This is a genomic window from Collimonas fungivorans Ter331 (assembly GCF_000221045.1).
GTDB classification, from domain to species: domain Bacteria; phylum Pseudomonadota; class Gammaproteobacteria; order Burkholderiales; family Burkholderiaceae_D; genus Collimonas; species Collimonas fungivorans_A.
Genome location: NC_015856.1, coordinates 2,638,019 through 2,753,361 on the forward strand (window position 1 = coordinate 2,638,019; position 115,343 = coordinate 2,753,361).

Here is a 115,343-nt window from a genome sequence, read left to right on the forward strand (position 1 = left end):
CACATTCAAGCCGCTGACGACGGCGCTGCCGTGTGCAGGTGCGGTGCTGATCGCAATGCTGGTGATCGGCCCGCTGTCGTTGGCCGTGACATTCACGGTTACCGGCTGGTTGGCTGTGGTAGCAGCGCTGTCGTTGACTGCAACCGGCTGCGCCTGCCCTACGCCAAGCGTCAATGCCTGTTGCCCGTTGAAATTCTGCGCATCCGTCGCGCGCACCGTGAAGCCAAAACTGCCTGCGGCGGTTGGCGTTCCGCTCAGCAGACCGGTTGTGGCATTCAAAGTCAGCCCGGCCGGCAAGCTGCCTGCAGCTATCGTAAAGGCATACGGCGCGATGCCGCCGCTGGCCGCGAATTGCTGGCTGTATGCGATGTTGACCTTGGCCGCGGCCATTACCCCTGGCGTCACGCTGATGGTCGGCGCGCCAACATTCAAGGTGTAGCTGACGGTAGCACTGAACGGCGCACCGACGCCGCTGCTGCTGTCGCTGGCGCGGATGCTGACAGTAAAGCTGCCGCTCTGGTTGGTAGTGCCGGACAACACACCAGTGGCCGAGTTGAGCGTCAAGCCGGTTGGCAAGGCGCCGCCGGTCATGGCAAAACTGTATGGTGCTGTACCGCCGGCGGCCGTCAGCGTGGCGGTATAGGCGGCCTCCGCGGTCGGATTGGGCAAGGTCGCTGGATTCAAGGTCACCGCCGCGGCGGCGATCGCCAGGCTATAAGCCTGGCTGCCGCTGAAGCTGTTCGCATCCAGCGCTCTTACCGTGAAACTGAAAGTGCCGGCAGCACTCGGTGTCCCGCTTAAAGCGCCGGTCGAGGCGTTCAGCGTGACACCGGCCGGCAACGCACCGCTGGTCAGGCTATAGGCATAGGGCGCGGCGCCGCCGCTGGCGCTGATTGTCGCGCTATAACCGAGCGCCACCGTGCCGCCGGCAATACTGCTCGGCGCCAGGCTGATGCTCGGCGCCGCCACCGCCAGCGTGTAGCTGCTCTGCACGCTGAATGGCGCACCGGCGCCGGTGCTGCTGTCGGTAGCGCGCACCGTGATCGGGAAGCTGCCGGCTTGTACAGTAGTGCCGGACAATACGCCGGTGCCGGGATTTAGCGTGATGCCGCTCGGCAGGGTGCCGGAAGTCAAGGCATAGCTATAGGACGCGGTGCCGCCGGCGGCGCTGAACGTCACGCTGTACGGCGCGGCAACGGCTGCCGCCGGCAGCGAAGCCGGCGTCAGCGTCAGGGTCGGCACGCCGACCGCGACGGTGTAGGCGCGGGTCCCGGCAAAACCGTTGGCGTCGCTGGCGCGCACCGTGAAGTTGAAACTGCCGGCCGCGGTCGGCGTCCCCGACAGCGCCCCGCTGCTGCCATTCAGCGATACGCCAGTCGGCAAGGCGCCGGCCGAGATGATATAAGAGTAGGCGCCGATGCCGCCGCTGGCGCTGATCGAAGCTGAGTACGATGCGGCGATTGCGCCGCCCGGCAAGCTGGCCGGCGTCAGGCTGATGGTCGGCGCGCTGATCGCCAGCGTATAGCCGATAGCGATCGAGAATGGCGCGCCGGCGCCGGTCGACTGATCGGTAGCCGTGACGGTAACCGGGAAGTTGCCGCTCTGGGTTGGCGTGCCAGACAGCGTGGCGGTAGCCGCATTCCAGCTCAAGCCTGTCGGCAGGCTGCCTGACAGCACATAAGTGTATGGTGCAACGCCGCCGCTCGCGGAGAATGTCTGGCTGAATGGCGCGCCGTAGACCGGCGTCAGCGTCGGGCCGGCTGGCGTCAAGGTCATGGTCGGCGCTGCTACCGTCAGCGTAAAGGCCTGGGATTTTGTGAAAGGCCCGGTGCCGGTGCTGCTGTCGGTCGCCGCTGCCGTGACCGAGAAACTGCCGGCGACCGTGGGCGTACCGGAAATCGTCACGCTGCTGGCGCCGCTCCCGGTCACCGTCAATCCTGCCGGCAGGCCGCTCACGCTATAACCCGAATAAGGCGCGCTGCCGCCGCTCCAGGTCAGGGTCTGGCTATAGCTGATGCCGTCGACCGCTGACCACGATGCGGACGGCGTAATCACCAGCGTCGGCGCGCTCACCGTCACCGAGACGGTCGCCGGGCTCGAGGTACCGGCGCCGTTGGTTGCGGTATAGGTGAACGCATCGCTGCCGGCATAACCTGCTGTCGGCGTATAGGTGATGCTGGTGCCGCTGGCAGTGGCCGTGCCGTGCGTTGCAGCCGATGCGACCGCCACTGAAGTCGACACGCCGCCGCTCAGGTTGAGCGTGATTGCATTGGCCGAACTGCCATAGGCAACTATGGCACTGACCGCACCGGCAACCGGCAGGCCGGGAGCGACAGTCACCGAGTAGGCGCGCGATCCGGTGTAGGGACCGGCGCCGGTAGAACTATCGGTAGCCGTGACCGTGAAATTGAACGGGCCAGCTGCGGTCGGGGTACCGGTCAGCGCACCGGTGGCTGACAATGACAAACCAGGCGGCAAGGCGCCGGCGCTGATGCTGTAGGCATAGGAGGAAGTCCCGCCGCTTGCGGTCACGTTCTGACTGACGCTGGCGCCGACAGTCATGGCGGCCAGAGTGGTTGGACTGAGCGTGATGGTCGGCGCATTGACCGTGAATGAATACGCCCGCGCGCTGTTATACGGACCAGTCCCGGTTGAACTGTCTGTAGCCCGAACGGTGAAATTGAAAGTACCGCCAGCGGTTGGCGTGCCTGACAGCACACCGGCAGACGACACCGACATGCCAGCTGGCAAGGCGCCTGCCGTGAGCGCATAAGTGTAGGGAGCGGTGCCGCCGCTGGTAGTGAAATTCAAGCTGCCATAGGCGGCGGCTACCAAAGCCGGCGGCACGGTGGTCGGCAAGATGTTCATCGTTGGCGGACTGATGACGAGGCTATAGGCGAGCGAACCGGAAAAACTGTTCTGGTCGGTAGCCCTGACCGTGAAGTTGAACGTGCCGCCGGCAGTCGGCGTGCCTGACAAGGTGCCGGTGCTGGACAATGACATTCCGGCCGGCAGCGCGCCGGCGGTGATTGCGAATGTATAAGGTAATGTTCCCCCGCTGCCTGTTAACGGGCCGCCGATATATGCCGCACCCACGGTACCGGCAGGTAATGTCGATGGAGTGACGACGATGACCGGCGTCGCGTTGATCACGATTGTCATGTTCTGGGCTTGGGAAAATGGACCAGTGCCGGTAGTGCTGTCAGTGTACTTGACGGAAAAAGTAGAGCTGCCGACTGCTGTCGGAGTTCCGGAAATCAAGCCGCTGGACGACATGCTCAGGCCCGGCGGCAGGGTTCCCAACCCGACCTGCACCGAATAACTGTATGGCGCCGTGCCGCCGCTGGTGCCGAGCTGCTGGCTGTACGGCAGCGATACCGTGCCGGCGGGCGGACTGCTCGGCGACAATGCCATTACCGGCACGGCAACGACCATCGAGTAGGTTTTAGTGGTGGCCAGCGCAGTCGGCGTAGTCGAATCGTGCACCCCGACGGTAAAGGTGAATGGGCCAGCCGCGGTTGGCGTGCCCGTGATCGCACCCGCAGACGACAAGCTCAGCCCCGCCGGCAGGCTGCCGGAAGAAAGCGAATAGACATAAGGTGCAACACCGCCCGAGGAACTCAAGGTCTGGCTGTAGCTGTTACCGATCAAAGGTGTTGGCAGGCCGGCGGGGGTTACCGTGATGGGCGAAGCCGCCGGCAGGATCGTAACCGTAAATACAAGCGGATGGTTCAGCTCGTCTTGGATGGTGAATGTATCAGATAGGGCGCCATCGCCATTGTTGACATAGGTTACGATACCAGTGCCGTTTCCCACGGCTGGATCTACATCCGGAATACTACCGTGCAGAGGCAAAACCGAGATTCCAGTGAAGCCAAATGTCGAACAGCTCGACAGGTCCGTGCTAGCCGAGCCACCCGACGCAACGGTCATGGTCTGAGTCGGCGCACAAGGAGCCGCATACACCAAGTTTGCCCAACCAAAAATCACTGAGAACAACAAACCAAACATGATCCGGACTACAGGCCCGAGACCGTAAGTCCTGGCCTCATGCTGTCCGGATGTCTTCCCCGATGCGTTTGATGCTGAAGTTGTCGCAGGCAATGACAGAACGCAAGTGCCGGCACGACCGTGTGGGCGTAGCAACATAAAAGCTCCCTGATATTTTTTTTGGATTCGAACCGTCGTTATGAGCGATTCGATATTGTTTTAATAGATATTCGAGGAAAGAGCTGATAGCAGTCAGGAGATGCTCTGGAAGCCATTGACGCTTGCCTTCTGGCAACGTATGCTACCCCTAATTATAAAAACAGCAAACAATGAATTTTGCTTTAAAGCAAATTTAAATTGCCTGTTGCGGGAACAACACAAAGCAAGCAATCCCGCGCTTATCGCCAGCCACTGTCAGTGCATTACCAATCTTGGGAGAGATATCGATGGCTGAATACTATGTTGGACAAATCATGCTGAGCGGTTTCAATTTTGCACCGCGCGGTTTTGCTGCCTGCAATGGGCAGCTCATGCCGATCAGCCAGAACCAGGCGCTGTTCTCGCTGCTTGGGACCATGTATGGCGGCAACGGGCAAACCACCTTCGCCTTGCCAAATTTGCAAGGAAGCACACCGGTCCATGCGGGCTCCTCGGCTGACCCTAACTGGCAACCGGCGCCGTATATACAGGGACAATTGGCAGGCGTTGAAAACGTCACCCTGCAGCCGGGGCAACTTCCCGTGCATAACCATCTGGCGAACGCCACCGCTACAGCCGGGTCGATCAAGAATCCTACCAACACGCTGTACGGCGGCAGCGGCACGGAAGCGCTGTACGGCCAGGCCGCCGGCCCTCAGGTAACGCTGGCTCTGCAAACCGTCGCCTCCGCCGGCGGCAACGGTGTGCACAACAACATGCAGCCGTTCCGGGTCCTGAATTTCAGCATTGCCCTCTCTGGCGTTTTTCCGCCTCGCAACTAGCCACATCCCCGTCACCTTTAAGGGAATATAGCCATGACCACACCATTTGTAGGTGAGATCCGCCTGCTCGCCTTTCAACGTACCCCGAGCGGCTGGTTTGCCTGCGACGGCAGCCAGCAGTCGATTTCGGAATATGAAGTCCTGTATACATTGCTGGGAACCACCTTCGGCGGCGACGGCGTCACCACCTTCGGCTTGCCCGACATGCGCGGCCAGGTGCCGCTCCACCAAGGAACCGGCAACGGCCTGTCGCCTCGGGTAATCGGCCAGCAAGGCGGCAGTGAAAGCGTCACTCTGATATCCGGCAGCATGCCGGCCCACACCCATTCGTTTGCTGCCACCACCGCCCTGGCCAACGCCACGACGCCGGCAGCCACCCTTGAACTGGCCGCCGCCGCAGGCAACGACAAGACGTATACCAGCAGCCTGGCCGGACTCAATCCGTTTGCCATGTCGCCGGCGTCCACTTCGACGGCCGGCAACACCCTGCCGCACGAGAACACCATGCCGACGCTGACCGTATCGTTTTGCATTGCCTGGGCCGGGGTTTTTCCGTCGCAGTCGTAATATAGCCAAAAGCGCAGCCAGGGCGCCTGTCGCCTGACACCGCCAACAGATGAGATGAGGAGAACACCGTGACCACACCATTCCTGGGTGAAATCCAGATTTTCGGCTTCAACTTCGCGCCTGCAGGCTGGGCCCAATGCAACGGCGCCACACTGCCGATCCAGCAATATAGCGCCTTGTTTTCCCTGCTTGGAACCAACTATGGCGGCAATGGCACGACTACTTTCCAGCTGCCGAACTTTGCCGGACGCGCGGCATGCAGCCAAGGGCAAGGCCCGGGACTGACTCCGCGCACCGTCGGCGAAACTTTCGGCACCAATCAAGTTAGCCTGGGGCTCGGCGAAATGCCTGGCCACTCCCATGCCGTCAACGTTTATCACCAGACCAATGCGACGCTGCAGGCTAACGTTCCGGACAATGGTTATGGTTTGACCGGGCCGGCCAATACTTCGCCGTTTGTACCGACGCCAACAGCAAACACGACTTTTGCGCCGACCGTCATCGGCACCGCCGGCGGCAGCCAGCCGCACGAAAACCGCCAGCCGCTGCTGCCTTTGAATTTCTGCATTGCGTTGCAAGGTGTATTCCCCGCCTTCGACTGATCCCGGACTTGCTGCGCTGCCGGCCTTCCCGGCCGGCGCAGTTCCGGAAACACCAGCGGTGCTGCGCCAGCGCGGCGTCGTCCTGCGCCCTTGCACAACCGCGGATATCGCATTCCTGCGCGACCTGTACCGCCAGCTGCGCGCCGAAGAACTGGCGCCGCTGCCATGGCCGCAAGCGCAAAAGAATATTTTTCTCGACAGCCAGTTCGCGCTGCAGCACCGCCATTACCTGAACCATTACCCGGACGCGGATTTCTGCCTGGTTGAATCGGCAGCGCAGCCGATAGGACGCCTGTACCTGTGGCGGCAAACGCCGCAGCACCTGGTCATCGATATCAGCCTGTTGCCGCAGTGGCGCAATGGCGGCATCGGCACTGCCCTGATTCACGGCGCCCAGCAACTGGCGCAGAGGGATGAAGCAGATTTGAATTTGCACGTCGACCAGCGCAACGGCGCTGCCCGGCGTCTCTATGAACGGCTTGGATTTACTGCGACGGAGGAGGACGGCCCATATACCGGCATGCGCTGGCAGGCGGCATAAGACCGCGGAAAGCTAGTTGAATACCGCCTGATACAGAAAACCTTCCTGGTCGCGCGCCACCGGCACCAGGAAAATACCTACTTCACCGATGGCTTCATGTTTCATCTGGAAGATTTTCTGGGTGAACAAAATAGGCGAACCATTCCGGAACAACAGACTGAACGGCGCCCGCAGCATGCCCGCCAGGGTAGGCGCCGCCAACGGTTTCACTTCGACCAGCACGAAAGGCGCATTGCCGTCGCCCACGGAATAAAAAGTCTCATTAACGCGCGCGGCAAAATGTTCCAGCGTGAGGATATCCATAATTCCGTTGAGTATGCAGTGTTGATCGGGCGACAGTCATTCTAATGGAATTCAGCGCTGTCCCGGCATCCGTTTATTGTCCGGACAGACAGGAGGGGCCAGACAATTTCCCTCGGCGGCATCGCTCCGCCTCCTACGCCAGATGCTTGTGGCAGATGCAATGCCCCCAGCGGTACAGATGCATGTTGTGCAGCAGGTCCTTGGTCGCGGTCGGCACGCCGCTCAACAGGATTTCCTTCGCGGTCAGGCCGAATACCGCCAGGCTGATCGACGGCGCCAGCGACACTACCGCGTGCCAGGTCCGTTTCGGTATGAACAAGGCGTCGCCCTGCTCTACCCGTGCATACAGCCCTTTGGCCTGCTCCAGGTCGCGCAGCTGTTCCGGGTGCTCATCGAAACGTGCAATGTTGATCGAACTCAGGGTGGCGCCCCAGTCGTATTTTTTCGACGGCCGCATGAACGCCTCTTCCGACGGCTGGAACATGACAAATTCCTTGACCCCGCGCGCCTGGCAAAACCAGTTGTTGGGCACGTCGCGGTGCAGTCCCGTATGCGTATTGGCAGGCCCCATGAACACCGATTCCCAGGTCCAGCGCCAGCCCGGCCACAAGCTGCGGATGTCGAAATCGCTGCGCAGCTGCGGGAAATCTTCCAGGATGCTCCATTGCGCCAGGTAATTCTGGTGCGGCGTAAACGATTGCATGTGCGCCCAGTTAAGATGGAACTGCTCGCCTGGCTGCAATTGCAGGCGTCGCCGGTTCGGCAGCAGGCCCGCCTCGTCGCTGACCGGCTCAGTCGCCAGCGCGGCAAGCTCGCGCAGGTACGGCGCTATCGGCAGCAGCGGCCGTTCCTGGGTTTCGCCTTGCTCCACCAGCCCATTCTGGAATTTCCGGGCCGGTTCCGAACCGTCTTTATTGCGCAACTGCGCCATCTTTTCAAAAGACCAGTTTTCCTGCGCCGGCCAGTTGCGCAGCGCGCCCTTCACCAGCAAGGGTCCGGTCCTTTCCCCGAAGCCGCCCTCTTGCGCCAGTTGCAACGCGTCGATTTCATCCACCAGCGTGAATGCCGGACCTAATATCTGTGTCATATCCTGATTGCCTGCGATGTCAAGGGAGCCGGTTGTCGTTTTCACTGATGGGAACATAACGCCGTTCACCGCTGTCCGGGCTGTACCAGACGCTCATCACGCGGCCCGATTCCGGATCGACAAAACGCTCTCCGGTTTCCTGCCAGGGGCCGTCGTCCGCTTTCGGCGTGTGCGAATAACGCCAGCGTTCCAGCAAGACCGCCGCCACCAGCAGCAGGCCCCAGAGGGTGAACGGCCACGCGCCGTCGGCGCCGGCAATGGTGCAGACCAGGCCGGCCAGCACCAGCAGCACCGCAAAACCAAGCAGCAGCAGGCGCAACATGATTAAGGCGCAACCGGCTCAACCACGACTGCCGTGCCATATGCCACGATCTCGCTCATGGTCTGCCCCATTTCCGAGGAATCGAAACGCATCATCACCACCGCGTTGCCGCCCATGCTATGAGCGTTCTTGACCATGCGGTCAACTGCATGGCGGCGCGCTTCCTCGAGCAATTGCGTATATTCGGTGATTTCACCGCCCACTATCGAGCGCAGCCCAGCCATGATGTTGCCCGCCAGGCCGCGGCTGCGCACCACCAGCCCGAATACCTGGCCTTTGACTTCCTTGACCCGGTAACCCGAGATGTTTTCCGTAGTAACTACAAGCATGTTGGCCCCTTAGACATTGCCCTGATCCAATTGTAATTCAGTGCGGCTGCTTCACGGAAATTTCTCGGTTGCCGTCTTAAACCCGGACCAGCAGCTTGCCGGTATTCTTTCCTTCGAACAGGCTGTTGAGCGCTTCCGGCAACTGCTCGAAACCGTCGACATAGGTTTCCTGGAAAACAATCTGGCCGCTTTTCACCCACGGCGCCACGATCGCCAGCATTTCATCCATGCGATGGGCGAAGTCGCGCGCCAGGATGCCTTGGATGGTCGCCCGCTGGAACAGCATATGCTGCAGGAAACGCGGCCCAAGGTCGGGCGTATCCAGGCCGCCGTCGTACTGGCTGATGGCGCCGCAGATGATGATGCGCGCGCGCCGCTTGATCAGCGGGATGACGGCGTCGGTAATCGGGCCGCCGACATTGTCAAAATAGATATCGACGCCGCCGGTGGCAGCCTGGATCGCAGCGCTCAGCGCCGCTGGCGTGGTATGCGCACGATAGTCGACGGCGCCGTCAAGCTCCAGCGTCTCGGTAAGGAATTTGCATTTTTCAGGCCCGCCGGCAATGCCGATCACGCGGCAGCCGGCGCGTTTGCCGAACTGCGCCACCAGCGAGCCGACCGCGCCGGCAGCGCCGGACACCAGCAAGGTATCGCCTGGACGCGGACGCCCGGCCTCGGTCAAGCCGAACCAGGCAGTCCGGCCCGGCATGCCAAGCACGCCCAGCGCCGTGGAAACCGGCGCCGCACCTGGATCCAGCTTGGTCAGTTCGCTCTGATGGCAACGCGCATAAAGCTGCCAGCCGCTGTACGCCGACACCCAATCGCCCGCCTGGAACAGCGGACTGGCAGAAGCCACCACCTCGCCCACCACGCCGGCGCGCTGGACGATGCCGAGCGGATGCGGCACGTCGTAGGTATTGCGCTCATGCTGCTGGATGCGGATATAGGGATCGACGCTGACGATCCTGGCGCGCAGGATCACTTCATTGGCCGAGAGATTGCCGTCCAGCTCGGTTTTACGCAGCTCGTAATGCTCGTTGCCGACGCGCCCGTCGGGACGCTTGACGTAAAACCATTGCTGGTTCTGGTAGGTGGTTTGCATGTTCGGAGCCTGATTGCTTTTGGCCTGACAGTGTAGCCAAATTGCGGCAACTGCGCCGGCTGGGCCAGAAATCCGGGATTCCGGCGCTGTTATGCGGACGGCAACACGCGCGACCAAGGGAAAGCGGCATGGTGCCGTTCCTCGAACCGGCATCTCAGCCAAAGGCGTTGTCCTCAATGGCGTCAGGTTGCAGCCTTCCTACTACGGCATGCGAGATGGAAAATACCGGCAGGTCAACTACTCCTACTGATCAGGGCTGATCGGACGCTACAGTATTCCACCAGCCGCCGCCCAAGGCTTGCAGCAATGCCGCGGTGTCGGCATATCGCGCTGCTTGCGCGACAGTGCGATCCAGCGCGGTTTGCAGCCCCTGGCGTTGCGCATCCAGCAAACTGAGATGGCTGACGCCGCCCGCCTGGTACTGGCGCGAGGTGATCGCCAGGCTGCCTTGGGCATTCTCCGCGGCTTGCGCCCTCGCCTGCAAAACCTTGGCGTCATTCTCCAATGCGCGCAAGCTGTCCGCCACCTGCTGCAAGGCCTGCAATACGGTCTGCTGATAACTCGCCGCCGCCGCGTCGTAGGCAGCAACGGCGGCACGTTTCTTGGCGCGCAGCTCGCCGCCATGGAACAGCGGCTGCATCAGATTGAGGCCGATGTTCCAGACGTTGAGGCTGTCGGCCAGGTCGGCGATCCGGCCTTGCTCCGTTCCCACGCTGCCGGACAAGGTGAGCTGCGGATAAAGATTGGCGCTGGCCACGCCCACCTGGGCGCTGGCCTGGTGCAGCGTTGCTTCGGCCGCACGGATATCGGGCCGCTGGCGCGCCAGCGCCGAAGGCAGGCTCAGCGGCAACCTGTCCGGCAACGTCAGGCTGTCCAGGTCCAGCGGCGGCATGTCGGCCTGCGCCGGCGCCTTCCCGAGGTAGACAGCCAGCTGATGACTGGTTTGCGCTTGCTGCTGCAGCAGCGCCGGCAGCGCCGCTTCGCTCTGCGCCACCAGCGTACGCTGGTTCTTGAGGTCGCGTTCGGCGATGCCGCCGGCGGCCAGGCGCTGTTCCATGATGCCGAGCTGCTGGCGCTGCAGTTGCAGCATCTGTCCTGTGCTGGCGATTTGTGCATGCAGTGAAGCATGGCGGATAGCCGCAGTGACCACATTGCCGGCCAGCGTCAGCCGCGCCGCCTGCAATTCGGCGGCCTGGTTGTCCACCTGCGCCTGCAAACCTTCCAGCATGCGCGTATCGGCGCCAAAAACGTCGACCGTATAGGAAACGTCGAGAGACGCGTTATACAGTGTAAACGGTCCTGCCTGCGGCACATTGGGAATGCCGAGCGCAGCGGTATCGATCTGTTGGCGCACTCCGCCCACCTGCAGGTCGACCTGGGGATAACGGGTAGCGCCGATCTGGCCGCCCAGGTTTTCGCTGGCCTGGCGCAAGGCAGCTTTTGCCTGGACTATCGAAGGGCTGTTGGCCAGCGCCTCGCGCACCAGCGCGTCCAGTTGCGGCGAATGGAACAAGGTCCACCACTGCGCCGGGATGTCCATGCCGGGGTCGAAATGCTGGGCGCCGCCGCCGGCTCCCGCGCTGGAGACGGTCGCCAGCGGTTGCACACCCGCCGTGTATTGCGGCACGACAGGCGCCGGCGGCGCCTGGAAATCGGGACCGGCGGCACAGGCCGCCAGCAAACCGGCCATGCCCAGGCACGACAAGGATTTGCGGAACGGATAACTCATGATTGGTTTCATCCCGGCATTCCTCAATCCAGCGTGCGCCGGTAAAAGCGCAGCGCGATGCCCATCACGATCAGGGTAAACAGCATCAGCGGCCAGACATTGGGCCAGAGGTCGATCCAGCCGTTGCCCTTGAGCAGGATGCCGCGTATCAGGCGGTTGAAATAAGTCAGCGGCAGCAGGTTGCCGATGAATTGCGCCCATTTCGGCATGCCCTGGAACGGAAACATGAAACCCGACAACAGGATATTCGGCAAGAAGTAGAACATGGTCAGCTGCATGGCCTGCAACTGGTTTTGCGCGATCGACGACAAGGTGATGCCGACTGTGAGGCTGGCGGCAATGAACAGCAGCGCCGCCAGGTAAATCGCCAGCACGCTGCCGGCAAACGGCACATGGAACATGAAACGCGCGCCGAGCAGGATGATGCTGGCCTGGATCAGGCCGATCGCGATATAGGGCATGATCTTGCCGGTCATGACTTCCACCGGCGACACCGGCGTCGCCAGCAGGTTTTCCATGGTGCCGCGCTCGCGCTCGCGGGTCATCGACAAGCCGGTCATCATCACCATCGTCATCGACAGGATCACGCCCATCAATCCCGGCACGACGTTGTACTGGGTCACGCCCTCCGGGTTATACAGCCGCTGCACCTGCACATCGAAGGCCGGCGCGCCGCCGCTGAACCTGGCCAGCGCGCCCTTCAAGTCCTTGTTGGCCACCGATTGCACCAGCTGCGGCAAGGCCGCCAGCGCCATGCCGGTGGCGGTAGGATCGGTGGCGTCGGCTTCGACCAGCAGCGCCGGCCGTTCGCCGCGCAGCAGGCTGCGGGTGAAATCGGCAGGAATATTCAGCACGAACAGCACTTTTCCTTGCGCCAGCGCGGTGCGGCCGGCGGCCTCGTTCGGCAACTCGGCCACGATGTCGAAATAGTCGGACGCTTTCATGGCGGCGATGAAGGTGCGTGTGAATTCACTATGGTCGGCGCTGATGACTGCGGTCGGCATGTGCTTCGGATCGCTGTTGATGGCGAAACCGAACAGCAGCATCTGCATGATCGGAATCACCGTGATCATGCGCACCGTGACGCGGTCGCGCATCAGCTGCAGGAATTCCTTGAGCACGATGCTCCACCAGCGCATGAATGAAAACCCCGAAAAACCGGCAAACCCGCTCATGGCTGGTCTCCGAAATTGTCGGCCGAACGGTTCATCATGTAGATGAAGACATCTTCCAGGCTGGTGTCTATCTGCTCCATGCGCAAACCCTGGCCCTCGGTCATCTGGCGCAAGGTTTTCTCCAGCAGCGCGGCGTCCTTGCCGCACACGTGCAAGGAGGTGCCGAACACCACCAGCTGGTCTACCCCGGGCTGGTTGTGCAGCTGCTGGGACAGGCCGACCAGCTTGTTGTCGTGGATATCGCTGTCGCGCTTGTTGTAGATGGCCCAGGTAGTCAAGCCCTGCCCGGCGACAACTTCGGCAGCCGTACCCTGCACCAGCAACTGGCCGTAAGCCAGGTAGGCCAGTTTGTGGCAGCGCTCGGCCTCGTCCATGTAATGGGTGCTGACCAAGACGCTGATGCCCTCGGCCGCCAGCCTGTGCAGCTCTTCCCAGAAATCGCGGCGCGCGGCCGGATCGACGCCGGCGGTGGGCTCGTCCAGCAACAGCAGTTCCGGCTGGTGTAGCATGCTGGCAGCCAGCGCCAGCCTTTGTTTCCAGCCGCCGGACAAGGAGCCGGCCAACTGTTTGGCGCGGCTGGCCAGCCCCAGTTTCTCCAGGCTCTGGTCGACCACTTCCTTGCGGTTCTTCATTTCATAGATGCGAGCGACGAAATCGAGGTTCTCGCGGATGCTGAGATCGTCCCAGTAGGAGAATTTCTGCGTCATATAGCCGACCCGGCGCTTGATCTCGCCGCTTTGCTTGATGATATCGAAACCCATGCAAGTGCCATGGCCCGAATCGGGAGTCAGCAAACCGCACATCATCCGGATCGAAGTAGTCTTGCCGCTGCCGTTCGGCCCCAGGAAACCGAAGATCTCGCCGCGCCGCACCTGCAGCGAAAGGTCTTTCACCACATGCTTGCTGCCGAAGTGTTTGTTGATGCGATCGACATCGACCACCAGGTCGCCGTTGGTTTTGTTCGCGCTAGCGGTCGGCGCCGTCATGGCAGCCTCACTTCCAGCGGCTGCCCGGGATGCAGCTTGAGGGCGTCGGCCGGCGCCGGGCGCGCTTCTATCATGTAGACCAGCTTGGCGCGCGACTGGTTGCTGTAGATGATCGGCGGGTTATATTCGGATTCGGTCGAGATGTAGGAAATGTGCGCCGCGACGTTCGCCTGGCAACCGTCGCAGCCGAGCGTCACCGCCTGGTTCACCTGCAGCCGCCCCAGCACGGTTTCGGGCACGAAAAAGCGGATCTTCACATTCTCGGGCGGCAGCATGCGCAGTACCGGACTGCCGGCCGCCACCCATTCGCCTTCACGGTACATGGTATCGAACACCAGTCCGCTGCGGGTCGCCGTGACGTTTTTTTGCGCCAGTTTCCAGTCGGCCTGCTCCAGCACCGCCTGCGCTGCCGCGACCTGGGCCTGTTGCGCCCGGACCTGCGCCTCGCGGTTGGGCAAACGATCCACCGCCAGCTGGCTTTGCCATTGTCTGACTTGCGCCGCGGCGGTCTCGGCGGCGGCGCGTGAATCGTCCAGTTGCTGTTTGGCGATGCCGCCAGCCTGGAACTGGATCTGGTCACGGCTGAGCTGGAGCGCGGCCTTTGTGGCTGTGGTCTGGGCCTGGGCCAGTTGCGCGCGCGTTATTTCCTGCTCCTGAGGCCGCTTGCCGCTCTTGATATCGGCCAGTTGCGCCTCGGCCGCGCTCAGCTGGTGCTGGGCCTGGCGCTGGGCGGCGGCTTCATCGCCCGATTCCAGCATGAACACCGGCGCGCCCAACGCCACCTGCTGTCCGCGCAAGACCGACAGGCGATCGAGGCGGCCGGCTTGCGACGAGGCGATATAGACATACTCGCCTTCCACGTATCCCTGCCAGTCGTTGTCGTTGCTCGGCGTGCAGGCCGCCAAGGCCAGATAGCCCAAAACCGCAAGCACAAGTGTCGAAGATCGCAGAAAACGTCTGGCAAGGCTGGGCGGCATGGGATTTTTCCTCTGCTATTCGTCGGTGTGCGGATCGCTATGCAAGGTAGATGACGCGGCGGGCAGCGCCAGCCCGTGCAGCAGCAGCGCCGTGACATGCCGCTTCAGCACGTCCTTGTCCAGCAGCGCCACCTGGTTCAGGGGCGGCGGCGGCATGGGACCGTTCTTCAAGGTGCGCGCCATCGCCAGCGGCAGCATCGTCAGGCCGAGCACCGAAATAAAGATCAGGGCCGGCTCCAGCCCCGGGTTGATGGCTCCCGCCCGCTGGCTGCGGCCGACGTTCTCGGCGAAGCGGGCCAGCTTGGCCAGCGGCACCCGCTGCACCATGCGCTCCCGCAGCTCGCCGCCGTCGCTCAGGACTTCGCGCACCCACAAGGCTGGTATCCACGGCATGATTTCAGTGGTCGCGATCATGCGCTCGACGATGCCCATGATCATCTGTTCCGGCGCCTCGTTGCCTGTGACCGGATCCCAGATGCTGTTGACGAACAGGCACAGCCGCTCATCGACCACGGCCTCGATCAGCTGATCGCGGTTCTTGAAGTAGTAATGCACCATGGCGGGAGTAACGCCGGCCTGGCGTGCAATCGCCGCCACCGTGGTTGCCGCGACGCCTTGCGACGAGAACAGCAATGTAGCGGTATCGAGCAGTTTTTCGCGCGGGTCCCGGTCTGAAGCCAGGGGCCGGCCGCGCATTGAGGCTGGTTTGGTCATGAACCAATATTAATCAATGCATTAATTAATTACAAGGACAGATATGCAGCTCGGAATACAATGGAAAACGGATAAATCACATCAGGAATGTGATTTATCCGTTTGGTTTAATACTGTTTTATTTTTTCAGGCAATTATCACCGTCGATCATGCATTCATGCGCGCGGCGTTTCATCATGCTTCAGGGTCTGCGCCAGTTCGCCGGCCTTCAACGATCCCATCAGCGACAACAAGGTATTAAAGGCATTGGTGTCACCGCCGCCGCCCATCTGGATCTGCGGCACCAACGGCACTTTCGACGTTTCGAACGCTTCCGCCAGGCGCAGCATCACTGTCTGCATCAGCTGCTTGTCGGCGCCCTCTCCTTGCAACGCTTCGGACTTGGCCTTGATCGCCGAGGCTTCCGCTTCACCTACCGATTTGATCGCCGATGCGCGGCCGGAACCTTCCATTTCCTGCTTGAATTTCTCGGCATGCGCCAGCGCTTCGATTTCCTGGCGCTTCTTCTCGGCCGCTTTCACATTGGCCGACCCCTGATTTTCCTTGATCGAAATGTCCACCAGCGATCCGGTCAGCTCCTTCTGCTTGGCCGCACGCTGCTCAGCCTCGTTGAGTTCGCGCTCCTTGTCGGCCGCGATCTGCTTCTGGGCGAACGTTTCCACCTGTTCCCGCGCAATCTGGCGGTCACGCAGCTGGGCCATGATGTTTTCGATCTTGGTGTCGCCCGGCTGCGGTTTAGGCGTACCGATCAGCACTTCCTGGAATTCCAGCGAATAGGCCTGGAAACGCTCTTTCATGTCGGCCGAAGCATTGGTCTGCAACTCGCTGCGCGACTGGATCAGCTCAATGAAGGTCTTGGTCTGCGAGACATTCTTGAAGTACGAAGAAACCATGGGATCCAGGGTCTGCTCCACCAGCTGCGCCACGTTGCCGAAACGCTGCACCACCATCGGCGCCTTGCGGTAGTCGATATGCACCACCACCGACAGCGGCAATTGCGGTTCGAAGGCATCCTTGGTGATCAGGGTGATTTCGCGCAGGTTGTTGTCGAAGCTGGAACCGCTCTCGCCGGATTTCCACATCAGCACGAAGTTTGTGGTCGGCACCAGTTCGATCTTGCCGGCGTAAGTGTTGAACGCATACTTGCCAGGCATGAGCGGATCGCGCCACACGCCGCGGCAGCCGCTCTCGACCAGTTCGCCATGGCTATATTCCTTGCCGGACAAATCGGAGCCTTTGCGGCCGGTGTACGACACCACCACACCCACATACCCGACCGGAATGATGGTCTTCTTGATCAGTTCGACCGTCGCAAACAGGCGATTGATATAGTAGGTACCTTCCACCAGCACTCGCTCCTGGCGGCCGCGCAAGCCGCTCGCAGCGAGGAATTTTTCCGGCTCCTGGAACGAGTTGTGGCTGTCGCCGACATCCGGCGCCAGCAATTCATCCTTGGGCAATCCCGGCCCATCCTGCACGGTCACGATGGCCAGCTGGTCCGAATCATGGGTGCCGGCGACTTCCTTGAGCACAACCGGCGTAAAGCCGCTGCGCTCATCCAGCACGCCGCGCATCTGCTCGTAGTACGCCTTTTCCTTGGCATCCAGCGACAGCGAATAGGTCGCCTCTTCAGTCATGACGACAAACAGCGCCGGATTGATGATGTGCGTGCCTTCGCGCAGGATCTTGCGCTGCGGACCTTTCTGGCCGCCGCCTTCAAGGAAGGAACGGACGTCGCGGAAGTCCTCGACCTTGGCATTGTCGGCCAGGGTCTGCCCGGCAGGCAGGTCGATGCCGTCGCGCGCAAAAACATAACCGATCTTGCCCTGGGTGACGGAAACCATGGGATGGATATGCACCCGGAACTGGAACGGCGCAAAGAAATGAAAACCGCCGCGCCTCAGGTCAGGCTGAAGACCCGCCTCGCCATGCAAGGCCAGCAAACCGGCCTTGACCGATCCGCTCGAGCTCCACAATTTCTCGACCACGCCGATCCGGTCGTTTGGAATGTATCGGATGATGCCCGATACCGAAAAAAACACCGCAAGCACAATAGCAACTGCAACCAGAATGATAAGCGCCATGGGCAACCAGCCCAGGCTTGAGAATAGATTAGACATACCGTTTCTTTCTTTATTTTTGTACGACTGTTTTTCCCTGCCGGCGCATCATCGCGCCAGCCGTCCTGCCATAGGGAATCCACGGCAGGATCATTTTTACTGCTTTCCGGAATTGGGTAACTCAGGAACTCCCGCTGCGATCCAGCGAAAAGCCGAAATCGCCATCGATCCAGGTGTCTTTGTCGCGGCTGATCGCCTGCGCCGGAAGCCCAGCGCTCTTGACCGAAAAACCCGGCATTTTTTTGACGGCGGTACCGATCGCCATGAATTCGACCAGCCCGCTGCCGATTTCGGCGATATAGGTCTTCACCCCGACCACTTCCTCCGCCCCGAGCTCATCGGCTTCGTCTTTCAGGCGCGCGATGGCAATCTCGCGCGCGTCATGGATCAGCGTGGTCAGATCGCTGATCTCGCCTTTGGTGAAAGACTTGAACGCAGCCATGAAGCCGCCCACCACGCCCAGCGAGTAGATCGAAGTCGACATCAACAGCTTTACCGGGGCGTAGCCGAGACTTGTCATTGCCCACAACTCTTCACCGGTAAGATCGCTGGTGACTGGATTGCTGTCAGCGCTGGCCGGGAGCGCGCCGTGCCGCGACGCCGTGCCGGCCATCAGCATCTCATGCGTTCCCATCCACGGCAGAATGGTCGTGCGGATGCCAACCACGGCGTTGGCGCCGTCAGCCTTGGCCTGGCTCACCAGCCGTTCCAGCGCTTTGTGGCGGGTCGTGTTGAAGATATTGCTGTACTCGGAGATTTCACCGCGCACCAGGGTTTTCAGCGACCCCATGATGCCGCCGCCGACGCCCATGGAATAAGCGATGTTGCCGAACGCATGCTGGATCGGCTCATAGCCGGCGTCCATATGGCAGTACAGTTCCTGCGCGTCGCCGGCCGTGGTGAAGAAACGGCTGGACGCATCGCGCGCATGGACGCATGAACCGACAAACAGGAACTCTGTGCTGCCGCTGAACGACCGCAGCTCGCTGGATACCCCCGCCACGCCCGAAGCGCCGTGCTGCGCAGCTTCCTTGCGCATGCGTTCAAATGCATTCGCACGGCCTTCATGGATCGCCGCGGTCACTTGCGTGATTTCGCCGCCGAGCATGTTTTTCAGGCCGGCGCCGATCCCGCCAAGGAAACCCATCGAATTGACGCTGTTGCCGACGACGATTTCACCCGCCGAGTAATTCTTTAAAGCCAGGCAAAAAATTTCATTTCCGGATAAACCCGTTACTTTAGCCATACGCCTTCCTTTTTATCGACAATAAATATCCAATGGACCAGCCTGAACATCCAGGCAGATGGGCCAGAGGACGAATTGATTCTGGACCTTAAAATGGAAGGCTGCTACTGATTTCGAGCAACGGTTGCTCGAATGTTTCTTCAGTCGTAGTGGAATGAATTACTGATATTCAGGCAGGATATTTCTGTTTTTGGAAGCAGATGCAGAGAGATGCTGTTCTATCAGACAGATTCAATCCGATACACGTCCAGATCGTTCAATTTGAACGCTGGGCGTGTATCGTCGATGGCGTGAAATTTCCTCGTACGGGAATTTCCTGCTGGCTTACGTCAAATCCTCAGGACAGACGGCATCTCTTGGGAGAGGCAGCACTTTTATCGGTACGGGAATCCCGTCTTTGGTCACAGACAATTTGAAGCCCCCCAGGTTAAAAAATCCCGAGGGAGGCGTGACCGTCACGATATACGTTGCTCCGGCCTCGACAGGCATAGCCCAATCTTGTTGGCTCTCCACATTGGCGCTAGCGCCTGGTTGCGTTACCCCAAACGCAACATGAGCACCTGCCGCCACCCTTGCCTGCTGTATTTCGCCACTGCGGTTATGCCGCGGTATGATCGCAATGACTCTGCCGAACCTGCCATTCGAAGGCAATCCCAAAAAACTCGCGCAATGAAGCGGATATCGTAAAAAGAGCCTGGTATCTGTGTAAGGCGCATCCAGCACTATGGTTGCACGGGGCACGTTGTCTGGAACGTCTGGCACGCTTGGCCGTGGGCCAGATGCCGGCGTGGCGCAGGCGGTGAGGAATGCCATTGAAGCGATATGGGGAGCAAAACGGGTAAGGCGATACATAAAATCCTGTTTTAGAAAGATGAATTAAATCTCAGCGCAGCGAAATATAAAAATCAAGAAATTGCGAGAAATGTTATTGACGCTCTCAACATAGATGCTCCATGTTATTTATAACCGTCGTCAAATGCGCTCTTTGACAAAGCTATCCAAACGTTCCGGACCTGGATTGCATATTTATCGATACGGAGATTGTGATTTTTCAATCTGGGCATTGATATCATGCGATGTCAAAAAACTCTGCACGTAGGCTTCGGCATCCCTGTCCAAATTACTTGGACCAATCACAACTTCTCGTATGCAACTCAATATGTTTGGTGTTTCGCAATAAGGCGTGAGGCCATATTTTCCATAGCGCCAGAAAATTTTCGGGTGTGTGGCGTCATAAATGACCCTCCATTCGTTCTCTTCTCTAAACACAGGGTGTTTGAAAAATGCACACATTTGATTGATGTAATCTCGCGCAGGCTGGGTGGTGCCGTTTTTGATTTTCTCGTGCGCCTGGCCGAAGCTCGCGATTTTTTCTAAGTGCGGTTTCATTCCGTCCGCATCGCCATAAATAACAGGCGCAAACCTCCAATCTTCCTCCGTATTTTCCAACGAAGTAACCGCATAATTATTATCTAGTATCGGTGCACCGACCACCATGCGCAGCGCATTGATATCGAATCCAATGGCGAATCCTGCCCCTTTATCGGCGTATGCCACCCATTGGCCAACAGAGTCTCTTTGTTTAGACAGACAACAAATATAGAAATCGCTTAAATCTTCGAGCAAATCAAAATGTACTTGCAAAGTAGTGTAAAAACTGTCAAGTGATTTATCTTGCTTAACCAGTCCGGCAAGGTACTCGAACGCTTTCTCTTTAAAATAATCTCGCTCATACTTGTCGTTGGTCTTTCTCGCATTCGTAAGTCGAAGTTTTCCAGACTCAATGATTGAGACAAATGCCGATGCGTCGCAGTAGTGATAAATGGTAGTCATTTTTTTTGCCCCATAGTTCTACGATTCGATCTGCATCGTTTCTAAACGACCGGCCGAGATGGCCGATTGTTGTCCTTCAATGGGGATTTAACCGTGACAAAAATCTGTCGCTGCATGCACCGGGCAGTCTAAGCTGATACAGCTAAATCGATACCAAGAATGGCTCGATTATAGTCTTACGAACGGCCAGGTGCCGATTCGTCATCAAACAGCTTTTGCTGCCGCTTGTTCACTTCTCGCTTGTGGACCCGGTTGATCAGCTTGGGGGACTGGGGTCAAGTCTTGCAATGACACATTGTCGAAATCCGATTCCAAGAAAATCAAACTTAGATTTTTAGCGTGTTATGTGTCACGGCAAGACTTGACCCCGAGTTTTCGTGCTTCTCTGTCACTTAAGGCGGGGTAACGCGCATAGACAAAATTATTTGATCTGGAAAATCTTCCAAGCTTCCGGGAGCTCCGCCAACTATCAATCCCCCATAGTTTTTGTCCGGATAAAACAATTCTTCATTAGAGTCATATTCCAAATCTGTAATTGATAGCATCGCATCTACACGATCACCAAGCTTCACTCCGTGCTGTAATTTTCCTTGATATGAATTTCTGTAGACGCCAAGGGTTTCATCCAAAAAATCCACTAGCCATGCAGCGACAATTAAAACTTTATTTTCCTTTATAGACACCACCAACGCACGCGTCTCAACGCTCGGATTGTCCGGAGAATCAAATACGAGATTCCAGTTAGTTAAAGATTTTTCATAAATAGAAAAGCACAAATACCTAGAGCCGCTATCTTCAATGCTTTCTCTCAATTGAAGAACTGGCGATTCTTCAAATTGATACAAATTATTTTTTTCGTCTACAACGTATCTGGCGAGATTTTTTTCCAGCAAATACAATGGTGCCCCTATTGGGATTCCGGCCAAAGAACTATAAGGAATGACAGGAGCTTTCCAATTAATTTCGATATCTGACGCTGTCCAATAATTTTCCATCACCATTTGACTTCTGTTTTCATTATCCGATGTTATCGAAGAATATCGATGCGCAGGTCTTCAACAAGCCATAAAAACGACTGAGGGTCGCTTTCTTTGAGAATTGATGAGAATGGACGGACATGTTGATGCTAGTCATTGCAGACACTCTCTCACTTTTACTCCCGTTGTCCGCACCAGACAATTGTTCGGAGATCGCTAAACCAATGATTTTTCCGTAACAAAATTCACGCAATTAACTTGAGAAGTTTAAGGTCATGCCGAAACGAATCTGCCTCGTCTTGTGGTAGATCAATTAGCATTTTCTGCAAATCGTTCTCTGCCAGCAGGCTGGCAATTTTCTGCCAATGGTACTGTTCGCTTTCGGGTAACCTCCCCCCCGCAAGAATAACAGTGAGTACTTCCAGCATTAATTTCTCAATCGGACTAATGAATGCATTCTGAAACTCATCGTATGCATAACCAAACTCATACTCTCCTGCTTCCCATTGTTGTTTATGAAATAGCTTTGACCGGCAATACTCATAATAACAATTCAAAAACCAAGATCGTATTTCGCTATATGACGCCCGTTCGTCCATATTTTAAAGTCCTTTCTTTGGTGGCCGTAGTACGATTCCATTATTATCCATCACGTTAATGATAATGTTTGGATACTTTGTTTGAAACTGCTGAATTATGTTTGAACAACTTGAGCATGGTGCTCGCTCAGTCAGCAGGTTTATCGTTCCCGCTACAGAAGTATTATCACCTAAGCGTGCAGCGACGTTATTCAATATTTTTGCTTCTGAATCTACAGCTCTATTAATCAAAACTCCGGAAGCTGATGGCACAGCAGAACTCGTGAAAGTTTCTGGTACTTGACCTACAAATCCAAGTGCCTGCTGCGTGATCGTCGGCGTATTGATTTGGCTCGATGCCGCCATAGTTGACGGTATCCCTGGAATGTCGATTTGGGCAATGCCCATATTCCCCCCCGTTTTTGGACCAGATGGCAACACCAATCGTAAGTCCTTTAACTGCTGTACTAAAGAGACCGTATTCAACGTATCTGCTGTCGCATTACCGGCAATTATCCGAGATGGCCCGCCAAGGAGGGCTGCCGCAATTGCCTTATCGGTATTACCAATCGATTGTGCAGCTCCACGCACGCGCTCTTCATAACCGATGCCATTCTTGAGCAATTCAATTTGCCGGTTAATCAAGGTAATGCTACCTACATCATCCTGATACAGCGGTTTGGCAGCTTCCAAAGCGAGAACGGCATTATTGATGGCATCGAACTTTGCCCCGCAATTCGCGCCGCATGGTTTACCTAGATAATCAGTGGCAATCGTCACTAATTTACTAGCATTTTCGCCTGGAGTTTTCGCCCCAAATCGGGCCTGCTGTTCAGGTGTCCAAGAACCATCCGGATTTCCACCCAAGCGAGAATCGCGGCGTTCAATTGCTGTGGCAGTAAACAGATTGCCTGTTTTGTTTTCTGAAATAAACTGCTTGGCTTTTTCGTCGCTTTTACCCCCCACTAGAGCTGCATCGTCCACCATGGCATAACCTGCCGACAACAAACGCTGATAGGCTTCCTCGGCAGTGATTTTTTCATCGTAATTTTTGGCCAGGTATTGCTGGTATTGCTGAGCTTTATCTTTCGCCCACTGACGTTCGTCCTGATGCAATTGTCGATTATTGGCCTCGACATTCAATCCTGAAGCCGCCCCGGCGGCGCCGCCAATCGCCGCACCTAATGCCGTCGCCGCGATCTGCGCCAGCCCCTGCTTCAGGTCTGCTGGCAGATCCATTTTCTTGATTTCATCGCCAATGACGTTCATCGCGGTGGCCGATGTCAACGCCCCCGCAGCACCTCCCAATCCACCGGAAAGTGCGCCTGCCGCTGTATGCAACGCGACACGGTAGGCGCCGCCATCTGTCCATTTATCAGCCTCTGCGGATAACGCAGCAGCGCCATCCAGATCGCCGCTATTTTTGGCCGTCTGCGCTTGCGCTCTCAAGCCGTCTTCTTTGCCTTTTGCGTAATCACCAATGTTCTTGGCCGCCTGCTGCCCAAACGTCGAAGTAATCTGCACCTGGGCCGAAACATCATCCTTGAGCTTCTGACCATCCCAATCCTTGGTCAAGGCACCACTGCTGTCCTTAGCCGTGCTGACATCGCGATTGATGCTGGCGACGGTTTGGACAGCTGTAGTGCCGGTTTTAGCCTGTTGCGCAGCATCGTCAGTGATCGTGACGACACCGCCGCTGATGCCGCTGCGGGTGGTGCTGCTACTGCTGCCGCTGGCGCTGCCGATCCCTGCCGAAGTGCCGGTGCTGCCGGTCTGGAAAGTTTGCAGCGTTTGTCCGCCTACCGTCGGCGCCTTGGCGGTGCTGCCGTCTGCCGCCTTGCCATCGCCCTTGTCGCCGCCCACGCCAAAACCACCGCTGACGCCAAAACCGCTGGCGTCAAAGTCGCTATGGTTCTTGATGTCGACCTGGGTCAGGGTCTGAGTCGCCAGGCTATTCTTGTTGTCCTGGATCGCCTTGTCGCTGCTGGCGATGACGCCGCCCTTGAGGTCGGTGTTGCCGTTGACCTTGACCTGGAAGCCGCCGTCGCCGGCGGCGATGCCGGATTGCTCGCCGACGCTGGCGAAGCTGCCGTTGACCTTGGTCTGGCTGTAGTTGCCGCTAGCGGCAAAACCGTAGCCGATGGTGACGCTGCCACCTATGCTTTGGTCCTTGCTCTTGTAGTTGCTGGTGTCCTGCAGGGACTCGATGTTCAGGTTGCCCTGGCCTGAGGTGCCGACATCTGCAATCACTTGCCGCGCACTGGCGACGCCGCCTTTGATATTGGTATCGTGGCCGGATTCCAGCGTCAGCGTATTACCGGCGACAACATGGGTGTTGTTTTGAGTGACATCGTCGCCATCCGCCTTGCCGCGGCTGCCCGAGGCGTTGGCGGTAACGCCGAACGCCAGGCCGTTTGAACCATATGTGGCGGCGATCCCGACCGCAGCGCTGCTCGACGAACTGGTGCTGTGCTGGTCGCTGGTGCTTTGCGTTGCCTGCAGGTTGATGTCGCCGTCGGCCTTGATGCTGGCGTCTTTGCCGGCGCTGATATTGCTGCCGAGGATGTTGACATTGCTGTCCTTGTCGGCGCCGGTGGCGCTGATGGCAAGGTTGCCGCCTGCAGCCACCGAAGAACCCACGGCAGTGCTGCTGGTCTGCTTGCTTTGGCTATCGCTCTTGCTGGCGCCAATGGTCAGGCTGACTGTCACGCTTGGATTCGCTGCCGCATCGGCCACGGCTTTGGCGGTCATGGCTGCCGCAGCGGCGGCCAGCAATTTCATGCGCGAATCGTCGGTCTTCTTGGAAGCATCGCTCATCTGCTCAATCGATTGCAGAGCGCTGACGATAGGACTGCTCACGCCCAGCGACAAGCCGCTTTGCTCGGTATGGGTCTTGCTGTTCTGTTCCGAGGTGTCAAAGGCTGCGTTGATATCGACCGATTTGGCTGCAATGCTGATGTCGCCGGCCGGCGCCACTACCCGGCTACCGGTTTGCGTATAGTGTTCCCCGGCATTGATCGTCAGGTTGCCGCCGGTCGAGCCGATCACGCTGCCGGTATTCGTAACAGTCTTGAGCGTGTTCTCATTGTCTTGTTCCTTGCTGCCCATGGTGATGCTGGCGCCAGTACTGAAGAGGCCCGAGGTTTCTTTCTTTTCATACGACGATTGCGCGCTCTTGCTTTGCGCAGTCAGGATATTGACGTTGTTGGCTGCCGCCAGCGTTACGTCCTTGGTGCCGACCACATTGCTGCCCTGGATATTGATGTCATGGCCGGCGACGGCCAGCACGCTGTTGCCCGACACCGTGCTGCCTTCGGCCTGCTGCAGGCTGCTGTGCTTGGCGATCGTGGTGGTCGTGGTCGACATGGCGTCGCCGCTCTTGACGTAACTTTCCTGCACCGTGCTGTGTTCGGTGGTGGCGCTCTTGATCGTTACGTCATTGTTGGCGGCCAGCGTGACTTGCCCGGTCGTTGTCGCCAGGTAGGCTGAAGTCAGCGTGATGTTGCCGCTACCCGCCTGGGCCACGACGCTGCCGCTGGCATCGGTCGCGCCGCTTGGCGTACCGGTAGCCTTGACCGTCAGGTTGTTGCCGGCGTTGACATTGCCGCCGACCAGCGTTTCGTCGGCGCTGCCGATGCGGTGGTATTCCTTCTTGCCGACAGTCTGGATATCGTTGACGACGCTGTCCTTGACCGCTTCGATGCTGACATTGCTGCCCGACAGCAGCGCATTATTGCCGGCGTTGAGGTTGGCACCCTTCAGCGTCAGGTCGCCGCTCCCGCCCTGGCCTGCGGCCAGGCCCAGGTTGTTGCTGGCGTTGAGGCTGGCTAGCTGATTGCTGACCGTGCTTTCCTTGATGAAGCCGGTGCGGCCTTCAACGCTGTGTCCGGCCGGATTTTCAACATCGATCTGATACTGGCCGGTGACGGCGCTGACCTTGACATCGCGGCCGGCGGTGGCGATCAGGTTGCCGCCGTTCGGGTTATCCGTGCTGGCAGTGCCGACCGCGCTGACGTTCGCGCCCTTGACGACCAGGTCGCGTGCGGCGTTCAGGGTTACCGTGCCGCCTTGCACCGTGGCGATACGGTCGATGTTGGTGCGGGTGCTGGTGGCTTCCGGATTGACGGTGTCGATGGTGCGCGTTTGCAGCACGATGTCGCGCCCGGCAAGCAACGTGACGATAGAGTCGTTGCCGCTGCCCTGGATCACGCCGGACAGGTTGACCAGGTCGTTGCGGGCACGGGCTACGATATCCTGCCCGCTGATGCGGCCGCCTTGGTTGAGCAGGTCGTTGCCAGCCAGCAGCGTAGTGCTGTTGGTGGCGGCGATGCTGCCGCTGTTGACCAGGTCGGAATCGGTTTTGATCATGACGTCGCCGCCGGCGATCAAGGCGCCGCTTTGCTGCAGGTCGCCGCCCTGCGGACGGCGCAGGTAAACCTGCGGCACCAGCACCTGCTGCGTGCTGCCGTCGGCCAGCGTCACGCTGCGGCTCACCAGCCAGACGATGTCGGTGGTGAGATTCGCCATCTGTTCTGCCGACAAGGCCACGCCGGGGCTCAGCTGATACTGGTTGGCATAGGCGACGCCGGCGTTCATCAACGCCTTGTATTCGTCCTCGGTGCTGGTGTAACTGGTCAGGTAGCGGCGTCCTGTGAGCGCCAGGATCTGGTCATTGATCAGCTGTTGTTCGTAGAAACCGTCGCCGTAACGCTTCAGGTTACGCTCGGGGTCGCGATTCAGCGCCTGCAGGAAATAGTCGCTGGAGAGGAAGTTGCGCTGGTTAGTAAACCGGGGATCGGTTTCCACCAGGTAGCGCGACCCGGGTTCCGGGTGGATCGTGAACAGGCTGTTGTTTGGCAGGATCAGGCGCGGCGGTGTGGTCAGGATAACGTCATGCGCACGCAAACCCGTGCCGTTTGCCGCCACGCTTTGCACTACCGGCAAAGCGCGGCCGATGCTGTCTGCGCCGGCGCCGGTCGCCAGTACTGCATTGACTGCCTGTGCGCCAATGATGCGGGCATTGCCGATAGCGGAGCTGACGGCGCCGGCGACGCTGCCGTCCGGGTTGGCGGTGCTGACCCCGAGATTGCGGCTATCGGTCTGGTTGCCGGCGTTTTGCTGGTACACCACGGTCGGCAGATCAACGCTGATGACCTGCGGAGCCGCGTTGTAAGGCTGAGCGCCATCCCAGCTGCGGCAATGGCTGCCGCCAAACGTGCCGCAGCTGTCCACATGCGTAAACTCGGCGGTGCCGCTGTAGGTGGTACGGCTCTCGCCCTGCGTGGCAAGATTGCGGACCGTAGGGCCGACGATGGCAAGCGCGCCGCCGGCAACGATCTGGCTATCCTGGTTGGTGACGGAGCCGTTGAGCGTCATGCTGCCGCCGGACAGTATCTGCGCCGGAGCGCTATTGGTTACTTCGATGTGGCTTGAACTTGCCGTGACCTTGTACCAAGTGTAGTCCTCGAACTGGTCGAGCCGGTTGTCTTCCCTCACGCTGGCATTGTAGCTATCGATCTTAGGAGCGAGCGCATCCAGCGTCGCCTCATAAGCTGTGCTCCAGACTGCATAGTCTTTTCGCCACTGCACACATTGGGGAGTAGTCAAATCCACCGAGCCGTTGTCGGTCATGAAGGAACAGCCACCCGGACCGCCATTCGGCTCTACCGGCGCGGCCGATGTAACGGTCGCGACGCCGAACTGGGCAAACACCGGCGAATTCCACGGATAGTTGTCCACGATGGAACCCGGGATGCAAGTCTGGCTGTCGCCGCTGCCGCTGCAGGAATCGGGAATCACAGTGCGGGCAGTGGCGACGGTGCTGCGCTGGCCGTATTTATCGGGATGAACGATGCAGCTGACCGAGTCACCGCCGCCGCCGACGCCGAAGCAGTCGGATGACTTGTACTTGGTGGCGGACCCGGAAGGCTGCACCTGGTCCTGGTTAATCGTCGGATCGACCACGACCCGCGTGGTCAGATGATTGTTGCGGTTCACCAGGCTGGCGGCTGTTATCGCCAGATTGCCTTGCGCTTCGATCTTGGCGGAGGCGTTGAGCAGGTTCTCTACCGATCCTTGCAAGTTGCCGTTGCCGTCAATCGCGCCGCCGATGCCAAGGTCGCCCAGGCTGTAGATCAGCCCGCCCTCGGTATTGCTGAGGTTCTGGACCCCGATCAGCAAGGTGTTGCGGGCCGCGATGGTGCCGCTGCCGCTGTTGTTGACGGCGCCGCCGCTGATCCGCAGCAGGTCGCCGTAGATGCGGCCGCTGTTGTTCGTCGTGCCGGCAATGATGTTGGTGGTGACGCCGTCGATCAGCCCGGTGCTGCTGTTGGTCAGCGTGCCGCTGACGTTCAGGTTGGTGGTCTGCGCGCTGATCTCGCCGGAGTTGGTCAGGTTGCCGGCCGTGACGTTAAGCGTATCGCCCGAGGTCAGGGTGCCGCTGTTGGTGATGTTGCTGGCATTGACGGTCAGGGTTTTCTGGGCCGACAGCAATCCGGTGTTGTTGTAGTCGCCGTTGACGTTCAGCGTGACGGCGTTGCTCGACGCAATCGTGCCGCTCAGGCTGTTGCTGCTGGTGGTGACGGTGGCGCTGTTGTCGCCGACGATCTTGCCGCTGGCGTTGTTCAGGGCGGTGGCGTTGATCGTGACATCGTGCTTGGCGCTGACCAGGCCGCCGGTATTGTCCAGGCTGGCGGCGCCAAGCGCGGTGGTGATCACCGCATCCTTGCCAGCCTTGATATTGCCGCCGGCGTTGCTGATGCTGTTGGCGCTGGCGCGGATATTGGTAGCGCTGATGTTGCCGGCGGCGCTGTTGTCGATATTGACCGCATTCAGCACGGCATCGCCGTTAGCCGCGACCTGGCCGCCATTGTTGCTAATGCTGCCGGCCGCAGTGATGCCGATGTCGCCCAACGACTGGATCAAGCCGCTGCTGTTCAGTACATTGGCGGCGGTAATCGTATTGCTGCCGTTCGCAACGATCTGGCCGCTGCTGCGGTTATCCAGGTCTCCGGCCACGGCCAGCGTCTGCTTGCCGTTGCTGGCCACGTAACCGGCCTGGTTGTCGAGGCTGCCGCCTTTCACGTCCAGCGTACCGCCGGAGACGATCCCGCCGCTGTTGCCGCTGCTCCTGTTGACAATCGCCTGGCCATGGCTGTCGATGCGGGCATTGCCAACCGATTGCAGCAAGCCTTGGGTATTGTTCAGCGCGGCGGTGCTGGTGCTGAGATTTCCGGCCGCGACAACCTGTGCGCCCGCGTTGTCGAACGTAGCCGCCGCGATAGTGATGTCCTGGCCGCTGATCAAACCTTTGACGTTGCTGGTATTGCCTGCGCTAAGCGTGGTGTTGCCTGCAGCCTGGATCTTGCCGCTGTCATTGGTCAGCGCTTGGCCGCCGGTGTTGATGCCCGCCGCACCCTTGAGCGATGCGATGGTGCCCCCGCTGTTGTTGAGCTGAGCGCTGGCGATGTCAAGATTGCCGCTGGCGACAACCTGGCCCGCGCTATTGTCAAACGCCTGGCCTTGGGTGTTCAGGACAAGGTTGGCACCGCTGGCGATGGTTCCCGCCGCATTGCGGATTTCGCCTGACTGCACAGTCAGCGCCTGGGTGCCGACGATCTGTCCGCCCGCATTGTTGAGCAAGCCCGTGCCCAGCTTCAGGTCCGCCTGCTGCTTGGCGCTGACCATGCCTTGTATGTTGTCGAGCGTGCTCGCGCTCAGGCTGAGGTTGCCGTTGCTAGCGAGCTGGCCGCGACCGTTCTGGATTGCAGCCGCGCTTGCGACAGCGAGGGTATTCACCGCCGATACCAGGCCGGCGGTATTGTCCACGCTAGCAGCGTTCAGGTTGACCGTATTGTTGGCCGTGATCTGGCCGCTCTGGTTGCCGACGGTGCCGGCATTGATGGTCATTGCGTTGGTAGACTGGATCGCGCCGCCGTTGTTGGACAACGCGCCGCCGCCCAACTCAAGGTCGACCTTGCCGGCGCTGGCGTCCGCCGTGTTGCCGGCGACGATAACTGAACCGCCGTTGTTCAGCGTGCTGGCACGGATATCCAGGCTGCTGCCGCTGGAAATCAGCGCGGCCTGGGCGCCGTTCGCGTTGCTGGCGACAGCGCCGGCCTGGATCTCCACCTTGCCATTGGCCAGGATGCGGCCGCCGGTATTGGTCAGCGTTTGGCCAGCCGTATTGATCGCCAGCGCCGCGCCGGACGAAATTTCGCCGCCGCTGCTGTTCAGCGCTTGTGTATTGAGAGTGGTGCCGGTGGCGCTGGTGACAAGCCCGCCGATATTGCTGGCGGCGCCTGCATTGATCGTCACGGCGCCTTTGTTCGATGCCAGGATGCCTTTGCCGGCGCCTATCGCATCGTTGCCCAAGGCGCCGGTATTGATCGCCAAGGTATCGCGGGCGATGACCTGGCCGCCGTTGTTGGTCAAGCTGGCGGACTGGATCTGCGCTCCGCCCGCAGCAGCGCTGGCGGTTGTCCCGGAAGCGATGCTGCCTTGCGTATTATCGATTGCGCCTGAGGTGCTCAATGCCAGGCTGCCGGCAGCGTCGATGACGCCCTGGCGGTTGCTCAGGCTGGCGAGGTTGAGTGTCGCCGCGCCGCCGTTCTGGGCGCGCGCGGTCAGCTGGCCGCGGCTATTGTCCAGCGCGCCGGCGCTGACATTCAACGAAGCATCCGATACCAGCGTCCCCGCCGTGTTGTTGATTGCCGCGCCATTGGCGTCGACCGTCAAATCGGTCTTGCCCGACAACATCCCGCCCTGGTTGCTGATGCCTTGGGTAGCAGAGATACGTGTAGCCAGGTCGCTGGCGACCAGGCCATTGGCGTCGTTGACCAGTTGTTGCGCGTTCAGGGCAACCGCCTGGCTGCCCATCAGCTTGCCGCCGCTATTGTCGAGCTTGCCGGCCGTGGTGACGCCCAGCTGGCCGTTTGCCAGCAAGGTGCCGCCGACGTTGCTGACCGATGCCGCCTGTATGCTGGCATTCTGCCCGGCCTGCCATATGCCGCCCGCGTTGCTCAACTGGCCGCCGGCGCTGACATTGAGGTTATTGCCAGCGGCGACATTGCTGCCGCTGGCCAGCAAGTTGCCGGCGCTGGCGGTCAGATTGACGTTCTTGTCAGAGTTGAGCTGGCTGCCGGAGAAACTGAGATTCAGCGCCTGCAGGTTGAGATCGCCGGCGGCAAGCAATTTGCCGCCGCTATCCGTGATGCCGGCGGCATTCAGGTTCAGTGCCCCGCCGCTGGCGATAGAGCCGCTATTGGCTGCGACGCCATTGATGGCAAGCGTCAGGTTGTCGGCGCTGCGCTGGATCGTCGAGCCGCTATTGCTCAAGGCGCCGGCATTGACGATCAGTTGTCCTTGAGAATCCAGCGTACCCTGCTGCGCCAGGCTGCCGCCGCTGGCGATGGTCGTACTGCCTTCGCTTTGGGTCTGCCCGATCAACACGGTGTTGCCGTTCGCCGCCAGCTGGATATTCTGTTTGGCGTAGCTGTCTTTCAAGGTCAGGTCGCCATTGCTCGATAACACCAGGTTGCCCTGCAAGGCGGCAACCCTGCCGCTGCTGTTGACGCCGAGGCCCTGTTCCGTGGAAACCAGGTACACCTGGTTGGCATACATGCCGCCCAGATCTTTGATGTCGATCGCAAAGCGCGGCGCGGCGCCGGTGCCGACTTGCGGCGTGGTTTGCAGCGTGCCGTACAGCACCTGGTTGGCGCCAGCCAGGGCATTCAGGTTCTTGGCCCAGACTTCGCCTTCGATCACCAGGCCGCGGGCGATCAGGTCAAGCTGTTCGATATTGCTGGCGTTCAGGCCGCCGCTGCCGATCGTCAATTGCCCTTGGCCGACATTGAAGCCGTTGATCGCGCCGTTTGCGCCGAACTGGACCTGGCCGGTGGTCAGCGTGCCGCGATTGGCGTTCAGGAAGCCGCAGCCGTCGCAAGTGATGCCGTTCGGATTGGCGACCACGATGTTGGCGCGTTGTCCTGCGACCTCAATGGTGCCGCGCAGCTGGCTGGGGTTGTTCGACACCACTTCATTAAGAATGATGCGCGCCGGCGTATTTCCCAATTGCGGATTGCCGGTGATCCAGCCGCCCAGCTGGGTTTGCGTATTGCCGCTGCTGTTGTTGAGAATCAGGCCGTTGGGATTGACATTGAACTGGCCGTACTGGTTGCGCGAAACGCCGCTGGCGCTGGGCGGCGCGATCAGCACGATCGGCACGCCGTTCTGTGCGCCATCGATCAGCGGACGCTGGCCGGCAGGTGCGTTGGGCGATGCTGCAATGGGCAGATTGCCTGCCTGCGCCGGCAATACGGCCAGAACGGTCTGGCACAGGTACAGGGCAAGCATGGTTTTCGCCGTGCGCCGCATCCAGGAACGCTCCGACAGCGCAGGTCGCGATGGATCCCGTGCGTTAACTGCGGCTTGCTGCTGCATTTGTCGTTGATGCGAATTCATGACTTCCCCATTCCCGTAATTCATTCAATTGCGCAAACGCCGCCGGCCCGGCGGCGCCCTTGCGATATGTCATTGCCGCCAGTCGTGCCGGCGGTCTATTTTTCTGGACTGCGATACTGCTTTGAATCCCTGTTCGTCAAAAGGCGTAGGTCAGCGACACATAAGGACCCCAGCGCTGCGTCTTGAAACCTTCCGGCTTGTACAACGGCGTGCCGAGCGAAACATCCATCTGCAGCGCCTTCCATTTGCCGCGCATGCCGATTGCAGCACCGGCCAGCTTGCTGCCGATCAGCAGGGCTTCGCTGGCGCCCCAGACACGGCCGGCGTCGAGGCCCAGGTAGATTTGCGTGTCGAGGCCCGGGATCAGGTTGGCCGGCATGCTGAGGTCGTTGCGAAAATAGAAGCCGCTTTCCGCCAGCAGGACGCTGTCGCCGTCAAAACCGCGCACGCTGTAGCGATTGCCTATCGATATCTGGTCGACCGACAGCAGTGCGTCGTTAGTCACCTGCGCATGTATCGAACCGGTATATTGGAATGACTGTTTTCCCAGCGCGAACGGCTGGTTGTAGCTGGCGTTCAAGGTCCAGATCTGCGGCCGGTTGGTCAGGTTGACGAGGCCGTCCACCTGCGGGAAATCGTCCTGCGCGCTGAACCACGGCATGCCGCGCTGATAGCCGAGGTCGATGTCGAGGTCGCCTTGTCCTATCAATTTCTTGTAGGTCGCGCCGGCTTCCAGCCGGGTGGTGCGGCGCCGCTGTACGACCAGCTCGACATCGTCCAGGAAACTGTCTGCGTGGCGCGTCGCCACACCTGCATACAGGCCGAATTTGGCCGAGGCAGTACGGATGAAAGTGCGGTGCCATTTGAATTCGGCGGTATCGCTGGTGCCGCTGGAAAGGAAATTGACCGTGGTTCCCTGCACCACCTGTGCAAACCGGTTGTGGCTGTCTGAAATGGTAAAGGTGTTGTAACCCCAGGGAATGCTGTAGTTGAAGGACGCGCTCTGGCTGCGGTGGTTCGGATCCGGCTGGTCGAGATTACTATTGCCGCTCAGGTTCAGGATGTCGTTCAGGCCGAGAAGATTATCGAGCGCAAGATAGGCGGATAACTGGGAACGCCCCAAGCTGCTGCTGCCCGAATTGTCGACTGTGACGCCGCCGCGTATGCGGTCGCCGAGGCTGCCGCTTTGCCGTTCTATATAGACGACGCTGGTGTCCGGTTCCGTACCCGGCTCGATGCGCGTGGCAACCGCCTGACTCGGCAGGCGTTTCATTTGTTCGACGCCCTGCTCTAGGTCGCGGATGTTCAGGATATCGCCAGGTCCCATTGACGGGATCCCGGGGAAAGCATTGCGCCAGGTTCCCCAATTATCGTCCGCTGCCTGCTTGGCGTCGCCCGCCTTGACCATTCGCACTTCGCTGATGCGGCCGACGTGCAGCGCCAGCTCAAGGGTGCCGTTGTGGAGATTCTGCTGCGGCAGGCTGACTCGGGTAGTGACGTAGCCAAGTTCGATCAGCTTGCCATCCAGCGCCGAGGCGATGCGGCGCAAGCCTTCGACGCCGATACAGCGGTTCATGAATGGCAACGCCGCATCCTGCAGCCAGCCGAAACGTCCGATGCCCTTGCCGGTGAGCGCAATTTCCCGAATCACGAAGCATGGCGATTCGACCGGAAGATCGGTGGATACCTTGGTAGATACCGATGGACTCAAGACGTCGGACTTGGGTTGCAGCTGCAGTTGCTGTTCGCGAGTGCGCTCCTCCTGCCGGCGCAACCCTTCAGCCGCGCCTCGCTCGGTGCTTACCGCAGTCTGCGCTATTCCGTTTTGCACGGCTGCAGCCAGCAAGACAACTAAGCCAATCCCCTTTGCAAAACACAATAAACCACCCGCACCTTTGCCCGATAAGGTGTTATTCCCCATTTATTGCTTTCTATTTATTTTTTCCCTGGCAAGAATTATAGTTAGAAAGTTAATTTTGAATAATTGAAATATGTCTGAATTGTAAATTTTCACAATAATTAACATGCGAAGTGGAAATTGGTTGCGCAATAACAACATAGCCCAACTACAATGAAGCGCATCCTAGGCACCCCTTACCGGAGCAGCGACGCGTGACAAATCTCAAACTTCCCGTGCAGAACCCAGGCCGCACCGCTGCCATGCCCTTCATCATGCTGACCGTCCTGATCGACATGATTTCAATCGGCCTGATCATCCCGGTGCTGCCAGTGTTGGTCGGGAAATTCACCGGTTCGCAAGCCGACCAGGCATTCTGGTATGGCGCGGTGGCTTTCGCTTTCGGCATCGCGAATTTTTTCGGCTCGCCTATCCTCGGCGCCCTGTCCGACCGGTACGGCCGGCGGCCGGTGCTGCTGCTGGGATTTTGCGGGCTGGCGCTGAATTTTTTTGCAACCGCGTTTTCGACTGCGCTGTGGATGCTGATCGTGGTGCGCCTGGTCGGCGGCGCCATGCAGTCCAATGCGGCGGTCTGCAATGCCTATGTGGCCGATATCACGCCGCCGGAGCAGCGCGCCAAGCGCTTCGGCATGATAGGCGCGATGTTCGGCGTCGGTTTTATCGTCGGCCCGGTGATGGGCGGTTTGCTGGGTGCGGTCAATCTGCGCCTGCCGTTCATCGTGGCCGGCAGCCTGGCCTTGCTGAACCTGATGTATGGTTATTTCGTGCTGCCGGAGTCGCTGCCGCTGGAGCGGCGCCGCAGCTTCGGCTGGCGGGCGGCAAATCCGCTGGCCTCGCTGCAAGCCTTGTCGCGCCTGAAAGCGGTTGGACCGCTGGTCGCCGTGATCGCCTGCAACGGTCTGGCGCAATTCATGTTGTTTACCACCTGGGTGCTGTACACCACGTTCAAGTTCGGCTGGGGACCGCTGGAGAACGGCCAGTCGCTGGCGGCGGTCGGCGTCATGTCGGTGATCGTGCAAGGGGTATTGCTGGGGCCGTTGCTGAAGCGCTTCAGCCCGCAGCGGCTGGCGGTGATCGGGCTGGTCTCTTCCACTGCTGCCTATATCTTGTGGGGCGTCGCCAGCCAGTCGTGGATGATGTATGCGGTGATTTTCGCCAATATATTCGGCGCTACCGTGAACGCCTCGATCCAGAGCATCATTTCCGGCGCGGTGGATTCGCACAGCCAGGGCCAGGCCTTGGGTGCGGTCAGCTCGCTCAACAGCCTGATGGCGGTGATCGCCCCGGTTATCGGCGCGCCATTGCTGGGTGCGGTGTCGCACCTGCCGAAAGGCGACTGGCGGATCGGCGCGCCGTTCTATTTTTGCGCGGTGCTGCAGCTGGCAGCGCTGGTGCTGGCTTTCCTGCATTTCCGGCGCCAGCGCCGCCAGCGCGCAGAGGCCCAGCCAGCGGGCGCTGCGCTGAAGACCGAGGATGTACTGTAACCGTCAGGCGGTGGCGGGAACCCGCAACGGCGAACCATGCTCCGGCGCCCGCGTGGAGAGACGGCTGAGCGGGATCTCCACCCAGCGATAGAAAACCGCGCCGGCGCCAAGGCTGGCAGCCCAGGCCAGCGCCATGCCGCAGGCCTGCAATAGCGGCTGCGCCGGCACAAACTTGGCGAAAGCCGCATTCACCACCAGGCAGACCGGGAAATGCACCAGGAAGATGGAGTAGGAAATCCGTCCGAATGAGCGTATCCAGGCAAAACGCTGGCGCGACAGCAGTATCCCGCGCCGGCTCACCAGCACCAGCGCGCAAGCCACCAGCAAGGCGACCGCGATGCGGCTGCGGAAATCGATCGCCAATGCATACAAGGTCGGCAACACTATCGCCGCCAGCAGCAGCGCGACCACCGCCGGCCGCCGGCCCAGGTCGCGCGCCCACCAGGCAATCACGCCCAGGCCGTAGCTGCCGAAGAAATACGGCGCCCAGGCGTCCCACGCGGCATCGCGGTTGAAGTACAGCAGCGAAACGCTGACGCCGGCCGCTACCAGCACCGGCGCCAGCCATGGCATGGCGCGCCGCCTGGCCAGGCCGCCGGTCAGCCATAGCAGCATGGTCAACAGCGCGTACAGCTGGAAATCGATGGCGACGTACCAGGCGCCGGCCGAGATCGATTCGTAGCCCAATATGGAATGCAGCAACAAGGCATGGGCGGCCAGCTGCATGCCGGTCGGCATGGCGGAAATGGAGTAATGCGTCATCCACAGCGCAGCCCAGGCAGAAGCGCCTATCGCCAGCAAGGTCGCCACCAGGAACGGTGGCACCAGCTTCATGTAGCGCCGCCACAAGACGCGCAGCGGATCGGACACGGTGGAAACGCCCTGCGGCGACAAGGATTTGGCGGCCAGGAAACCGCCGACCACCAGGAATACCTGGACCGCGATGCGGGCGTAGGTATCCAGCCAGTCGATCAGAACCGGCGCGACAGGACGCACATGATCCGCCATCGGCCCGTAGAACGCCAGATGGTGCAAGACAATCAGTTGCGCCGCAATGACCTTGAGCAGGTCGATAAAGCCGAATTGGAAATTGGAACCACGGTCAGATGCTTTGGATGAGCTTGATGGCAGCGGTGAAACGCTCATTGGTGCATCCATGTTAAAAAAGATGCCAATGATAAAGACTCAAACGCGCTTGTCCAGCATAATAATATCTTGTAACATTTCTTAGCGGTAACAAAATAATTACTTAAAAACCATCATTCACCGCGGTCTTGCATTTTCCCCACCGCTAGCTGGTATTTCTTGAGCTTGTCATACAGGGTTTTCTTGGGCAGCCCCAGGCGGTCGGCGGCGATGGCGACGTTGCCGCCGCTGGCGTTCAGCGTCTCAGCGATCAACATGCGTTCGTAGTTATCCATCTGCTGCGGCAAAGATACGCCGCTGGGCAGGTCGTCGCCTTCCTGGACCGTTAGATCGGCCACGCCTTCCGCCACTCCCAGCACCAGGCGGTCGGCAAAATTGCGCAGCTCGCGCACGTTGCCAGGCCAGTCGCGGGTTTGCCATTGCGCCATCTGCGCCAGCGTCCATTGCGGCAACGGCCGCTGGTAACGCAGCGCGGCGCCCTGGATGAAGTGCGCCAGCAGCAGCGGGATATCCTCACGCCGCTCATTGAGGCGCGGCAGGTCGATGCTGACCACGCCGATGCGGTAATACAGGTCTTCGCGAAAACTGCCTTGCGCGCTCATCTGCAGCAGGTTGGCCTTGCTGGCGGCGATGATGCGGCAATCGATGGCGATCGGCTCGTTGCCGCCGAGACGCTCCAGTTTCCGCTCCTGCAGCACGCGCAGCAGTTTCACCTGCAAGGCCAGCGGCATGCTTTCGATTTCGTCGAGGAACACCGTGCCGCCCTTGGCGTATTCGAGCTTGCCGATGCGCCGTTTCTGGGCGCTGGTGAAAGCTCCTGCCTCATGGCCGAAAATCTCGCTTTCGAATACGGCTTCCGGCAGCGCGCCGCAATTGATGGCGACAAACGATCCTTTGCGGCCGCTGGCGACGTGCAGCTGGCGCGCCACCACTTCCTTGCCGCTGCCGGTCTGGCCGTTGACCAGGATGTCGACCATGGTCGGCCCGACGCTGCGGATCATGGTGCGGACCTTTTCGATCGCGGCCGACTGCCCGATCAGGCTCGGCATGTCCGGATGCGCCACCCAGGCCGCCTTGAGGCGCCGGTTCTCCAGGATCAGGCTGCGCTTTTCCTGCGCCCGGTGGGCGGTTTCCATCAGCCGCTCGGCGGCGAACGGCTTTTCGATGAAGTCGTAGGCGCCGGCGCGCATGGCGTCGACCGCCATGCTGACGTCGCCATGGCCGGTCACCACAATCACCGGCAGGTCGGGATCCAGCGTCACGACCTGGGTCAGCAATTCCAGGCCGGAACGTCCCGGCAACCGCACGTCGGTGACAATCACGCCGGCAAAACCAGGGCTCAGCCAGGCTTGCGCCTGTTCCACGCTATCGCAGGCATGGACGGTAAACCCGCCCAATTCCAGCGTCTGCGCAATCGCTTCCCGCACTGCCTGTTCATCCTCGATCAATACTGCTTCCAGCGTTGCCACCCCTGCCTCCATCAAGACTCCACCGTTTCCAGCAAAGGAATGCGCAATACGAATTCGGCGCCGCCATCGCTGTGGTTATTTGCCGTCAGGCGGCCGTTCATCGCCTGTACGATGGACGATGAAATGGCCAGGCCCAGGCCCAATCCCTTGCCGGACGGCTTGGTGGTGAAAAACGGCTCGAACAGGTGCAAGGCTACCTGGGCCGGAATCCCGGGTCCGGAATCGCGGATGCGGATCACCGCCTCGCCGCCCTCGCATTCCAGCACCAGGGAGACGGTTTTTTGCTCGGCATTATCCACTGCGTCCAGCGCGTTGCGCAACAGGTTGATCAGCACTTGCTCGGTACGCACAGAGTCGCCCACCACCCGGGCGGCCTGGCGGATCTCGATCTGCAGGCTGGCGCCATGGGTCTGGAACTCGTTGTGCAGCAACAAGGCCGCCGCCTCTATCGATTTCGACAAGTCGATGGCGGCGACCGCTTCATGGCTCTTCCTGGAAAAACCGTTGAGCTGCCCGACGATCTTGCCCATGCGGCCGCTGGCGTTGCTGATATGGCCGAGGTTTTCGGTGGCCTTGTCGGCCTGCCCGCGCGTCAGGAAAGTCATGGCGTTGTCGGCAAACGCCCGGATCGCCGCCAGCGGCTGGTTCAGTTCATGGGCGATGCCGGCCGCCATCTGGCCCAGCATGGCCAGCTTGCCGGCCTGGATCAGCTTGTTCTGGGTCGAGCGCAGCAGGTGTTCGGTTTCTTGCAGTTTGGCGTATTTCGCTTCCAGGGTGTGATTCGCCACCAGCAGTTCCTGCGTCCTTTGGGCGATGGTCCGGTCCAGGTACTCAGCCGACACCAGGCGTTCTTCCAGCCGGCGCCTGCGCTGGTACAGAGCCCACAGGAAAAGTCCTGCAATCGCCAGCAACAGCGCTGCAGCCAGGGTCCACAAGATGGCGATGCGGGCGATCCGCGCCTGCGACGGGAATAGCATCAGTTGCCAACCCAGGGGGCCGATGCCGCGCGTGACGTGCTGGCCGAAGCCTGAACTCTCTCGATTCGGCAAGGAACTGACCGGGGTAATCGTCCGGTCGGCATATTGATGGGTGCCGGTAAGGTCCTGCTGCACCGCGCCGTTCAGCGGATACAGGCTGTGATACTTCCATTCCGGCCGGTTGCTCAGAAAAACCACGCCACTGCTGTCGACTAGCGTAATCGGATCTTCGCTGCTGCGCCAGGTATGCTCGAATTCGGTCAGGTCTATCTTGACCGCCATCACGCCCAGCACTGCGTTTTCGCCATGGGCGGCGGCGCTGGCATAAATAGGCTGGGCGATGAAATAACCTGGCACATTGGTGGTGTTGCCTATGCCGTAGAAGCGTCCAGGATTGCCTTTGATCGCCTCTTTGAAGTAAGGACGGAAACCAAAATCCCTGCCGATAAAACTGGTATCCGAATCCCAGTTGCTGGAAGCCAGCGTCAGGCCATTCCGGTCCAGCATGAAGATCGCCACCACCTTGGACTGGCGTTGGATCAACTGCAGCGTCTGGTTCAGGCGCTGGATGTTGAGCTTGTCGTCCGGTCGCGCCAGCGCTTGCGACACATCCGTCTGGAAGCCGAGGGCAAACGGCAAGGTCTCGAACTTCTGCAGCACCGATTCCAGATCGAGCGCGATGATTTGCAGCTGCCGTTCGCTGGCCTCGCCGATGTCGCTGCTGGCTTTCCTCGACGCCACGACATAAGTCGTAAGCACTACGCCGGCGGCGCAGACAGACGCCAGCACGATTAAAACCAGCGGCTTTCTCGCTCTCAACATCACCAGCAGACTTGTCATGGCAGCCACCCGAATAAAAAAACCAGCGGCAGGCGGCACTGCCGCCTGCTTGAGTTCAACGTGATCCTGCAGGTGCGCCAGCAGCCGCATGCGGCTCAAGCGGAACGTCTTTGAGATAACCTTCCTTGCTCGGATCGCGCATCTTGTAAGCGACGATGAAAGCCAATGCGCACATGCCCGATACATACCAGTAGAAAGTCGATTCGCTGCCGGCCTTTTTCAGCTCCAGGGCGACCAGTTCGGCCGAACCGCCGAAAATCGCATTGCCCACCGCGTAAGACAAACCGACACCCAATGCCCGCACTTCCGGCGGGAACATTTCGGCCTTGATCAGGCCGCTGATCGAGGTATAAAAACTGACGATCGCCAGCGCCAGGATGACAAAGCCGAACGCCGCATAGGGATTGGTCACATCCTTGAGCGCATGCAGGATCGGCACCGTCGCCACGGTTGCCAGCGCGCCGAACCAGAGCATCGACGTGCGGCGGCCGATCTTGTCGGACAGCGCGCCGAACAGCGGCTGCATCAGCATGTAGACAAACAGCGCCGCGGTCATCACGGTGCTGGCTGTCTTGGCATTCATGCCGGCGGTATTGACCAGGTATTTCTGCATGTAGGTGGTAAAAGTGTAGAAAATCAACGAACCGCCGGCGGTGAAGCCAACCACCGTCAGGAACGCCCTCTTGTGTTTCATCAGGCCTGCCAGAGTGCCGGCATCCTTGTTTTTGCGGGTTTCCGCGGTCGAAGTTTCGCTCAGCGATTTACGCAGGTAAAGCGCAACCAGTGCGGCTACGGCGCCCAGCACGAAAGGAATGCGCCAGCCCCAGGCGTGCAGCTGCTCGGTGCTCAGGATCTGCTGCAAGATCACCAGCGCCAATACCGCCAGCAGCTGGCCGCCGATCAGGGTCACGTACTGGAACGAAGCAAAAAACCCGCGCCGCCCTTCCAGCGCGACTTCACTCATGTAGGTGGCGCTGGTGCCGTATTCGCCGCCCACCGACAAGCCTTGGAACAGGCGCGCCAGCAACAGCAGCAACGGTGCCGCGATGCCGATCGTCTCGTAGGTCGGCAAGCAGGCAATCATCAGTGAACCGCCGCACATCATCAGCACCGAAATCATCATCGCGGTGCGCCGGCCGTGCTTGTCGGCGATGCGGCCGAACAGCCAGCCGCCGATAGGCCGCATCAGGAAACCCACTGCAAAGATGGCGGCGGTATTGGCTAGCTGCGTGGTCGCATTGCCGCTGGGGAAAAATTTCGGCGCAAAATAGATCGCGCAAAACGAATAGATATAAAAATCGAACCACTCGACCAGGTTGCCGGACGAGGCGCCGACAATGGCGAAGATGCGTTTGCGGGTGTCCGCAGCGGCGGCATGGTCGGACGGATGAAGCGTGGACATGGTTGTCTCCTGGTTTTAATGTTTTTGTGCAATCCCAGTACACATGCAGCTTGCGCGCAAGCTACATCATGCCATCTGGAAGGCTCAACAGGCAAAGGGGATTAACGAATAGGGTTAAGGCGAACTTGAATCGAAGATGGCGAAAGCCTTGCAGCAAGGCAAGTTTATCTCAATAGGCATTTTTGTCTCCTGTGGATTGTATTTTTATACAAGGCATCGCAGGCTTCGTGCCAGCTCTAATGAAAAAGCTAAGTGCTTGATTTGCCGGAAAAAATTTCGGAGAAAAAACAGATCTCCGGCACTTTTTGTGCGGAAATCCGGAATTCCCGCCTTACGCAGTCCGGATATCCGCCCAGCCGATTTCCCTCGGCTACGCATATCAAGCGGCGCCAGGCAACGTTATTGCGCTACCATTTGCGCTGCCATAAAAAAGGAAATGCAACATGAACCAGGAAGACCGCATGGTCGATATCGAAATCAGGCTCGCCCGCCAGGACGACATGCTGGACGAGCTGAACAAGCTGGTATATCGGCAGCAACTGAAAATAGACCAGCTTGAAGCGCTATGCACGGCGCTAGCGCGCCGGATCAAGGATGCTGCCGATAACAGCAATGCGGTCCAGGTCGCCAACGAACGGCCGCCGCATTACTGATTATTAAATCACAAAAAAATTTTATCGATTGCTCTCGTAGGGTGGGCAAGCATTTTTGCCCACGCGTGAACTCACACCACGTACATGTCATTCCGATGCCACGCTGGCATGTACTCCGGTTATCGCGATCACGCGTGGGCACAGGTGCCCACCCTACTTGGCTGACCGCGAACCTTACAAAGGCTGGGTCCGGCTCTCCAGCCATTGCTTGGCGTCGCCCCTCACGTGCGGCGACAGGCGCGCCCTCACCTCGGCGTGATAAGCATTGAGCCAGTCGATTTCGTCGCTGCGCAGCAAGCTGGCGTCGAGGCAGCGGGTATCGATCGGACACAGGGTCAACGTCTCGAAACGCAGGTATTCGCCGAATTCGCTGGCGGCCGCCGGCTGGTTCAGCACCAGGTTTTCAATCCGCACGCCCCAGTTGCCGGGCCGGTAAATGCCCGGCTCAATCGAGGTGATCATGCCTGGCTCCATCGCGGTATGCGCATCGGGTGCGGCGCTGCCGGAAATGACTTGCGGGCCTTCATGCACATTCAGGAAATAACCGACGCCGTGACCGGTGCCATGGCCGTAATCAATGCCGGCGGCCCAGATCGGCGCCCGTGCGATCGCATCCAGCAACGGGGATTTGATGGAGCGCGGAAACTGCGCCGACGACAGCGCAATCACGCCCTTCAGCACCAATGTGCAATCGCGCTTTTGCGCCGCCGACGGCTGGCCGATCGGCACCATGCGGGTGATGTCGGTGGTGCCGCCCACATACTGGCCGCCGGAGTCGATCAGCAGCAAACCGTCGCCGCTGATGGTGGCGTGCGATTCGGCGCTGGCCTTGTAGTGCGGCATGGCGCCGTTGGCGTTGAAGCCGGCGATGGTGGCGAAGCTGGGGCTGACAAAACCGGAGCGGCGCGCGCGGGCGGCGGTGATATGGGTATCGACCATCACTTCGGTGACGGTTTCCTTGCCCAGGGCTTGCTCCAGCCAGGCAAAGAATTCGCACAGCGCGGCGCCGTCCTGTTCCATGGCGGCGCGCACATGCGCTACTTCGTCGGCGCTTTTGCGCGATTTGGCAAAGGTGGTCGGGTTGATCGTTTCCACTACGTTGACCGCAGTCGGCACCGCTTGCCGCAATCCCAGCGTGACGCGGCGCGGGTCAAGCAGCAGCGTGGCATTGGTCGACAAGGCCGCCAGCGCTTCGGCCGCTTCAGCATAAGGCGCCAGCGCGACGCCATCTTGGCTCAGCAGCTCGCGCAAGGCCGGCGGGACTTTGCCGTCGGCGACGAACAGCATGGCGCGTTTTGGCCCGATCAGGGCGTGCGCCAGGAATACCGGGTTGTAATTGACGTCGGCGCCGCGCAAATTGAACAGATAAGCGATATCGTCCAGGGTCGAAATGAAGTGCCATTGCGCGCCGTGCTGCTGCATGGCCTGGCGCAGCTGTTCCAGCTTGGCCGCGCGCGACAGCGGCGCATGCGATGCCTGGTGCTGGTATACCTCGGCCATCGGCAGGCCGGGCCGCTCGCTCCAGATTTCGCCCAGTATGTCGAGATCGGTGCGCAGGCTGCTGCCGCCTTTGGCCAGCGCCTGTTCCAGCGCACGCGCGGTGGCCAGCCCCAGCACCGCGCCGTCGACGGCCAGCGTTTTTCCGGCCGGCAGGTTGGCGGACAGCCAGTCGAGGTGCAGCAGGCTGTTGCCCGACGGCGTTTTCATCAGCACGATTTCGGTGCCGGCCAGTTCTGCTTCCGCCTGCGACCAGTAGCGGCTGTCAGCCCACAGGCCGGCGAAGTCGGCGGTGATGATCAGGTTGGCGACCGAACCGGTGAAGCCCGACAGCCATTCCCTTCCCTTCCAGCGCCCCGGCAGGTACTCGGACAGATGCGGATCGGCCGAAGGAATCAGGCAGGCGTCGACATCGTGGCGCTGCATGGCGGCGCGCAGCTGCTCGATGCGCGGTGCGGAAGTATTCTGGGAAAAGGTTCGGGAGTTCATAGAGGGCGGGATGGAATAAGCGTTTTAGGTGGATGGATTCACTTGCCGTTAAGCCGCCAAGCATACCACCGGGAGAGGAAAAACGGGGTCTTGCACCTGTCCGCAACTGACAATCGAAAAAACGAGTAAGCTCACACGTCACAGTAGCTGCAAAAAAATTCTGATCATCATAATTTCTCCCAGAGGAAATCGTCATGACTCGCAAAACCCCTATCGAGCGCTATCGTAACATCGGCATCAGCGCCCATATCGACGCCGGCAAGACCACCACCACCGAGCGCATCCTGTTCTATTCCGGCGTCAGCCACAAGATCGGCGAGGTGCACGACGGCACCGCCACCATGGACTGGATGGAACAGGAGCAGGAGCGTGGCATCACGATCACCTCGGCCGCCACTACCTGCTTCTGGCAAGGCATGGCCGGCAATTACCCGATGCACCGGATCAATATCATCGACACCCCGGGCCACGTCGACTTCACGATCGAAGTCGAACGTTCGATGCGGGTGCTGGACGGCGCCTGCATGGTTTATGACGCCGTCGGCGGCGTGCAGCCGCAATCCGAAACCGTCTGGCGCCAGGCCAACAAGTACGGCGTGCCGCGCCTGGCGTTCGTCAACAAGATGGACCGGGTCGGCGCCGATTTCTTCCGTGTCCACCAGCAGATCCGCGACCGCCTCAAGGGCAATCCGGTGCTGGTGCAGATCCCGGTCGGCGCCGAAGACAATTTCCACGGCGTGGTCGACCTGGTCAAGATGAAAGCCATCATGTGGGACGACGCCACCCAGGGTGTCAAGTTCGAATACATCGATATCCCGGCGGAGCTGCAGGCCAGCGCCGAGGAGTGGCGCGGCCGCATGATAGAGGCGGCGGCCGACGCCAGCGACGCCATGATGAAAAAATACCTGGATGGCGCCGATCTCAGCGAAGAGGAAATCAAGGGCGCACTGCGCCAGCGCACCATCGCCGGCGAAATCGTGCCGATGCTGTGCGGCAGCGCCTTCAAGAACCGCGGCGTGCAGGCCTTGCTGGATGCCGTGATCGATTTCCTGCCGGCGCCGACCGACATTCCGCCGGTCAAAGGCCACGACCCGGACGATCTGGTCGTCGAAAGGCGCGCCAGCGACGATGAAAAATTCTCCGCCCTCACCTTCAAGATCATGACCGATCCGTTTGTCGGCCACCTGAGCTACTTCCGGGTCTATTCCGGCGTGCTGATCTCGGGCGACGTGGTGTTCAATCCGAACAAGGGCAAGAAGGAAAGGATAGGCCGCGTGCTGCAGATGCACGCCAACCACCGCACCGAAATCAGCGAAGTGTATGCGGGCGACATCGCCGCCGCGGTCGGCCTCAAGGAAGCCAGCACCGGCGACACCCTGTGCGATCCGGGCAGCATCATCACCCTGGAAAAAATGGTGTTCCCGGACACTGTGATCTCGCAAGCGGTAGAACCGAAGACCAAGGCCGACCAGGAAAAGATGGGCGTAGCGCTCAGCCGCCTGGCCGAGGAAGATCCGTCATTCCGGGTCAAGACCGACGAGGAATCGGGCCAGACCATCATTTCCGGCATGGGCGAACTGCACCTGGAAGTGCTGGTGGAACGCATGCGGCGCGAATTCGGCGTCGAAGCTACGGTCGGCAAGCCGCAGGTGGCGTTCCGCGAAACCATACGCAAGATGTGCGAATCGAGCGAAGGCAAGTTCATCAAGCAGTCCGGCGGGCGCGGCCAGTACGGCCATGTGGTGCTGAAAATCGAACCGCAGGCGCCGGGCAAGGGATTTGAATTCGTCGACGCCATCAAGGGAGGCACCGTGCCGCGCGAATATATTCCGGCGGTCGAGAAAGGCGTGCGCGAAACCCTGGCTGCCGGCGTGCTGGCCGGCTATCCGGTGGTCGACGTCAAGGTCACGCTATTCTTCGGCTCCTCGCACGATGTCGATTCCAACGAAAACGCCTACCGCATGGCGGCCTCGATGGCGTTCAAGGATGGCTGCCGCAAAGCCAGCCCGGCCTTGCTGGAACCGATGATGGCGGTGGAAGTCGAGACGCCCGAGGAAAAAATGGGCGATGTGATCGGCGACCTGTCGTCACGGCGCGGCATGATCCAAAGCATGGACGACATCCCGGGCGGGGTCGGCAAGGTTGTGCGGGCGGAAGTACCGCTGGCGGAAATGTTCGGCTACTCCACCACCCTGCGTTCGCTGACCCAGGGGCGCGCCACGTATACGATGGAGTTCAAGCATTATGCCGAAGCACCGGCCGATGTCACCGATGCGGTGGTGAACGCCAAGCATGTAGGGGCGTCCAGGCATTGATGTCTGGTATGGCCGGAACAACAGCTCCGGCCATACCATCGTTTGACTACGGTTTGACTACAGCTCGTTTTCGTCGAGGTCGTGTTCCATGCCGTCAATCGGCAGCAAGTGACCCAGTTTCGCCGCCTTGGTGTCGAGGTAGCGGGTATTGAAGGGATTGCGGTTGAGGATGAGGGGAATCCGCTCGACCACGGTAATGCCGATCTTCTGCAGCGCTGCTACCTTGCGCGGGTTGTTGGTCATCAGCCGCAAGGCCGTGATGTCCAAGTGCTCCAGCATGGTTTCGCAAATGGTGTAATCGCGCAGGTCGGCAGCGAATCCCAGTTGCTGGTTAGCTTCCACCGTGTCCGCGCCGCCGTCCTGGATATGGTAGGCGCGCAGCTTGTTGATCAAGCCGATGCCGCGCCCTTCCTGGCGCAAATACAATATGGCGCCGCGCCCTTCCGCGGCGATCTTCTGCAAAGCCCCTTCCAGTTGCGCGCCGCAATCGCAGCGCTGGCTGAACAAGGCGTCGCCGGTCAGGCATTCGGAATGGACGCGCGCCAACACCGGCGCGCCGTCGTTGACTGCGCCCAGGGTCAAGGCCAGGTGTTCTTTGCCGGTGGCGTGTTCGATAAAGGCATGCAGCTGGAAGGTTGCCCAAGGCGTCGGCAGCGCGCAAGAAGTCACATACTCCAGTTTTTGGTCGGCTACGGCGGCAGCTAGGCTGCTTTTGTTATTAGTGGTGCTCATCAGGTAGATTTGTGGTGAATAAAATGCACGGCATTGCATAAATGGCACATACGTTTCGGTTTTAACATTACTTAACATGCCATCGCTAGCCTTCCATTTTACGAGCATTCCAACAAACACGTATGACGCGCCGGCGGCCGTACCCCTCCGGGCAGGCGCCGAAATTGACCGGATAACAACGAAAAATCAAGGCGGAACCGTAAAACCGATGGGGTTTGCTATTGAAGCCCTAGGAACCGGGCCATGAGATTTGTTCAAATAACCGCTGTAAACGCTCGCCGCGTTGCGGGTTCACCATCCGCACATAGGAGACCCGGCCGGCCAGGAATTGCTGGTAGTTATCTCGCCCGTCCCGGTTCTGCGACGCCGGGCCGTGGCGTATGCAGTTTGTCAGCGCGGCCTTCAGGTTGTCGAATTCCTGGCGCGGAATATTGGAATGGCGGTTGACCACGATGCCGGTCACCTGCTGCCGGACACCGCTGCGCATCATCCTGGTTTTCCTGGCGTTGACGGCAAAACCCTCTTCCAATGCGATTGCCGCCACTTGCAGGTGGAAACGGTCCATCGCCCGTTCCAGCTTGTGCTCTCAGGAAAACACCAGGTCATCGGCGTAGCGGCTGTAACTGGCGCCGAGCGCCGTCGCCAATGCCTGCAATCGTATGTCCAGCCGGTAAGCGCACAAATTGGCAAGCGCCGGCGAGCATGGGGAGCCTTGCGGCAAATGGCGTGCGCGCAAGGCCTGGCGTTCTTGCCAAGGAATTTTTTGCTCCGGCTGGTTCAGCACGCTGCCCGGGGTCCGGTGTGTGCACAAGCGGGACAGCAAACCAGCCACTTTAGGCGGATAACCAAGCTTGGCAAATAATGCGTGGATCCTGGCCGCCGGAATGCTTGGAAAAAAATCCTTCAGGTCCATCCGTATCACTACCCGCTTGCCGGCATGCAGCGCCGCGTGCGTTACGCATGAATGGCCACGACGGAAGCCGTGCGCCGCCTGGTGCGGCGGGATCCGGTCAAGCAAGCTGCGCAGCAGCTGGGTTTGCATGGCGCGCAGGCGCGACTTGGGAATTTCTATCAGGCGCCACCCGCCGCTGCGTTTTGCTATCCAGCGATGGTGGTAATGCTGCAGGGCTGCCGTCGTCGCCGCACTGTTACGCCACTGGTCGGAGAACCAGTCCAGCTCGGACGGCGTTACTTTCAGCCATTGCGCCAGATCGCCAGCGGTGGCGAGCGTAGGGAGCGCCAGCGCGGACACCCACGCTGGCTGCCCGGCGGCAACAGGCGGTTCGAGACAAAAATGCCGGACCTGCGGCGGTTCGCTGTCCAGCCATGCGTCGGAAAAACCCTCATGCGCCAGGATCAGCGCCGCCAGTTCGGCGCGGCCGTGGCGATGCAGCTGCTCCCCGGTCTGTTTACGGATGGCCCGGCACAATGAAGGAATCCAGCGCCATTTCTTTCCGAGCGCCCATCTTGCGCCTTGCTTCATGGCGTCAAGGCTCGCTTCGCGCGCGAGGAAGGTATCTGCCAGGGCTAAAGCGACGAAAGTTTTTGGAGTCATCTGGTTAAGGTAAACGAGGCGGCGGAGAGCCTTCAACCAGTCCCGTCATGCGTGAGCCGAATCTGCACCGTGGTGCAGCGCCGCTCATGCGTTGCATTGCCAAGCCAAAATATCCCGCGGGGTAGCCCCGCAGAGGCGTGCCATTACACGAGGTAACAGTGCGCCGGCTTGAAGGGTCCGCCGCCCGGCCACACTATGTGAATATGGTAGAAGTGTCAACTGGATTCGCCGGCGCCGGCGGCCCGCCATCCTTGCCTAGGCAAGCGACGATTCCAACTATCTGTCGGTGCCGGCGCAGATTATTGTTAGAATCATACCTACTCAATTTTTTAGCTACTCATGCGCGAAGTCCCCGACCTGATTGCCTGCGAAGGATGCGATGCCCTGTATCGCAAGGTGCAGCTGCACCGTGGGGAGATTGCCCACTGCCCGCGCTGCGGCACCGAACTGGAGCGCGACGCCGGCCGCCAGCGCGAGCGCATCCTGCCGCTGACCGTGGCCAGCCTGATCATGTTCGTGATCGCCAACAGTTTTCCCATCGTCGAGATCGAACTGCAGGGCCTGAGCAGCCGCACCACCTTGTTTGGCGCCGTGCTGTCGCTGACCACCGAAGGCATGTCGCTGGTGGCTTTGCTGGTGCTGGCCACCACTATCCTGTTTCCGCTGCTGCAGCTGCTGTTCCTGTTTTACCTGCTGGTGTCCTTGGCCAAGCAGCACCGGCCTCCCGGTTTCAGCTGGCTGGTAAGGGCCATGCAGAGCTTGCGGCCCTGGGGCATGGTGGAAGTGTTCCTGCTGGGCGTGCTGGTGGCGGTAGTGAAATTATCGAACATGGCGACCGTGATCCCGGGCGTGGCCCTGTGGGCGTTCGGCGTGCTGACGGTATTGCTGACCGCGGTGGTGTCCTTCAATCCCCGCCATTTCTGGGAAATGGCGTACGCTGAAGAGGCAATCGGCAGCCAGGAAGAGATTGCATGAACGCCGCCACCGCGAATACAGCTGCCGAAGACGAAGACCTGCCGGTGCGCACCGCTGCCGGCCTCGGCATGATGTCCTGCCATCATTGCGGCACCGTCTGGCAAGAGGTGCGCGAACACGAGCACTGCCAGCGCTGCGGCACCGCGCTGCACCTGCGCAAGCCGGACAGCATCAGGCGCAGCTGGGCTTTCCTGATCGCGGCCTGCATCATGTACATCCCGGCCAACCTGATGCCGGTGATGATCACCAAGACCTTGCTCGGCGTGCAAGAGGATACGATCATGAGCGGCGTGATCTATTTCTGGGTGTCCGGCGCCTGGGAGCTGGCGGCGATCATTTTCATCGCCAGTTTCCTGGTGCCGCTGTTCAAGCTGGCTTCCCTGATCCTGCTGACCTGGACCGCGCAAAAACGCAGCCGCTGGCGCCGCCTGCAGCGCGCCAAGCTGTACCGGCTGGTGGAAATCATCGGCCGCTGGTCGATGCTGGACGTATTCGTGGTGTCGCTGCTGGCCGGCCTGGTGCAGATTGAAGGATTTGCCAAGATCACCGCCGGCTTCGGCGTGCTGGCGTTTGCCTCGGTAGTGGTGCTGACCATGCTGGCCGCGCTCAGTTTCGATCCGCGTCTAAATTGGGACAACAGCGGGGACAGCCGCGATCAAGAAATGGATGAGAATCAAGGAATGAAAGCACAAGATGAGTAATGAAAACACCCGGGACGACGCCCTGCCGCCTTTGCCGGAACCCAAGCTGAGCCGCAAGCGCGACTGGCTGCCTTCGCTGATCTGGCTGATCCCGATTGTGGCCGCGGTAGTCGGCTTGACGCTGGTGGTCAAGATCCTGGTCGAACGCGGACCATCGATCACCATCACCTTCCGCACCGCGGAAGGCCTGGAGGCCGGAAAAACCAAGGTCAAGTACAAGGATGTCGATATCGGCCTGGTGCAGACCATCACCTTGAGCAAGGATCGTTCGCACGTGCTGGCCAATGTCCAGCTGTCGAAAGAAGCCGAGAGCTTCACCGCCGCCGACACCCGCTTCTGGGTAGTGCGGCCGCGGGTGGCGGCGTCCGGCGTCTCCGGCCTGGGCACCCTGCTGTCAGGCGCTTACATCGGCGCTGACGCCGGCACCTCCAAGGAAAAGAAAGACGAATTCACCGGACTGGAAGTGCAGCCTATCGTCAGGCTCGACGCCTCAGGCAAGCAGTACATGCTGCACGCCGCCGACATCGGCTCGCTGGACATCGGCTCGCCGGTCTACTTCCGCCGCATCAAGGTCGGCCAGCTGGCTGCATTCGACCTCGATGCCGACGGCAAAGGCGTGACCTTGCGCATTTTCATCGATGCGCCCTACGACAAATTCATCGGCATCAACACCCGCTTCTGGCATGCCAGCGGCTTCGACATGCAGATCAACGCCAGCGGCTTCAAGCTGCGCACGCAATCGCTGGCGACCGTGGTACTGGGCGGCATAGCCTTCCAGGCGCCGGACGACCTGCTAGGCGCGACAGCCAAGGAAAACACGACCTTCAACCTGGCTGCGGACGAGGAAGCTGCCCTGAAGGAACCGGACGGCCCGTCGGAAACCGTGGTGATGTATTTCAACCAGTCGCTGCGCGGCCTGACGCCGGGCACCACCGTCGATTTCCGCGGCGTGGTGCTGGGCGAGGTCAAATCGATAGGCATCGAATACGACGCCAAGCGCCGCGAATTCAACATGCCGGTGGTGGTGCAGGTTTATCCCGAGCGGCTGGGGCGCAGGTATGCCGAGGATGAAAAGCATTCCAGCTATACCGCCAAGCAGCGCCTGCAGTACATGGTCAGCCGTGGCTTGCGGGCGCAGCTGCGCACCGGCAACCTGCTGACCGGCCAGCTCTACATCGCACTCGACTTTTTCCCGAAAGCGGCGCCAGCCACCGTCGATACCTCGACCACGATCATCGAGCTGCCGACGATTCCTAACAGCCTCGATGAAATCCAGTCGCAGATCGCCGAGATCGCCAAGAAACTCAGCAAGGTGCCGTTCGACCAGATCGCCGCCGACCTGCAGAAAACCCTGGGCACCCTGAACCGCACCCTGCTCAATGCCGAGCAACTGACCAAGAGCCTGAACAACGACGTCGCGCCGGAAATCACGGCCGCCATGAAGGATGTGCGAGTCACGCTGGACAACGCCAACCGCACTCTTTCCGACAACGCGCCGCTGCAGCAGGATATCCGTGCGACCCTGCAGGAACTGACGCGCTCGGCGGCATCGGTGCGGATCCTGACCGACTACCTGGAACGCCATCCGGAAGCACTGATCCGCGGCAAGCAAGAGGAAAACAAATAATGACATCGACCACTCGCATCTGCACCATCGCTGCCTTCACTGTCCTGCTGGCCGGCTGCGCTTCCGCTCCGACCCATTTTTACACGCTCGCAACGCCGACAGCGGCTGCGCCGGCCATCCAGAATTCGAAGCTGTATATCGACGTGGCGCCGGTCTCCTTGCCGGAACGCCTGGCGCGGCCGCAACTGGTGGTGCGCAGCGCCGGCAGCGCTTCCAGCACCCGGGTCGACATCCTGGAACAGGAACGCTGGTCGTCGCCGTTCAACAATGAATTGCGGGATGCATTGGCAAGCGGCATCGCCAATCGCCTGGGAGCGATCGATGTCAGCCGCAGCGGCCGGCCGACGGACCAGCCGGTGTACCGGATTGCGGTCGAATTGCGCGAATTTGACGCCGTACCCGGCGACAAGGTGCAAGCCACTTACGGCTGGACCATCAGCCGCTCCGACAGCGGCCGCAGCAGCGCCTGTCAACTGAGTGTGGCAGCGGCAGTCAATCCTGGCATTGATGGTTTAGTGCTTGGAGTGCAGCGCACGGTGGCGGATGTGGCCAGCGGCATTGCCGCCAACATCACGGCATTCAAGGCCAATCCCGCGGCAGCCTGCCAAAACGACAGGCCGCAGGCATAACTTAGGACCCTCAGAACCGCTCGTAACCCAGCAGATAACGCCATTCGCCGACCGCCAGGCCGGCCATCGGCAGGCGGCCGATGCGGATGCGCTTGCTGGCCACTACCTGCAGCCCGACCTGTTCGCACATGTGCACGACCAGTCCGCGCGGCGGCGCCTTAAGCGCAAAGCGCAGGCGTTTTTCATTTTGCCAGCTGACCTTGATCGGCGGCAGCGGCTTGCGGTTGAAGCTCAAGCCGTGGTTCAGCAATTTCAGTCCGTCAGGAACGATGTCGCCGGCCACTTCAACGATGTATTCATGCTCGATCTTGGCGGCGTCGTCCACCAGCTTGCGGGTGATCCGCCAGTCCTGGGTAAACACCAGCAGGCCGCTGGCCAGCGTCTCCAGCGGTTCGATCAGGTTGAGGTTGGTCAGGTGGCGCTTCAGGAAACGCACTTCGGCGCGGTCGTCGGCCGCCCGCTTGTCAGGCACGATCAGGTCTGAGGCCAGTTCGCTCAGCGCCGGACCGGCAAACAGGTCGAGGCCGGCCGGCTTGTGGAACAGGATGGTTACCGGATCCTGCGGTTCCAGCGTGGCGTCCGCCGCCAGTTCCACCTGCTGTTGCGCGCCGATGCGCAGGCCCGGCTCTTCCACTACCTTGCCATCGACCTTGACCCAGCCGCCCTCGATATATTGCTCGGCTTCGCGGCGCGAGCAGGAAACCAGTTCAGCGAGATGTTTTGCAAGGCGGATTGATTCTGTCATGTATGGGGTCCGGAGACAATGATGGGCGGCCATTGTAACCGCCCGCACTTGGTTTATTTGCGATACATTTCAGGGCGCGGCTTGTTGCGCTGTTCGTAGATCGCCTTGGCGTCTTCCCGCGCGCGCTCCAGCGTACGCATGGCAGGATCGTCGTCGTGCAGCGTAAAAAAATCCTCGGCTTGCGCGTTCATCACGTATTTGATCGCCGCCTTCTCTTTCACGTCGAACAACTCCACCAGCAAGGTGGTGACTTCATCCAGGTATTCTTCGTAGGTCATGATGCTCTCCGATGTTTCTTGCCGCGCTCGCCTTCATCCACGGTGTTACAGGAAGAGCCCGGCGAGCGTATTTTGCACCAAATAGCCCGACAGGACCAAATTATCAGGTTCAATGCGGCCGCGACGGCGGCTTCAATCCGGCGAATTTTCGCCACAAGCGGCCGATCTTCGATTTATTGTGTTTTTTGCTGGAAGCCAGCAGTTTGACGGCCAGGCCGCAGGATTGCGCCAGCTCGGGATGCTGTTCGGCGACCTGCTGCAGCAGCTGAGCAGCCACGCTACGATCATTGGCCGCGCCCAAGCCGTCCTGCAGGTCGCTCAGCGCCGCCACATAAGCATGGCTGCGTTTAGCTGGAAAATACGAGGCAAAAAACTCGCTGGCGTAGCGCGCCTTCTTGGCGGCGATCCTTACCTTGTGGCGCTTGGCGGCGTCATGCTGCCCGATGCGGCTGCCGCGCTTCAGCAGTTTCTTTTGCAGGCCGGCCAGTTTCTTGACAGCGAATTTTTTCAGGGGTGCAGACAATCCGGTTACCTGCGCGGCGTCCAGCTCTTCGCGCCAGCGCCGCCCTTCTATCCAGCTTCCCAGCAATAACAGCAAGCGTGTATAAGCACGCGAGTTGACCGCCGCCGCGACCGCATGGCGACCCTTGTCGGCTTCGCTGGCAGTCAGCTGCCGCAGGTTTTCCAGCTGCCATTGATCCGGACAGCGCCTTACTACATCGTCCAGCGTCGCCACCGCCAGCACTTCCCAATCGCGCGCAGGACCCAGCGTAGCGGCCAGCCAGTCAAGCCGTTCCGCTATTTCCGGCGGCGTCGGAATCACTTTCTTGAACAGGCCCAGCACGGCGCGCAAGCGCCGCAGCCCGACCCGCATCTGATGCAGGTTTTCCGGATCGGCGCCGTGCAGCACGCCGTCTTCATTGCCTTGCATCTGCGCCAGGCAATTGCCGAGCAAGACCTGGAATCCTTGCTCCAGCGTCAGCCCGGGCGCCAATTCGACCGGCTGCGCCTTGACTACGGCAGGCGCTTGCGGCGCGTGCATGGCGTAACCGCGCTCGGCCTTGCTGGCATTGGCGGCGCGCAGCGGCAGCGTCTGCTGCAAGGCCAAGGCCAGCTCAAACAAGCTCGCCGCGGCGCCGGCTTTGAGTTCCAGTTCGATCTCGCTGATGGCAATGCTTTTGTCGCCATGGAGGATTTCGCCCTGGTCCAAGGCCAGCTCGACTTCGTCCCCAGCCTGCGACCTCAGCAGCCAGATCGTACGTTTGAATTGGGTGGTAAATATCGGCCGCAAGCGATTGGCGAGGTCCGGCGCCGACAATAACGCGGCCACCGCCGAACCGGGCTCAAGCAGTCCGCGCAACGCTTGCAGGTCGGGCGCCGCGCCGCTGATGTCGGATTCCCACTCGGGGCGCTGGTGCAAACCGGCCGCCGCCTGGCCGCCGCTCTTGCAAGTCTGGACCCAGCGCGTCCCCACTTTGCGCACCCGCAGCGCGGTATGGTTTTGCTGCAGGTACAGTTCGGGCGTATCAAAGTAAATGCTGGTCAGCTGCCGCGATTGCGGCTTGCCGGTGGCGTAATGTGTTAACAGGGGATGGCGGCGGAAGCTGGCGACGTCGCGCGGCTCCAATAACAGTTTTAATTCGATTTCCATGCTTCAAGCATACTTCCAAACCGGCGCTTTCAGTAAGCTATTGTTTTAATACCATCGGCCTGGAGCCCGCCGAAACCGCGCGGCGTTTCAGAATTCGCGGCTCCGGGACCGGCACGCCCGCTTCATCGCCGGAATCACGCTGTAGCCGCTTTGCCGGTAATAACGATAGAAATAGAAAAAGGTTTTCATGTCAGGCACGCAATGATTGGAAGGAATGAGAGTTTCCCACCAAAAACGGAAGGCGCAACGCCGTCGTTGACCAGATGTCGATGAAATAAACAATCTTTAACGTTTGTACTCAATTTGTACTCATGCTGCCCTGCTCTCGCCCGATAGTTCGATATGACTGAACCAATCGGCGTACAGCGGCGTAATATCATGTTGTCCAGCTCAAGCGACTGTCATCGATGCCGATTCCGTATTTGAGAAAACTGACTGGCAAGGACCGCAGCCAGCAAGCAAACCGCCACCTGGCGTTTTTCCTGTCTTTTATCGCCGGCGCGATCAATGCCGGCGGCTTCCTGGCGGTCGGGCAATACACTTCCCACATGTCCGGCATCGTTTCGTCGATGGCGGACAATCTTGCGCTAGGTTCGCTGGGACTGATGCTGGCAGGCCTGGCTTGCCTGCTGTCGTTCCTGTTCGGCGCCATGACATCCGCACTGCTGATCAACTGGGGACGCAGGCAAGACCTGCAGGCGGAATTTGCGCTGCCTTTGATGCTGGAAGCGGGTTTGCTGCTGGTGTTTGGCCTGCTGGGTGGCAACCTGGAGGGCCATAAATGGCTGTTCGTGCCGATGACCGTGATACTGCTGTGCGCCATCATGGGCTTGCAGAACGCCATCATCACCAAGATTTCCAAAGCCGAGATCCGCACCACCCACATCACCGGCATGGTCACCGACATCGGCATTGAACTCGGCAAGCTGGTCTACTGGAACCGGCTGGAGCCGGACCGCGGGCGGCCAGACGTGATCGCCGACCGCGGCAAACTGCGGCTGCTGGCGACCCTGGTCACGCTGTTTTTCAGCGGCGGCCTGGCCGGCGCGCTAGGTTTCAAGCATATAGGCTTCATCGCCACCGCAGCGCTTGCCGCCGCCTTGATGTGCCTGGCGATCGTGCCTATCGTCGATGATTTCCTGAAATTCCGGCGCAATGTGTGAATCGGATGCAAGACCTGCCGGTTAATTGGACTTCGATACCACACTGGCCTTGCATCCCTCATTGCTTTATGCAGCTTTCAGAGTAGCGACCTCAGCCAAGGCTGAATCAAGCGCGCTCTGCTTTTGTTCAGTCCCCAGGTTGATTCCCTCGGCGCGGACAATGGCAAGGTCGGTGACGCCGATGAAAGTGAAGAAGCTCTTCAGGAACGATTCCTGGTGATCCATGAAAGCCATCGGCGACGCCTCTGAGTAAAACCCGCCGCGCGCGGAAGCGATAATCACCCGCTTGGCGCCGGCCAGGCCTTCGACGCCGGCCACGCTGTAGTTGAAGGTCTTGCCGGGAGCCGCCAGGCAATCGATCCATGCTTTCAGCTGGCTTGGAATGCCAAGTCAGCCACACACAGATCGACCGCTAGGAACATTTTGTTCGTAGCGCTATGATATGCTGCGTAAAAGATTGCACAAGGGGCACCATTTTGAGCGATACGAACATTCCCGTTCGCACCATGGCGCCCCGACCCGAGGGATGCCGGGCCGTTGCTGAAACACTTGGCCGCATAGGCGACAAATGGACCGTGATGGTGGTCGGCTCCCTGGCGCAGGGACCGATGCGCTACAACCATATTCTGCGCACGGTGGAGGGCATATCGCAGCGCATGCTGACCTTGACCCTGAAAGGCCTGGAGCAGGACGGCCTGGTCACTCGCACCATGTACCCGACCATCCCGCCGCGCGTCGACTATGAACTGACCGAGCTCGGGCGCCTGCTGATCGCGCCCTTGCAGTCGCTGCATGACTGGGCGACGGAGCACCGGCCGGCGATGCTGGCGGCGCGCGCGGCGTTCGCGGAGAAGGAGAGCGAGGCTGCGTCGCAACGAGCCCGCTTCACCACGCCCAAATAAATCATGAGATGACTGCTGCCTGGTCCCAGCCGGCCGGCGGCAGTCACGGAATCAACCAAACTTTTTAAGGATTGCCATGTTCTCTTCGCTTACCGCCGAAATTGATGTCGACTACTCCCTGCTGGCGCGCCAGGCCGCCGGCCTTCTTGAAGACGAGCGCGACCAGACGGCCAACGCCGCCCAGTTTTCCGCATTCATCTACCAGTCGCTGGCCGACCTGAACTGGGCCGGCTTCTACTGGCTCAAACCGGCCAAAAAGGCGAAGGGCGAGGAATTGCTGATCGGCCCGTTCCAGGGCAAAGTCGCTTGTGCGCGGATTGCGCTTGGCAAGGGTGTCTGCGGCACCGCAGCCGCGGAACGGCGCGCCATCCTGGTGCCGGACGTGCATGCGTTTGCCGGCCATATCGCCTGCGACGCGGCATCGAACTCGGAAATCGTGATCCCGGTCATCAAAGACGGACAACTATACGGCGTCCTCGATATCGACAGCCCCACCCTGAACCGGTTCCGGCCTGAAGACCTGCAAGGGCTGGAAGCGCTGCTTGCATTGTTCGTTGCGGCGACCGATTTCGATTAAGCTCAGACGGTCTTGATGAACAAGGCGACCAGCCTGCGCGTCAAGCTGGAATAAGGCGGATAAAACATTTTGGCGAGCATGATGCGGGTGCGCACCACCGCCCGCTCATGCGAGAACGCCAGGAAACCGTAGTGGCCGTGGGCGCTGCCGATGCCGGAATTGTTGACGCCGCCGAACGGCAGGTTGCCGTGCAAAAACTGCACTACGCAATGGTTGATGCAAGCGCCGCCCGAGCTCGTCTGCTGCATCACCTTGGCGATATTCGCCTGCTTGCGGCTCCAGACGTAGAGCGCCAGCGGCTTGGGCTCGGCATTGATGCGTGCAATCACCGTATCCAGCTGGTCGTAGCCGATCACCGGCAGCAGCGGCCCGAAGATTTCCTCGCGCATGATCTTGGCGTCGTCCGGAATCCCGTCCAGCAGCGTCGGCGCAATGTAGCGCTGGGCTTCGTCAATCGCGCCGCCCGTCACTATCCGCGCGCCGCGTGCGGTAGCGTCATCCAGCAGGCTCTTGACGCGCGCGGTGTGGCGCTGGTTGACGATGCGCGCCAGGCTGGCGCTGCCGGCCTGCTCCGCTCCCTTGCCATAGGCGCTCTCCAGCACCGCCACGCAGTGTCCGAGAAAAGCCTCCTTGACGCTGGCGTGCACATAGATGTGGTCGGGAGCGATGCAGGTCTGGCCGTTGTTGGTGAATTTGGCCCACAGGATGTTTTGCGCCGCCGCCCGCAGGTCGGCCGTCTGGTCGACGATGGTAGGCGACTTGCCGCCCAGTTCCAGCGTGACGCTGGCCAGGTGCTTGGCCGCAGCTGCCATGACGATCTTGCCGACGGCCGGCGAGCCGGTAAAAAATATGTGATCGAAAGGCAGCTCCAGCAATGCCTGGGCCACCGGGGCATCGCCTTCGAACAGCGCCACTTCGTCTTCAGTGAATACCGCCCGGACGATCTTGCCGATGACAGCCGAAGCATGCGGCGTCATTTCCGACGGCTTGAGGATTACTGTATTGCCCGCTGCCAGCGCCGACACCAGCGGCCCCAGGCTCAGGTTCACCGGATAATTCCAGGGCGCCACGATCAATACCCGTCCCTTCGGTTCGTACTGGGTATACCCCGAAGTGCCAGCCATCATGCGCGACGGCCAGACTTTCTTCGGCTTCATCCAGCGTCCCAGCTTGCGGATGGCGTCATTGGCCTCGGCGATCACCGGCAAGATTTCGCTTAACTCCACCTCAACGGCCGGTTTGCCGAAATCGGCAAAGCCGGCGGCAATCACCTCGTCCTTGTGCGCCAGCAGCGCGCTCTTCAATTTCCTGACTTTCTGCAGGCGCTCGGCCTTGCCCGACTGACGCAGGCGCAGCGCGGTGATTCCCTGGGCATCGAATACGCGCCGGATCTCCAGCTGGGTCTGGTCAAATTCGGTGCCGGTTGGGGTTGTCATGATGTTCATTGCTTGCCTTTGACAAGAGCATTTGTATCCGGCAATTAAAGCACATCGCCTATTCCAGAGGACGATCTTTTACTTGAGCGCCGCCTCCACTTTATAGGGGTTTTGGCCATCCACTTTTTACAAAAAATGATGATATTCAATAAAAATATTTAATTCGCAATTTAATGCCTATTAAGCAATTAAATTCAAATCATTCATTTAAAAAATATTCTTCATCAGCATCCATTTTTTCCTAATTTCATTTGATTATCAAATAACGTGCGTTAAATCCAAATGACAATCAATGTAACATTTATTGCCATACGGGAATTTATTTATCACATTTCCCGCCAAAATAGTGTCGCAGGGAAAATAAAACAACGGAAAAACCACCGGAAAAGTTAAATATTTCAGGCGTATTACATCACGCGACTGATTGATACAAAATGAAATAACAGCACCTCGAGCATGGTCATTATCGGGGTGCTGTTCGTTATCCGGACATACGCTGTCCGCGCTGACGGCAGCTGGAAACCCTTGCTTTACAGGCGGCTTATCCGGCTACCTGTAACAAAGCATGAAGCGAAATCGATCATTTCCTTACCAAGATGGAGACTTTCCCAGATGAAGAAGACAGTTTTGGCATCAACCCTCGCAGCAATCGGCCTCATCCACCTGCCCCTCGCCTTCGGCGCCGACCAAATCCCCAGCCCCACTTCCGATAGCCTTGAACGCATCACCATTACCGGCTCAAACATTTCACGCATCAACAAAGAGGGCCCGACCGCGGTTGAAATCATCAAACGAGATGAAATCGAAAAATCCGGCGCCAGCACCGTCCTTGAATTGCTGAGCAAACTGCCTTCCGTTTCCATTGGACTGACCGGCAACAGCAATACGTCGTTTGCGCAAGGGGCCGCCTCCGTAGGGCTGCGCGGCCTCGATCCCAAATACACGCTGATCCTGCTGAACGGACGCCGCCTGGCCAACTACGGTTTTGCCGATGGCGCGGAAAACACCTTCGTCGACTTGAACAACCTGCCGCTGGCAGCCATTGAATCGGTGGAAATCCTGCGCGATGGCGCTTCCGCCATTTACGGCTCCGATGCGATTGCCGGCGTGATCAACTTCAAGACAAAAAGGAATTACCAGGGCGTTGAAACCACCGCCAACGTCGGCACCAATCAAAAAGGCGACGGCACTACGGAAAGCGCCAGCGTTACGGCCGGTTGGGGCAGCCTGGAAAAAGACGGGCAGAACCTGCTATTGACGGTAGACGTGTTCCATAGCGATCCCTTGAAGAGCAATAAACACGACGCCACCAGCAACCGCGATTTCCGGCGCTTTGGCGGCAGCGACAACCGCAGCGTCGACCGTTATCTGGGCAGCGTCACCGATTTCTCAACCGGCGAGCCCGGCTTTCCGATACCTGGCTGCCGCGGCAGCGTTGAAGTCAGCAGCGGCACCAACGACAACCGCTGCTTCAACAACCAGCAGGTGCTGCTGTCGCCGAAGATCTTGCGCGGCGGGATTTCCGCCATTTTCACGAAACGGCTCAACGGCCAGGATGAACTGTTTGCCGAAGTCGGCTTCAACCACAGCGAAACCACCGTGCAATACGGCCTGGCAGGATTTGATCCTTCCTTCATCGGCAATACCGACGGCTCGACCAACCCTGGACTGGCCAACTTGCCGGGACCAAGCGCGGATGGCTCGCTGCAAGGCTTTACGCCTGGCGACCAGCTGCGCATATATCGCGGCATCTACGAAGTTGCGCCGACGCAAAACAAGATCACCAGCGACACTGCGCGCGTGGTGGCCGGCTGGCGCGGCGTGATCGGAAAATGGGACAGCGAAGGAGCGGTCAGCCTCAACCAGAACCGCCTCAAGGACGTTGCCTCCAATTCCGTATTGAAGGACGTATCGTCAGCCTCCTTGCAGAGCGGCTTGCTGGGCAACGGCGGCTACGATCCGTTTGCCTACTGGAATCCATCCAGCGTGATCAACCCGATGCTGACCACTACCGAGCGGGTGGCCGTATCGCGCCTGGAAACCGTGGACTGGAAGATGTCGGCGCCGGAACTGTTCAACTTCAACGGCGCGCCGGTCGGCTTCGCCTGGGGCGCCCAGGCCAGCCATGAATCGATCAGCGACCAGCCTGATGCCAAAAACGTTGCCGGCAACATCGTCAACGCCGGCGCGACTGCCAGCACGGCCAGCCGTTCCCTGTACTCCCTGTATGGGGAATTCAATGTGCCGCTGATGAAAACGGTGGAGATGCAACTGGCTTTGCGCGGTGACCACTACAGTGACTTCGGCAATTCCTTCAATCCGAAAATTGCCGTAGCCTGGCGCCCGACCAAGGAAATCCTGCTCCGCGGTTCCGCCACCACGTCCTTCAAGGCGCCTACCCTGCCGGAAATCAGTTCAACCACATCGGGTTATGCCAATGGCATCGCCGACTGGGCGCGCTGCGGTCCGCTCGGCTATACCGGCGCCAATTGCAGCTACAGCCCCAAGCAATACGTTGCCGGCAATCCCGACCTGAAAGCGGAAAAGGCCAACAACTTTTCGCTGGGCATGGTGCTGCAGCCAATGAAGGGCCTGTCGGCGTCGATAGACTGGTACGCAATCAAGCAGCGCAACACGATCCAGCTGCTGGACCCGCAATACATCGTCGACAACGAAGACATCATTCCGGGCTACGCTGCACTGGTGGGCCGCGATCCGCGCAACCCGGCGCTGGAAGCAAGGCATCCCGGTTTGAACAAGGGGCGCATCAACAGCATCACCACCCCCTATATCAACGTCGGCAAGACCGATATCCAGGGGCTGGATATCGACATTTCCTATGAATTGCCGCTGGCCGGCTGGGGCAAGCTGAAGTTCCGCGAAGTCAACAACTACACGCTCCTCTACAAGCAAAGCATCACCCCTGGCACCGCACCGGCAAGCCGGCTTGATTCCCTCAACCATCCAAGGTGGAACAACTCCTTCCGTACCGCCTATGAATACGCCGACATGGAAGTCGCCTTGACTGCCCGGACGCAAGCCAGCACGCTGAACATCGACGACCCGACCCACACCCAGGACCCGGCCATCACCAATGCGCGCATTCCTTCGTTTACTGCATGGGATTTGAACCTGAACGCCAAGGTAAGCAAGAACCTGACGGTAAACTTCGGCGTAAACAACCTGTTTGACAAGGCGCCGATATATGCCAATACGGCTTACAAAGATGATTTCGTGCAAAACCAGAACGACCTGGTAGGACGCTACATCTACGCCAACATGCGCTACCAGTTCCAATAAGCAGCGTTAACCAAAACGGGCTTTACGCAATGTGAAGCCCGCCTCAATACTTCAGCCGACAATCCGCATCTACGGCAAACGGATTTCACTCACCTCATGCACATCCGGCAGCGCTTTCAGCTTGACCAGGATGACATCGAATTCGCTAGGCAACACACGCAGCAGCGCCACGGTGACTTCTTCAATATCGGCGTCATTGGCGTTCTGCTCGACGATGAACTGCTCGATCTGCGCCGTGCCCTTGTCCAGCAACTGGCCGAACATCTGGAAAGTCATGGCGCCGCGTCGCACCACCAACCGCACTTCGCGCCGCTGACGGGCCACGAAGAAACGCTTTTCCAGCGGCTTGAGGCCGGCCAGGATAATCAGGATGATCAGCGTCGCAGCCGCAGCCGCTATGTAGAGGCCGCCGCCTACCGCAAGCCCCACCGCCGCCACCGACCATAGGCTGGCGGCAGTCGTCAGGCCGCGGATCACCTCGCCGCGCAGCAGGATCGAGCCGGCGCCCAGGAAACCGATGCCGGACACTACTTGCGCCGCCATCCGCGACGGATCCAGCGCAATCCCTGGTTTGCCGACCACCTCCTGGAAACCGTAGGCCGAAACGATCATCACCAGCGCCGAACCGACGCACACCAGCATGTGCGTGCGCAGGCCGGCGGCCCAGGATAAACGTTCGCGGTCGAAGCCGATGACGCTGCCCAGGGCCGCGGCTATCAGCAGCCGGATAATCATTTCAACCTGATCCAATTATTCTTCCTTCCACAAATAATGTTGTTGGCGGCTTACGCCAGGTCCAGGGTATTGGTCAGGTCGCCCAGCGGCGCTAGGCGGTTTTCCCGGAACGCCTGGTCGCGCGCCACTAGTGCATCCAGCTTGCGCAAGCCGTGCAGGCGGGTAATGAAACGCATGATCGAGGTGGTGTCGTAGACCGTGTGGTCGACGAACCCCTTTTTTGCATACGGCGAAATGACGGTGGCCGGAATCCGCGAACCCGGGCCCCAGCGGTCGCCCTTGGGCGGCGCCACATGGTCCCACCAGCCGCCATTCTCATCGTGGGTGACGATCACCACCATGTGCTGCCATTGCGGCCCGCGCTGCAGGTGGGCGATGACGTTGGCGATATGGCGATCGCCCGATTCGACGTCGGCATAACCGGCGTGCAGGTTCAGGTTGCCCTGCGGCTTGTAGAAACTCACCGCCGGCAGGCGGCCGGCATCGATCTCCGCCAGGAACTTGTTGGTGGCCGGATCGTCGCCCAGCCCGGCGTCTTTCAGATGGGTCTCGCGCAACGCCGTGCCGGGAGCAAAACTCTTGAAGTAATTGAACGGCTGGTGATGGTATTGGAAATTAGGCACCGCATCGTCGTTCGCCTTGCCGTCCAGCGCAGCCTGCCAGGCGCCGGCATACCAGGCCCAGCTGATGTCCTTTTCCGACAGGCGGTCGCCTATGGTGGCGTAGGTTTGCGGCGGCAGCACCATCGGATCGTCGGCGTTGGCGTAAGCCGCATCGCCGCCTATGGCCGGCTTCACGAAGCTCGGCTGGTATGGCGGCGCCATGGTGTTGACTGCGTAGCCGTCAGGCGTGATGGCCCGGTCGCGCAGGAATTTCGGCGGACCGTCGATGGCCGATGCCGGATTCTTGTCGTCCAGTTTCAGGCGCGTGCCCTTGGGATCGTCCCCTTCCACGGTCGCCACATTGTGGCGCGCCGGGCTGTTGTGGACATCGGGATAAAAAGGCGTCTGCCCGGAAACCAGGAAGATGTGGTTGAGGTAGGAACCGCCGAAGGCCGACATGAAAAAATTGTCGCACAAGGTGTATTGCTCGGCCAGCTTCCACAGGCGCAGCTTGCTGGCGGTCTCGCCGTAGTGGCCCATGGTCAGGCCGCCGGAATCGGCCCAGGCGACGAACTGGTCGTTCTTGCCGCCGTTGATCTGCATCTGGTTCTGGTAAAACTTGTGCCACAGATCGCGCGTAATCACGCCTTGCGGCAACAGCTTGCCGTGCTGATCGCTCAGCTTGAACGGCGCGTTCGGCAAGCCGCTGATCTGGTCTTCGGCAATCATGTAGCGCTGGCCGCCGACTTCCTGCGCCTGCGGCACCAGGCCGCCCCATATCTTGGGCAGCTGCGCCAGCGGCGTCTTGCCGTCGCGGTCCAGCTGCGTGTAGCGCGCCTGCATCGCTTGCGACAAGGGCCTCTGCACGCCGGGAAAATTACCGTACAGGTTATTGAAGCTGCGGTTCTCGGCGTAGATCACCACCACATGCTTGATGGCCGACTGCAGCTTCTGGTCCAGCAGTTTTTCCTGGGTCGCGGCAGCGATCTGCTGGTTGCCGTCGCTGGCGCAGTCGGACAACGCCAGGCTGGCGCCGGCTGCAACCACGGTGCCGAGGAAACGGCGCCGCGTGAAACCGGCGCTCTCGTCTTCTTCTGTCAATTCCGGTTTTTCGCTCATGGGTTTTTGATATAGGTTCGCAACCTGCCATGTTAGCAGCAGACGCGCATCTTTTTGGCATGAAAACGTCAATCCGGCCGCGGCGTCCTTAGCGTGACGAACTCTTCGGCCGAAGTCGGATGGATGCCGATGGTGTCGTCGAACACGCGTTTGGTGGCGCCGGCGCGCAAGGCCACGGCAATGCCCTGGATGATTTCGCCGGCGTCCGGCCCCACCATGTGGCAGCCGAGCACCTTGTCGCTGTCGGCGTCGACGATCAGTTTCATCATGGTTTTTTCATGGTAGTCGCCCAGGCTCAGCTTCATCGGCCGGAATCTGCTCTCGAAGATTTTCAGCTTGTGGCCGGCGGCCTGCGCCTGTTCTTCCGTGAGCCCTACCGTGCCGATATTCGGTAAACTGAATACGGCGGTCGGGATCAGGTGATAGTCGACCGGGCGGTATTCCTCGGGACGGAACAAGCGCCGCGCGACCGCCATGCCTTCCGCCAGCGCCACCGGCGTCAGCTGCACCTTGCCGATGACGTCGCCCAGGGCCAGGATGCTGGGTTCTGAGCTGCGATATTCCTGGTCGACCTTGACAAAACCTTTGGCGTCCAGCGCCACGTCGACATTCTCCAGGCCCAGGTTGTCCAGCATCGGCCGCCGGCCGGTAGCATAGAACACGCAGTCGGTATCGAGCACGCGACCGTCTTCCAGGGTGGCCTGCAAACTGCCGTCGGCTTGTTTCGCGATGCTGGCGATATCGGCCTTGAACTGCAGGTCGACGCCCTTCTTCTTGAATTCCTCATTCAGGTGCTGGCGCACGCCGTGGTCGAATCCGCGCAGGAACAGGTCGCCGCGATACAGCAGGCTGGTCTGCGCCCCCAGGCCATGGAAGATGGAAGCGAATTCGACGGCGATGTAACCGCCGCCGACCACCAGCACGCGGCGCGGCAATTCCTTGAGGAAGAACGCTTCGTTGGAGGTGGTGGCAAATTCCTTGCCCGGGATATCCGGCACTTGCGGCCAGCTGCCGGTGGCGACCAGGATGTTGGCGGCGCTGATGCGCTGGCCGTTGATCTCCACCGTGTGCTTGTCCAGCAGCCTGGCATGGCCTTCATGCAAGGCGACTCCGCTGTTAAGCAGCAAGCCGCGATAGACTTCGTTGAGCCGGTGGATCTCGCGGTTCTTGTTGGCGATCAGCGTGTTCCAGTCGAACTGCGGCTTGCCGACGGTCCAGCCAAAGCTGGAGGCTTGCTCGAAGTCCTCGCTGAAATGGGCGCCATAGACCAGGAATTTTTTCGGCACGCAGCCGACATTGACGCAGGTGCCGCCCAGGTAGCGGCTTTCCGCCACCGCCACGCGGGCGCCGAAGCCTGCAGAAAAGCGCGCCGCGCGCACACCGCCGGAACCGGCGCCGATGACAAACAGGTCGACATCAAAAGACATTGGCATTCTCCGCGGCCCTGAGCAGGCCAAGACGCTCGCCGGTAGCGGCAAGCAATGCCAAATATTACGCTATTGACTACACCGTCGCTTGCTCGTAGGTGAAACTGGAAGGTTTCAGGGCGGTGATCACGATGTGCTTGGCGCCGTGCATTTCAACATCCTTGTTTTCGTTCAGGAAAATATCGCCTTTGAAATTTTCCGCGGTAATCCACAGCAAGCCGCTCAGGCACTTGATTCTTTCGCCTTGCTTCAAGGCTTTCTGGATCGAGATGGTCTGGTCCTCGGCCAGGTAGACAACGTCATGGGTATGCGCGCGTGTCAGCAGATGGCTGATGTTTTCTGATTTCATGGTTTTGCCTCGGTATGTTGGCGTCAATTGCGGGCGTCAATCGCGTCAGACATTGACTGCCGGAATGATTATTTATTATTATTTATTCCGACAGACATAACAATCCAGGAAATCAGAACAACACTTATGCTCTCCAAGCACAAATAAGTCAGTCCAGCAAACTCTCGTCCCAGGCATGCACGGTCTGCTGCTGTTCGCCCAGCCCATCTATGCCCAGCCGCACCACGTCGCCATGCTTGAGGTACAGCGGCGGCTTTTGCCCCATGCCGACGCCGGGCGGCGTACCGGTGGAAATGATGTCGCCCGGGTACAGGGTGGCGAACTGGCTGATGTAATGGACCAGGAAAGCGACATTGAAGATCATGGTCTTGGTACTGCCGTCCTGGAAGCGCTTGCCGTTGACCTCCAGCCACATCGACAGGTTTTGCGGATCCGCCACTTCATCGGCGGTGACCAGCCACGGTCCGACCGGCCCGAAGGTGTCGCAGCCCTTGCCCTTGTCCCAGGTGCCGCTGCGTTCGATCTGGTATTCGCGTTCGGAGACATCGTTGATCACGCAATAACCGGCCACATGCGACAGCGCCTGGTCCAGCGCAACATAACGCGCCTTGCTGCCGATCACCACGCCCAGCTCGACTTCCCAGTCGGTCTTGACCGAATTTTTCGGCATCACGATTGCATCGTTGGGACCGCCGAAACAGCTGGTCCACTTATTGAACAGCACCGGCTCCGGCGGCACCGGCAAGCCCGATTCGGCGGCATGGTCGCTGTAGTTCAAGCCCACGCACATGAATTTGCCGAGGCTGGTAAACGGCGTGCCGATGCGGCCGGGAGCAGTGATTTCCGGCAGGCTGGCCGGATCGACCGCACGCAGCTGCGCCAGCCCGGCGGGCGTCAGCTGTTGCGCGGTGATATCGCTGACCACGCCCGACAAGTCGCGCAGCTTGCCGCCGCCATCCAGCATGGCCGGTTTTTCCTGCCCCTTGGGACCTACTCGTAACAGCTTCATCTCTTGTTTCCTTTTTTTAAATCGGGTTGCCTGGAAATAGCCATGCGGACCGGCAGGTTTTAGCTCAAAATACGCAAGCTGGCCCCGAGCCAGCCTCCTGACAATCTTCTGGAAACATGTATGCCGAATCTTAATTTATTGCTGGGTTTTGCGCTGGTCGCCTTCGGCATGGTACTGACGCCCGGACCGAACATGATCTACCTGATCTCGCGTTCGATCTGCCAAGGTCCCAGGGCTGGATTCGTATCGCTGGCCGGTGTCGCCACCGGTTTTGTGTTTTACATGCTATGCGCCGCGTTCGGCATCACCGCCCTGCTGTTTGCCGTGCCGCTGGCCTACGACCTGCTGCGTTTCGGCGGCGCCGCCTACCTGCTGTACCTGGCCTGGCAAGCGGTAAAACCCGGCGGCCGCTCGCCGTTCGCGGTGCGCGACCTGCCCGCCGACAGCAACCGCAAGCTGTTCCTGATGGGCCTGTTCACCAACCTGCTCAATCCCAAGGTCGCCTTGCTTTACCTGGCGCTGCTGCCGCAGTTCATCGACCCCAACGGCGCCAGCATCCTGGTGCAGTCGCTGGTGCTGGGCGTGATCCAGATCGTGGTCAGCATCACGGTCAACTCGATGGTCACGCTAGCCGCCGGTTCGATCGCCGGCGTGCTGGGCAGCCGGCCCAGCTGGCTGCTGATCCAGCGCTGGCTGATGGGCACGGTGCTGGCCGGCCTGGCGGTGCGGATTGCGCTGCAGGCAAAAAAATAAGCGGGCGGTCCGCTTATTGACCAATATATTGGCTAATATGCAAGCTGCCCATGAGATTCGGAGCTGTCTGAATGCAGTATTTGCCGCTTGCCCTGGTTTCCGCTCTAGTTCTGGTGCTGCATGCCGCCGGCGTCGTCGCCGCGATCCATGCCCTGATGCACACCCGCACGCCGCAAGGCGCGGTGGCCTGGGTGTTCGGGCTGGTGCTGCTGCCCTATTTCACGCTGCTGCCTTACCTGTTCCTTGGCAGTAAACGTTTCACCGGCTATGCCGAACTGCATCATTCACGGCTGGCGCGCCTGCGCCAGCTGGACGATCCGGCCCAGCGCGCGTTAGCCGCGCAATACCCGCCGCATGCCGGCGCCCAGCGCTACCAGGCCATCAGCAAAATGCTCGGCGTACCGTTCCTGAGCGGCCACCGCCTGCGTTTGCTGGTTAACGGCAAGGCCAGTTTCGATGCGATCTTCGAAGCCATCGCCGGCGCCGAGCACTATGTGCTGGTGCAGTTTTTCATCATCCACGACGACGAACTGGGCCGTCGACTGCAAGCGGCGCTGCTGGAACGCGCCGCCGCCGGCGTCCGCGTCCACGTGCTGTACGACGGCGTCGGCAGCCACGAGCTGCCGGCAAGCTACGATGCCATCCTGCGCGCCGGCGGCGTCCAGATCCACCGCTTCGCCACCCGCCGCTGGCGCAACCGCTTCCAGCTCAACTTCCGCAACCATCGCAAGGTGGTTGTAGTGGACGGCTGGCGCGGTTTTGTCGGCGGCCTCAACGTCGGCGACGAATACCTCGGCCTCAAGCCGCCGCTGGCGCCGTGGCGCGATACCCACATGGAACTGCAGGGCCCGGCAGTGGCCGACCTGCAGCTGGCCTTCGATGAAAACTGGCACTGGATCACCGGCGAGCCGCTGGCCTTGCTGCCGCCGCGCGCCGGCGAAGGCCACGCCACCAGCCTGATTGCCGCCACCGGACCGGCCGACGCGCAAGAAACCTGTTCGCTGTTCTTCGTCCAGGCGATACATGCCGCCCGCCACCGGCTGTGGCTCGCCACGCCCTACCTGGTGCCAGACTCGGCCGTCAACGCCGCGCTGCAGCTGGCGGTGTTCCGCGGCGTCGACGTGCGCATCCTGATCCCAGCTATCGCCGATCACCGCACCGTGTTCCTGGCATCGAGCCTGAACGCACACGAGGCGGTGCGCGCCGGCATACGCGTGTTCCGCTATCAGCCTGGGTTCACTCATCAGAAGGTGTTGCTGATCGATGACGACACGGCGGCGGTCGGCAGCATGAACCTGGATAACCGCTCGCTGCGGTTGAATTTCGAGATTACTGCCTTGAATATCGATACGATGTTTGCCAGCGAGGTCGAGCAGATGCTAAAGGCCGATTTTGCGCAAGCGATTGAAATCGATGCCAGCGAATATGGGCGGCTGCATTATCTGTACCGGGTGCTGATTCATGTCGCTCGTTTGTTCAGTCCGGTATTGTAAAATCGTTAAAATGTAGTGATGTATCTACATATTTTACGCAATCATCAATTTGTAGTAACATATCTACATTGCAAATCAATGTGAGGTGTCAAGATGACGATCACAACCCTTTCAAGCCGTCAGTTCAACCAGGATGCCAGCAAAGCAAAAAAAGCGGCAGAAGCCGGTCCGGTATTCATCACGGATCGGGGCCGACCGGCGCACGTGCTGCTGACGTTCGATGAGTACAAGCGAATCAGCGGCGGCAGAACCAAGATCGCGGATTTGCTGGCCATGCCTGGAATTGAAGCCATTGAACTTGACATCCCTCGATTGGACGATCTGGCACAGGTAGCGGATCTTTCCTGATGTACATCCTCGATACCAATGTCGTATCCGAGCTGCGGAAAATCCGTCTCGGAAAAGCGGATAAATACGTTGCCGATTGGGCCGACAGCGTGGATGCGGCGGACTTGTACTTATCAGCGATCACTATCCAGGAACTGGAAATCGGCATATTGCTCGCAGAGCGCCGCGATCCATCTCAGGGAGCCATATTCCGGGCCTGGATGAACAGCCATGTCCTGCCTGCCTTCTCAGGCCGCATCCTGGTAGTGGATACCGCTGTCGCCCAACGCAGCGCGCGCTTGCATGTCCCTGACCCGCGGCCGGTTCGCGACGGCCTGATCGCTGCGACCGCCCTGGTTCACGGAATGACGGTCGTCACACGCAACGTCACTGACTTTCAGGCAAGCGGCGCGACAATTCTCAATCCATGGATAGGCGCGGCATGAAGGATGGGTAAATAGCCAGACAGCCCTTTGAGGGCCGTCTGGTGTTTAAACATCAAACCGGTTTTCCTATGCCTGCCTAGGATTTTCGTGCCGGCGCATACAGATCCCAGGCATCAGTCCAGTGTGAACCTTTGCCCGGCTCGTAAGTTGCCGGCGCCTGGCCGCACCAACCGGCGGCCGGATATGGTTTGCACTGATAGTCGACGCCATTGTGGGTCACGATTTCGCCACCTTGGTAGGCATGGCCCGGCACATAGGGATCATGGCCGCCGCCGGTCTGGGGCTCAACGGTGATCGCGACGACAGTCTGGCCGTTTTTCCGGTTTTCAGCGTCATACACCCCCAATTGAACCTTGTGCTGCTCGACCGCCGTAACGACAGGCGCGTCGACATGCAGCAACGTATCGTGGAAACTGCCGCCCTGCCAATCGGGCACCCACTGGAACCGAAGCGCGCCGTTGTAGCCGATCGAGGAGCTGCCATCCAGCATGAAATGCTGACCCGACTTGACCGTGGCCGGGCCGGTAATCACGGCTTGCGGCGGCCGCTGGTCGACTGGCGGCGTCGGGATAATGCTGATAGCCGTGGAATCATTGTCGTTCGCCAGATAAACCTGGTTGCGGTGGATGTCGGCAGGATTGAATATGATGTCATTGCCGGTGCGGACGCCGACCCGGACGAAGTTGGCATGGGCCGAGAGCTTCTCCGCCAGCTGTTTTCCCCACACAGCAGGCTGCAGATTGGCGCTGGTTACATCCACGTGTTCATCGACGATTTCGCGCACTTCCCGGGTGTGTCCAAACACACGGAAACGCACACGCTCGCCAGCTTTTGGCGCGATATCAGACGGAACGAAGACGCCTTTGTCAAACCAGGGAAATGGGTTGCCTTCGCCTTCGATTGTGATGTCGCTGCAGTTATAGAAACCTTCTCCCGCCGGATCGATCCGCTGCCAGCGCACAAACAACACGGCATTGCCGGTCCTTCCCGGAGGCACTGCCACCTCAAACTGGAAAAAACCCTTTACCGGAGGCTCGGTCAATGCCGGCGGCGAAGCCCAGTCAGTGCGGTAGTTCTCAGGACTGCCTTCGTGCATCAGGTCGAGATCGCTCCATTTCAGAGGCTGGGTTCCGCTGTAGCTAGCCTTGCTCAAATAGATCTTGAAGAAGCCGGGCAGATGCGGCTGGGTGCCGATCAGGCGCACCGTCATCTTGCCGTCGTGCAGGCGCACCGGGGTTTTATACCAGTTAGGCGTGGCAAGATCCAGGCTGTGCTTCTTGGGATCCGCCGCCGAGCATAGGTGGCCGTCCGGAATCGCTGCCCTGACTTTTGCATCATCGTTGTAATCCGGCGGCGCTATCTGCTTCGCGACCTCATGCCACTGGTCGATGGGATATGCACGGTCCGCTGCAGTAGCAAACACCAGCGCCGAATCGCGGCAGCCGAGATCTGAAATGCCCGAGCCGTCTATCGGCCCCCATACGCCATCCACCAGTTTGCATTTCACTTGGCGCGCAACGGGTATGTCCACCGCGCCGTGTCCCCAGCTGAATCCTGGCGCCAGCAGCACAAGCGCCAGCCCCCATTGAATAATCTGCCGTATGCAATATTTCATGTTTGACTCCTCCGATTGACGTCCGACGAACTGCGGGACAAGGCTGGCGCAAGCAATTAGTTGCAACGTAGCATCATTGTCGGCGTAGCAATACTGTCAAATGCTGCAGGAGGACATCAGATACGAACGATGTAAAACAATGAAAAACGATCAAAAAAACGGGATTTGCATTACTGTATTTATATACAGTAATGGTATGCTGTCGCCGTATCGGATCTCTACACATATTGATTTCATGCCTTCGCCCATTCGTCGTATCGCACACCTGGATATGGACGCTTTCTACGCGTCGGTGGAGCTGCTGCGCTACCCCGAGCTGCGCGGCCAGGCGGTGGTGATCGGCGGCGGCTCCAGGCACAAGCCCGAGCCTGGGGAAGACGGCAAGCTCCAGTATCACAAGCTGCGCGATTATGTCGGCCGCGGCGTCGTCACCACCTCCACTTACGAAGCGCGCGCCTTCGGCGTGTTTTCTGCGATGGGCATGATGAAGGCAGCCAAGCTGGCGCCGGATGCGATCCTGCTGCCGACCGATTTCGAGTCTTACCGGCATTATTCGCGGCTGTTCAAGGCAGCGGTGGCCGAAATCGCGCCGCTGATAGAAGACCGCGGCATCGACGAAATCTATATGGACTTGAGCCAGCATCCGGACGACATCCGCGTGGTGGCGCAACGCATCAAGGACGCCGTGCGCGAAGCTACCGGGTTGTCGTGTTCGATCGGCATCGCGCCCAACAAGCTGCTGGCCAAGATCAGCTCGGAGCTGGAGAAGCCGAACGGCCTGACCGTGATCACCGAAGCTGATATCCCATCACGCATCTGGCCGCTGGCGGCAAGAAAAGTCAATGGCATCGGCCCCAAGGCAGCCGAAAAACTGACCGCGCTCGGCGTCAACACCATCGGCGAACTGGCCGCCACGGATCCGGCCGTGCTCCAGGAAAATTTCGGCCGGACGTATAGCGAATGGCTGATGCGCGCATCCCACGGCCTGGACGACCGCCCGGTGGTCACCAGCTCGGAAACCAAATCGATCAGCCGCGAAACGACTTTCGAGCGGGACCTGCACGCCAAGCTCGACCGCGACACGCTGACGCCCATATTCACGGACCTGTGCGTGCGGTTGGCCGGCGACCTGCAAAGGAAAGGTTACCTTGCCCGTACGATAGGGATCAAATTGCGTTTCGCGGATTTCCAGATCGTTACCCGCGACCTGACATTGCCCGATGCAACGGACGACGCCACGGCAATCCGGCATGCCGCAGGAGAATGCCTGCGCCGCGTCACCTTGGACAGGCGCTTGCGCTTGCTGGGCGTGCGAGCCAGTGCACTGACAAGAAAAGAAGAAGCCGAAAGCGAGCCGGCCGTAATGCAGGGTGAATTGTTTAGCGACGAATGAAGCGACGCCGCTTGCCTCACTTGCCCGCCACCACCTCGATGCAATACAAGCCCCATGGACAAAGTGCAAAGCGCTGGTTCAGCGGCTTTTGCGCCTGCTCGGCGATGCTGTCGGCGTCATAGATTGCGAAGATGGGACCAAAACCGCCGATCGCCATCGGCTTGCCGTCGATATGCGTCGCCAGGATGTAGCCGTATTGCCGCAACTGGACAAAACTCAGCTGCGGCATGTAGCCGTCAACCGAATGAAACACGATCTGCGTCCCCGGCGCCTTGCTGGCACCCAGTGCATCCAGCACATCGGCCAGGCGCGGACCACGCAACTGGTGCGGTTTGCTGTCGTATTCGAGGGTCGGATTGATGGTGACGGCAGGCAGCTTGGCCAGCGCGGCCAGGTCGAAGGCAAACGCGCGGGTGAACTGCACGTTCTGCTTGTGCATCATCTGGTCGACCACCGGATCGACCGGGCCGCGGTTGTTGCGCTCGATTGCACCGGCAATTGTTAGCACCGCCGGCGCGGTCGTTTGTCCGGCGCTTTTGTCGGCGGCTGCCGCACAAGCCGGCACGGCGGATATTCCCAGGGCGCCGGCCAGCGAACCGGCGGCAGTCGACAGGAACTGGCGTTTTTTCATTCGAGGCTCCGCTAGAAAGAGGTTCGCTGGATGTTACACGAAGTTACGTGGGAATAGCGTAGCCGTTGTCAACCGAATATCTTCCGCAGCGTTTATAAGACATCCCGCTGCAAAAGGGATTGTGAAACCCAATCACCGGAAGGAATAAATATGAAAAAGCTATTTGGCATCGCCGCTCTCCTCCTCGCGCTGACACCATTCGCGCAAGCCCAGAACTCGGGCGACCCGTTGGCCGGCCATCCTGATGCACGCAATGACCGCAAGGTTGAAACTTACAAGCAGGAACCTGTGAAGCATCACGGCAAAGTCGTGAAGAAACACCATCGCAAGGCTGAGCAAAAAAAATAATTTTTAGTAAAACACCGGCTCGCGCTGATGCATTCTTTCATAGGCGGGCCGGTATTTCAGCAAACTATCGTGCAGCAGCCCGGTAGGCCGAACCAAACAACGCAGCCCCCAGATTCAAAAACAACAGGACAGTCGTTGCCTGTCCTCCGAATACGCCTTTGTCATCCGCATGCTATTCAAGACGGTATCTGACCCCGATCCTATGACTCCCATCCTCTGACGGCATGCGCTACAGGCGCTGACGGACTGCAGCAACATAACGGTGCATTGCACCGGCCAAAATCTCTTTCTGTGGAGTCAAGCCAAGCAGCGCGAGAGGGCCGGCCTTCTCGAGCATGCGCCGCCGCGGGGCATCGGCCAGCAGCGCATGCACTCGCTCGACGAGTTCGTTGTACGAGCAGCCATCGACGGCGTCGCGCAGCACAAGCGGTATCTCGGAATGCGGGTAAAGCTCTGACACGACTGCCTTGCGGTTGCGCAACAGGATGGACAAGCGCGGCAATTCTGCAGTGCTTGTGTGATCGGCCTTGCGCATATTTAAGGCGACCTTTGCACGCGGTAGCAAGGCATCGCGCTGCGCCGGCGTCCAGGCCGTTCCTATCGGATAGGCAACCCGAAGCCCGTGCGACTCTAGCTCGCGCAAAATGGAGAGCCGACGGGGCATGGTTTCCCCGAAGAAGATGACATCGATGTCCTGCTGATCGTCGCTCAGTACTTGGTCTTCGGGTACGATGGGCGTCGCCTTTGGCTCAAAAGTCAGGGGTACGTAGTCAGACCTGAGTATCCCCAGAGCTTGGTGATGCTTCAAATTATCAAGGCTGTACTCCCAGACCCATGCGCACTGGAGCAAGTGGCGATAGCCTGGCATTTCTGCCAATAATTCGGGCAGGCCAGGCTCAAAGTTGACAACGATGGTGTTGAGTGGCAGCACCGCATCGGAAGGCAAGCCAAGACCCATCGCGAAAAAGAAAAGGTTGATGTCGGCGTTGCCTACGCTGGGCGTGACTTCAATGCTGGTTGAGTATCCCAGTTGTTCGCACGCGATGCGAAAGCTCTCCATAACCTCCGTCACGTTCTCGTTTCCAAGAGTACAGAAGCGCAGATGCGGCCGGAACGGAAAGTCTTCCGGCCAGTCTACCGGGCCTGTCGTGCTCACAACCTCTCCTTCGCCGAGGCATTGTTGCCAGGAATAACTGCTGCTGAGTTGAATCGCAGTCTTTCCTCCATTCGATAGGGTTGCTGGGCGGGTAAACCTAACGGCGACTTCCACTCGTTTGTATTTAAACCCATGACTTATCCCTATATTTTTATGGGGGAAACATATCAGATTTCCAATATAGCGTCGATGAATTCCTTTCTATTTAATAATTCTTCAACCATTGCATTCAAGAATGAGTCAAATTGTGTGTGCCGCTGTTCACTCTGCTGAAGCTGGATGGATAATTGCGGGAAAAAATGCTGCCGAGGCCGAGTTTTGCGCACAAAAAAAAATGGGGAAAGTCTGATCACGAAAAGTCGAGGCCAGCGCTGCAATGAGATATTGCACAGACCTTCTATTACATTTTCAGCGTCAACTTACTTGCTGCCAACCGGCCGGACCAGATAACCCAACCCCGCGGCCGCCAATAACAGGACCGTCGCAGTCCACATGGCGATCCTGACCCCGCTGACCATATTCCCGCCAAAACTGTCGCTGACCAAGGCGCCAAACACTGCCACTCCAACCGCACCACCAACCTGCCTGGCGGTATTGAGCACCGCCGACGCAGTCCCTGCCCTGTCCTTTTCCACGCTGGACAATATTGAGGTCGTCATGGCCGGCACCGCCAGCCCCATGCCGACCGGAATCAGTAGAAAACCCGGCAGCATATGCAGGAAACTGGCATGGCTGGCGATACCGAAAGCTCCGAGCACTCCATATCCGATGGCGCCGACCAAGCCGCCCAGCACCATCGGCAAGCGCACCCCGGCGCGGCCGATCAGCCAGCCGCTGGCCAGGTTGGAAAATATGAAAGTGCCGGTCAACGGCAGGAACGCCAGCCCGGCTTGCAGCGAATTGTAGCCCTGCACTTTCTGCAGGTAAAAGCTGATCACGAAGATCACGCCGTAGTAGGAAAAATTCACCAGCACGCCAAACAGTACTGCAGCGGTAAAGCTGGTCTGGCGGAAGAAGTTCAAGGGCAGCATCGGATGGGCCACTTTCTGTTCCACCATGATGAACGCGGCGCCGGCGATCAACGCCAGGCAGAATCCGGCCAATACCAGCGGATGGCTCAGTCCTAGCGGATGCAGTTCGATCACCGCGCCAACCAGCCCGGTCAGTGCGACAATCGCCAGTATCTGTCCCAGCCCATCGAAGGAATGTGTATGTACCTTGCTTGCCATGGCAGGCACCACGCGCAAGGTCAGCAGGAAACCGAGGATGCAGATCGGAATATTTACCCAGAAGATGCTGCGCCATCCGGCGGTCGCCAGCAGCAAGCCGCCCAGCACCGGGCCGGCGGCAATCGAGACGCCGCCGGCGGCGGTCCAGAGTCCGATCGCCTTGGCCAGCAATTTTTTATCGTGGGCGCAAGCGCGGTTCAGGATCGCCAGCGAACTGGGCACCAGCAGCGCCGCGCCTATGCCCTGGATGGCGCGGGCGATGTTGAGGAAACCGGCATTGGGCGCCAGCCCGCAGGCGGCCGAGGCCAAGGCGAACAGCAGGAATCCGGCCAGGAACGGGCGCTTGGAACCGAACTTGTCGCCCAAGGCGCCGGCCGACAGCAGGAATACCGCGAAACCGAGGGTATAGGCATCCACCACCCACTGCAAAGCCGAGACGCGCGCACCCAGGTCGGCGCCGATCTGCGGCAGAGCGACATTGACGATGGTGATGTCCAGCTGGACGATGACAAAAGCAAAACTGCTGGCCGCAATCGTCCAGCCCGGTGCGGGCATGGCAGCTTTCACAACAGCTGTGTCAGCTGTTCGCGCTGGTCGGGATGATGTCATTGCGGCGACTCCGTTACCTAAGTGATCAAGACTCAATTCTGGGCCAGTCGCAGCCGCTTGTCATGCAACAACAGTACGGTTACCATCAAACTATGAACGACGAACCCGACCTCAGCCGGCTGGCGCGCACCATCGGCGATCCGACCCGCATCCAGATGCTGGCGCTGCTGATGGAGGGACGCGCCCTGACTGCCAAGGAACTGGCCTACGGCACCGACATCAAGCCCGCCACCGCCACTGCGCACTTGCGCCAGTTGGTGGACGACAAGCTGCTCGACATGACCTCGCAAGGCCGGCACAAATACTTTCGCCTGGCTTCGCCGGAAGTGGCGCGCCTGATCGAATCGCTGATGGTGTTTGCGCCGAAACGCCAGCGCACCGGCCCCGCCAACAACAACGACGCCATCTGCACCGCGCGTTTCTGCTACGACCACCTGGCCGGAAAGCTGGGCACCCGGCTGACCGAGGTGCTGCTCGAACGCGGCCTCCTGCAGACCGACGACGGCACTTTTTTGCTATCGGAGCAAGGCGAAACCTGGTTCGAGGATTTCGGCATCGATACCCGCCAATTGCAGAAAAGCCGGCGCCAGTTCGCCTATCCCTGCCTGGACTGGAGCGAGCGGCGCGACCACCTGGCCGGCGCGCTCGGCGCGACACTGGCGAAACGCATGGTCGAGCTGGGCTGGCTGACCAGGAGCAAACATTCGCGCGTGGTCGGCATCACGCCGGAAGGCCGCAGCGCGCTGGCGGAGCAGTTCGGGATTGCCTTGCACCACGAGTAGCCGGCCGGCACCGCCGGAACAATATCTGCAAAATAAAATGGACCGGGTATTCAGCCCGGTCCATTTTTTCAACGGCTGCACAGCAGTCGGCGAATGCCTATTGCTGGCGCGCCGTCAGCACGCGGCGCGAGAAAACCCAGGCCACAGCTGCAAAGACAATCAGCCCCAGCCACTGCGCAGTGTTTTCAAAGGAAGCACCAACCAGCGCCAGCGGCGAGTCGTTGCCGGTGAAACCGATGATGGCGGCCAGCAGCACCCCCACCAGGCTTTCACCGACGATCAGGCCCGACGCCAGCAAGACGCCGCGCCGGTTTGGCGCTTCGGCAAACTGCTCGTACGGCACGCCCGCTTTCTGTGCGCGCTTTTTCAGGACACGTTCGATCACCCAAGCCAGCAAGGTGCCCAGCACCAGGGTCGAAGCCACCGTCGGCGGCAAATAGATGCCGATGCCTACCGCCAGCACCGGCAGGCGCGCGATGCCGCCACGGCGCCGCAGCACCTCGTCGATGGTCACCAGCACCACGCCCAGCCCGAGGCCGATCAGGATCATGTCCCAGTTCAGCTGGTGGGTGAAAATCCCTGTCGCGATTGCGGTCATCAGGGTCGCTTGCGGCGCCGACAAGGCGTGCGTCACGTCCATCTCGGCGCGCGGCATGGCGCCGGCAAAACCGTAGGCGTTGTACAGCAGTTCGAGCACCGGTGGAATCACTACCGCACCCACCACGCAGCCGATCAGCAAAGCCACCTGCTGGCGCCAAGGCGTAGCGCCTACCAGCCAGCCGGTTTTCAAGTCCTGCAGGTTGTCGTTGGAAATGGTAGCCACCGCGATCACTGCCGAGGTGGTGAAGATCGCCAGCGCGATACCCAGCTTGTTGCCGCTCTCGGTTGCCAGCAAACCGTCGCCGCTGCCGACCAGCAGGATCAGCAGCGACACCAGCACCACGGCAACGATGCCGACGCCCGAAATCGGGCTGGCGGAAGAACCGATCAAGCCTGCCATGTAACCGCAGGCAGCAGCGATCAGGAAACCGAAAATCACGGCGAACAGGACGCTGTAGGCAACCAGCCCCCACACCATGCCGGCCGACAAAGGCGCGGCGCTCAGGAAGCTGGCGAAAGTCGCCACCAGGATAGCCACCAGCACCAGGGTGATGCCGATGATCCAGCTCGGCGCCAGGTCCTGTTCGGTGCGTGGAATGTTGATGCGGCCCTTGCCGCCGCGCAGAGCCTGGAACGAGGTCTTGACGCCTTCCATCATCGGCTTGAACAAGGTGATCAGGGTCCAGACCGCCGCCACGCCGATGGTGCCGGCGCCGATGAAGCGCACGTCCTTGCTCCACAGGCCGGTCGCATATTTGGCCAGCGTCACGCCGTCCGGGATGCTGTGCATCGAGGTCAGTACGGGCACCGCCACGCCCCAGGCGATCAGCAGGCCGATCAGCATGGCCATGCCGGCCACGATGCCGATCAGGTAGCCCGCGCCCAGCAAGGCCAGCGAAAATCCGGCGGACAGGCGCACTACCGCCGGACCTGCCGCGAACCACAAGTTGATGCCCTCGCCCAGCACCCGGAAGCCGGATGAAAACAGAGTCACGGCAGCGGCCGTGAAGCCGCCGGCCATGATGTCGACGATGCCGGTTTCAGCCTTGGCGCCGGCCTTGCCGGTAGCGGCGTCGAGTTCGACTTCCGCGCTGCCGACGCGCAGGATTTCCGCCGCCGCCACGCCTTCCGGATAAGGCAGGTCGCTTTGCACCACCATCGCGTGCCGCAGCGGGATCGTGAACATCACGCCCAGCATGCCGCCGGCAGCGCAGATCGCCAGGGTCTGCCAGTACGGGAAACCCTGCCAGTAACCGATCATCACCAGTCCGGGCAGGATGAAGATGATCGACGACAAGGTGCCCGCGGCCGAAGCCTGGGTCTGCACCATATTGTTTTCAAGGATATTGGCGCTCTTGAACATGCGCAGCACAGCCATGGAAATCACGGCGGCCGGGATGGCGGAAGAAAAAGTCAGGCCGACTTTCAGTCCCAGGTAGACGTTGGAGGCCGTGAACACGACCGTAATCAGGGCGCCCAGGATGATGCCTCGCAGCGTCAGTTCGGGCAGCGAAACATTGTCGGGAATGCGACCCACTCTATTCAACAAATCGGACATCGGAACTCCATCACCAAAATTGCAATCTGCCAATTATCCTCGAAACAGTTGCGCCTAATCAAAGAATTTGAGTTAGGTCTACAATGCCCAGGCGCGGTTTATCAAGCCGGATGGTAACAAGCAATCAAGAAGTTATCAATTCGACTATACTGCGCCCAGTTTCTCCATCAATAGGTAATCAACCCAAGTTGGAAAGGTAAAACCCACCATGACAAGCCTGAACATCAACGGCAAGCAGCACGAAGTCGACCTACCTGAAGACACCCCCCTGCTGTGGACCCTGCGCGATCACATCGGCATGACCGGTACCAAATTCGGCTGCGGCATGGCCCTGTGCGGCGCCTGCACCGTGCACCTGGACGGCGCGCCGATCCGCTCCTGCATCACGCCGATCAGCGCCGCCGCCGGCAAGAAAGTCACCACGATTGAAGCCATCGCCGACGACAAGGTCGGCCATGCGGTGCAAGAAGCATGGATTGCACTGGGCGTGCCGCAATGCGGCTACTGCCAGGCCGGCCAGATCATGTCGGCCACGGCCCTGTTGAAAACCACGCCGAAACCTACCGACAAGGAAATCGACGATGCCATGAGCGGCAATATTTGCCGTTGCGGCACTTACACCCGCATCCGCGCGGCGATCAGGCAAGTCGCTGACAAGGGAGTGGCAAAATGAGCGCCGCTTTCGATTTCGCAAAAGATAACGCTAACACCGAAGTCGCTTCCATGAGCCGCCGTACCTGGCTCAAGGGAGTCGGCGCGTTTACTGGACTGGCGCTGACAGTCGGCGTGAACGGCCTGGTGATGGCGGCCAACGCTGCTGCTCCGGCAAAAAAATACGGCGGCGCCAGCATGCCTGGCGGCACTGTCAACGATCCCCTGATTTTTGTCTCGATAGGCGCCGACGGCATCGTCACCATCATTGCCCATCGCTCCGAAATGGGCCAGGGCATCCGCACCAGCCTGCCGCTGGTGGTAGCCGACGAACTCGACGCCGACTGGGGCCGGGTGCGCGTAGTGCAAGCCAACGCCGACGAAAGCCGCTACGGCAACCAGAATACCGACGGCTCGCGCAGCATGCGCCATTTCTTCACACCGATGCGCCAGGTCGGCGCCACCGCGCGCCTGATGCTGATCTCCGCCGCGGCCGCGCGATGGAACGTGCCGGCAGCGGAAATCACCACCAAGAATCATGAAGTGCTGCACGCCAAGAGCAACCGCAAGCTGGGTTACGGCGAACTGGCCGTTGACGCCGCCAAGCTGCAAGTGCCGGCGCAAGTACAGCTGAAAGATCCTTCGCAGTTCCGCTACATCGGCAAGGATGCGTTCGGCAGCGTCGATTTCCGCAACATCGTCACCGGCAATACCCAGTACGGCATCGATACCCGCCTGGAAGGCATGCTGTACGCGGTGGTCGCACGGCCGCCGGTGTACGGCGGCAAAGTGGCCAGCTTCGATCCTGCCGAAGCCCTGAAGATCCCGGGCGTGGTGAAGGTCATCGAGCTCAAGGGCAGCCCGCCGCCGGCGAAATTCAATCCGCTGGGCGGCATTGCCGTAATTGCACGCAATACCTGGGCTGCCATCAAGGGCCGCGAAGCGTTGAAAATCACCTGGGACAACGGTCCGCACGGCGGCTACGATTCGACTGCGTTCAAGGTTACCTTGCAAGAAGCCGCGCGCAAGCCAGCCAAGGTGGTGCGCAATAGCGGCGACACCATGGCGGTTTTGGGACAAGCCGGCAAGCGTATCGAAGCCGAATATTACATTCCGCACCTGGCCCACGCCACCATGGAACCGCCGGCCGCTACCGCGCGCACCGCCAACGGCAAATGCGAAGTCTGGGCTTGCGTGCAGGACCCGCAAGCTACGCGCGACACCGTTGCCGACCGCCTCGGCTGGAAGACGGCCGACGTCAAGGTCAACGTCACCCTGCTGGGCGGCGGTTTCGGCCGAAAATCCAAGCCTGACTTCGTGGCCGAAGCAGCGCTGCTGTCGCAAGCCATGGACGGCGTGCCGGTAAAAGTGACCTGGACGCGCGAAGACGATTTGCGCCATGACTACTTCCATACCGTATCGCTGGAACACCTGGAAAGCACGCTCGACGCCAAGGGCAAGCCGCAAGCCTGGCTGCACCGCACCGCGGCGCCGACCATCGCCTCGACTTTCGTCGCCGGCGCCAAGGGCGAGCAGCCGGGCGAACTGGGCATGGGCGCGATCAACATCCCGTTCGTGATTCCCAACATCCGCATCGAGGCGCCCGAAGTCGAAGCACATACCCGCATCGGCTGGTTCCGTTCGGTCTACAACATCCCGCACGCATTTGCGGTGCAGTCGTTCGTGGCGGAACTGGCGGCCGCGGCCAAGCGCGACCATCGGGAATTCCTGCTGGAGCTGATAGGTCCGGCGCGCCAGATCAATCCGCAAGAAATGTCGGACACCACCAACTACGGTGAATCGCCGGTCTTGTATCCGCTCGATACCGGCCGCATGCGCGCCGTGGTGGAACTGGCGACCAAGGAAGCCGGCTGGGGCCGCAAGCTGCTCAAGGGCCATGGCCTCGGCCTGGCCGTCGCGTACAGCTTCATGTCTTATGTGGCAGCGGTGATCGAGGTGGTGGTCGCCGATGACGGCACGATCAGCATTCCACGGGTCGACATGGCGATCGATTGCGGCCCGCAGATCACGCCGGACCGGATCCGCTCGCAAGTCGAAGGCGCCTGCATCATGGGCCTGAGCCTGGCGCTGACCGGAGAAATCACCTTCAAGAACGGCAGCGCGGAACAAGGCAACTTCCACGAGTACGAAGTGCTGCGCGCGTTCAGCGCCCCGCGCGACCTGCGGGTCCACATGGTGCCGCACAAGTCCAGCATGTACGACACCATGCCGCTGGGCGGCGTCGGCGAACCGGGCACGCCGCCTATCGCTCCGGCCTTGTGCAACGCCATTTTCGCGGCCACCGGCAAACGCATCCGTAACCTGCCGATCCGGGACCAGGCGAAAAAGAGCTGACTGTAAAAACCAGCTGCAAAGAACGGCCATGCGACTTGTCGTGCATGGCCGTTTTTATTGCTACCGATGGATCTTGACGAGGCCTTCGTGCAGCGCTGGAAACAGGCTGCGGTTGAAATTGTTCCAGCGCAGTTCCAGGATCGTGTCTTCCTTGTCGATTTCGGTTTTCAGGACGTCGTGGATCACTTCGCCGGAATCGATGCCGTTGTCGACATAATGGAAGGAAGCGCCGGTCATGTAGAGCGGCGTCACCGGCACCATTTCCATGGTTTGCCAGTTGACCACTTTCTTGCCGCGCGCGCCGTGCAATGCATCCAGCGTCGCATAGGCGCCGCGCCGCTCGTACGGCGAATCCGCACGCGTGACGCCGGGGTGGATATTAACGATCTTCCGCTCGAACAGGCTGCCCGGCCGCACCAGCTCGTCCAGGATAATCAGCAAGCCGTCCAGCACGACGATGTCAGCCTCCAGTTCGACCAAGGTATCGAGCAGCTTCTTTTCGAACGCGCTCTTCCCTGCCGCACGCTCCGGCGCATGCATTCCAAGCTGCCGGTAGGCCGACGGAATCGCCAGCAGCAGCTCATTCACCGGCTGCCCTTGCACGCTCAACTCCGGTGGATAGAACCAGCGTTTGCCTGGCTCATAAGAGAAACCATAGTCCCTCAGTTTCTCACGGTCGACAGCCGAATCGGCATCGTCGTCGTAGATGACTTTTTCCAGAGAATACATGTCTCCCAGCTCGGTCTGATTGAGTGCTTCAACCAGGTATTCGAGCACCGATTTCATGTAGCGCGCACCGTTCTTGTACGCGACCTCTTGTCCTGCCCTGTCGGCCGCCGCATTTCTCAGCGACCAGATATAAACGAGTTTTTTCTTTGGCATAGATGTCCTGTCCATTCGAGTAATCAATTATCCGCATCGGCCCCGCACTGAAAGATGCCAATCAGCGCAGGGCCGCGTCATTACCAGTTGTTACCAGTTGTACTTTGCGCTAGCGACCAGCGTACGCTGGTTACCGTAGAAGCAAGTGTTCTCCGACTGGCAGCCGCTGACGTAAGTGCGATTGAACAGGTTCGTCGCATTCAGCGTCAGGCGCCAGTTTGGCAAGTCATAGTGGATGCCGGCGTCAAACACCGTGTAGCTCGGTACATACAGTGAATTGTCGGAAGCCCCGGCAGCGCCGCTCTGGTAACGGATGCCGGCGCCCGCGCCGAATCCGGCCAGCGCACCTGTGCGCCAGGTCCAGTCGCCCCACAGCGAGGCCATCTGGCGCGGCCGCGGAATATCGACCGGCCACTTGCCCAGCGACGCATCATTGGCCTTGGTGTTCTTCACATCCTGGTAGACGTAGGCGGAAATGATGGAGAATTCACGCGAGAGATTGCCCACCGCGCTGAACTCGACCCCGCGCGAGCGCACTTCGCCGCTCTGCACCGACAAGCTTCCGGTCGGATCGAGCGGATCCGGCGTCTGCACATTGGTCTGGTAGATCTGGTACAGCGCGCCGTTCAGCATCAGGTTCTTGCCGGCCGGCTGCCAGCGCAGGCCCGCTTCGATCTGGCGTCCCTTACTTGGCGCAGCCAGTCCGCCGTTGGCCAACTTGACGCCGATGATCGGGTTGAACGAAGTCGAGTAGCTGACATACGGCGACAAGCCGTAATCGCCCAGGTAGACCAGCCCGACGCGGCCGGAGAAGGCATGGTCGTCCTGCTGGAACTGGGTGCCGCCGGCGATATCGTTCTGCTTGGTGTTGCTCCAGTCCTGGCGGCCGCCGAAGGTCAGCGCCCAGCGCCGCCATTTGATCTGGTCTTGCGCATACAGGCCGAACATGTTCAGCGTGGTCTTGGTGTAGGTGCGCGGGAAAGCATCCGGGCCGGTCAGCATGTCGTTGGTGATCGGGACGTATACCGGGTTGTACATGTTGAGGCTGGTGCCGGTCGTCATCCACTCGCTGTCGGTCGTGCTCTGGCGGTTGTATTCGGCGCCGACCAGCACTGTATGTTCAAACGGGCCGCTGTTGAACTTGGCTTGCGCCTGGTTGTCGATGTCGAAGCGGCTGTAGTTGAGCTGGTACAGGCCGGCGTAACGCAACAGCGTCTGCTGCGACGGGTCGGCGGAATCCAGGCCGCCGCCGAATACCTGGCCCTGGTCGAGCGACAGATGCATCAGGCGGGTATTCTGGCGGAAGGTCCAGACCGGATCGAACTTGTGCTCGAACTGGTAACCGGCCGACCATTGTTTCTTGCGGTAGTGCGAAAAAGTTGGGTCGCCGGTATAGAGGTTCTCGGAAATCTTGCCGTTCGGGTTGGGCAGGATAGTGCCCTGCGCCGGCAGGAAATTGTTGGAGGCGTCGCCCCAGTCCTGCAGGTAAGTTACGGCGGCAGTGAGCGAAGTGCTGGCGTCCGGCTGCCAACGGATCGATGGCGAGAATGCTACCCGCTGCTCGGCATGCGGTCCCGTCAGCGAATTGCCGTCGCGGCCGAGGCCGACGAAACGGTACGACAGCGTACCGTCCTGGTCGATCTTGTCGCCGATGTCGACTGCTACCTGTTTCCGGGCATAGTCGCCGACCTGCACCTGCAGTTCGCGAATGCGCTCGCCATTCGCCAGCTTGCTCTGGACATCGACGATGGCGCCCGGATCGCCCTGGCCGTACAGCACCGAAGTCGGGCCGCGCAGCACGCTGATGCTGTCGATCATGTAGGGATCGACACGCCAGCTCGCCAGGTTCAGGGTACTTGGCACTTGCAGGCCGTTAACGAACACGCTAGGCGTAAAACCGCGCAATACGGAATACCAGTCGGACCGCACTTCCGACCCGTACGACGAAAAGCCCGGAATATAGCGCAGCGCATCGTTGATGCTGGCCGCGCCGGTTTGCTCGATCTGGGCCGCGGTGACGACGTTGATCGTCTGCGGGATCTCGTTGAGCGGCGTATCGGTTTTTGTGCCGCTCGCGCTGCGCCGCGCCACCAGGCCGACGATGCCGTCATCGTCTGCTCCTGCATTGACATTGATGACGGGCAGCGTGCTGTCCGTCTTGCTCTCTGTTTTTTTCTCTGCTTTGCTATTTTTCTGCGTGTCGTTTGCCGGCTGTGCCGCCTGCTGAGCGTGCGCATAACCAGCTGCCGTTGCCTCCAGCAACATACTTGCAGCAACAGCGATTGCACGCCGACGCGTACCTGTTATCCATTCCATCTTCTACTACTCCCAGTTGCAATGCGGTTTGTTTTTTTGAAACTGCGCCGCTTTCCTTATCAAAGGGCAGAGGCTATTCGGCCGCCGTCCACTCCGTTTTTCTGTTGCTCGATCATCGGACCGGACACCCGGTCCTGCTTTGCCCCCTGCACCAGCGAGGCAGTAATTTCATCCGAGCGCAGCGCCAGCACCGACAGCAGCGTATCGGACAAGCCGTGGCTGTCCTCGCAGCAGCCTTGCAGGTAGATGCGCGGCTTGAAGTTCGCCGGCGTGGTGAGCCGGTAGTCGCGCCCGACGTTGCCCTGGGCCAGCGCATCGCCCAGGTATGGCGCCAGTCCGTCCAGCAGTCCAAGATGGTTGGCGCGGCCGTAGCCGGTCGCCAGCACCAGCGCGTCAAACCGTTCGGCGCAGGCGTGGCCGCTCAGGCGGTCGCGCAAGGTCAGCTCGACCTGGCCGTTGCTATTGCGTACGGCGGCTTCGATCGCCGTATTCGCCAGCAGGCGATGGCGCGGTTCGGCGGCCACGTTCTGCAAGTACAGCATTTCGTAGATTTGTTCGATCAGCGAACGGTCGACCACCGCATAATTGGTGTCGCGGAAACGGTCGATCAGCGAGCGCCGCACGTCTTTCGCCTGCGCGTAGACAATGTCGGTGTACGCCGGGCTGAAAATCTCGTTGACAAACGGGCTGTCGTCGGCCGGCTTCAGCGCGCTGGAACGTATCACCATGCTGACATCGACGCCTGGATAACGGCGCGTCAGGTCGACGAACACTTCGGCAGCGCTCTGCCCCGCCCCGATCACTGCGATCCGCTTACGTGGACCGTTCTGCGGAGCGCCTACCACGCGGTCGATGGAAGTCAGGTAATTCGAGGTATGGATCACATTGTACGGGCCGAGCGTGGCAAACATTTCCGGAATCCTTGCCGAACCGCCGATGCCGACCGACAGCGCATGCGTCACGCGCTGCCACTCGCGGCCTGCCTCATCGCGTGAAAACACGCGCAAGGCATTGACCTGGCCGCTGTTGTCTGTCGCCGCTACCGGTTCAATCCCGACTACGGTCTCGCCGTAATGCACGCGCTCGTCAAAAGCCTGGGCCACCCAGTTCAGGTAATCGTGGAATTCGACCCGGGTCGGATAGAAGCTTTTCAGGTTGACGAAATCGGGCAGGCGGCCGCGTTCGAACAGATAGTTGATGAACGTGAAGCGGCTCTTCGGATCGCGCAAGGTGACCAGATCCTTGAGGAAGGAAATCTGCATCCGGCAATCGTCCAGCAGCATGCCGCGGTGCCAGCCGAATTCCGGCTGCCGCTCGACAAAACAATGGTTCAGGTGCGATGCGCCGGCCTCTTCGGCAAGGCGGACGGCAAGCGAAAGATTGGACGGCCCGAAGCCGACGCCAATCAGATCAAAAACACTATCTCGTTGCATGTCTAAGTTCCTTATCAGTTTTACCCGACACGCCAGGCGTATCGATTGAAAAAATTCCAGGGCGACTGCGCCGGATCCGGAAAATCCGGTTTCAGCCTGCATCGCGCAGTTCCATTGCAACAGGGGACTGAGCTGCCAGACGTGCGCCCAGAACCGAAAAATATGGCATGGCAAATACCTCGACGATCGTCAGTGGGTAACCCGCCGCCTGCGCCGCATCGACGAAACGCACGATATCGAATGAAGTGGCGCCAGCTTCGAACAAATTGACGTCAAGCGGCGGCGTGTTGTCGTCGGACAGGTCATTCCAGATGCCTTGCAGCGCCAGGGCGAATTGCCTGGCTTCTGCATGCAGCTCCGTGATCTGATCTGTCTTTGCCGCTGCCATCTGTACCGGCGCCGGACGGGGGGTATCTGAGAAGCCCGGCTGGACTGTGCCTAGTTCTGCATGCGGCGCATCGACGAACTGGCGGAACACGTTCAGGTATCCCGCCGCAAGCGACTCGACAAACACGCCGTCGACCAGTTCATTGGCATACGAGAAGGCTCCGGTCACGCGGCCGTCGGCATGCTCGACAATGTCCAGTTCCAGCTCGAACACCACGCGATGCCGGACATCGTTGAATTCGCTAAGCGCAAGGCCAGCCCAATCGCGTCCGGCAGCATCGACCGGACGCATATAGTTGAACATCACCTGGAACAAGGGATTGCCGATCGCCGCACGCGGCGTGCGCATCGCGGCAACCACATCGGAGAATGGCGTGTCCGCGTGGGCATAGGCAGCCAGCGCGGCGTCACGCACCGTAGCCAGAACCGTGGCGGGAGAATCCGCGCCGGCAAGCCGGGTACGCACCACCACTGCGTTGATGAACAATCCCAGCGCCAGGCGAGCGGCGTCGCCCGTCAATTCGCGCGTCGATGCCAGCACCCCGACCGGCTGGTCGGCCGCGCCGGTCGCACGATAAAACGCAATGTTCAGCGCCGCATGCAGCAGCATGGGCAGCGTCGCATGGTTCTCAAGCGCCATTGCACGCGCGCCCTGGACCAGACCTGCGTCCAGCTCGAAGGTAATCCGGCTCGCTGACCAGCGCGGCGCGGCGACGCGTCCCACTGCCGGCGGCGGCATGATGGTGGCTGGCGCATCGCCGAGGACATCGCGCCAAAACGCCAAACGTGCTCGCGGCGCCGCGATCGGCAATAGCGGCAGCGCCGGCAACGGTGCAGGCATCACTCGCGCGGGCGCGGAACCGGAAACCAGCGCTACGTATGTCGTGCGGACATCGTCGAACCACAGTTCAATCGACTGTCCGTCTGACACGATGTGATGGACTACCAGCGACAGCACATGGTCGTCATGCGCCAGGCGCAGCAGCCGTACACGCCACAGCGGTCCTTCGCCAAGCAGATTGAATGGCGTCAGCGCATCTTCGTCAGTCAAGGCGACCGCACGGCTTGCGGCCATCGAGGCGTCGCCAGCCAGGTCGACCGTCGGCAACACAACTTGCCAATGCGGATCGATACGCTGGCCCGGCAAGCCGCCGTTCCGCCCAACCAGCCTGGTACGCAGCGCCGGGTGACGTGCCGCGGCCAGAGAAAATGCCTGACGCAAAGCTTCGGCATCGAGCGGGCCGTTCAGGCGCATTGCAATCGGGATGTTGTACGCAGCGTTGTCGGGTTGCGTCCGCCACAAGAACCACAGGCCGAGTTGCGCAGCCGACAGCGGCAGCAAGCCGTCGGCATCCGCGTCGGCAACGACAGCCGCAGCATGGGAATCGTCTTCAGGCATCGGTTCCGTGCGGACCGAGGCCAGCACGCGCTGCGCATATTGCGCCAAGGTCGGCGCTTCAAACAGCGCACGCACCGGCACATCGTGGCCGAGCCGCTCAGCCACCCGCGTCGCCACCCGCACCGCAGCCAGCGAATGGCCGCCCATCTCGAAGAAATGATCGGCGCGGCCGACCCGTTCGACACCCAGTATCTCGCGCCATATTTGCGCCACCGCAGTCTCTACGCCAGCGGTGGGCGACTCGTACAGGCGCTCTACCCGTTTTGGCTCTGGCAATGCACCGCGGTCGACCTTGCTGTTGGTATTGCGCGGCAAGGCGTCGAGCACAATAATGTGCGCCGGCACCATGTAGTCAGGCAGCGTATGACGCAGATGGGCATCCAGCTCAGCCGCGTCCGCCGGCATCCGGCGCAGGCGCGCCTCGGCGCTCAGCTCGACATAAGCCACCAGCGCAGCCTGTGCAGCCTTGCCGTGCACGATGGCCACGGCTTCGCGCACATCCTCATGCGCAGCCAGTTGGGCCTCGATCTCGCCCAGCTCGATACGCAGGCCGCGCAGCTTCACCTGGTGGTCAACCCGCCCGATAAAATCGAATACGCCGTCGGCGCGCCTTTTGACCAGGTCGCCCGTGCTGTAGAGCCGCGCACCAGGGGCTCCGAACGGATCCGGCACAAAACGTTCGGCGGTAAGTGCTGGCCGGTCGAGATACCCGCGCGCCACTCCCACCCCTTCCCCGCCCAGGAACAACTCGCCGATCACGCCAACCGGCAAGGGATTAAGTCGCGCATCCAGCACATGCGCGGTGCGCGCGCCGACCAGGGTGCCGATCGGCAGGTAGGCGCTGTCCGCCAGCCCGCCGATATCGTCATGCGGATAGAACATCCACAGCATCGGCGTGATGACGGTTTCGGTAGGACCATAACCATTAACGATGCGCACTTTCGGGAAAGCTCGGCGCATCAGTGCGAACGCCTCGCGCGAGGTCGCTTCGCCGCCTACAGTCAGCGAACGCAAGGCAGGCGGCGCACCGTGCGCCAGCGCCCATTCTGCCAGCTGCGCGGCGCAGCCGGGCGGCACGTAGGTCATGGTGACGCCTTCGCGCACCATCATCTTGCAGGTCAGCGCCGGCGGCCAGAGCGTGTCGGCGGTCACCGCCACCGCGGCGCCCGACATGTACTGGGAAAACCATCCCTCGTGCGCACCGTCGAAATTGACCGACTGGAACAGCAGGAACACATCGTCTTCGCCAGCGCCGTAGCGTTCGGCAATGGCCGCGCAATGGCGGCTGAAAGAGCCATGGTCGACCACCACGCCCTTCGGCTTTCCGGTCGAGCCGGAGGTATAGATCACGTAGGCAGCTTGGGTCGGCGCAACGGCTGGCAGCGCTACCGATGCAACTTCGGTGTCATCGGCGTCGTTCGTCTGCTCACTTATCAGCCAGATCCGCAGAGAATCCGATACCGGCAGCGCCGACAGGCTTTGATCCTCGCTAATCACATGCGTGATCTGTGCATCGCCGATGATCTGCGCCAGGCGCTCCCGGGGATGGGCCGGATCAAGCGGCACAAAGGCCCCGCCCGACTTCAGCACCGCGATCAGGCCAACCAGCAGGTCGACCGAGCGGCTGAGCGCGACCCCCACCCGCATCTCGGCGCTGACACCGTCTGCAACCAAGCGCCGCGCCAGCCGTGCCGCACGCGCATCGACTTCGCCGCGCGTGAGCGAACGCTCGACATCGGCGACGCCGCGCGCATCAGGCCGGGCCCGGGCATGTTCGGCGATATATTCATGCACTGCCTTGAATGCCGTCGGCTGATATGGCTGCTGGTTATTCCAGGCCTCGAGCTGCGCCCGTTCGGCCTGCGGCAGCCACTGCAAATCGCAGACCGCCGTTTCAGGCATTGCTGTTGCGCTTGACAGCAATGTGACAAAACGTTGCGCAAGCCGCTCCACGGCATCGGCGTCAAACAGGTCAAAGGCATAGGTGAGGCCGGCGTCGATTCCGCCGTCTTCGCTTTCCTCGAAAGCCAATGTCAGGTCGAATTTTGCGAACGGTGCGCCCGACGGCAGCATGGTGATGGATACATCGGCAAGCGATGGCAAATGCCGGCGCGCACCGTAGGCGGCCATCACCTGAAACAATGGGTTATGGCTCGCGCTGCGCACTACGCCAAGCGCTTCGACCACCTGCTCGAACGGCACGTCCTGGTGCGACTGGGCGTCAATCAGGTTGCGCTGGACCAGCTCCACCAGCGTCGCGAACGATTGCGTGCGGCCAATGCGCGTGGCAAGCGTCAATGTGTTGACAAAAAAACCAATCAATCCCGCCGTTTCGCCGCGTTCGCGGTTTGCCGACGGCACCCCAACCTGGATCTGCGACTCGCCGGAGGCGCGCGCCAGCAGCGCATTGAGCGCCGCCAGCAGCACGGCGAACGGTGTCGCCCGCTGTGCATTGGCCAGGGTCCGCACGCGCTGCGCCAGTGGCGCATCGATCCTGAACAGATGGCGCGCACCGCGTGCGCTGCGTTGCGCCGGACGCGGCGCGGCGCCTGGCAGCACCAGCACGCTGTCGGCCAGCTGTCCACGCCAGAATGCAAGCTGCGATTCGCGTTCGCCGGCATCCAGCCAGCGGCGCTGCCACAACGCATAGTCGGCATACTGGACCGGCAACGGCGCCAGCGAGATCGTCTCTTTCATTGCATATGAGCGGTAAAACGATCCCAGTTCGGCCAGCATGACGTCGACCGACCAGCCGTCCGCCACGATGTGATGCAGTGTGATCGCCAGCCAGTGCGTATTTGCATCCAGCCGTATCAGACAGGCCCGCAGCAGCGGCCCATGAGTCAAGTCGAACGGCTGCGCTTCATCCTTGTGCGCGATTTCCTCCGCACGCGCAGTGCGCTCTGAAACGGGAACATCGCTCAAGTCAATGCTGTGCCATGGACAGCGCGCCGGCGCATGCACTGTCTGCAGCACACCGTCCGCACTTTCCGTGAAGGTGGTGCGCAAGGCTTCATGGCGCGCGATCAATGCGTCGCATGACAGGCGCAATGCATGGGCGTCTAGCGCGCCGTTGAGCTGCAGCCGCTCGGTGATGTGATAGGCCGCCGGTTCGTCGATCATCCGTGTGTGCAGCCACAGACGCGTCTGCGCAAACGAAGCCGGCACGCTTGCCGTGCGTTCGGCGCGCGGCGGAATCGGCAGCAGGCGGAAATCGATGTCCGCAGCCGCCAGCTTTTGAAGAAACAGCTTACGCTGTGCTTCCGGCAATTGCGCAAAACGGGCAGCAAGAGAAAGCAGGTCTGGTTTTGCAGTTGTCATCAGTTGGTCCTTATTCCATTTCCAGTTCGCCCAGCAGCGCATCAATCGCGCTGGCCGCATCCGGTCCTGGCTTGGCGCTGCGTTCGGCCAGCGCCAGGTCGATTGCGGCCGCGCAACGCGCCAGCGTGCGTTCGTCGAACAACGCGCGCAGCGGCAGCATCAGCGCCCAATGCAAGTTGGCCTGGGCGTTGGCCTGCGTCGCCAGCAACGAATGGCCGCCGAGCATGAAGAAATCATCGTTGCGGTCAATAGCTTCGGCCGCATCGAGGCGCAGCACACGCTGCCAGATGGCGGCGAGTTGAAGTTCGGTATCGGTCTGCAAGGCAGCTGCCGTTTTTTCCTGCCGCACTGGCGCAGGCAATGCATTACGGTCGCATTTCCCGTTCGGCGTCACTGGCAACGCTTCCAGTTCGATCAAATGAGCCGGCACCATGTATGCCGGCAGTTGCGCCTGCAACAGGCTGAACAGCATGTCCTGGTCGAGTGCGCCGTCCGCGCCGCGTGCCAGGTAGCCGATCAATTGCTCGTCGCGCACGATCACCACGGCGTCGTGCACGCCCGCCACCGTGCGCAGCAAGGCCTCGATCTCGCCCAGTTCGATCCGCTGGCCGCGCAGCTTGACCTGGGTATCGATACGGCCCAGGTAATCGAGGGCACCATCGGCCCGGCGGCGCGCCAGGTCGCCGGTGCGGTACAGGCGCGCGCCCGGCACGAACGGATCCGGCACGAAGCGCTCGGCTGTCAGCCCGGAGCGGCCGAGATAACCGCGCGCCAGGCCGACCCCGCCCAGATACAGTTCGCCGACGCCGCCTTGCGGCACCGGGTGCAAGCCGATATCCAGCACATGCAGCTGAAGGTTGGCGATAGGATGGCCGATCGGCACTGAAGCCGCCCGTCCGTCGTCCGTCTCGCAGGTCCAGTGTGAAACATCGATGGCCGCCTCGGTCGGGCCATAGAGGTTGTAGAGCCGGGCATGCGGCAGCAGCTGCGCCACGCGCGCCACCAGTTCCGGCGCCAGCGCCTCGCCACTGGCGACTATCCGCTCGATGCTCAGGCAGCGCCCGGCGGCTTTGAAGTCGTCGAGATAGGCAACGAATGCCGCCAGCATCGACGGTACGAAATGCAGCGTCGTCACCCGGTGCGTCTCGATCGCCACCACCAGCCGTGCCGGATCGCGATGATCGCCTGGCGCGGCAATCGCCAGCTTGGCGCCGACGGCCAACGGCCAGACGAATTCCCAGACCGACACATCAAAGCCGAACGGCGTCTTGTGCAATACGACGTCGTCGGGCCGCAGCTGGTACGCCGACTGCATCCACGCAATCCGGTTCGCCAGGGCGCGATGGGTATTGCCGGCGCCCTTCGGCTTGCCGGTCGAGCCGGAGGTGTAGATCAGGTAGGCCAGCTGGTCGGCGGCAATATCTACAGGCTGATGGAGAACAGCAGAGCTTTGCATCAGCTCGGTGGCAGTAAAGATGCGCACATCGCCATGCGACGCAGCGGCTGCAACGCGCTCACGCAGATGTGCTTGCGTGATCACTACCGCCGGCAGCGCATCGTTGAGCATATAAGCGATGCGTTCAGGCGGATAATCCGGATCTATAGGCAGATAGGCGGCGCCAGCCTTCAATACGCCAAGCAGCGCCACCACCATATCGAAAGAACGCTCGACGCACAGGGCAACCGCCGTGTCCGGCCTAACGCCGGCATCGAGCAGCGCAGCGGCGACGCGAATGGCGCACTGGTCAAGTTCGCCATAGCGCATCTGCTGCGGGCGGCCTTGCGCATCGAGCAATTCAAGCGCAACCGCTTCAGGCGTTGCAGCGGCGGCGCGCTCAAACTGCCGGTGCAATGCCATTTGCTGCGCAGCGGGCCAGGCTTGCGTCGTAGCGTTATGGCGCACCAGCGCATTCAGGTCGTCATCAACTGCAACCGCGATCGAACCGAGCGGCGCCTGCGGGTCGGCGATAAAAGCATCGACAGCAGCTACGAATGCGCGATGCAAAGCGACGACGCGCGCCTCGCCGATGCGCGCCGCATCGTAGCCGTAATCGATGGTCAGCAATGTTCCGGCTTCAATCACCAGCGTCAATGCAAAGTCGGTCGCTTCGATGTTGCGCAGGCCGCTCATCTTCAGCGCCCGTTCGTCGCGCCCCTGCCACGCTTCGTCGACCGGATAGTTTTCGAATACGACCAGCGTATCGAACAATGCTCCGCCTAGTCCGGCCCATTGCTGGATTTCGTACAGCGGGGTATGCGCATGCTCGGCTGCCGCGGCGTTATCGCCCTGCAGCTCGTGCAGCCATTCTGCTGCCGAGCGTTGCGGCGGCGGCGCGGTTATGACAGGCAGGGTATTGATGAAAAGACCAAGCACAGTCTCAACATCGGGCAATGCGTCGGGACGGCCGGCTACAGTTGCGCCGAACGCTACCGCCGGCTGGTTGGTCATGCGTTGCAGCGCCAGCGCCCATGCGCCCTGTACCAGCGTATTGAGCGTTATTTTCAAGCCGCGAGCCGTTTCGGCCATGCGCGCTGTCACATCGGCAGCGAATGTCGCGCGCCAGGTGCAATGCTGGGCCGGACGTCCGGCTTCGGCTTCACGTTCGGTGACGCGTGTTGGCTCATCAAGACGGGCCAGGCACTGCAGCCAGAATTGACGTTCCGCATCGAGATCGCGTGCGGCAAGCCAGGCGATGAAATCGCGGTAGCGGGTTTTGGCAGCTGCGGCAAACAGCTGCGGGCGCGGCGGCTCGATGTAGTCGCGCAGCACGTCGGCAAAGAAACGCGCCGTGCTCCAGCCATCCAGCAGCAGATGGTGGCGGGTCCAGACCAGCCGCCACTCGTCGTCCGTCAAGCGGATCAGCGCAACGCGCATCAGAGGTGGCGCACTCAGATCGAAACTGCGCATGCGGTCCTGGACCAGCCAATCCTCGAATGCCGTTTTTCCGCTCTCGCCCCTTTCGTCCCTTCTACGCCAGTCCAGGATTTCAACCGGCATCTGCGCCTGCCGATGCACGATCTGCATCGCTACCGCTTCGTTGGAGATGAAGCCGGTCCGCAGGATGTCATGACGCGCTACCGCCGCCTCGAAGGCTGTACGCAAACGCGCTGCGTCCGGCGCCGCCAGCGTGGCCACCAGCTGGTTCACATAGGTCGACTGCTCAGGTGCGAACAGGGAATGGAACAAGATGCCTTGCTGCATCGGCGACAAGGGATACATGTCCTCGATTGTGCGCAAATCGAAGGGCAGCCGTTCCAGCGCGCCCTGCGTCAGGCCCGCTGCACGCGCCAGCGGATAATCGCCGGGCGTGGCGCTGCCGCCGCGTTGCGCCAGGCGCGTGGCGCAGGCCGCCGTCAATTCAGCAAGCGCCGCTTCGAAACGGCACGCCAGGGCTTCGATAGTGGCGCGCTCGAACTGCGTGTTGCCAAATACCCAATGCACTTTCAAGGTGCGCGGTCCGTCGGCGTCGATATAGGCGTGGATCGCCAGCGCATTGCCGAGCGGGCCGGCAGGATCGCGCTCGCAGCCCGCGCCGCCGAAGCATGGCACCAGCGCGGCATCGCGCGGCGCATCGAACTGGCCGAGATAGTTGAAGGTCACGCGCGGACGCGGTACAGCCGCCAGCGCGGTGCGCGTCGCAGCGTCGCCGTAATGTTGCAATACGCCGAATCCCAGTCCTTTATGCGGCACTGCGCGCAGCGTATCCTTGACGGCGGCCAGCGTTCCTGCAGGCGTGTCTGCGATTGCCAGCGCTACCGGATAGTGGCTGGTCAGCCAGCCTATCGTGCGGCTGACATCGACCTCGTCGAACAACGCTTCGCGGCCATGCCCTTCCAGTTCCAGCCGGCATGCGGTCTGGCCGGTGTGGGCGCACAGCGCCTGCGCCAAGGCTGTGATCAGCAGTTCGATCATTTGCGTGCGATATGCGGCGTTAGCCTCAGTCAGGGCGGCGCGCGTCAGTTCGACATCAAGGACCTGCACCACGGTCTCTGCGCTGGCGTTGGCTGCAACGGTTTGCGGATGGTCAAGCGCCAGGTCCTGGTGAGGCGCCGCAAGCGAGGTCCAGTACGGCACTTCGCTGAAGAATGGGGAATCCGCGCCGCTGGCGGCGAGCGCCAGCCGGGCCGCCCACTCCTGGGCGCTGGCGCCCGTGGCGGAAAGACGCACGCTGCGCCGTTCGCGCGCTGCACGGTAGGCGGCATCCAGGTCGTCGAGCAATACGCGCCAGGAAACGCCGTCTACGATCGCGTGATGGATTGCGAAATAGAGTTGCGTGCTGCCGTCGGGCAGCGCCGCTGCCAGCGCGCAGGCAGTCGGGCCGTGCGCCAGGTCCAGCCTGCATTGCAAGGCGTCGAATTGCGCCAGCGCATCGGTTTCGTCGCGCGCAGCGACGGTTGCCAACGGCAAGGCGTCAAAAGCCTGCGGAGCCTGTGTGATACGCCACGTATCTTGTGCGCCATTTTTCGTAAAACGCTGCTTGAATATATCGTGATGTTTCAGCAAGACATCGAAAGCGCGTGTGAATGCGTCAAGATCAAACGGCTCTTGCACGTCCAGCCTGACTGACTGGTTCCAATGGCCGCGCTGCGGAATCTCAAGCGAGAAAAACCGCAGCTGCGCAGGCGTCAGCACCAGGTTTTCTTCGCGTTTTGTTTCATGAGGCTTGGGTTGAGGAGCCTGGATTGCAGCCTCGATCGCTGTCGCTACCTGCCCCAGGCGCTCCACCGTTGGACCGTCGAACAACTGCTTCGGCGTGAAACGCACGCCGCGTTTGCGCGACCTGGCGATCACCTGCAGCACCAGGATCGAATCGCCGCCCAGTTCGAAGAAGTTGTCTTCGCGCCCGACCCGCTCGGCTTTCAGCACCTCTTTCCAGACCGCCGCCAGTGTTTCCTCAACCGTGCCGCGCGGCGCATCGCTCGCCGCGGCAGCAGGCGCCGGCGCAACCGCCAGCGCTCGCAGCGCGGACCGGTCAATTTTGCCGTTGGCAGTCACCGGCAGCACGTCAAGCGCCAGCAGCACGGCCGGCACCATGTAATCGGGCAAACGCAGCGCCAAAGCTGCACGCAACGCCGCTTCGTCCAGCTTTGCCCCGGTGCGCGGCGTGGCAAACGAGGCTAGCCGCATGCGTCCTTCGTGCTCAATCGCCAGCGTTTCCGCCTGCGCCACGCCATCCAAGGTACGCAGCACGGCGCTGACTTCGCCCGGCTCGACCCGGTAGCCACGGATCTTCACCTGGTCGTCGAGACGGCCCAGGAAATCCAACCGCCGGTCGGCACGCAATCGCACGCGGTCGCCGGTACGGTAGATACGCTCGCCCGGAGCGAACGGATGCGGCACAAAACGTTCCGCGGTCGCCGCGGCCCGGCCCAGGTAGCCACGGGCAACGCCCGGGCCGCCGAGATACAGTTCGCCGATCGCACCCGGCGGCACGCTTGCGCCGCTTGCATCGAGCACGCAGGCATAGGCGTTCGGCAGAGGACGGCCGAGCGGCACGCTTTGCGCCGCTGTCGCTGCCGCCCGCAATCCGGCTTGTGCCGGCGCCGAGGTATCGCAGGTCAGTGCGCCCACTGTAGCTTCTGTGGGGCCGTAATGATTGATCACTCGGCAGCCAGGCTTGAGCACTGCGATCCGCTCCACCAGCGCCCATGGCAAGGCCTCGCCGCCCGTCACGATGGCGTGGGCAGGCAGCACATCCGCCGGCTGTTGGGCGTCAAGCAGTGCGTGCAGGTGGCTTGGCACGATTTTCAGCACGCCGACCTTGCGCGTCCGCATCTCATGCGCAAAACGGTCGGGGTCGAATGCGCATTCCATAGGCAGCAGATTCAGCGTGCGGCCGGAACACAGGGCGCCGAACAGCGTTGTATGGCCGAGATCCGCCGCCACCGTCGACACCATTGCCATCGAGGCATCGTCGCTGAATGCGAGTTCATCCAGCATGCCTTGCACGTAGTCGGCCAGCGCACCGTGGGAAACCACGACGCCCTTGGGTGTGCCAGTCGAGCCGGAGGTGTAGATCAGGTAAGCCGCCTGCTCTGGCGCTGGCGGCTGTCGGCGCGTTGCGCGATTTGCAAGCAACGGCGTCTGCGCAAGCGCATCCAGCCCAAGTGCCTGCGCCGCGCCGATTTGTTGCATCGGATTGGCCTGGCTAGCGACCAGGATCCATCGCGCCTGGCAGGCGTCAGCGGCAGCAGCCAGCCGCTCTTGGGGCGACGTCGGATCGAGCAGCACGGCATATGCGCCCGATTTCAGCACGGCCACCAGCGCCACCACGAAGTGCACCGAACGCTCGATGCAGACTCCTACCGGCAGCTCGGCGCCCGCTCCTTGCTGTTGCAACGCCAGCGCAATCCGGTCCGAGGCATCGTCCAGCTCGGCAAACGTGAGTTGGGTGTCGGCGTCGGCCAGTGCAATCCGATGCGGGGTTTCGCTGGCATGCCGCGCGAACAGCGCTAGCACACCGTCGTTTGCCAGCGTCAGAGAACGCCCCCGCCGTGCGACGTGATAATCGGCGTTGTCGGTGCAAACCAGTTCAGTGATCGCACGCTTCGGATCGCTCACCGCATCTGCGACCAGCACCGCAAAGCTGTTGAGCCAGGCTGACGCCGTGTCAGTGTCGATGCCGTCCAGCGCATGGGCGGCAACCAGTTCGATGCCGCGGGGATCGTCGGTGAAATCCAGCGCAAAATCGAAACGTGCGGCCAGGTCCGGCCCCGGCGACATGCGTGCGGTGGCGCCAGGCAGCTCTGCCGTCAGCTCGAGATCGAACTGCTGGGCGAACTTGACCCTGAGCCATTCATCGCCACGCCGCACTGGCGGTTTCACGGCATCAAGCACCTGGTTGAACGGCAGGTCCTGATAGGAAAACGCATCCAGGGCCGTGACGCGCACCGCGTCCAGCAATGCAGCAAACGACTGGACCGGCGCTACCCGCGCGCGCAGCGCCAAAGTATTCAGGAACAGGCCGAGCAGCGGTGCGGTTTCTGCATGCAGCCGATGCGCGATCGGTACCGCGACAACGATATCGGTGGCGCCGGTCAAGCGATACAGCCAGGCATTGAACGCTGCCAGCAGCACCGTAAACGGCGATGTCCGGGTACGCAACGCGAGCTCGCGCACCGCACCTGAAGTTTCTTCGGAGAGCCGCAACACCACGCGTCCGCCGCGATAGTCACAACCGTCTCGCTCAGCGCGCCGAGGACGGTCAAGCGGCAACGCCAGCGGGCCGGGCGCGTCACGCAATGCGTCGCGCCAATAACCAAGCTGACGCTCGCCCTCGCCAGCTGCCAGCAAGTCGCGCTGCCATTGGGAAAAATCGGCATACTGGATCGGCAACGCCGGCAGTTCGGCGGCCTGGCCGCCTGCAAACGCTGTATAGGCCGCCGTCAATTCACTGAATGCGCAACGCGAGCTCCAGCCGTCGCTGACCGAGTGATGGCTGGTCAGCAGCAGGCGCTGCGAATCGTCGGCCAGCGTCAGCAATGTGGCGCGCACCAGCGGGCCATTCGACAGGTCGAATGCCTCGGCCACATGGCGCTCCGCCAGTTCGGCCGCCTTCGCCGTACGCTCTGCGGCGCCGTATGGACGCAAATCGATTTCCGCTATCTGCACCGGCAAGACTGCATGGATACGCTGCATGACGATGCCGTCATCGTTTTCGACCAGCGTCGTGCGCCAGACCTGATGCCGCTCCATGATCAGGTCAAGCGCACGCTGCAGCAGGTCGATCTTCAGGGCGCCTGCCACATCCCATTGCACGGCGATGTGATAAGCCGCGCCGGCGTCGCGGGTCTGCGCCAGCACCCAGAAACGCTGCTGGGCGAACGATGCGGGACGATCGACAAACGGCGCGTCGTTGCTGTCTTGCGACACACGCGCCCGCGGGATGTCATGCGCCTGTGTTTGCGTTTCAATTTCGCCGCGTTCGACCAGCAGCGCCAGCTCCTCAAGCGACGGATTGTCGAACAGCGCGTCAAGCCGCAGGTTTACCCGCCACTCGTTCCGGATTGCTACCTGCAGCTGCATGGCGGCCAGCGAATCGCCGCCGCGCGTAAAGAAACGGTCCGAGCGGCCAATGGGTGCAGCATCGTTCAGCAGCCGCTGCCATAGTTCGGCGAGCATGTTTTCGAGCGCCGTTGCCGGAGCAAGGTAATCAGCGCCTGGCGCCAGCGGAAGCGCGGCCACACTCTCACGCAGCGAGGCCCGGTCCAGCTTGCCGTTGAGCGTATACGGCAGGCGTTCAAGGCGCACAAAACGATGCGGTTGCCATGCCGGCGGCAGTTGTGCCGCAAGGTGCGCCTTCAATACATCATCGTCGAGCACCTCGCTCAGCATCACACAGGCAATCAGCTGGGTACGACCGTTTGCCGTTTCGGCAAGCACGGCGGCGTCGCCGACAGCCGGATGGGCCAGCAGGCAGGCAGCAATTTCGCCAGGCTCGACCCGCACGCCGCGAATTTGCACCTGGTCGTCGATGCGCCCCAGGTAATCGAATGCGCCGTCGGTACGTTCGCGCGCCAGGTCGCCGCTACGGTAGATGCGGCCGCCAGGCGCGCCGGCCGGATCCGGCAAGAAACGTTCGGCGGTAAGCGCCGGGCGCCCATGGTAGCCGCGCGCCAGGCATACGCCGCCCAGCAGCAGTTCGCCGGCCTGGCCTTGCGGCAGCTCGGCTATCCGCGCAGTCCGTGCAATCGCCGACCCTATCGGCCAGCCTATCGGCAGCGATGCAAAGCCATTGCCCTGCTCCTGGGCCGGTACGCTGGCGGGATCGACCGGCCACAGCATCGGCGAAATGATCGCTTCGGTCGGGCCGTAGCCGTTGACCAGCCGGATTTCAGGAAACGCCTGCCTGATTTCATCAAAGGTATCCTGCGACATCGCTTCGCCGCCGAACAGCAGCACACGCAGCGCGGACGGCACCCCAAAGCGCTTGGAAGCAGCAGCGAATTCGCGCAGATAGGCAGGCGGCAAGGTGGTGTTGGTGACTCCTTCGCGCTCCATCATGGCGCGCGCGGTTTCCGGCGGAAACGGCGGCGGATCGCTGATCACGACGCTGGCGCCGATTGACAGCGGCGCCAGCCAGGCTTCGATCGATACGTCGAAATTCACCGAAGCGAAATGCAGCAGGCGGTCTGTGGGCCCGATCGGCAACGATGTGTTGAGGGCGTCGCAGTGGACGGCAAGCGGACCATGCTCGACCACCACCGCCTTCGGCGTGCCGGTCGAGCCCGAGGTGTAGATCATGTAAGCCGCTGCCCGGGGATTTACCGGCGTCTCGTCCTCGGCAAGCAAAGGCTCGGCATCAGCCACCGGCTTATCAACAATGAAACATTGTGTAAACCGTGCGTGCATGGCGGCATCTGCCGAATCGTCGACGATGCCATGGGCCAGCCCCGCATCCTGTACGACCCAGTCAAGGCGCGCGGCCGGATGGCGCGGATCGAGGGCGACGAACACGCCGCCCGCTTTCAATACTGCCAGCAATGCAACAAACAGATCGCAGGAACGCTCGACACACACGCCGACCCGCACCTCGGTGCTGACGCCTGCCGCGCGCAGCCGGGCGGCGAGACGCGACGCGCGGGCGTCCAGCTCGCCGCGCGACAAGCGCACGGTATGCGGTGTAAACGACGCCAGCGCGGGCGCATCGGGGTCAAGGCGCGCTTGCGCACGGATCTGGTGGTGCAAGGCAATCGGAAAGCTCGTCATAGACATAAATCCTCTAGGTTGGCCGCAAGTACGGCCTCTTTGCTAGATTGACGAACCACGCGCCGGAATTTTTACTTAATTCGCCCAGAAAAAAGTTTTTTCGCCACCTGCATCGAGGGGCTAAATATTTGCCGCGATCGTTCGTCATCAGGGATAAGAGCCTTGTTCCATTCATTTTTTACAACCACCAACCGATTGACCGCCGATGACCGCTGCTACCCAGCCTTACGCTTCCCCGCCCCCTACCGAATCCAGCGCGCAGGCCAAACCGGCCATGCGCCTTATCATTGCCCTGCTCAAACGCTCGCGCGGCGCCCTTGCGATTGCGCTCACCGCCTGCGTGCTGAACGGCATCGCCAGCGTGCTGCTGGTCGCGACCCTGAATCGCGCACTGTCTGATTCCGGCGCAACCGACGGTTCGCTCGCCCTGCGCTTCGGGCTTTGCGCCGTCATAGCGCTGGTCACCCGGGTAATTACAGGGGTCCTGTTCGCGCGGCTGTCGCAGGACACCATGGCGCAGCTGCGCGAGCATGTCGCCAAACGCGTCGCCGCCGCCGAGCTGCGCGATGTCGAACGGATCGGCGCCGCTCCCGTGCAATCGGTGCTGACCGACGACGCCACCAACGTCTCGATGCTGTTCTTCGCCCTGCCCAACATCGTGATGCATGGTTCGATCGTATTCGGCTGCCTCGGCTACCTGGCTTGGCTGTCCTGGCCGGTGTGCCTGCTGGCGCTGACCGCGATCGTGGTCGGCTCGATCGGCTACCACACCGGCGACAAGCGCGCCATCGCTTCGCTGGAAGCGGCCGGCCGCTCGCAAGACAAGCTGTTCGGTTATCTTGGCGCATTATTTACCGGCGCGAAGGAATTGAAGCTGCACCAGGCGCGCGCGCGCCAGTTCCTCGACGGCCAGCTCGGCGCGGCCATCGGCGAGGTGCGCGACCACCGCCGGCGCGCGTTCAGCTCGTATGCTGTCGGCGTCGGCTGGATCGTGTTCCTGTTCTATGTATTCCTCGGCGCGGCGGCATTCTGGCCGACCCTCGGCGTACGCGCCGACGCAGCTGCTGCTTCCGGCTATATCGTTGTTTTCCTGTTCATGCTGCTGCCGCTCGACGGCTTGCTCAACAATGTGCCGACCTTGAACGCAGCCCGTGTTTCGCTGGACCGGATCGAAAAAGTAATGGAAGAGTTCGGCAACCTGCGCACCGTGCCGCCGCTCAGCGAAAGCGCATCGCATGAACCGTTCAAGACCCTGACGCTGCGCGATGTCACCCATTCCTATTTCCATGAGCGCGACGAACGGATGTTCAGCGTCGGCCCGATCAACCTGACTTTCAAGCCCGGTGAACTGGTGTTCCTGGTCGGCGGCAACGGCAGCGGCAAGACCACGCTGGCGAAAGTGCTGACCGGACTGTACGAACCTGAAGACGGCGTGATCGAGGTGGACGGCAAGCCGGTCGGCTCAGCCGAACGCGCCGCCTACCGCGAGCGCTTCACCGCCGTGTTCAACGATTTCCACCTGTTCGACGCCCTGCTCGGCATCATCGATCCGAACGATTCGTCGCGCGCGCAGGCAGATGCACGAGCCAATGCACTGGTCGCAAAACTGGCGCTGGATCACAAGGTGCAAGTGGTCGATGGCGCCTTCTCGACCCGGGCGTTGTCCACCGGGCAGCGCAAGCGCCTGGCGCTGGTGGTGGCCTACCTGGAAGACCGGCCGTTCTACCTGTTCGACGAATGGGCGGCAGACCAGGATCCGGCGTTCAAAGCGGTGTTCTATGAACAATTGCTGCCGGAGCTGTGCGCACGCGGCAAGACCGTGCTGGTGATCACCCACGACGACCGTTATTTCCCGCTCGCCGACCGCGTGCTGAAACTCGACAATGGCAGCATCATCAGCGAAACCTATGGAGCGCCGGCCGCATTGCTGGCGACGGCGGCCAACGGCACCGAAGGTTAAGCAATGCCCGTCCTTGTAAATCACAAGGACGGGATTCAGCCAATCATGAAGCGGTAAACAGGAATATCATCGTCAACGCTTCGTCGGCGGCGGCAATGACAGCAGTTGCTCAGTCATGGTATCGGCCAGCCGCAGAGCCGACATCGGCCCACCAAACACCCACAGGTTGCGCTCTACCAGCGCCACCCGCCCTGCGCGCCGCGCCGGCACAAAAGGCCAGATCGGCGAATCGAGTTTCTGCTTGAGCGGCACTTCAGGCCCTGTCGAACTGACAAACAATACCGCCAGCTCCGGCTTCTTGAGCAAATCCTCAGAGGTTACGTAAGTCGTGCCTTCACGGGTCGGCGCGGCATATCCCAGCTCAACGCCAAGCGCGCGCGCCACACCGCCCGCCATGCTGTTGCCGGTGAAAGCCCAGTAACGGTCAGGCAAGCCCAGTTCCTGCAGCCAGGCGACCTGCTCGCCGCTGCGGCCGGCCTGCTTAATGCGCTGTGCATCACGCGCCAGGCCGGCGTCGAGCTTGGCTTCGACAGTTTTGGCTGCATCTTCGCGCCCGGTAAGGCAAGCGATGGTCCGGAAAATTTTGCGGGCCCAGTCGAGCTGGGTCAGCGACGTACCGTTTTTTTCAAGATTAGGGCTGTATTGGAACAATACGGTGGGAGCGATGCGATTGAGCGCCGCAAAAATCGATGCGTGCCGCAGCCCTACCCCAAGAATCAGGTCCGGCTGCAAGGCCGCGATCGCTTCGAAGCTCGGCTCCTGGCGCGTACCGACGTCCGGCACCGTGGCCAGCCGCTCTTTGTCATAGTCAAACCATCCCGGATAATTCGAGGCGTCGGCCATACCGACCGGCATCAGGCCAAGCGCCGCCAGGTCTTCGGCGAACATGTATTCGAGCACCACGATTCGCCGCGGCCGCTTGGGTATACCTGGCTGGAATTGCGAGACGGTGAGATTGTCGACAAGCGGCTCGCAAGCCGGAGTCGGACTGGCAGAACCTGCAGCATGAGCCGGGGTTCCGCACAGCGCGGCACATGCCGCTGCTATCGCACAAAGCCGCTGCACATGCCTGCTCACCGTATCGCATCCTGCAATGCAAGCGCTTCGTCGTGCATCGTCAACAGCAATGGGCAACTGGCGCACAGATTTGTTTCTCCTGGAATTTGATTGCGCATGCAGCACACGCGGCGCGCGCGAAACGGATCGGGCAGCAACGCCGAGCCCGGTTTTACCTGGCGTACCGGCGTGCGCAGGGGATTGGGCGAACCATCCGCCGCGACCGGCCTGAACAGGCAGGCGATATCATTTGCCACGCCCGGCAAGGCCGCGCACTGCCCGGCCAGATAGTCGAGCAGGTTGCCGACATTGCCCCACAGCACGCGCGGCGCAATACGCGCCATGTCTGCCAGCGTCTCGATCACCGCTTGCAGATGCTCCACCAGCGGCGCATAACAGCGCGTGCAATCGTTCTCGGGCGGCTGCAGCGCGTCGGCGGCAAAATACAGCGCAGTCGGCATCCCTGCGCGCAGCACAAGCTGGGTGCGGGCGGGCGACATGTCCAGCGGACGGCGCAACAACAGCGCGGCGATGCCGGCGGGCGCCGCGAGCCAGAAATAATATTTGCTCCACTGCGACAGCAGCGCTCGCGCGTGGATCTCGCCGTCGCCGCCGTAGTGCGACACCATCGCATCAAGCAGCTCGGTACGGTAGGCGCCGAGCTGGGTCAACGGGATGCAAACGGAATCGCCGGCATCGCTTTCCGTCTCGGGAACGGCCTGACTGTTGTGTGGTTTGCCGAGCCAGACATGTTCGAGATAGGATGCCATCGATTCAGGCGCAAGCGCGGCGAAACAATGCGCCTGCCCACCGGAGCCTGGACTCAGGGCGGTCCTTTGCAAGATATCCATCAGCGGCCGCCCCGCTTCTCACGCCGCGCCTGCGCAATCAACAGGATGAGCAGGTATGGCGCGCCTATCATGGCGGTCAGCACGCCGGCCGGAATCTCTCGCGGGGCAAGCAGCGTGCGGGCGGCGACGTCGGCCAGTACCAGCAGCAGTGCGCCGCACGCGGCGGCCAGCCAGAGCCGGCTACGGTGCGTGCGTGCACCCAGCATTAGCGCCAGGTGCGGCGCCATCAGGCCGATGAAGCTGACCGGACCGACAGCGGCGACTGCCGCGCAGGCGGCCAGTGTCGCCACCGTCAGTACCAGCGGCCGCAATACGGCAATCGGCAGGCCGAGCGCCGCCGCCTGGTCGTCGCCCAGCGACAGCAGGTCGAGCGGCCTGGCCAGCAATGCCAGCACCGGCAGCGCCAGCAGGCACCATGGCAGCAGCGTGGCCACTTCGCCCCAGCTGCGGCCATAGGTGCCACCGACCAGCCACACCACAAAACGCGCCGGCTGCACGCTCTGCTGCGTGATCAGCCACTGCGACAGCGTAGTCCAGAGGGTGCCGAGGACCAGCCCGGTGAGCGCTACCGCCATCGGTGCATAACGATGGCGGCGGTTGAGCAGCAATGTCAGCAGCAGCGTGGCGGCGCCGCCAGCCAGCGCGGCGACGGCGAGGGTCGAATGGGCCGCGAACGGCCACAGGATCAGTGCAATGAAAGTCGCCAGCCCGGCGCCCTGGGTGACGCCAAGCACTTCAGGCCCGGCCAGCGGATTGCGCACGATGCTCTGCATCAGCACCCCGCTCGCCGCCAGCAACGCTCCAGCCAGCAATGCGCACAAAAGGCGCGGCAGGCGCAGGTCGAGCAGCATCCGGGTTACTTCGTCGCGCCCTTCCAGCGCGGCGATCCAGCCGGCCGGACCGATCAGCTTCGCTCCCAGCGAGGCGCCGGCAAACAGCAGCGCGCAGCCAGCCAGCAGCAGCCCCGCTGCGATCAAGGGCCATGGCAGCGCCGTCAGCATGCGCACGGCGCGCGTTCCGGCGTCGGACATCGGCCGTTCCTGCCCTGCCGCCATTGCGCCCGACCATACGATGCCGCTGCGGATCATGGCCAGCATCAGCGGCGTGCCGACCAGTGCGATCGCTACCCCGGTCGACAGTGTGGCGTCGAGGTCGAGCGCCAGCACCGCGCTGTCGGTAACCAGCACCAGCGCGCCGCCCACCAATGCCGACAAGGGCACCAGGGCGCCCAGTTTCGATGCTTTTGCGCCGCGCAGCTGGCGCAGCAGGTTAGGCGCGATCAGGCCGACATACGACAGCGGCCCGGCGATGCTGACCGCGACGCTGGCAAAACCCACCGCCACCACCATGGCGGCGATCCGTGTCGCATCGATCCGCACGCCGGCGGCGGCTGCCGCCTCGTCGCCCAGCACGAAGGGATTGAGCGGTCGCACCACAAACGGCAAGGCAATCAGCGGCAGCACCAGCCACGCCATGGCCAGCTTGAGGCCGTCTGCGCCCGGTTGATACAGGCTGCCGCTGGCCCATAGCGCGGCGCCGGCGATGCTTTGCTCAAAAAATGCCAGCACCAGTGTCGCCACTGCCGAAAACAGCAGCATGCAAACGCTGCCCGCCAGCACCAGCCGCAACGGCGTCGCGCGCCAGCCGGCTGCCGCCACCACGCAGACGGCGGCGGCCAGGCCGCAGCCGAACAGCAGCGGCACCGATGCCGCGCCGGCAAGCGCAGGAACCACCATCGCGGCCAGCAAGCCCAATTGGGCGCCGCCGGTAATGCCGAGCAAATCGGGGGAAGCGAGCGGATTGCGCGTAAGCGCCTGGAACAGCGCTCCAGCCACGCCGAGGCAGCCGCCGGCGACCAGCGCCGCCAGCACGCGCGGCGCACTCAAATCGAACAGCAGGATGCGGCTAAGCGTGGCGGCGTCACCGCCTTGCGCAGATGCCGCCAGCCACTGCTGCACGCCGGGCGCCAGGCGCACGGCCGCCGTGACCACGATCAGCAGCAAGAGCGCCGCTCCGATCAGGCCTGCCCTGCTTTTCATCGATGCATGCCGGCTTGCGAGCGCCGTGCCTGGGCGGAGCGGAGATTGGCCTGCCAACGCGGTCATGCAGCGAGATCCTTATCGGCGCCGTTTTCACGTAACGCTGCCGGCGGAGAGGTATCTCCGTAGGCTGGCACGCACATCGGCGCGCCTGTCAGCGGATGGGCGATCTTGAGCATGGTTACGTCGAATGTTTCGTGCAGATGATGCGGAGCCAGCATGGCGTCGGGCGACCCATGCGCAATGATCTTGCCGGCGCGCATCAGGACGATTTCATCGCTGAACGCAGCAGCTTGGTTCAAGTCGTGCAGCACCCAGACGATGGTCAGCCCCTGTTCCTGGTTCAGGCGACGCAGTTCGTGCAGGATTTCAAGCTGGTGATGGATATCGAGATAGGTAGTAGGCTCGTCGAGCAGGACGATGGGCGCCTGCTGGGCCAGCGCCATGGCTATCCAGGCGCGCTGCCGTTCGCCGCCCGACAATGCGGCAACGTCGCGCTCGGCATAGTCGGCAAGTCCGCTGGTAGCCAGCGCCTGGTCGATAGCAGCATGATCGGCACGCGTCAGGCCGCGCAGCCAGCCGCCGTAGGCATAGCGGCCATAAGCCACCAGCTCGCGCACCGTCAGGCCAGCGGGTATCTGGTTGAATTGCGCCAGCATCGTCAGCGCCCGCGCCAGTTCGCGCCGCTTGTACGATGCCAGCGGCGCGCCATTCACTTCCACCTGCCCTGACCGGATCGGCAGCAGCCCTGCCAGGGTACGCAGCAGCGTGCTTTTGCCGCAGCCGTTCGGCCCGCACAAGGCGGTCACCCGCCCAGCCTTGATAGTCAGGTCGAGGCCGTCGAGCACTACCTGTTCGCGATAACCGACCGTCAGCCCGCGCGCCATCAGCGCCGCTTCAACCGTTTTCATCAGGACGCCGTCTTCTGCTCGCCGCTCTTCGGTTCGCTGTAACTTTGCGCCATCGCCACCACCACCTTGCGCGGCCCCTGGAACGGATCGCGCGCGTGCGCGGTCAGCATGTTGTCGAGCATTAGCACATCGCCGGACAGCCACGGAAAGACGATGCGCTGCTGATCCAGGACGCCGCGGATTTCAGCCAGCGCTTCGGCTTCGATTTCTTCGCCGTCGCCGTAATAGACATTGCGCGGCACGTTTTCCAGCCCGACCGCATCGACCAGCGCCTCTTGCATTTCCTCGTCCAGCGCGGACAGGTGAAACAGGTTGAGCTGGTTGAACCAGACCATGTCGCCAGTGCGCGGATGACTGGCGACCGCCTGGCAGCGTTCGCGGGTGCGCAGCAGCAGTTCGCCGTCCTCGCCGTCGCGCCAGGCGCAGTCGATGCCGCGCGCGGCGCAAATGCGCTCGACCACGCGCGGGTCGTCCGAGCCGAAGGTCTGCTGCCACGGCAGGTCAAGCCCCTGGCCGAAATTGCGCACGTAAAGCAGTTCGCGCTTGGTGAAACGGGCAACCAGCGCCGGATCGAGCCCGCGATAGATGGCACGGCTGTCGGCAATCGGCGTCGCGCCGCCGGAAGCAGCGGCAAGCACGCAATGGAACCAGATGCGCAACGGCCATTCGCGCGTGTACGACTGCTCGTTATGCAACGGGATCGACCGGTGCGGCGGATATTCGGTCGAGGTGTACACCGCGCCTTCGACCTGGCTGCGCGGCGTCGAGGCGAATTCGTAGCCGATCAGCGGATGTCCGAAGGAACCGGCAAAACCCTGGAACAACTCGATCGACGGCACCCGGAAGCCGGTGAACAAAAGTCCTCCGGCCTGCTCCAGCGTATCGTCGGCGATCGTGCGCAACAGCGGCATCGCCTCTTCCAGCGAGATGTCCACACCGGCTTTCGGCGCAACAATGGTAGGCAGCCCCGGTTCGATCCGCAGGTCGTCAAGCGCGAGCTGCGGCATGGAAAGTGTAGTCATGCAAAATCCTCTAGCAGGAACAGCGCGCCCGTGGCTTTGCCGCAGGCGCGCCGGATTACCCGATTACCTAATTATGATAAGGTCCCGCGCGCCTGCGCTGCAGCGTCATCCATATGGCGGCGCAGGCTGGCCGGGCGCATGTCGGTCCAGGCTGACTCGATATGCGCAAGGCATGCGGCTTTCGGGCCGCTCACGCCGACCTCGCGCCAGCCGGCCGGCACGGCGCGGAAAGTCGGCCAGATCGAGTACTGCTCTTCGTCGTTGATGACGACTGTGTAGATAACGTCATCTGCCTCTGCGGCGGCGGAATTCTGTGTTTGTGTCATGGTCAGTCCTGGTTCGAAATGCATTAAGGAAACGGCGGCAGATGGTGCTTACTGCGCCCAAACGCCGCCTCTACTTTATGAAGACGATTGGCGCGCGCGCTTTTTTACCATCGCGGGCAGCGCTGGCATGGAACATCGGCAGCGCGGCGCCGCGATCGCAGGCATCCAGGCAGGCGCTGCAGTGCTTTTCAACGTCGCGCACCATGAAATGCACCAGCGTCTGCGAGACATTGAGCGCGCGCGCGGTGCTCTGCAAGGTTTCTTCGCGCATGCGCACCATCTCGAATGCCGCGCGGCTGCGCGCCGGCAGCTGCGCCAATGCGTCGTAGACGTGACGCAGCCTGTCGCGCACTACCAGCGCCGCCTCGGGAGACGGCTCTTGCGACGGCATGTTGAGGCCGCTGTCTTCATCGGCATGGTAGATATTTTCAAGGTTCTGGCGCCGGCAAGCGTCAATAGAGGCATTGCGCACCATCCGCATTACATAGGCGATCGGCTGGCGGATGGCATCCTGGCCCGGGAGGTCGACCAGCTTGAGGAAGACATCGTGCACCACGTCTTCCGCCCGGCTGGTGCAGCCGACGAAGCCGCGCGCGACATTCACGTACAGCGGGCGGTTCGCGATCAGTATGTCGAGCAATGGGCCGGCGGCAGAGGATGCACTGGAACTGAAGATCGACGCATTTCTCACTAGCGATGCCGCTGCCGAAGACTTCGCCCCTCCAAGCATTTGCGCCATAAATTCACTCCGCTCTGATAAGATGGTTCCCAAGGTAACATAAACACGAATCATTCTCAATATCATTAGCAATTACCCTTATTACTTTTATGGATTTGCCTGACAGAGAGGAATGGTTTTGAGGATGAAAAACGGGCGTCAACAGCCCCGGCCGGCGCCAATTGACGGGCCGCGCAAGGCTATGCAGAAGGGAAATGGTTTGGAAAACGGGAGGTGACGCGGGCGCCCTCAAGGCAGCCAGCGCGAAACAGTTATTGATTTGGCATTCCGGCCTACAGCAGTTTTTGGCTGGCCACCAGCACGCCGTCTGCATCGGCATAGATCCACGCGCCCGGGGCCACCGTCACGCCGGCGATGGCGACGCTGACGTCGCGCTCCCCTACTCCCTTGCGCACGCTGCGTTGCGGATGGAGCGCCAGCGCGCGCACGCCGATATCGCAGGCGTTCAATTCGGCCGAATCGCGCACGCAACCGTTGACGATGATGCCGGCCCAGCCGTTCTTTTGCGCCAGGACGCCAAGGTTGCCGCCGACCAGCGCGCAGCGCAAGCTGCCGCCGCCGTCGATCACCAGCACCTGGCCGTCGCCCGCGGTTTCCAGCGTGCTGCGCACCAGCACGTTGTCTTCATGGACTTTCAGGGTGCGCGCCGGGCCGGAGAACGCCTGGCGCTGGCCGAAGGAGATGAATACCGGCGGCAAGACCGCCAGGGCGGCGGTGCCAAGCTTGTCTTCGTTGGCGTCGCATAAATCGCAGGTAGAAAAAGTCATTGCATCTCCGTCGCGGGCAGTCAGAAAAAGATCAGTCGTCCGACGAAAACGTCAGGCCGCCGAATTTCTTGACACTATACATCCGCTTGTCGGCCACCTTCAACAAGGTTTCCAGGTCGAGGCCGTCGGCCGGATACAAGGCGCCGCCGATGGAGGCACCGATCTGGCAGTGTTCACCGTTGGCCATCAGGATCGGCTTGTTCAGTACCGCATAGATCTTTTCCGCGATCGCCAGCGCCGATTCTTCGTCGGCCACGCCAGGCAGGTACACGATGAATTCGTCGCCGCCGAAACGCGCCACCTCGTCTTCCTTGCGCAAGGTATTTTGCAAGCGCAACCCAACCTCGATCAGGACCCGGTCGCCCTCGTCATGGCCGTAATGGTCGTTGACCTGCTTGAACTTGTCGAGGTCGACGAACAGCACGGCAAAGCGGAAAAGATGCGGTTCGACGTCGGTGCGCCGGCGAAATTCGATTTGCGCAATCAGGGAATCGCGATTGAGCAGGCTGGTAAGACGGTCGGTGCGCAGGTTGCGCTCCATCTCCTGGAAGCTTTGCGCCAGTTCGCCGATCTCATCCTTGCGGTCGATATTCAGTTTGGCGAATGGCCGGCCGCTGCCTATGCTGCGCACCGCCAGCGTCAGCTTGCGGATGTCGCGCAGGACCCAGCGCAGTATCGCGTAGCCGAACAACAGCGCCAGCAGGATCACCAGCAGGCCCAGGTACAAGCTCTTGTAGACGCTGGAATTGACCGCTCCCCAGAAATCGGAACGCGGCAAGGCGACCACCGCCACCCACTCCAGTCCGGCAGCATCGCGATGGATTTGCGCCGCCACTTCGATCTGCCCGTATTTGCTGGGGAATGCGCCGACGATCAGCTTGCCCGGCTTGGGCGGGCTGGCGGCCGAAGCCGCTATCGGATCGGTAACCGGCGCCGTTTCCCGGTGTTTCTGCAAATAGTTTTGCACCAGCTGCCAGCTCTGGCGCATGAAGGGTGCGGCAACATCTTTCAGATTGTTCCTGATGTGCTGGTTCTGGGCGCCGTTGCGCGGCGCAAATGCGCCTTCGCCATTGGAAGCAATGACCAGGTCGCCATTGGGCTCGGCCACGAAAGCGACGCCGTTCTTGTCCATCGGCAGCGCCTGCAGGTATTCCCGCAGCGGCCACAGCGACAGCTCCCTGGCCACCACGCCAAGCACTTCCTGTTCGCCGTCGTAGACCGGCCGCGCCAGCATCAATACCGGCTCGCTGCTGGAGGCATCGATGAACACCGGCGACCATATGTCTTTGCGCTGGCTGACAGCATTCAGGTACCAGCTTTGCTCGCGCGGCTCATAGTTTTCCGTCTCCAGCAAGATCTTCTCGGTGGCAGGACCGCGGCTGCGATACAAGTGGGTGGGACCTTCGCCCGCCCCCCTCAGCCTGACCCGGAATTCATTGGCGGCGGTGCGGCGGATGCCGACATAATGGCCGTCGACGCCGGCAAAGCTGATCACGCTGCCGATGGTCGGAAACAGGCCGCTGGCAATCCACATGCGCTCTTCCAGCCGTCCGATGCTGGCAGGAAACGGGATCGGCGTCGGGCTCTTGTTGGCGGCGCCGGCGACCTGATCAGGCGCGACTACCCGCAACGCCGCGCCGGCGTCGAACAATTGCCTGTTGATTGCGCTGTCAATGCCCCCCATCATGTCCGCCAGGACCTTTTGCGACAACGCATCGGTGGCGTCCTGGCCGGTTTGATAGAGCAGCCAGCCGACTGAAACGGCCAGACACAACAGCAGCGCTGCAAACGGCAAAATGAATAAGCGTTGGAGTGACGTTCGCTTCAAATTTGCCTCGAAATTACAATAATCGGCGCCTGGCTTCAGGAAGATATTCCCGCATCTTTGCATACGGCAAAAATGCGCGCTCCCGTCGCGATCCACAATTGAATGCACAATTCATAACATTCACCTGTAA

The 115,343-nt window shown here is 61.0% G+C and carries 79 protein-coding genes and 1 pseudogene (1 of these 80 cut by a window edge); 25 read left to right on the top strand and 55 right to left on the bottom strand.

All coding sequences use genetic code 11. The annotated features are described in order from the left end of the window. Positions 1-3,816: the 5' portion of a putative Ig domain-containing protein gene (locus tag CFU_RS11505; RefSeq protein WP_050808565.1), read on the bottom strand. 1,917 nt of this gene lie to the left of the window's left edge; the window shows 3,816 of its 5,733 coding nt (coding positions 1-3,816); its start codon is at positions 3,814-3,816; its stop codon lies off the left edge, out of view. Positions 3,817-4,436: 620 nt separating this feature from the next. Between CFU_RS11505 and CFU_RS11510 the strand changes: the two genes are divergently transcribed. The 4 genes from CFU_RS11510 to CFU_RS11525 all read left to right on the top strand — a co-directional run bounded on the left by CFU_RS11510 (position 4,437) and on the right by CFU_RS11525 (position 6,680). Beyond that, on the top strand, positions 4,437-4,970 hold the full coding sequence (locus CFU_RS11510; protein WP_041741813.1) for a phage tail protein: 534 nt from the start codon (positions 4,437-4,439) through the stop codon (positions 4,968-4,970). A gap of 33 nt (positions 4,971-5,003) precedes the next feature. After that, entirely contained in the window at positions 5,004-5,537 is a 534-nt protein-coding gene (locus CFU_RS11515; RefSeq protein WP_014006212.1) for a phage tail protein, read from the top strand. Between the two features lie 68 nt (positions 5,538-5,605). Beyond that, entirely contained in the window at positions 5,606-6,139 is a 534-nt protein-coding gene (locus CFU_RS11520) for a phage tail protein (protein WP_014006213.1), read from the top strand. Then, a complete protein-coding gene (locus tag CFU_RS11525; protein WP_041741815.1) occupies positions 6,117-6,680 on the top strand; it encodes a GNAT family N-acetyltransferase in 564 nt (187 codons plus the stop codon). The genes CFU_RS11520 and CFU_RS11525 overlap by 23 nt, the downstream gene beginning before the upstream one ends. Positions 6,681-6,692: 12 nt before the next feature. On the opposite strand, the gene CFU_RS11530 is transcribed toward CFU_RS11525, so the two are convergent. The 17 genes from CFU_RS11530 to CFU_RS11605 form a co-directional block, all read right to left on the bottom strand. Beyond that, positions 6,693-6,983 carry a DUF6916 family protein gene (locus CFU_RS11530; protein WP_014006215.1) on the bottom strand — a complete coding sequence of 97 codons (291 nt, stop codon included), beginning with the start codon at positions 6,981-6,983 and terminating at the stop codon, positions 6,693-6,695. A gap of 133 nt (positions 6,984-7,116) precedes the next feature. Next, positions 7,117-8,070: a cupin-like domain-containing protein gene (locus tag CFU_RS11535; protein ID WP_041741817.1), complete on the bottom strand. Its 954-nt coding sequence runs from the start codon at positions 8,068-8,070 to the stop codon at positions 7,117-7,119. Between the two features lie 19 nt (positions 8,071-8,089). Continuing rightward, positions 8,090-8,392, bottom strand: a complete 303-nt coding sequence (locus CFU_RS11540) for a hypothetical protein (protein ID WP_014006217.1) — start codon at positions 8,390-8,392, stop codon at positions 8,090-8,092. A gap of 2 nt (positions 8,393-8,394) precedes the next feature. Then, the gene (locus CFU_RS11545) at positions 8,395-8,721 is read right to left on the bottom strand and encodes a YbjQ family protein (RefSeq protein ID WP_014006218.1); all 327 of its coding nucleotides are present in this window, start codon (positions 8,719-8,721) and stop codon (positions 8,395-8,397) included. Positions 8,722-8,797: 76 nt separating this feature from the next. Continuing rightward, positions 8,798-9,823, bottom strand: a complete 1,026-nt coding sequence (locus CFU_RS11550; RefSeq protein WP_041741819.1) for an NADP-dependent oxidoreductase — start codon at positions 9,821-9,823, stop codon at positions 8,798-8,800. 250 nt (positions 9,824-10,073) lie between these two features. Further along, a complete protein-coding gene (locus CFU_RS11555) occupies positions 10,074-11,564 on the bottom strand; it encodes an efflux transporter outer membrane subunit (RefSeq protein WP_041741820.1) in 1,491 nt (496 codons plus the stop codon). A gap of 11 nt (positions 11,565-11,575) precedes the next feature. Then, positions 11,576-12,727 carry an ABC transporter permease gene (locus CFU_RS11560; RefSeq protein WP_014006221.1) on the bottom strand — a complete coding sequence of 384 codons (1,152 nt, stop codon included), beginning with the start codon at positions 12,725-12,727 and terminating at the stop codon, positions 11,576-11,578. Next, positions 12,724-13,713, bottom strand: a complete 990-nt coding sequence (locus CFU_RS11565; RefSeq protein WP_014006222.1) for an ABC transporter ATP-binding protein — start codon at positions 13,711-13,713, stop codon at positions 12,724-12,726. The genes CFU_RS11560 and CFU_RS11565 overlap by 4 nt, the downstream gene beginning before the upstream one ends. Further along, entirely contained in the window at positions 13,710-14,690 is a 981-nt protein-coding gene (locus tag CFU_RS11570) for an HlyD family secretion protein (protein WP_014006223.1), read from the bottom strand. Before CFU_RS11570 ends, CFU_RS11565 begins: the two co-directional genes overlap by 4 nt. 15 nt (positions 14,691-14,705) lie before the next feature. Beyond that, positions 14,706-15,404, bottom strand: a complete 699-nt coding sequence (locus tag CFU_RS11575; protein WP_014006224.1) for a TetR/AcrR family transcriptional regulator — start codon at positions 15,402-15,404, stop codon at positions 14,706-14,708. A 155-nt stretch (positions 15,405-15,559) separates the two neighbouring features. After that, positions 15,560-17,524: an SPFH domain-containing protein gene (locus CFU_RS11580; protein WP_041741821.1), complete on the bottom strand. Its 1,965-nt coding sequence runs from the start codon at positions 17,522-17,524 to the stop codon at positions 15,560-15,562. A 121-nt stretch (positions 17,525-17,645) separates the two neighbouring features. Further along, complete coding sequence (locus tag CFU_RS11585) at positions 17,646-18,770, bottom strand: heavy metal-binding domain-containing protein (protein ID WP_014006226.1); 1,125 nt, start codon at positions 18,768-18,770, stop codon at positions 17,646-17,648. Between the two features lie 1,026 nt (positions 18,771-19,796). After that, entirely contained in the window at positions 19,797-20,603 is an 807-nt protein-coding gene (locus CFU_RS11590) for a DUF2971 domain-containing protein (protein WP_041741823.1), read from the bottom strand. 392 nt (positions 20,604-20,995) lie between these two features. Further along, positions 20,996-21,604, bottom strand: a complete 609-nt coding sequence (locus tag CFU_RS24490; RefSeq protein ID WP_148264826.1) for a hypothetical protein — start codon at positions 21,602-21,604, stop codon at positions 20,996-20,998. Positions 21,605-21,825: 221 nt separating this feature from the next. Beyond that, positions 21,826-22,179 (bottom strand): Imm2 family immunity protein, encoded by a 354-nt coding sequence (gene imm2, locus CFU_RS23850; RefSeq protein ID WP_081466460.1) that lies wholly within the window; start codon positions 22,177-22,179, stop codon positions 21,826-21,828. Between the two features lie 3 nt (positions 22,180-22,182). Further along, entirely contained in the window at positions 22,183-32,619 is a 10,437-nt protein-coding gene (locus CFU_RS11600; RefSeq protein ID WP_190275146.1) for a hemagglutinin repeat-containing protein, read from the bottom strand. 136 nt (positions 32,620-32,755) lie between these two features. Then, positions 32,756-34,450 carry a ShlB/FhaC/HecB family hemolysin secretion/activation protein gene (locus tag CFU_RS11605; protein ID WP_238531296.1) on the bottom strand — a complete coding sequence of 565 codons (1,695 nt, stop codon included), beginning with the start codon at positions 34,448-34,450 and terminating at the stop codon, positions 32,756-32,758. A 281-nt stretch (positions 34,451-34,731) separates the two neighbouring features. Here CFU_RS11605 and CFU_RS11610 point away from each other — a divergent pair, with 281 nt between their 5' ends. Continuing rightward, positions 34,732-36,021 (top strand): TCR/Tet family MFS transporter, encoded by a 1,290-nt coding sequence (locus CFU_RS11610; RefSeq protein WP_014006229.1) that lies wholly within the window; start codon positions 34,732-34,734, stop codon positions 36,019-36,021. A 3-nt stretch (positions 36,022-36,024) separates the two neighbouring features. On the opposite strand, the gene CFU_RS11615 is transcribed toward CFU_RS11610, so the two are convergent. The 4 genes from CFU_RS11615 to CFU_RS11630 form a co-directional block, all read right to left on the bottom strand. After that, positions 36,025-37,167, bottom strand: coding sequence for an acyltransferase family protein (locus tag CFU_RS11615; RefSeq protein WP_050808566.1), 1,143 nt, complete (start codon positions 37,165-37,167; stop codon positions 36,025-36,027). Between the two features lie 113 nt (positions 37,168-37,280). Further along, positions 37,281-38,648, bottom strand: coding sequence for a sigma-54-dependent transcriptional regulator (locus CFU_RS11620; RefSeq protein WP_041741829.1), 1,368 nt, complete (start codon positions 38,646-38,648; stop codon positions 37,281-37,283). Next, positions 38,648-40,432, bottom strand: coding sequence for a sensor histidine kinase (locus CFU_RS11625; protein ID WP_041743371.1), 1,785 nt, complete (start codon positions 40,430-40,432; stop codon positions 38,648-38,650). Before CFU_RS11625 ends, CFU_RS11620 begins: the two co-directional genes overlap by 1 nt. A gap of 76 nt (positions 40,433-40,508) precedes the next feature. Then, a complete protein-coding gene (locus CFU_RS11630) occupies positions 40,509-41,855 on the bottom strand; it encodes an MFS family transporter (RefSeq protein WP_014006234.1) in 1,347 nt (448 codons plus the stop codon). 443 nt (positions 41,856-42,298) lie between these two features. On the opposite strand from CFU_RS11630, the gene CFU_RS11635 reads away from it, so the two are divergent. Next, a complete protein-coding gene (locus CFU_RS11635) occupies positions 42,299-42,508 on the top strand; it encodes a SlyX family protein (RefSeq protein ID WP_014006235.1) in 210 nt (69 codons plus the stop codon). 174 nt (positions 42,509-42,682) lie between these two features. On the opposite strand, the gene CFU_RS11640 is transcribed toward CFU_RS11635, so the two are convergent. Beyond that, a complete protein-coding gene (locus CFU_RS11640) occupies positions 42,683-44,494 on the bottom strand; it encodes an aminopeptidase P family protein (protein ID WP_014006236.1) in 1,812 nt (603 codons plus the stop codon). 194 nt (positions 44,495-44,688) lie between these two features. Here CFU_RS11640 and fusA point away from each other — a divergent pair, with 194 nt between their 5' ends. Further along, a complete protein-coding gene (gene fusA / locus CFU_RS11645; RefSeq protein WP_014006237.1) occupies positions 44,689-46,809 on the top strand; it encodes an elongation factor G in 2,121 nt (706 codons plus the stop codon). Positions 46,810-46,866: 57 nt separating this feature from the next. Here the strand turns inward: fusA and ribA are convergent, their stop codons facing one another. The 3 genes from ribA to CFU_RS11655 form a co-directional block, all read right to left on the bottom strand. Further along, the gene (ribA, locus tag CFU_RS11650) at positions 46,867-47,541 is read right to left on the bottom strand and encodes a GTP cyclohydrolase II (RefSeq protein ID WP_041741836.1); all 675 of its coding nucleotides are present in this window, start codon (positions 47,539-47,541) and stop codon (positions 46,867-46,869) included. A 229-nt stretch (positions 47,542-47,770) separates the two neighbouring features. Then, a complete protein-coding gene (locus CFU_RS23315) occupies positions 47,771-48,106 on the bottom strand; it encodes a hypothetical protein (RefSeq protein ID WP_014006239.1) in 336 nt (111 codons plus the stop codon). A gap of 21 nt (positions 48,107-48,127) precedes the next feature. Then, complete coding sequence (locus CFU_RS11655) at positions 48,128-49,096, bottom strand: reverse transcriptase family protein (RefSeq protein WP_050808567.1); 969 nt, start codon at positions 49,094-49,096, stop codon at positions 48,128-48,130. A gap of 339 nt (positions 49,097-49,435) precedes the next feature. Between CFU_RS11655 and CFU_RS11660 the strand changes: the two genes are divergently transcribed. The 4 genes from CFU_RS11660 to CFU_RS11675 are packed head-to-tail and all read left to right on the top strand — an operon-like array spanning position 49,436 to position 53,028. Continuing rightward, complete coding sequence (locus tag CFU_RS11660) at positions 49,436-50,071, top strand: paraquat-inducible protein A (RefSeq protein ID WP_014006241.1); 636 nt, start codon at positions 49,436-49,438, stop codon at positions 50,069-50,071. Further along, positions 50,068-50,772, top strand: coding sequence for a paraquat-inducible protein A (locus tag CFU_RS11665; protein WP_014006242.1), 705 nt, complete (start codon positions 50,068-50,070; stop codon positions 50,770-50,772). The genes CFU_RS11660 and CFU_RS11665 overlap by 4 nt, the downstream gene beginning before the upstream one ends. Next, the gene (locus CFU_RS11670) at positions 50,765-52,399 is read left to right on the top strand and encodes an intermembrane transport protein PqiB (RefSeq protein ID WP_014006243.1); all 1,635 of its coding nucleotides are present in this window, start codon (positions 50,765-50,767) and stop codon (positions 52,397-52,399) included. Before CFU_RS11665 ends, CFU_RS11670 begins: the two co-directional genes overlap by 8 nt. After that, a complete protein-coding gene (locus tag CFU_RS11675) occupies positions 52,399-53,028 on the top strand; it encodes a PqiC family protein (RefSeq protein ID WP_014006244.1) in 630 nt (209 codons plus the stop codon). The genes CFU_RS11670 and CFU_RS11675 overlap by 1 nt, the downstream gene beginning before the upstream one ends. 10 nt (positions 53,029-53,038) lie before the next feature. On the opposite strand, the gene CFU_RS11680 is transcribed toward CFU_RS11675, so the two are convergent. The 3 genes from CFU_RS11680 to CFU_RS11690 form a co-directional block, all read right to left on the bottom strand. Continuing rightward, positions 53,039-53,773 (bottom strand): rRNA pseudouridine synthase, encoded by a 735-nt coding sequence (locus tag CFU_RS11680; RefSeq protein WP_041741838.1) that lies wholly within the window; start codon positions 53,771-53,773, stop codon positions 53,039-53,041. 53 nt (positions 53,774-53,826) lie between these two features. After that, complete coding sequence (locus tag CFU_RS11685; protein WP_014006246.1) at positions 53,827-54,051, bottom strand: hypothetical protein; 225 nt, start codon at positions 54,049-54,051, stop codon at positions 53,827-53,829. 109 nt (positions 54,052-54,160) lie between these two features. Then, positions 54,161-55,702: a CYTH and CHAD domain-containing protein gene (locus CFU_RS11690; protein WP_014006247.1), complete on the bottom strand. Its 1,542-nt coding sequence runs from the start codon at positions 55,700-55,702 to the stop codon at positions 54,161-54,163. A gap of 407 nt (positions 55,703-56,109) precedes the next feature. Between CFU_RS11690 and CFU_RS11695 the strand changes: the two are divergent. Then, a pseudogene (locus CFU_RS11695) lies at positions 56,110-56,838 on the top strand (YoaK family protein); the annotation flags it as partial. Positions 56,839-56,931: 93 nt separating this feature from the next. On the opposite strand, the gene CFU_RS11700 reads toward CFU_RS11695, so the two are convergent. Next, complete coding sequence (locus CFU_RS11700; RefSeq protein WP_081466461.1) at positions 56,932-57,249, bottom strand: FMN-dependent NADH-azoreductase; 318 nt, start codon at positions 57,247-57,249, stop codon at positions 56,932-56,934. A gap of 122 nt (positions 57,250-57,371) precedes the next feature. Between CFU_RS11700 and CFU_RS11705 the strand changes: the two genes are divergently transcribed. Next, complete coding sequence (locus tag CFU_RS11705; protein ID WP_148264991.1) at positions 57,372-57,767, top strand: winged helix-turn-helix transcriptional regulator; 396 nt, start codon at positions 57,372-57,374, stop codon at positions 57,765-57,767. 76 nt (positions 57,768-57,843) lie between these two features. Next, entirely contained in the window at positions 57,844-58,344 is a 501-nt protein-coding gene (locus CFU_RS11710; RefSeq protein ID WP_014006251.1) for a GAF domain-containing protein, read from the top strand. A gap of 2 nt (positions 58,345-58,346) precedes the next feature. Here the strand turns inward: CFU_RS11710 and CFU_RS11715 are convergent, their stop codons facing one another. Next, positions 58,347-59,780, bottom strand: a complete 1,434-nt coding sequence (locus CFU_RS11715; protein ID WP_202946120.1) for an aldehyde dehydrogenase family protein — start codon at positions 59,778-59,780, stop codon at positions 58,347-58,349. Positions 59,781-60,407: 627 nt separating this feature from the next. Between CFU_RS11715 and CFU_RS11720 the strand changes: the two genes are divergently transcribed. After that, positions 60,408-63,080, top strand: coding sequence for a TonB-dependent receptor plug domain-containing protein (locus CFU_RS11720; RefSeq protein WP_238531298.1), 2,673 nt, complete (start codon positions 60,408-60,410; stop codon positions 63,078-63,080). A gap of 69 nt (positions 63,081-63,149) precedes the next feature. Here CFU_RS11720 and CFU_RS11725 read toward each other — a convergent pair whose 3' ends face one another. The 5 genes from CFU_RS11725 to CFU_RS11745 all read right to left on the bottom strand — a co-directional run bounded on the left by CFU_RS11725 (position 63,150) and on the right by CFU_RS11745 (position 68,321). Continuing rightward, on the bottom strand, positions 63,150-63,815 hold the full coding sequence (locus tag CFU_RS11725) for an MgtC/SapB family protein (protein ID WP_041743376.1): 666 nt from the start codon (positions 63,813-63,815) through the stop codon (positions 63,150-63,152). Between the two features lie 50 nt (positions 63,816-63,865). Then, positions 63,866-65,536 carry an acid phosphatase gene (locus CFU_RS11730; protein WP_041741841.1) on the bottom strand — a complete coding sequence of 557 codons (1,671 nt, stop codon included), beginning with the start codon at positions 65,534-65,536 and terminating at the stop codon, positions 63,866-63,868. Positions 65,537-65,604: 68 nt separating this feature from the next. After that, a complete protein-coding gene (gene gorA / locus CFU_RS11735) occupies positions 65,605-66,963 on the bottom strand; it encodes a glutathione-disulfide reductase (RefSeq protein ID WP_041741843.1) in 1,359 nt (452 codons plus the stop codon). A gap of 76 nt (positions 66,964-67,039) precedes the next feature. Next, positions 67,040-67,312 carry a DUF2917 domain-containing protein gene (locus CFU_RS11740; RefSeq protein WP_041741844.1) on the bottom strand — a complete coding sequence of 91 codons (273 nt, stop codon included), beginning with the start codon at positions 67,310-67,312 and terminating at the stop codon, positions 67,040-67,042. Between the two features lie 148 nt (positions 67,313-67,460). After that, entirely contained in the window at positions 67,461-68,321 is an 861-nt protein-coding gene (locus CFU_RS11745) for a fumarylacetoacetate hydrolase family protein (protein ID WP_014006258.1), read from the bottom strand. A 120-nt stretch (positions 68,322-68,441) separates the two neighbouring features. Here CFU_RS11745 and CFU_RS11750 point away from each other — a divergent pair, with 120 nt between their 5' ends. The 4 genes from CFU_RS11750 to CFU_RS11765 all read left to right on the top strand — a co-directional run bounded on the left by CFU_RS11750 (position 68,442) and on the right by CFU_RS11765 (position 71,340). Next, a complete protein-coding gene (locus CFU_RS11750) occupies positions 68,442-69,074 on the top strand; it encodes a LysE family translocator (protein ID WP_014006259.1) in 633 nt (210 codons plus the stop codon). A 71-nt stretch (positions 69,075-69,145) separates the two neighbouring features. Then, positions 69,146-70,567 carry a cardiolipin synthase gene (cls, locus tag CFU_RS11755; RefSeq protein ID WP_014006260.1) on the top strand — a complete coding sequence of 474 codons (1,422 nt, stop codon included), beginning with the start codon at positions 69,146-69,148 and terminating at the stop codon, positions 70,565-70,567. A gap of 93 nt (positions 70,568-70,660) precedes the next feature. Continuing rightward, on the top strand, positions 70,661-70,915 hold the full coding sequence (locus CFU_RS11760; protein ID WP_014006261.1) for a type II toxin-antitoxin system prevent-host-death family antitoxin: 255 nt from the start codon (positions 70,661-70,663) through the stop codon (positions 70,913-70,915). Then, positions 70,912-71,340, top strand: coding sequence for a type II toxin-antitoxin system VapC family toxin (locus CFU_RS11765; RefSeq protein WP_202946151.1), 429 nt, complete (start codon positions 70,912-70,914; stop codon positions 71,338-71,340). Before CFU_RS11760 ends, CFU_RS11765 begins: the two co-directional genes overlap by 4 nt. A 76-nt stretch (positions 71,341-71,416) precedes the next feature. Here CFU_RS11765 and CFU_RS11770 read toward each other — a convergent pair whose 3' ends face one another. After that, positions 71,417-72,955 carry a lytic polysaccharide monooxygenase gene (locus tag CFU_RS11770; RefSeq protein WP_041741847.1) on the bottom strand — a complete coding sequence of 513 codons (1,539 nt, stop codon included), beginning with the start codon at positions 72,953-72,955 and terminating at the stop codon, positions 71,417-71,419. A 235-nt stretch (positions 72,956-73,190) separates the two neighbouring features. On the opposite strand from CFU_RS11770, the gene dinB reads away from it, so the two are divergent. Beyond that, positions 73,191-74,348 carry a DNA polymerase IV gene (gene dinB, locus CFU_RS11775; RefSeq protein WP_041743377.1) on the top strand — a complete coding sequence of 386 codons (1,158 nt, stop codon included), beginning with the start codon at positions 73,191-73,193 and terminating at the stop codon, positions 74,346-74,348. 16 nt (positions 74,349-74,364) lie between these two features. Here the strand turns inward: dinB and CFU_RS11780 are convergent, their stop codons facing one another. Continuing rightward, the gene (locus tag CFU_RS11780) at positions 74,365-74,979 is read right to left on the bottom strand and encodes a molybdopterin-dependent oxidoreductase (protein ID WP_014006264.1); all 615 of its coding nucleotides are present in this window, start codon (positions 74,977-74,979) and stop codon (positions 74,365-74,367) included. A gap of 150 nt (positions 74,980-75,129) precedes the next feature. Between CFU_RS11780 and CFU_RS11785 the strand changes: the two genes are divergently transcribed. Further along, positions 75,130-75,327 (top strand): hypothetical protein, encoded by a 198-nt coding sequence (locus tag CFU_RS11785; protein WP_014006265.1) that lies wholly within the window; start codon positions 75,130-75,132, stop codon positions 75,325-75,327. A 229-nt stretch (positions 75,328-75,556) separates the two neighbouring features. On the opposite strand, the gene CFU_RS11790 is transcribed toward CFU_RS11785, so the two are convergent. After that, positions 75,557-76,483, bottom strand: coding sequence for a hypothetical protein (locus CFU_RS11790; RefSeq protein ID WP_050808568.1), 927 nt, complete (start codon positions 76,481-76,483; stop codon positions 75,557-75,559). A 419-nt stretch (positions 76,484-76,902) separates the two neighbouring features. Then, positions 76,903-78,267 (bottom strand): MFS transporter, encoded by a 1,365-nt coding sequence (locus CFU_RS11795; RefSeq protein WP_041743381.1) that lies wholly within the window; start codon positions 78,265-78,267, stop codon positions 76,903-76,905. A gap of 146 nt (positions 78,268-78,413) precedes the next feature. Here CFU_RS11795 and CFU_RS11800 point away from each other — a divergent pair, with 146 nt between their 5' ends. Next, positions 78,414-79,103, top strand: coding sequence for an ArsR/SmtB family transcription factor (locus tag CFU_RS11800; RefSeq protein ID WP_041741849.1), 690 nt, complete (start codon positions 78,414-78,416; stop codon positions 79,101-79,103). 97 nt (positions 79,104-79,200) lie between these two features. Here CFU_RS11800 and CFU_RS11805 read toward each other — a convergent pair whose 3' ends face one another. Continuing rightward, positions 79,201-81,261 (bottom strand): OPT family oligopeptide transporter, encoded by a 2,061-nt coding sequence (locus tag CFU_RS11805; RefSeq protein ID WP_041741851.1) that lies wholly within the window; start codon positions 81,259-81,261, stop codon positions 79,201-79,203. A 208-nt stretch (positions 81,262-81,469) separates the two neighbouring features. Here CFU_RS11805 and CFU_RS11810 point away from each other — a divergent pair, with 208 nt between their 5' ends. Together CFU_RS11810 and CFU_RS11815 are read left to right on the top strand one after the other, a co-directional pair. Continuing rightward, positions 81,470-81,934, top strand: coding sequence for a (2Fe-2S)-binding protein (locus tag CFU_RS11810; protein ID WP_014006270.1), 465 nt, complete (start codon positions 81,470-81,472; stop codon positions 81,932-81,934). Continuing rightward, the gene (locus CFU_RS11815; RefSeq protein ID WP_014006271.1) at positions 81,931-84,267 is read left to right on the top strand and encodes a xanthine dehydrogenase family protein molybdopterin-binding subunit; all 2,337 of its coding nucleotides are present in this window, start codon (positions 81,931-81,933) and stop codon (positions 84,265-84,267) included. Before CFU_RS11810 ends, CFU_RS11815 begins: the two co-directional genes overlap by 4 nt. 60 nt (positions 84,268-84,327) lie before the next feature. On the opposite strand, the gene CFU_RS11820 is transcribed toward CFU_RS11815, so the two are convergent. The 5 genes from CFU_RS11820 to CFU_RS11840 form a co-directional block, all read right to left on the bottom strand. Next, a complete protein-coding gene (locus CFU_RS11820) occupies positions 84,328-85,149 on the bottom strand; it encodes a formyltransferase family protein (RefSeq protein ID WP_014006272.1) in 822 nt (273 codons plus the stop codon). 90 nt (positions 85,150-85,239) lie between these two features. Next, positions 85,240-87,465 (bottom strand): TonB-dependent siderophore receptor, encoded by a 2,226-nt coding sequence (locus CFU_RS11825; RefSeq protein ID WP_014006273.1) that lies wholly within the window; start codon positions 87,463-87,465, stop codon positions 85,240-85,242. A gap of 59 nt (positions 87,466-87,524) precedes the next feature. Further along, positions 87,525-88,898, bottom strand: a complete 1,374-nt coding sequence (locus CFU_RS11830) for a lysine N(6)-hydroxylase/L-ornithine N(5)-oxygenase family protein (RefSeq protein WP_014006274.1) — start codon at positions 88,896-88,898, stop codon at positions 87,525-87,527. 91 nt (positions 88,899-88,989) lie between these two features. Next, positions 88,990-94,005, bottom strand: coding sequence for a non-ribosomal peptide synthetase (locus CFU_RS11835; RefSeq protein ID WP_041743382.1), 5,016 nt, complete (start codon positions 94,003-94,005; stop codon positions 88,990-88,992). A 10-nt stretch (positions 94,006-94,015) separates the two neighbouring features. Then, a complete protein-coding gene (locus CFU_RS11840; RefSeq protein ID WP_041741853.1) occupies positions 94,016-103,714 on the bottom strand; it encodes a non-ribosomal peptide synthetase in 9,699 nt (3,232 codons plus the stop codon). A gap of 205 nt (positions 103,715-103,919) precedes the next feature. Here CFU_RS11840 and CFU_RS11845 point away from each other — a divergent pair, with 205 nt between their 5' ends. Next, complete coding sequence (locus CFU_RS11845; RefSeq protein ID WP_014006277.1) at positions 103,920-105,674, top strand: cyclic peptide export ABC transporter; 1,755 nt, start codon at positions 103,920-103,922, stop codon at positions 105,672-105,674. Between the two features lie 72 nt (positions 105,675-105,746). Here CFU_RS11845 and CFU_RS11850 read toward each other — a convergent pair whose 3' ends face one another. From CFU_RS11850 to CFU_RS11890, 9 genes are all read right to left on the bottom strand, one after another. After that, the gene (locus CFU_RS11850; RefSeq protein WP_425304703.1) at positions 105,747-106,808 is read right to left on the bottom strand and encodes an ABC transporter substrate-binding protein; all 1,062 of its coding nucleotides are present in this window, start codon (positions 106,806-106,808) and stop codon (positions 105,747-105,749) included. Next, positions 106,748-107,581 carry a siderophore-iron reductase FhuF gene (gene fhuF / locus CFU_RS11855; RefSeq protein ID WP_014006279.1) on the bottom strand — a complete coding sequence of 278 codons (834 nt, stop codon included), beginning with the start codon at positions 107,579-107,581 and terminating at the stop codon, positions 106,748-106,750. Before fhuF ends, CFU_RS11850 begins: the two co-directional genes overlap by 61 nt. Next, positions 107,581-109,686: a Fe(3+)-hydroxamate ABC transporter permease FhuB gene (fhuB, locus tag CFU_RS11860; protein ID WP_014006280.1), complete on the bottom strand. Its 2,106-nt coding sequence runs from the start codon at positions 109,684-109,686 to the stop codon at positions 107,581-107,583. The genes fhuF and fhuB overlap by 1 nt, the downstream gene beginning before the upstream one ends. After that, the gene (locus CFU_RS11865; RefSeq protein WP_041741855.1) at positions 109,683-110,531 is read right to left on the bottom strand and encodes an ABC transporter ATP-binding protein; all 849 of its coding nucleotides are present in this window, start codon (positions 110,529-110,531) and stop codon (positions 109,683-109,685) included. The genes fhuB and CFU_RS11865 overlap by 4 nt, the downstream gene beginning before the upstream one ends. Continuing rightward, positions 110,531-111,553 carry a TauD/TfdA family dioxygenase gene (locus CFU_RS11870; RefSeq protein ID WP_014006282.1) on the bottom strand — a complete coding sequence of 341 codons (1,023 nt, stop codon included), beginning with the start codon at positions 111,551-111,553 and terminating at the stop codon, positions 110,531-110,533. The genes CFU_RS11865 and CFU_RS11870 overlap by 1 nt, the downstream gene beginning before the upstream one ends. Positions 111,554-111,624: 71 nt before the next feature. Next, positions 111,625-111,879 (bottom strand): MbtH family protein, encoded by a 255-nt coding sequence (locus CFU_RS11875; protein WP_041743388.1) that lies wholly within the window; start codon positions 111,877-111,879, stop codon positions 111,625-111,627. A 70-nt stretch (positions 111,880-111,949) separates the two neighbouring features. After that, positions 111,950-112,618 carry an RNA polymerase factor sigma-70 gene (locus CFU_RS11880; protein ID WP_050808569.1) on the bottom strand — a complete coding sequence of 223 codons (669 nt, stop codon included), beginning with the start codon at positions 112,616-112,618 and terminating at the stop codon, positions 111,950-111,952. Positions 112,619-112,890: 272 nt separating this feature from the next. Beyond that, positions 112,891-113,385, bottom strand: coding sequence for a ribonuclease E activity regulator RraA (gene rraA, locus CFU_RS11885; protein ID WP_041741857.1), 495 nt, complete (start codon positions 113,383-113,385; stop codon positions 112,891-112,893). Between the two features lie 31 nt (positions 113,386-113,416). Then, the gene (locus CFU_RS11890; RefSeq protein ID WP_238531299.1) at positions 113,417-115,159 is read right to left on the bottom strand and encodes a diguanylate cyclase; all 1,743 of its coding nucleotides are present in this window, start codon (positions 115,157-115,159) and stop codon (positions 113,417-113,419) included. Between the last annotated feature and the right edge of the window lie 184 nt (positions 115,160-115,343).

Coding starts and splice junctions, on each gene's coding strand:
- CFU_RS11805 (WP_041741851.1), bottom strand. CDS start 81,261: ATGTCCGATTTGTTGAATAGAGTGGGTCGCATTCCCGACAATGTTTCG.
- CFU_RS11510 (WP_041741813.1), top strand. CDS start 4,437: ATGGCTGAATACTATGTTGGACAAATCATGCTGAGCGGTTTCAATTTT.
- CFU_RS11845 (WP_014006277.1), top strand. CDS start 103,920: ATGACCGCTGCTACCCAGCCTTACGCTTCCCCGCCCCCTACCGAATCC.
- CFU_RS11560 (WP_014006221.1), bottom strand. CDS start 12,727: ATGAGCGGGTTTGCCGGTTTTTCGGGGTTTTCATTCATGCGCTGGTGG.
- CFU_RS11535 (WP_041741817.1), bottom strand. CDS start 8,070: ATGACACAGATATTAGGTCCGGCATTCACGCTGGTGGATGAAATCGAC.
- CFU_RS11780 (WP_014006264.1), bottom strand. CDS start 74,979: ATGAAAAAACGCCAGTTCCTGTCGACTGCCGCCGGTTCGCTGGCCGGC.
- CFU_RS11670 (WP_014006243.1), top strand. CDS start 50,765: ATGAGTAATGAAAACACCCGGGACGACGCCCTGCCGCCTTTGCCGGAA.
- CFU_RS11800 (WP_041741849.1), top strand. CDS start 78,414: ATGAACGACGAACCCGACCTCAGCCGGCTGGCGCGCACCATCGGCGAT.
- CFU_RS11815 (WP_014006271.1), top strand. CDS start 81,931: ATGAGCGCCGCTTTCGATTTCGCAAAAGATAACGCTAACACCGAAGTC.
- CFU_RS11865 (WP_041741855.1), bottom strand. CDS start 110,531: ATGAAAACGGTTGAAGCGGCGCTGATGGCGCGCGGGCTGACGGTCGGT.
- CFU_RS24490 (WP_148264826.1), bottom strand. CDS start 21,604: ATGGTGATGGAAAATTATTGGACAGCGTCAGATATCGAAATTAATTGG.
- CFU_RS11660 (WP_014006241.1), top strand. CDS start 49,436: ATGCGCGAAGTCCCCGACCTGATTGCCTGCGAAGGATGCGATGCCCTG.
- CFU_RS11830 (WP_014006274.1), bottom strand. CDS start 88,898: ATGCAACGAGATAGTGTTTTTGATCTGATTGGCGTCGGCTTCGGGCCG.
- CFU_RS11740 (WP_041741844.1), bottom strand. CDS start 67,312: ATGAAATCAGAAAACATCAGCCATCTGCTGACACGCGCGCATACCCAT.
- CFU_RS11615 (WP_050808566.1), bottom strand. CDS start 37,167: ATGAGCGTTTCACCGCTGCCATCAAGCTCATCCAAAGCATCTGACCGT.
- CFU_RS11675 (WP_014006244.1), top strand. CDS start 52,399: ATGACATCGACCACTCGCATCTGCACCATCGCTGCCTTCACTGTCCTG.
- CFU_RS11870 (WP_014006282.1), bottom strand. CDS start 111,553: ATGACTACACTTTCCATGCCGCAGCTCGCGCTTGACGACCTGCGGATC.
- CFU_RS11540 (WP_014006217.1), bottom strand. CDS start 8,392: ATGTTGCGCCTGCTGCTGCTTGGTTTTGCGGTGCTGCTGGTGCTGGCC.
- CFU_RS11750 (WP_014006259.1), top strand. CDS start 68,442: ATGCCGAATCTTAATTTATTGCTGGGTTTTGCGCTGGTCGCCTTCGGC.
- CFU_RS11590 (WP_041741823.1), bottom strand. CDS start 20,603: ATGACTACCATTTATCACTACTGCGACGCATCGGCATTTGTCTCAATC.
- fusA (WP_014006237.1), top strand. CDS start 44,689: ATGACTCGCAAAACCCCTATCGAGCGCTATCGTAACATCGGCATCAGC.
- CFU_RS11825 (WP_014006273.1), bottom strand. CDS start 87,465: ATGGAATGGATAACAGGTACGCGTCGGCGTGCAATCGCTGTTGCTGCA.
- CFU_RS11575 (WP_014006224.1), bottom strand. CDS start 15,404: ATGACCAAACCAGCCTCAATGCGCGGCCGGCCCCTGGCTTCAGACCGG.
- gorA (WP_041741843.1), bottom strand. CDS start 66,963: ATGTCTTTTGATGTCGACCTGTTTGTCATCGGCGCCGGTTCCGGCGGT.
- CFU_RS11785 (WP_014006265.1), top strand. CDS start 75,130: ATGAAAAAGCTATTTGGCATCGCCGCTCTCCTCCTCGCGCTGACACCA.
- CFU_RS11530 (WP_014006215.1), bottom strand. CDS start 6,983: ATGGATATCCTCACGCTGGAACATTTTGCCGCGCGCGTTAATGAGACT.
- fhuB (WP_014006280.1), bottom strand. CDS start 109,686: ATGACCGCGTTGGCAGGCCAATCTCCGCTCCGCCCAGGCACGGCGCTC.
- dinB (WP_041743377.1), top strand. CDS start 73,191: ATGCCTTCGCCCATTCGTCGTATCGCACACCTGGATATGGACGCTTTC.
- imm2 (WP_081466460.1), bottom strand. CDS start 22,179: ATGGACGAACGGGCGTCATATAGCGAAATACGATCTTGGTTTTTGAAT.
- CFU_RS23315 (WP_014006239.1), bottom strand. CDS start 48,106: ATGGACCGTTTCCACCTGCAAGTGGCGGCAATCGCATTGGAAGAGGGT.
- CFU_RS11640 (WP_014006236.1), bottom strand. CDS start 44,494: ATGAACTCCCGAACCTTTTCCCAGAATACTTCCGCACCGCGCATCGAG.
- fhuF (WP_014006279.1), bottom strand. CDS start 107,581: ATGGATATCTTGCAAAGGACCGCCCTGAGTCCAGGCTCCGGTGGGCAG.
- CFU_RS11630 (WP_014006234.1), bottom strand. CDS start 41,855: ATGTCCACGCTTCATCCGTCCGACCATGCCGCCGCTGCGGACACCCGC.
- CFU_RS11875 (WP_041743388.1), bottom strand. CDS start 111,879: ATGACACAAACACAGAATTCCGCCGCCGCAGAGGCAGATGACGTTATC.
- CFU_RS11705 (WP_148264991.1), top strand. CDS start 57,372: ATGGCGCCCCGACCCGAGGGATGCCGGGCCGTTGCTGAAACACTTGGC.
- CFU_RS11840 (WP_041741853.1), bottom strand. CDS start 103,714: ATGACGAGCTTTCCGATTGCCTTGCACCACCAGATCCGTGCGCAAGCG.
- CFU_RS11545 (WP_014006218.1), bottom strand. CDS start 8,721: ATGCTTGTAGTTACTACGGAAAACATCTCGGGTTACCGGGTCAAGGAA.
- CFU_RS11680 (WP_041741838.1), bottom strand. CDS start 53,773: ATGACAGAATCAATCCGCCTTGCAAAACATCTCGCTGAACTGGTTTCC.
- CFU_RS11565 (WP_014006222.1), bottom strand. CDS start 13,713: ATGACGGCGCCGACCGCTAGCGCGAACAAAACCAACGGCGACCTGGTG.
- CFU_RS11585 (WP_014006226.1), bottom strand. CDS start 18,770: ATGGCTAAAGTAACGGGTTTATCCGGAAATGAAATTTTTTGCCTGGCT.
- CFU_RS11710 (WP_014006251.1), top strand. CDS start 57,844: ATGTTCTCTTCGCTTACCGCCGAAATTGATGTCGACTACTCCCTGCTG.
- rraA (WP_041741857.1), bottom strand. CDS start 113,385: ATGACTTTTTCTACCTGCGATTTATGCGACGCCAACGAAGACAAGCTT.
- CFU_RS11620 (WP_041741829.1), bottom strand. CDS start 38,648: ATGGAGGCAGGGGTGGCAACGCTGGAAGCAGTATTGATCGAGGATGAA.
- CFU_RS11820 (WP_014006272.1), bottom strand. CDS start 85,149: ATGCCAAAGAAAAAACTCGTTTATATCTGGTCGCTGAGAAATGCGGCG.
- CFU_RS11715 (WP_202946120.1), bottom strand. CDS start 59,780: ATGACAACCCCAACCGGCACCGAATTTGACCAGACCCAGCTGGAGATC.
- CFU_RS11685 (WP_014006246.1), bottom strand. CDS start 54,051: ATGACCTACGAAGAATACCTGGATGAAGTCACCACCTTGCTGGTGGAG.
- ribA (WP_041741836.1), bottom strand. CDS start 47,541: ATGAGCACCACTAATAACAAAAGCAGCCTAGCTGCCGCCGTAGCCGAC.
- CFU_RS11730 (WP_041741841.1), bottom strand. CDS start 65,536: ATGAGCGAAAAACCGGAATTGACAGAAGAAGACGAGAGCGCCGGTTTC.
- CFU_RS11635 (WP_014006235.1), top strand. CDS start 42,299: ATGAACCAGGAAGACCGCATGGTCGATATCGAAATCAGGCTCGCCCGC.
- CFU_RS11725 (WP_041743376.1), bottom strand. CDS start 63,815: ATGATTATCCGGCTGCTGATAGCCGCGGCCCTGGGCAGCGTCATCGGC.
- CFU_RS11655 (WP_050808567.1), bottom strand. CDS start 49,096: ATGACTCCAAAAACTTTCGTCGCTTTAGCCCTGGCAGATACCTTCCTC.
- CFU_RS11690 (WP_014006247.1), bottom strand. CDS start 55,702: ATGGAAATCGAATTAAAACTGTTATTGGAGCCGCGCGACGTCGCCAGC.
- CFU_RS11810 (WP_014006270.1), top strand. CDS start 81,470: ATGACAAGCCTGAACATCAACGGCAAGCAGCACGAAGTCGACCTACCT.
- CFU_RS11570 (WP_014006223.1), bottom strand. CDS start 14,690: ATGCCGCCCAGCCTTGCCAGACGTTTTCTGCGATCTTCGACACTTGTG.
- CFU_RS11600 (WP_190275146.1), bottom strand. CDS start 32,619: ATGAATTCGCATCAACGACAAATGCAGCAGCAAGCCGCAGTTAACGCA.
- CFU_RS11880 (WP_050808569.1), bottom strand. CDS start 112,618: ATGGCGCAAATGCTTGGAGGGGCGAAGTCTTCGGCAGCGGCATCGCTA.
- CFU_RS11550 (WP_041741819.1), bottom strand. CDS start 9,823: ATGCAAACCACCTACCAGAACCAGCAATGGTTTTACGTCAAGCGTCCC.
- CFU_RS11515 (WP_014006212.1), top strand. CDS start 5,004: ATGACCACACCATTTGTAGGTGAGATCCGCCTGCTCGCCTTTCAACGT.
- CFU_RS11835 (WP_041743382.1), bottom strand. CDS start 94,005: ATGACAACTGCAAAACCAGACCTGCTTTCTCTTGCTGCCCGTTTTGCG.
- CFU_RS11745 (WP_014006258.1), bottom strand. CDS start 68,321: ATGAAGCTGTTACGAGTAGGTCCCAAGGGGCAGGAAAAACCGGCCATG.
- CFU_RS11770 (WP_041741847.1), bottom strand. CDS start 72,955: ATGAAATATTGCATACGGCAGATTATTCAATGGGGGCTGGCGCTTGTG.
- CFU_RS11795 (WP_041743381.1), bottom strand. CDS start 78,267: ATGCCCGCACCGGGCTGGACGATTGCGGCCAGCAGTTTTGCTTTTGTC.
- cls (WP_014006260.1), top strand. CDS start 69,146: ATGCAGTATTTGCCGCTTGCCCTGGTTTCCGCTCTAGTTCTGGTGCTG.
- CFU_RS11555 (WP_041741820.1), bottom strand. CDS start 11,564: ATGAAACCAATCATGAGTTATCCGTTCCGCAAATCCTTGTCGTGCCTG.
- CFU_RS11580 (WP_041741821.1), bottom strand. CDS start 17,524: ATGTCTAATCTATTCTCAAGCCTGGGCTGGTTGCCCATGGCGCTTATC.
- CFU_RS11665 (WP_014006242.1), top strand. CDS start 50,068: ATGAACGCCGCCACCGCGAATACAGCTGCCGAAGACGAAGACCTGCCG.
- CFU_RS11760 (WP_014006261.1), top strand. CDS start 70,661: ATGACGATCACAACCCTTTCAAGCCGTCAGTTCAACCAGGATGCCAGC.